General features: G+C 55.2%; 90 protein-coding genes, 14 tRNA genes and 3 rRNA genes (2 of these 107 only partly in view). 22 read left to right on the top strand and 85 right to left on the bottom strand.

Translation table 11 applies throughout. The features are described from left to right. The 5 genes from K2F33_RS13550 to K2F33_RS13530 form a co-directional block, all read right to left on the bottom strand. Positions 1–1,731, bottom strand: partial view of an alpha-mannosidase gene (locus K2F33_RS13550; protein WP_263881982.1) — the 5' portion only. It extends 1,026 nt beyond the left edge of the window; 1,731 of the gene's 2,757 nt are visible here — the first part of the coding sequence; it begins with the start codon at positions 1,729–1,731; the stop codon falls past the left edge of the window. A gap of 12 nt (positions 1,732–1,743) precedes the next feature. After that, positions 1,744–4,881, bottom strand: a complete 3,138-nt coding sequence (locus K2F33_RS13545) for a beta-galactosidase (protein WP_263881981.1) — start codon at positions 4,879–4,881, stop codon at positions 1,744–1,746. Beyond that, on the bottom strand, positions 4,878–6,197 hold the full coding sequence (locus K2F33_RS13540) for a glycoside hydrolase family 125 protein (protein WP_263881979.1): 1,320 nt from the start codon (positions 6,195–6,197) through the stop codon (positions 4,878–4,880). Before K2F33_RS13540 ends, K2F33_RS13545 begins: the two co-directional genes overlap by 4 nt. 193 nt (positions 6,198–6,390) lie before the next feature. Further along, positions 6,391–7,677, bottom strand: a complete 1,287-nt coding sequence (locus K2F33_RS13535) for an alpha-L-fucosidase (protein ID WP_263881978.1) — start codon at positions 7,675–7,677, stop codon at positions 6,391–6,393. Positions 7,678–7,760: 83 nt separating this feature from the next. Further along, positions 7,761–9,149: an alpha-L-fucosidase gene (locus tag K2F33_RS13530; RefSeq protein WP_263881977.1), complete on the bottom strand. Its 1,389-nt coding sequence runs from the start codon at positions 9,147–9,149 to the stop codon at positions 7,761–7,763. A 186-nt stretch (positions 9,150–9,335) separates the two neighbouring features. Between K2F33_RS13530 and K2F33_RS13525 the strand changes: the two genes are divergently transcribed. Continuing rightward, entirely contained in the window at positions 9,336–11,636 is a 2,301-nt protein-coding gene (locus K2F33_RS13525; protein ID WP_263881976.1) for a helix-turn-helix domain-containing protein, read from the top strand. 106 nt (positions 11,637–11,742) lie between these two features. Here K2F33_RS13525 and K2F33_RS13520 read toward each other — a convergent pair whose 3' ends face one another. The 5 genes from K2F33_RS13520 to K2F33_RS13500 form a co-directional block, all read right to left on the bottom strand. Beyond that, entirely contained in the window at positions 11,743–13,350 is a 1,608-nt protein-coding gene (locus K2F33_RS13520) for a type 2 periplasmic-binding domain-containing protein (RefSeq protein ID WP_089548583.1), read from the bottom strand. Between the two features lie 50 nt (positions 13,351–13,400). Next, positions 13,401–14,309 (bottom strand): carbohydrate ABC transporter permease, encoded by a 909-nt coding sequence (locus tag K2F33_RS13515; RefSeq protein WP_076173532.1) that lies wholly within the window; start codon positions 14,307–14,309, stop codon positions 13,401–13,403. Between the two features lie 15 nt (positions 14,310–14,324). Further along, positions 14,325–15,293 carry an ABC transporter permease gene (locus tag K2F33_RS13510; protein ID WP_145950258.1) on the bottom strand — a complete coding sequence of 323 codons (969 nt, stop codon included), beginning with the start codon at positions 15,291–15,293 and terminating at the stop codon, positions 14,325–14,327. Between the two features lie 337 nt (positions 15,294–15,630). Next, positions 15,631–15,975, bottom strand: coding sequence for a DUF805 domain-containing protein (locus K2F33_RS13505; protein ID WP_263881975.1), 345 nt, complete (start codon positions 15,973–15,975; stop codon positions 15,631–15,633). Positions 15,976–16,118: 143 nt separating this feature from the next. Continuing rightward, positions 16,119–16,598 carry a DUF3995 domain-containing protein gene (locus K2F33_RS13500; protein ID WP_256992953.1) on the bottom strand — a complete coding sequence of 160 codons (480 nt, stop codon included), beginning with the start codon at positions 16,596–16,598 and terminating at the stop codon, positions 16,119–16,121. A 652-nt stretch (positions 16,599–17,250) separates the two neighbouring features. Here K2F33_RS13500 and K2F33_RS13495 point away from each other — a divergent pair. Then, positions 17,251–17,691, top strand: a complete 441-nt coding sequence (locus tag K2F33_RS13495; protein ID WP_244879490.1) for a hypothetical protein — start codon at positions 17,251–17,253, stop codon at positions 17,689–17,691. Positions 17,692–17,814: 123 nt separating this feature from the next. Here the strand turns inward: K2F33_RS13495 and K2F33_RS13490 are convergent, their stop codons facing one another. Further along, positions 17,815–18,156 carry a winged helix-turn-helix transcriptional regulator gene (locus K2F33_RS13490; RefSeq protein ID WP_076173529.1) on the bottom strand — a complete coding sequence of 114 codons (342 nt, stop codon included), beginning with the start codon at positions 18,154–18,156 and terminating at the stop codon, positions 17,815–17,817. Between the two features lie 129 nt (positions 18,157–18,285). Between K2F33_RS13490 and K2F33_RS13485 the strand changes: the two genes are divergently transcribed. Together K2F33_RS13485 and K2F33_RS13480 are read left to right on the top strand one after the other, a co-directional pair. Beyond that, complete coding sequence (locus K2F33_RS13485) at positions 18,286–18,540, top strand: NADPH-dependent F420 reductase (RefSeq protein WP_263881974.1); 255 nt, start codon at positions 18,286–18,288, stop codon at positions 18,538–18,540. Positions 18,541–18,629: 89 nt separating this feature from the next. Beyond that, a complete protein-coding gene (locus tag K2F33_RS13480; RefSeq protein ID WP_263881973.1) occupies positions 18,630–18,926 on the top strand; it encodes a hypothetical protein in 297 nt (98 codons plus the stop codon). Between the two features lie 168 nt (positions 18,927–19,094). Here K2F33_RS13480 and K2F33_RS13475 read toward each other — a convergent pair whose 3' ends face one another. From K2F33_RS13475 to K2F33_RS13455, 5 genes are all read right to left on the bottom strand, one after another. Next, positions 19,095–20,111 carry a phosphotransferase gene (locus K2F33_RS13475; protein ID WP_263881972.1) on the bottom strand — a complete coding sequence of 339 codons (1,017 nt, stop codon included), beginning with the start codon at positions 20,109–20,111 and terminating at the stop codon, positions 19,095–19,097. Positions 20,112–20,420: 309 nt separating this feature from the next. Beyond that, complete coding sequence (locus tag K2F33_RS13470; protein ID WP_263881971.1) at positions 20,421–21,224, bottom strand: class I SAM-dependent methyltransferase; 804 nt, start codon at positions 21,222–21,224, stop codon at positions 20,421–20,423. Between the two features lie 27 nt (positions 21,225–21,251). Then, entirely contained in the window at positions 21,252–21,707 is a 456-nt protein-coding gene (locus K2F33_RS13465; RefSeq protein ID WP_263881970.1) for a YdeI/OmpD-associated family protein, read from the bottom strand. Further along, a complete protein-coding gene (locus K2F33_RS13460) occupies positions 21,701–22,528 on the bottom strand; it encodes an alpha/beta fold hydrolase (protein WP_263881969.1) in 828 nt (275 codons plus the stop codon). The genes K2F33_RS13465 and K2F33_RS13460 overlap by 7 nt, the downstream gene beginning before the upstream one ends. Positions 22,529–22,672: 144 nt before the next feature. Further along, the gene (locus tag K2F33_RS13455; protein ID WP_263881968.1) at positions 22,673–23,155 is read right to left on the bottom strand and encodes an SRPBCC family protein; all 483 of its coding nucleotides are present in this window, start codon (positions 23,153–23,155) and stop codon (positions 22,673–22,675) included. A gap of 404 nt (positions 23,156–23,559) precedes the next feature. Between K2F33_RS13455 and K2F33_RS13450 the strand changes: the two genes are divergently transcribed. Together K2F33_RS13450 and K2F33_RS13445 are read left to right on the top strand one after the other, a co-directional pair. Then, a complete protein-coding gene (locus K2F33_RS13450) occupies positions 23,560–24,738 on the top strand; it encodes an FxLYD domain-containing protein (protein ID WP_263881967.1) in 1,179 nt (392 codons plus the stop codon). A gap of 12 nt (positions 24,739–24,750) precedes the next feature. Then, a complete protein-coding gene (locus tag K2F33_RS13445) occupies positions 24,751–25,887 on the top strand; it encodes a S1C family serine protease (protein ID WP_263881966.1) in 1,137 nt (378 codons plus the stop codon). A gap of 46 nt (positions 25,888–25,933) precedes the next feature. Here the strand turns inward: K2F33_RS13445 and K2F33_RS13440 are convergent, their stop codons facing one another. Both K2F33_RS13440 and K2F33_RS13435 read right to left on the bottom strand, forming a co-directional pair. Continuing rightward, complete coding sequence (locus K2F33_RS13440) at positions 25,934–26,326, bottom strand: hypothetical protein (RefSeq protein WP_212985804.1); 393 nt, start codon at positions 26,324–26,326, stop codon at positions 25,934–25,936. 165 nt (positions 26,327–26,491) lie between these two features. Then, complete coding sequence (locus K2F33_RS13435; RefSeq protein ID WP_263881965.1) at positions 26,492–27,130, bottom strand: HD domain-containing protein; 639 nt, start codon at positions 27,128–27,130, stop codon at positions 26,492–26,494. A gap of 174 nt (positions 27,131–27,304) precedes the next feature. Here K2F33_RS13435 and K2F33_RS13430 point away from each other — a divergent pair, with 174 nt between their 5' ends. Beyond that, entirely contained in the window at positions 27,305–28,225 is a 921-nt protein-coding gene (locus K2F33_RS13430; RefSeq protein ID WP_145029656.1) for a LysR family transcriptional regulator, read from the top strand. Between the two features lie 133 nt (positions 28,226–28,358). Here K2F33_RS13430 and K2F33_RS13425 read toward each other — a convergent pair whose 3' ends face one another. The 3 genes from K2F33_RS13425 to K2F33_RS13415 form a co-directional block, all read right to left on the bottom strand. Next, complete coding sequence (locus K2F33_RS13425) at positions 28,359–29,285, bottom strand: carbohydrate ABC transporter permease (RefSeq protein ID WP_263881964.1); 927 nt, start codon at positions 29,283–29,285, stop codon at positions 28,359–28,361. A gap of 12 nt (positions 29,286–29,297) precedes the next feature. After that, positions 29,298–30,263, bottom strand: coding sequence for an ABC transporter permease (locus tag K2F33_RS13420; protein ID WP_263881963.1), 966 nt, complete (start codon positions 30,261–30,263; stop codon positions 29,298–29,300). A gap of 70 nt (positions 30,264–30,333) precedes the next feature. Next, positions 30,334–31,938 (bottom strand): extracellular solute-binding protein, encoded by a 1,605-nt coding sequence (locus K2F33_RS13415; RefSeq protein ID WP_263882352.1) that lies wholly within the window; start codon positions 31,936–31,938, stop codon positions 30,334–30,336. A 361-nt stretch (positions 31,939–32,299) separates the two neighbouring features. Between K2F33_RS13415 and K2F33_RS13410 the strand changes: the two genes are divergently transcribed. The 3 genes from K2F33_RS13410 (at position 32,300) to K2F33_RS13400 (ending at position 35,815) form a co-directional block, all read left to right on the top strand. Next, on the top strand, positions 32,300–33,712 hold the full coding sequence (locus K2F33_RS13410; RefSeq protein ID WP_263881962.1) for an FAD-dependent oxidoreductase: 1,413 nt from the start codon (positions 32,300–32,302) through the stop codon (positions 33,710–33,712). A 39-nt stretch (positions 33,713–33,751) separates the two neighbouring features. Continuing rightward, positions 33,752–35,164: an MBL fold metallo-hydrolase gene (locus tag K2F33_RS13405; protein WP_263881961.1), complete on the top strand. Its 1,413-nt coding sequence runs from the start codon at positions 33,752–33,754 to the stop codon at positions 35,162–35,164. Between the two features lie 63 nt (positions 35,165–35,227). Further along, the gene (locus tag K2F33_RS13400; RefSeq protein ID WP_263881960.1) at positions 35,228–35,815 is read left to right on the top strand and encodes a histidine phosphatase family protein; all 588 of its coding nucleotides are present in this window, start codon (positions 35,228–35,230) and stop codon (positions 35,813–35,815) included. A 105-nt stretch (positions 35,816–35,920) separates the two neighbouring features. Here the strand turns inward: K2F33_RS13400 and K2F33_RS13395 are convergent, their stop codons facing one another. Continuing rightward, positions 35,921–36,736: a helix-turn-helix domain-containing protein gene (locus K2F33_RS13395; protein WP_263881959.1), complete on the bottom strand. Its 816-nt coding sequence runs from the start codon at positions 36,734–36,736 to the stop codon at positions 35,921–35,923. Between the two features lie 193 nt (positions 36,737–36,929). Between K2F33_RS13395 and K2F33_RS13390 the strand changes: the two genes are divergently transcribed. After that, a complete protein-coding gene (locus tag K2F33_RS13390) occupies positions 36,930–37,676 on the top strand; it encodes a YqcI/YcgG family protein (protein ID WP_263881958.1) in 747 nt (248 codons plus the stop codon). A 96-nt stretch (positions 37,677–37,772) separates the two neighbouring features. Here the strand turns inward: K2F33_RS13390 and K2F33_RS13385 are convergent, their stop codons facing one another. Continuing rightward, complete coding sequence (locus K2F33_RS13385) at positions 37,773–39,122, bottom strand: aminotransferase-like domain-containing protein (protein ID WP_089548602.1); 1,350 nt, start codon at positions 39,120–39,122, stop codon at positions 37,773–37,775. 170 nt (positions 39,123–39,292) lie between these two features. Here K2F33_RS13385 and K2F33_RS13380 point away from each other — a divergent pair, with 170 nt between their 5' ends. Then, entirely contained in the window at positions 39,293–39,958 is a 666-nt protein-coding gene (locus tag K2F33_RS13380) for a nitroreductase family protein (protein ID WP_212985795.1), read from the top strand. Between the two features lie 114 nt (positions 39,959–40,072). Here K2F33_RS13380 and K2F33_RS13375 read toward each other — a convergent pair whose 3' ends face one another. From K2F33_RS13375 to K2F33_RS13355, 5 genes are all read right to left on the bottom strand, one after another. Further along, entirely contained in the window at positions 40,073–40,867 is a 795-nt protein-coding gene (locus K2F33_RS13375; protein ID WP_089548604.1) for an SDR family NAD(P)-dependent oxidoreductase, read from the bottom strand. A gap of 185 nt (positions 40,868–41,052) precedes the next feature. After that, positions 41,053–42,066 (bottom strand): helix-turn-helix transcriptional regulator, encoded by a 1,014-nt coding sequence (locus K2F33_RS13370; RefSeq protein ID WP_263881956.1) that lies wholly within the window; start codon positions 42,064–42,066, stop codon positions 41,053–41,055. A 212-nt stretch (positions 42,067–42,278) separates the two neighbouring features. Then, positions 42,279–43,259, bottom strand: a complete 981-nt coding sequence (locus K2F33_RS13365) for a Gfo/Idh/MocA family protein (protein ID WP_263881955.1) — start codon at positions 43,257–43,259, stop codon at positions 42,279–42,281. A gap of 103 nt (positions 43,260–43,362) precedes the next feature. Beyond that, positions 43,363–44,073 carry an FAD-dependent thymidylate synthase gene (gene thyX, locus K2F33_RS13360; protein WP_076177058.1) on the bottom strand — a complete coding sequence of 237 codons (711 nt, stop codon included), beginning with the start codon at positions 44,071–44,073 and terminating at the stop codon, positions 43,363–43,365. A gap of 136 nt (positions 44,074–44,209) precedes the next feature. Next, positions 44,210–45,079 (bottom strand): helix-turn-helix domain-containing protein, encoded by an 870-nt coding sequence (locus tag K2F33_RS13355; protein WP_263881954.1) that lies wholly within the window; start codon positions 45,077–45,079, stop codon positions 44,210–44,212. A gap of 221 nt (positions 45,080–45,300) precedes the next feature. Here K2F33_RS13355 and K2F33_RS13350 point away from each other — a divergent pair, with 221 nt between their 5' ends. Continuing rightward, positions 45,301–47,286, top strand: a complete 1,986-nt coding sequence (locus K2F33_RS13350) for an alpha-amylase family protein (protein WP_263881953.1) — start codon at positions 45,301–45,303, stop codon at positions 47,284–47,286. A gap of 289 nt (positions 47,287–47,575) precedes the next feature. On the opposite strand, the gene rnhA is transcribed toward K2F33_RS13350, so the two are convergent. Both rnhA and K2F33_RS13340 read right to left on the bottom strand, forming a co-directional pair. Then, entirely contained in the window at positions 47,576–48,244 is a 669-nt protein-coding gene (gene rnhA, locus K2F33_RS13345) for a ribonuclease H (RefSeq protein WP_089548609.1), read from the bottom strand. Between the two features lie 71 nt (positions 48,245–48,315). Further along, a complete protein-coding gene (locus tag K2F33_RS13340; RefSeq protein WP_263881952.1) occupies positions 48,316–48,780 on the bottom strand; it encodes an acyl-CoA thioesterase in 465 nt (154 codons plus the stop codon). 345 nt (positions 48,781–49,125) lie between these two features. Here K2F33_RS13340 and K2F33_RS13335 point away from each other — a divergent pair, with 345 nt between their 5' ends. Both K2F33_RS13335 and K2F33_RS13330 read left to right on the top strand, forming a co-directional pair. Further along, positions 49,126–49,902 (top strand): ABC transporter ATP-binding protein, encoded by a 777-nt coding sequence (locus K2F33_RS13335; protein WP_263881951.1) that lies wholly within the window; start codon positions 49,126–49,128, stop codon positions 49,900–49,902. Between the two features lie 229 nt (positions 49,903–50,131). After that, positions 50,132–51,283, top strand: coding sequence for a phosphodiester glycosidase family protein (locus K2F33_RS13330; RefSeq protein ID WP_263881950.1), 1,152 nt, complete (start codon positions 50,132–50,134; stop codon positions 51,281–51,283). Positions 51,284–51,392: 109 nt separating this feature from the next. Here the strand turns inward: K2F33_RS13330 and K2F33_RS13325 are convergent, their stop codons facing one another. From K2F33_RS13325 to K2F33_RS13200, 26 genes are all read right to left on the bottom strand, one after another. Further along, the gene (locus K2F33_RS13325; protein WP_263881949.1) at positions 51,393–53,021 is read right to left on the bottom strand and encodes an MDR family MFS transporter; all 1,629 of its coding nucleotides are present in this window, start codon (positions 53,019–53,021) and stop codon (positions 51,393–51,395) included. A gap of 15 nt (positions 53,022–53,036) precedes the next feature. After that, entirely contained in the window at positions 53,037–53,480 is a 444-nt protein-coding gene (locus tag K2F33_RS13320; RefSeq protein WP_076177067.1) for a MarR family winged helix-turn-helix transcriptional regulator, read from the bottom strand. Between the two features lie 384 nt (positions 53,481–53,864). Continuing rightward, positions 53,865–54,527, bottom strand: a complete 663-nt coding sequence (locus tag K2F33_RS13315; RefSeq protein WP_089548613.1) for an S-layer homology domain-containing protein — start codon at positions 54,525–54,527, stop codon at positions 53,865–53,867. A 641-nt stretch (positions 54,528–55,168) separates the two neighbouring features. Then, a tRNA-Gly gene (locus K2F33_RS13310) sits at positions 55,169–55,242 on the bottom strand. 65 nt (positions 55,243–55,307) lie between these two features. Next, positions 55,308–55,381, bottom strand: a tRNA-Pro gene (locus tag K2F33_RS13305). Between the two features lie 23 nt (positions 55,382–55,404). Next, positions 55,405–55,481: transfer RNA gene (locus K2F33_RS13300), tRNA-Arg, on the bottom strand. 3 nt (positions 55,482–55,484) lie between these two features. Further along, a tRNA-Gly gene (locus K2F33_RS13295) sits at positions 55,485–55,559 on the bottom strand. An 11-nt stretch (positions 55,560–55,570) separates the two neighbouring features. Next, positions 55,571–55,654: transfer RNA gene (locus K2F33_RS13290), tRNA-Leu, on the bottom strand. 18 nt (positions 55,655–55,672) lie between these two features. Further along, a tRNA-Lys gene (locus K2F33_RS13285) sits at positions 55,673–55,748 on the bottom strand. Between the two features lie 4 nt (positions 55,749–55,752). Further along, positions 55,753–55,827: transfer RNA gene (locus K2F33_RS13280), tRNA-Gln, on the bottom strand. A gap of 8 nt (positions 55,828–55,835) precedes the next feature. Beyond that, a tRNA-His gene (locus K2F33_RS13275) sits at positions 55,836–55,911 on the bottom strand. Between the two features lie 8 nt (positions 55,912–55,919). Then, positions 55,920–55,992: transfer RNA gene (locus K2F33_RS13270), tRNA-Thr, on the bottom strand. A 109-nt stretch (positions 55,993–56,101) separates the two neighbouring features. Next, positions 56,102–56,178, bottom strand: a tRNA-Asp gene (locus K2F33_RS13265). Positions 56,179–56,211: 33 nt separating this feature from the next. After that, a tRNA-Met gene (locus K2F33_RS13260) sits at positions 56,212–56,285 on the bottom strand. Between the two features lie 66 nt (positions 56,286–56,351). Next, positions 56,352–56,427, bottom strand: a tRNA-Val gene (locus tag K2F33_RS13255). Positions 56,428–56,590: 163 nt separating this feature from the next. Next, a tRNA-Glu gene (locus tag K2F33_RS13250) sits at positions 56,591–56,662 on the bottom strand. Between the two features lie 60 nt (positions 56,663–56,722). Then, positions 56,723–56,798: transfer RNA gene (locus K2F33_RS13245), tRNA-Asn, on the bottom strand. A 78-nt stretch (positions 56,799–56,876) separates the two neighbouring features. Then, positions 56,877–56,993, bottom strand: a 5S ribosomal RNA gene (rrf, locus tag K2F33_RS13240). 151 nt (positions 56,994–57,144) lie between these two features. Continuing rightward, a 23S ribosomal RNA gene (locus K2F33_RS13235) occupies positions 57,145–60,076 on the bottom strand. A gap of 283 nt (positions 60,077–60,359) precedes the next feature. Next, positions 60,360–61,912, bottom strand: a 16S ribosomal RNA gene (locus K2F33_RS13230). Together the 16S, 23S and 5S rRNA genes with 14 tRNA genes alongside form the textbook arrangement of a ribosomal RNA operon. A gap of 479 nt (positions 61,913–62,391) precedes the next feature. Further along, positions 62,392–63,810, bottom strand: coding sequence for an NAD-dependent malic enzyme (locus K2F33_RS13225; protein ID WP_263881948.1), 1,419 nt, complete (start codon positions 63,808–63,810; stop codon positions 62,392–62,394). 19 nt (positions 63,811–63,829) lie between these two features. Beyond that, positions 63,830–64,069 carry an HPr family phosphocarrier protein gene (locus K2F33_RS13220; protein WP_263881947.1) on the bottom strand — a complete coding sequence of 80 codons (240 nt, stop codon included), beginning with the start codon at positions 64,067–64,069 and terminating at the stop codon, positions 63,830–63,832. A gap of 17 nt (positions 64,070–64,086) precedes the next feature. Further along, the gene (locus tag K2F33_RS13215; protein WP_412974000.1) at positions 64,087–64,788 is read right to left on the bottom strand and encodes a TerC family protein; all 702 of its coding nucleotides are present in this window, start codon (positions 64,786–64,788) and stop codon (positions 64,087–64,089) included. Between the two features lie 23 nt (positions 64,789–64,811). Continuing rightward, positions 64,812–66,338, bottom strand: a complete 1,527-nt coding sequence (locus K2F33_RS13210) for a tripartite tricarboxylate transporter permease (protein ID WP_076175708.1) — start codon at positions 66,336–66,338, stop codon at positions 64,812–64,814. Between the two features lie 11 nt (positions 66,339–66,349). Next, positions 66,350–66,811: a tripartite tricarboxylate transporter TctB family protein gene (locus tag K2F33_RS13205; RefSeq protein ID WP_076175706.1), complete on the bottom strand. Its 462-nt coding sequence runs from the start codon at positions 66,809–66,811 to the stop codon at positions 66,350–66,352. A 76-nt stretch (positions 66,812–66,887) separates the two neighbouring features. Next, positions 66,888–67,922, bottom strand: coding sequence for a tripartite tricarboxylate transporter substrate binding protein (locus tag K2F33_RS13200; RefSeq protein WP_263881945.1), 1,035 nt, complete (start codon positions 67,920–67,922; stop codon positions 66,888–66,890). 242 nt (positions 67,923–68,164) lie between these two features. Between K2F33_RS13200 and K2F33_RS13195 the strand changes: the two genes are divergently transcribed. Both K2F33_RS13195 and K2F33_RS13190 read left to right on the top strand, forming a co-directional pair. Beyond that, positions 68,165–69,811 (top strand): ATP-binding protein, encoded by a 1,647-nt coding sequence (locus K2F33_RS13195; protein ID WP_089548618.1) that lies wholly within the window; start codon positions 68,165–68,167, stop codon positions 69,809–69,811. After that, positions 69,780–70,505, top strand: a complete 726-nt coding sequence (locus K2F33_RS13190; protein WP_373309611.1) for a response regulator — start codon at positions 69,780–69,782, stop codon at positions 70,503–70,505. Before K2F33_RS13195 ends, K2F33_RS13190 begins: the two co-directional genes overlap by 32 nt. A 50-nt stretch (positions 70,506–70,555) precedes the next feature. Here the strand turns inward: K2F33_RS13190 and K2F33_RS13185 are convergent, their stop codons facing one another. After that, positions 70,556–71,383 (bottom strand): helix-turn-helix domain-containing protein, encoded by an 828-nt coding sequence (locus K2F33_RS13185; protein ID WP_263881944.1) that lies wholly within the window; start codon positions 71,381–71,383, stop codon positions 70,556–70,558. A 207-nt stretch (positions 71,384–71,590) separates the two neighbouring features. Between K2F33_RS13185 and K2F33_RS13180 the strand changes: the two genes are divergently transcribed. From K2F33_RS13180 to K2F33_RS13170, 3 genes are read left to right on the top strand one after another with little or no spacing between them, the layout of a single operon-like run. Then, positions 71,591–72,754: a Gfo/Idh/MocA family protein gene (locus tag K2F33_RS13180; RefSeq protein WP_089548620.1), complete on the top strand. Its 1,164-nt coding sequence runs from the start codon at positions 71,591–71,593 to the stop codon at positions 72,752–72,754. Positions 72,755–72,790: 36 nt separating this feature from the next. Continuing rightward, positions 72,791–73,639 carry a sugar phosphate isomerase/epimerase family protein gene (locus K2F33_RS13175; RefSeq protein ID WP_263881943.1) on the top strand — a complete coding sequence of 283 codons (849 nt, stop codon included), beginning with the start codon at positions 72,791–72,793 and terminating at the stop codon, positions 73,637–73,639. A 5-nt stretch (positions 73,640–73,644) separates the two neighbouring features. After that, positions 73,645–74,745, top strand: coding sequence for a Gfo/Idh/MocA family protein (locus K2F33_RS13170; protein ID WP_089548622.1), 1,101 nt, complete (start codon positions 73,645–73,647; stop codon positions 74,743–74,745). A 243-nt stretch (positions 74,746–74,988) separates the two neighbouring features. Here the strand turns inward: K2F33_RS13170 and K2F33_RS13165 are convergent, their stop codons facing one another. After that, positions 74,989–75,261, bottom strand: coding sequence for a NifU N-terminal domain-containing protein (locus K2F33_RS13165; RefSeq protein ID WP_076175691.1), 273 nt, complete (start codon positions 75,259–75,261; stop codon positions 74,989–74,991). A 153-nt stretch (positions 75,262–75,414) separates the two neighbouring features. Here K2F33_RS13165 and K2F33_RS13160 point away from each other — a divergent pair, with 153 nt between their 5' ends. Beyond that, complete coding sequence (locus K2F33_RS13160) at positions 75,415–76,167, top strand: SGNH/GDSL hydrolase family protein (protein WP_263881942.1); 753 nt, start codon at positions 75,415–75,417, stop codon at positions 76,165–76,167. A gap of 192 nt (positions 76,168–76,359) precedes the next feature. Here K2F33_RS13160 and K2F33_RS13155 read toward each other — a convergent pair whose 3' ends face one another. The 27 genes from K2F33_RS13155 to K2F33_RS13025 form a co-directional block, all read right to left on the bottom strand. After that, positions 76,360–78,129: a hypothetical protein gene (locus K2F33_RS13155; protein WP_263881941.1), complete on the bottom strand. Its 1,770-nt coding sequence runs from the start codon at positions 78,127–78,129 to the stop codon at positions 76,360–76,362. A 42-nt stretch (positions 78,130–78,171) separates the two neighbouring features. Beyond that, a complete protein-coding gene (locus tag K2F33_RS13150) occupies positions 78,172–79,176 on the bottom strand; it encodes a sugar phosphate isomerase/epimerase family protein (RefSeq protein ID WP_263881940.1) in 1,005 nt (334 codons plus the stop codon). 154 nt (positions 79,177–79,330) lie between these two features. Continuing rightward, positions 79,331–80,203, bottom strand: a complete 873-nt coding sequence (locus tag K2F33_RS13145) for a carbohydrate ABC transporter permease (RefSeq protein ID WP_263881939.1) — start codon at positions 80,201–80,203, stop codon at positions 79,331–79,333. A 39-nt stretch (positions 80,204–80,242) separates the two neighbouring features. After that, the gene (locus K2F33_RS13140; RefSeq protein WP_076175735.1) at positions 80,243–81,139 is read right to left on the bottom strand and encodes an ABC transporter permease; all 897 of its coding nucleotides are present in this window, start codon (positions 81,137–81,139) and stop codon (positions 80,243–80,245) included. A 45-nt stretch (positions 81,140–81,184) separates the two neighbouring features. Then, positions 81,185–82,813 carry an extracellular solute-binding protein gene (locus K2F33_RS13135; RefSeq protein WP_263881938.1) on the bottom strand — a complete coding sequence of 543 codons (1,629 nt, stop codon included), beginning with the start codon at positions 82,811–82,813 and terminating at the stop codon, positions 81,185–81,187. A 307-nt stretch (positions 82,814–83,120) separates the two neighbouring features. After that, on the bottom strand, positions 83,121–85,382 hold the full coding sequence (locus tag K2F33_RS13130; RefSeq protein WP_263881937.1) for a helix-turn-helix domain-containing protein: 2,262 nt from the start codon (positions 85,380–85,382) through the stop codon (positions 83,121–83,123). A gap of 273 nt (positions 85,383–85,655) precedes the next feature. Then, entirely contained in the window at positions 85,656–86,822 is a 1,167-nt protein-coding gene (locus K2F33_RS13125) for a YecA family protein (RefSeq protein WP_212985178.1), read from the bottom strand. Between the two features lie 200 nt (positions 86,823–87,022). Beyond that, positions 87,023–88,900 carry a molecular chaperone HtpG gene (gene htpG / locus K2F33_RS13120; protein WP_076175676.1) on the bottom strand — a complete coding sequence of 626 codons (1,878 nt, stop codon included), beginning with the start codon at positions 88,898–88,900 and terminating at the stop codon, positions 87,023–87,025. A 246-nt stretch (positions 88,901–89,146) separates the two neighbouring features. Next, on the bottom strand, positions 89,147–90,034 hold the full coding sequence (locus K2F33_RS13115) for a carbohydrate ABC transporter permease (RefSeq protein ID WP_089548628.1): 888 nt from the start codon (positions 90,032–90,034) through the stop codon (positions 89,147–89,149). Between the two features lie 18 nt (positions 90,035–90,052). Continuing rightward, positions 90,053–91,003 carry an ABC transporter permease gene (locus K2F33_RS13110; protein WP_412973981.1) on the bottom strand — a complete coding sequence of 317 codons (951 nt, stop codon included), beginning with the start codon at positions 91,001–91,003 and terminating at the stop codon, positions 90,053–90,055. A gap of 40 nt (positions 91,004–91,043) precedes the next feature. Then, positions 91,044–92,681 carry a type 2 periplasmic-binding domain-containing protein gene (locus tag K2F33_RS13105; protein WP_076175671.1) on the bottom strand — a complete coding sequence of 546 codons (1,638 nt, stop codon included), beginning with the start codon at positions 92,679–92,681 and terminating at the stop codon, positions 91,044–91,046. Between the two features lie 251 nt (positions 92,682–92,932). Continuing rightward, positions 92,933–93,238 carry a Dabb family protein gene (locus K2F33_RS13100; protein ID WP_263881936.1) on the bottom strand — a complete coding sequence of 102 codons (306 nt, stop codon included), beginning with the start codon at positions 93,236–93,238 and terminating at the stop codon, positions 92,933–92,935. A 156-nt stretch (positions 93,239–93,394) separates the two neighbouring features. Beyond that, positions 93,395–95,083, bottom strand: coding sequence for a sensor histidine kinase (locus K2F33_RS13095; RefSeq protein ID WP_263881935.1), 1,689 nt, complete (start codon positions 95,081–95,083; stop codon positions 93,395–93,397). Continuing rightward, positions 95,046–95,798, bottom strand: coding sequence for a response regulator transcription factor (locus K2F33_RS13090; RefSeq protein WP_076175669.1), 753 nt, complete (start codon positions 95,796–95,798; stop codon positions 95,046–95,048). Before K2F33_RS13090 ends, K2F33_RS13095 begins: the two co-directional genes overlap by 38 nt. Positions 95,799–96,114: 316 nt before the next feature. Then, complete coding sequence (locus tag K2F33_RS13085) at positions 96,115–97,311, bottom strand: Gfo/Idh/MocA family protein (RefSeq protein WP_144025526.1); 1,197 nt, start codon at positions 97,309–97,311, stop codon at positions 96,115–96,117. 296 nt (positions 97,312–97,607) lie between these two features. Continuing rightward, on the bottom strand, positions 97,608–99,179 hold the full coding sequence (gcvPB, locus tag K2F33_RS13080) for an aminomethyl-transferring glycine dehydrogenase subunit GcvPB (protein ID WP_212971171.1): 1,572 nt from the start codon (positions 99,177–99,179) through the stop codon (positions 97,608–97,610). Continuing rightward, positions 99,176–100,615, bottom strand: coding sequence for an aminomethyl-transferring glycine dehydrogenase subunit GcvPA (gcvPA, locus tag K2F33_RS13075; protein WP_263881934.1), 1,440 nt, complete (start codon positions 100,613–100,615; stop codon positions 99,176–99,178). The genes gcvPB and gcvPA overlap by 4 nt, the downstream gene beginning before the upstream one ends. 85 nt (positions 100,616–100,700) lie before the next feature. Next, entirely contained in the window at positions 100,701–101,483 is a 783-nt protein-coding gene (locus K2F33_RS13070; protein WP_076175663.1) for an SDR family NAD(P)-dependent oxidoreductase, read from the bottom strand. After that, positions 101,476–104,628, bottom strand: a complete 3,153-nt coding sequence (locus K2F33_RS13065) for a beta-galactosidase, LacZ type (protein WP_263881933.1) — start codon at positions 104,626–104,628, stop codon at positions 101,476–101,478. The genes K2F33_RS13070 and K2F33_RS13065 overlap by 8 nt, the downstream gene beginning before the upstream one ends. Positions 104,629–104,683: 55 nt before the next feature. Beyond that, positions 104,684–105,496, bottom strand: a complete 813-nt coding sequence (locus K2F33_RS13060) for a carbohydrate ABC transporter permease (protein ID WP_076175659.1) — start codon at positions 105,494–105,496, stop codon at positions 104,684–104,686. Then, positions 105,493–106,482: a carbohydrate ABC transporter permease gene (locus K2F33_RS13055; RefSeq protein WP_076175657.1), complete on the bottom strand. Its 990-nt coding sequence runs from the start codon at positions 106,480–106,482 to the stop codon at positions 105,493–105,495. Before K2F33_RS13055 ends, K2F33_RS13060 begins: the two co-directional genes overlap by 4 nt. Before the next feature lie 25 nt (positions 106,483–106,507). Then, the gene (locus tag K2F33_RS13050) at positions 106,508–107,773 is read right to left on the bottom strand and encodes an ABC transporter substrate-binding protein (RefSeq protein WP_076175655.1); all 1,266 of its coding nucleotides are present in this window, start codon (positions 107,771–107,773) and stop codon (positions 106,508–106,510) included. 131 nt (positions 107,774–107,904) lie between these two features. Further along, entirely contained in the window at positions 107,905–109,080 is a 1,176-nt protein-coding gene (locus K2F33_RS13045) for a response regulator transcription factor (protein ID WP_263881932.1), read from the bottom strand. After that, entirely contained in the window at positions 109,040–110,803 is a 1,764-nt protein-coding gene (locus K2F33_RS13040) for a cache domain-containing sensor histidine kinase (RefSeq protein WP_263881931.1), read from the bottom strand. Before K2F33_RS13040 ends, K2F33_RS13045 begins: the two co-directional genes overlap by 41 nt. A gap of 215 nt (positions 110,804–111,018) precedes the next feature. Continuing rightward, positions 111,019–112,728, bottom strand: coding sequence for an amylo-alpha-1,6-glucosidase (locus K2F33_RS13035; RefSeq protein WP_263881930.1), 1,710 nt, complete (start codon positions 112,726–112,728; stop codon positions 111,019–111,021). A gap of 183 nt (positions 112,729–112,911) precedes the next feature. After that, positions 112,912–113,808, bottom strand: a complete 897-nt coding sequence (locus K2F33_RS13030; protein ID WP_263881929.1) for a phytanoyl-CoA dioxygenase family protein — start codon at positions 113,806–113,808, stop codon at positions 112,912–112,914. A 133-nt stretch (positions 113,809–113,941) separates the two neighbouring features. Beyond that, positions 113,942–114,724: a helix-turn-helix transcriptional regulator gene (locus K2F33_RS13025; protein WP_263881928.1), complete on the bottom strand. Its 783-nt coding sequence runs from the start codon at positions 114,722–114,724 to the stop codon at positions 113,942–113,944. 206 nt (positions 114,725–114,930) lie between these two features. Between K2F33_RS13025 and K2F33_RS13020 the strand changes: the two genes are divergently transcribed. Continuing rightward, a protein-coding gene (locus K2F33_RS13020; RefSeq protein WP_263881927.1) for a hypothetical protein crosses the window boundary here: on the top strand, positions 114,931–115,343 show its 5' portion. It continues 22 nt past the right edge of the window; only the first 413 of its 435 coding nucleotides appear in the window; the start codon lies at positions 114,931–114,933; the stop codon falls past the right edge of the window.

The following is a 115,343-nucleotide window of genomic DNA, read 5'->3' as shown; positions in this document are numbered from 1 at the left end:
CATGTATTCATTGCCGATGTCCCCGCTGTCCTCGTAAACGCACAAATTAGAGTAAATCTGGCCGCTCGCCTTGTCCGTCAGCGTCACCGACCCATCGTTTTCAATGCTAACTGACACGTATTCGTTTTCCATGGATCGGTCCCCGGTGACAAGCGTGGCCCGTTCCGCCGATGCTGCGGCTTGGGAAGCCGAGCGGACGACCGCGTAGGTGCTGAAGCCGTTCGCGGGAACGTCCGCCGCCTCCAGCTCCACCCGGACCTTACGGGCAAAATAAGGCTGCCGGAACTTGTCGTCTGGCAAATCGTATCCGAACTGCAGTCCCAGGTCGGTGATCGTGCAGTCCACTTTCCGTCCCTCGCTGTCCACCACGATCCGGTCCGCCAGCTCGAGCTGCTTCACCCGCGATTTCATTTCGCCGAACGGAATGCCTTCCCGGAAATAATGACGGAGCACGTCGACTTCGACGCTGACCGTGCCGGTCCGCGTGCCGCCGGTCGTATTGAAGACGGTGAACGGAACAGCATCCGGCCCGAACGCCGCAAAGCCGGTAGTGTCGATGTGTTCCGCAATAGACTGCAGTCTGTCGTCCGCAACCGCTTCGGCGACATGCCGGCTTTTCTCGAAGCGGGTGACCATCTCGCGGTGCACTTCGTCCACGCTGCAGCCGCAGATGCTGTCATGCGGGTGGTTCTGCATCAGCGTCTTCCAGGCGTACTGCAGGAGATCATGTGGATACGCCGCACCGAGCAGGCTGGCATAAGCTGCAAGCGGCTCGGCTACCTTCTCGAGCATCGCTTGGCCCCGCTGATTCAACTGCTTCAGGTAGACGCGGGAGGAAGCCGTATTGACGAGCGTCCCCCAGCCGTCCGTCCGCTGGCTACGCAGCTCGCCCCGGACGGAGGACAATTCACGGTCCAGCGAGGATTCGAGGGCCGCCAAATAATCGATGAAATTGGAATGGACGAAGTCCGTATCCGGGAACAGTTCGCGCGCCGTGCGGATCGCCTCCGGCAGATCGAGCTGGATCGGCTGGTGGTCACAGCCGTTCATGAACAGCAGCTCCCCGGTGGAAGCATACTTGGCGGCGTCCGCCAGCTTGCGCTGCCAGAATTCTTTCGCCTCGCCCGGATCCGCAGGCACTTCATTCCCGTTCGAATACCAGTTGGCGAACAGGATGCCGAGCACCTTGGAGCCGTCCGGCCCCTCCCACTCCAGCTCGGAGAAGGAGGATTCGTAATCGCCGTCGGCGACCGTGTTGTTAAAACCAGTAGGCTTCACGCCCCGCCCGAAGAAGGCGTTATGGATGCCGGACTGCCGCATCAGCTGGGGCGTTTGTCCGGCAAGCCCGAAGGTGTCGGGAAAGTAGCCTATTTTGGCCGGCTGGCCGTAGCGCTTGGCGTCCTTGTGCCCGATCAGCATGTTGCGCACATTGGCCTCGCTGCTCGTCAGAAACGCGTCCTGCAGGATGTACCAGGGGCCGATCAGGATGCGGCCGTCCGAAATATGCTTCTCAAGCCGCGCCTGCTGCTGCGGCCGGACCTGTAGGTAATCCTCCAGAATGATCGTCTGGCCGTCCAGGAAAAAGCTGCGGTATTCCGGATCCTCATCCAGCTTGTCCAGCAGCGCATCCATCAGTTTTATCAGACGGACATGATGCTTCTCATAGGGCAGATACCATTCCCGGTCCCAATGGGTGTGGGATACGATATGAGCCGTTTTGCGGTTTGGCATGTGTTCTTCCTCCTAGCTTTTCTTGACTTGAATCTGAACCTCGTGCGGGCGGTACACCGCCTGTATTCGTCCTTCCGCATCGGCCGCAAACAGCACCGACCGCTCCTGCTCCAGCTCGAACGCATAGACGGCTCCGGTATCGTCGTCCTGCACTTCAATCTGGGCATTCCACGCATATTCCGATACGAAAATGTATAAAAAGCCTTCGGAAAACCGCAGTCTGCGCCCGTAAATCCCCGGGTTGTCCCCGCCCTGCAGCCAGGTCAGGCCGCTGGCGCAGCCGGCCGCCTCCGCCGCATAGCGGTACAGCTCGGCCGTGATGTCAATCCGTTCGTTCAGCTCAACCGGCAGCGGGCTCCAGATCAATCTGCCCGCGCCCAGCGGGATGTCGGTCACCGCGTCGGCAGCAGGCGTTCCCGAACCGGCTTGGCCGTCGCCCGACGCCAGCACCTCTTTGTTCACCTCAGCGATGCGCCGCTTCCCGAAGGAAACCGGCAGCCGCTTGCCCTGAAGGCTCAGCGTCTCCTCGCGCCGTACGTTGCGGATCTCCGTAGCGCCTAGCAGATCCGCCGCCCGCTCCGTCCGCCGCCAGTACGCGTCGATCGAGAGCGGCCCGGTCACGAGCAGCACCGCTCCCGTGCTCCGGACGATCTCAAGCAGCCTCGCCCAAGCCGCGTCCTCGATATTGTGCGGGCTTGGCAGCAGAATCAGCTTGGCCGGATGCTCCGCCAGCGGCTCCAGGTCGTATTCGGACACGGCCCGCAGCGGCAGCTTCAGCTGATAGGACAGCACGCGCGTCATCAGGCGCGTTGCCTCATTCGCAAACTTCCGGTTCGAGAAGTCGTTCGAGTATGGGAACACCGCCGCGATATCCTCCAATTGACGGTCCCGGAACAGGTCGCGGATCCCCGCCATAAACCGGCCGAACTCGTACGAGACGTCCGCCTCCGGCTTCTCCGTGCCGTCGGCCCGCAGGGCACCGATATGCGATTCGTTCGCGTTATCCATATAGAAGTTCGTGTTCCAGATCCAGTGGATTGCTCCCGCACCGCCCGTCGAGAACGCATAAGCGTACTTGCGCTCCAGCATGCTGCGCAGCTCCCGCTCGCTCCGCTTGGCCAGCCCTTCGGCCGTCTCGACGTACATGATCCCCGTCTCCTGAACGACATTCGGCTTGTCGGCCGTCTTGGCAAAAATCCCGTCCCAGACCAGATCGTCGTTCTGCCACCAAGAATGCACCGTCGTATAGTCTGCTGCCTCGCGGTAAAAGAACGGCGACGGCCGCTGCGAGCCGAGCGCCTCGTCCTGGCCGACAGTGACCAGCTGATCCGGACACAGCTCCTTGATCGTGCCATACAGCTGCAGGGCCCAGCGGTTATGCATGTCCATCGAGAACAGGCAGTAATCCAGCCAACGCGTCCCCTTCTTGCCTGAATGCATATCCTGCACGTCGAAGTTGATCTCCTGCGGCTCCGGAATCGCGGCGGCCGCAAAGCTCGGCAACTGCTCCGGCGTCATATTCCACCGCTCCTGCAGCTGCCCGATTTGGCCGTGGCGCCGCTCCAGCCATTCCGCAAAGGCCGCCCGTTCATAGCGGTCATGCGCAGAGCGCGGCCCGGCCGAGAAAATACGCACCGGGTCAAACATCGACGGTTCGTTGATCAGGTCCCAGTCCACGTTCGTCGTGTGACGGTGACGGGAGACGATGGAGCGGATATACCGCTTCTGTGCCTCCACGCTCTGCGGATCCAGATAAGGATTAACCCCTTCCCACGTCTCCGGCGTAAAGGAGAAAAAGGTGAACGTGACGTGAAGTCCATGCTTCTTCGCCGTCAGGATAAAGGCGTCGATCGCCCGAAGCGCCTCCTCCGAGGCATGGCCGTCGACCTGCATGATGTTGCGGTAGGCGGTCCACACCCCGGTACGGATCCAATTGATGCCGGCTGACGCCATTTGGGCCATGTCCCGGTCCCACACGTCGCTGTTCGGCAGGAACAGGAACTTCCGGGCCACATCGGACGCCATATACGTCATGCCGACAATCGGCAGCGGCCGGCCGTCCTTGAGAAAATAGTCCCGCCCGCGGGTCAAGAGGCTTCCTTCTTGAAGCATCTGTGCGTCATGCCCCCAGAAGCCTTGACGCAGCACCCTTACTTCTCCGTCTTCCGACGCAGCGGTGCATTCCACCCGGTACAGCCCGGCGCGAAGCGCAAGCGGCACAGAAATCCGGACGAAGTCCAGCTCGCCCGTAACGCCCGTTGTGAACCGATGCTCCCACTTCTGGTCCCCTTCGTCCTCCTCTACCGTAAGGGCGAACGTCCATCGCTCTGCATCCCGAATCGCGGTCCGCTTCGGAAAGATCCGCTGCGTTTGCAGCGTCAAGACCGCGTGATCGCCCGGCTCATAAGCAGCGTAATTGGTCTTTAGCGACAGCTCGGTGACCGGACGCGAGGCAAACTCTGCCCAGGTACCCAGCGCCTCTGCTCCGCCCTGATTCCAGAACGCGGAGGTGAGCGGCACGTTCACGAACAGCCAGCGTGAACCGGCAAAATCACCGCGCGAGTTCTCCCACAGCACTACCGGAGCGGCTACCTCGCGGCCGTCGGCGGATATGCCGGTCAGCAGCGCATGCACCTGCGTGCTCATCGTGCCGGAGGAGCCCATCTGGTGCGGCAGATCGGCGTTCCGGGTCGTGTGCGGCACCAGGTTCAGCGTGTCGCTGATGCCAAACAGCTGCTCCTGTCCGGCCAGAAGCGGGATCTGCTCCGAAGCCCGCAGACTCGCGACCGGTCCGGCGTCCACATGCAGTATTTCATGAATGTACAGCTCCCGGTGGTAAGCGGTCTGCTCCGCCTCCGCCTTCCATGCCCCTTCCTCAAGCCGGACCGGCCGGCGGAACGGCGCCCCGCCGGCGCTGACGAGCCCGCCGCCGCTTCTTAGAAACGCCGCAATGTCCGCCCATGCATCTTTCGGAAAATACGGCGCATGCAGATTTACGAAGCATCCTCTCTCAGCAGTCCGCAGCGCTTCGGCAAGACCTTTGGCGTCGGCCACTTTACCGATCCGCCGCAGTTCATCAAGCTGCGCAGCCGGTGGAAGCGATGCGCCCGGAAACGCCGAATCATAGAAAATGATGACCTGCCGGCTCATAGAATCCCTTCTTTCATCGCTTGATAGACCAGCTGCGAGAAGAGGCTGTTCGACCAGGCAAACCACGATCTCGTATATACGGCTGGATCGTCGGCAAGGAATCCCTCATGCATGTAGCCTGTTCCCGCGTCCGTCGCCTCCAGCGTCGCAATCATCTCCAGCTTTTCTTCCTTCGTGACCGCTGTCAGTCCCTGCATGGACAAAGCCATATGCCACACATAGCCTTCCGGCGTATGCGGGCTGCCGATGCCCTTTGCCGCCCGGCCTTCGAAGTAGAACGGATTGGCTTTGGACAGCGCAAAGCGTCTTGTGTTTTGATAGATCGGATCATCGGCTGTGACATAGCCCAGATAAGGAATAGACAGCAGTCCCGGAGTACCCGCGTCGTCCATCAGGCAGTAGTTGCCGAACCCGTCGGTCTCGTACGCGTAAATCGGTCCGAATTCCGGATGGCGGTAGATGCCGTAGAGCTGGATGCCATGATGGATATCTTCCTCAAGCGCCTTCAGCTCCTGCAGGAAGCCCGTATCGCGGAACACCCATTCGGCAAACTCCTGCATGTGGCGGAGCGCAACCACGGCGAACATGTTGCCCGGAATGTTGTAATGAAAGTCGCACGCGTCGTCGCTGGAGCGGAAGCCGGACCAGACCATGCCCGTATAGTTGACCGGCATGCCGAGCCCTCCGTTTGCCAGCGTATCCTGCCGGATGCCGTTATTGCGCATAAAACGGTACGGCGACTGTTCCATATGACGCTGCTCGGTCCGGAACAGCTCGTAAATGATCCGCATCGCCGATTTGAATCCGGCGTCGAAAATGTCCGTCAGCCCGGTTTCCTTCCAGTATGCATAGGCGAGCCGCATGGAGAAGCACAGGGAGTCGATCTCGAACTTGCGCTCCCACACCCAAGGGCCCATATCGGTCACGTCGGCTTTGTTCCAGTGCCAGTCGTTTGCCGACTCGTTAAACGCGTTCGCGTACGGGTCGATATGTATGTACTGGATATGCCGCTTGACCAGCCCGCCGATCATCCGCTGCAGCGCGGCATCCTCTTTGGCGAAAGGCACGTAATGCATGACCTGTTCCACGGAATCACGGAGCCAGGACGCGGGAATATCCCCGGTAATGACAAAGGTGGTTCCGTCATCCATCAGCTTCGTGGTCGTTTCCAGCGTGTTCGGAAAACAGTTCTTGAACAGCTGCAGCAGCTTGGGCCGGTGCGACAGCTTCTCTTCCGCTTCGGTCAGCACGTTCTGAATGGAAGCCGGAAGTTCCATTCGCGGCATGTTGATTTGTGGCAATCTGAATTGTTCCATTCTTGATCTCCTTTTGTATACATGGTCATATGCTCCGGGCTGATCCTAAGACGATGCGGCTAAGCCATGATTACCTTTGGCCTCCGAATCCTGTCCGTTTACCCGAAAGAGGGGGAGGCCCCGCCGTGAAAAGTGCAAGGCGTTCCTCCCCGTGATCGTCCGTTTAGTCGGCTTATAGCGTCCGGTCCATCCGTCAGTTATGGGTTACGACGGCGCCGGATCCGCCGTACATTTCCAGCTCTTCGTCGAACTCCAGCTTCAGCACCGTTACCTGCTCATGGGTGTCCTCCGGGGTCATGTGAATCCATGTCGTTCCCGGGATGTTGAACCACGGCACCCCGCCGTGAATTTCATGCGAAAGCTCTTTGCCCGAGTGGAGCACGGTGATCTTTTTGATCGGGTTGCACAGCCCTTTGAGGCAGACGTTTTCCTTCGGATCGTCATAGACAAACAGGTACAGCGTCTTGCGGTCCTTGGACACCGTGCTGCCTCCGAGGTAATAACGGGTCATGATGCCTTCCTCCGTGCCGAACACCGCCTCTTCGTGAGTGCGGATCCAATCGCCCAATCCGAGCAAAATATCTTCCTGCCGCCTGTCGATCGTGCCGTCTTCCCGCGGTCCGATATCGAGCAGCATGTTGCCGCCCATCGAAATGCAGTCACAGAACATGCGGATGATCTGGTTCAGCGACTTGTATTTGTTATCTGTCGGCACGTAGCCCCAGGACGTGTTGATCGTCGTGCAGAACTCCCATGGCCCCTCCGGTCTCGTGATCGGAATGCCCTGCTCCGGCGTTTTGTAATCGCCGTGGCCCTGCAGGCGGGAATTGATAATGATGTCCGGATTCAGCGTGTGCAAATATTCCTTAAAGGCCGGCAGGTTCCACTGCTCGGCGCTGCGCTCCCAGTCCCCGTCGAACCAGAGCAGATCGACCTTGCCGTAATTCGTCAAAATTTCCCGCAGCTGGTTGTTGTTAAACTCGAGGAACTTCTGCCAGCGCTCTTCGTCCTGAATGCCGTCTTGAGGACTGGAGAAGCGGTTGGCCGTGCTCAAATCCTCCGGCACCTTGCCCCCTTCATAGACACTCGGATAGTCGGGATGGGACCAGTCGATCAAGGAATAGTACATGCCCAGATGGATCCCGCGCTTCTGGATGGCCTCCGCGTACTCCTTAACGATATCCCGCTTGGCCGGCGTTTTCTGAATGACGTTCAGATCGCTGTACTTCGTGTCCCAGAGCGCTACCCCGTCATGGTGCTTCGTTGTCAGCACCGCATATTTGGCGCCGGACTTTTCGATCAAGTCGGCCCACGCTTCAGCATCGAATTTCGACGCCGTAAATCCGTCCAGCTGCTTCATGTATTGTTCATAGGGAATGTGTCCGTTGTAAAATGACCAGGATTCAGCCACTCCTTCGACGGCATAAATGCCGTAGTGGATAAAAATCCCCAGCTTTGCGTTTTCAAACCATGGTTGCATATCGGTCGCACCTTTCGCGTTGTATTCGGTTGTTTATAGGCGGTGTTTGGATCTATACTCTTATGCCGCGCCTGCCCGTTGTCTTAGCGGATACGGAACACGTGCGCGATCGGCGCCAGCCCTTCGCGTTCCTTCTCCGGAAGGCGGATGGCAACGCCGTCATCCGTGCGCCGGAATTCCAGGTTGTCCGCTCCGCCGACGAGATCGATCCGGCTGAACGGCTGCTGCAGCGGCAGATGCAGCTCCGCTGGAACCGCTTCGTGCTCGTCCCGGTACAGGTAAAAGGCGTAAGTCGTGTCACCTTTTTGGGTGAACTGCACCCGGCCGACCGAATACGGCTCGCAAATGCGTGTGCCATAAATGGCTTCGCCGTGAACCTTCAGCCATGCGCCCATGCCCTTGATGCGGGAGATGGCCGTTTTGGAAATCCGTCCGTCCGGCTGCGGTCCCACATTCAGCGCCAAATTGCCGCCCTTAGCAACAATTTCAACCAGCAGATGGATCAGCTGCCGGACCGTCTTGTAGTCGTCCTCATAGCGGAAGGAGAAGGCCGATCCCATCGTGATGCAGCTCTCCCAAGGTACGCTCAGCGCGCGTTCGGGCAGCGTCTGTTCCGGCGTGATCAAGTTTTCGTAAGGTCCGCCTACCGTGCGGTCCGCCGACAGCAGCCAAGGCTGAATTTTCCGCGCCCGCTCAACTACTTCGCCCAGACGAATGTTCTGATCCCGATAGTCGTTGACCCAGCCGGCATCCAGCCACAGTACGTCGATCTTTCCGTAATTCGTCATGAGCTCCATGATCTGTTCATGCGTGAACTGGACGAACTGCTCCCACAGCCACGGATATTCCTTCGGATCGTAGGTCGGCCCGCGGGATGTCGTTGTTCCCGGCTTCATCCCGGGAGCCCAGTAATACGGGGTGTGCCAGTCCGCCTTGGAGAAGTAGGCGGAGATGCCGAGCCCTTTTTCCCGGAAAGCGTTAAACAGCTGCTTGGTGATATCCGCGTATTTGTGCGTATGGAACGGGCAGTCCGGCCCAGTGATACGGTAGTCGGTCGTCTTCGTATCCCACATGCAGAACCCGTCATGGTGCTTGGTCGTAAAGTTTAAATATTTAAACCCGTTCTCGGCGGCCAGATCCGCCCACAGCTCCGGCTGGAAACGGAGCGGGTTGAACGTTTTGTTCAAGGCAAAATACTCGCGTTTCAGCTCCTCCGCATCGATGTCCCAGTCGATTTCGTTTCTGGACCATTCCTCATCCACGTCGCTCAGCGCCCAGGATTCCACCAATCCGAGCTGGGAATAAGGCCCCCAGTGCATCATCAGGCCCAGTTTCTGGTCCTTGAACCACTCCAGACGCTCCAGCAGCAGCGGATCCTCGGGTTTCACCCAATGTTCTTCACTGCTGTAATTGTGGACGCCTTCCACGACGACGGACTCCTGTTCTTCCTGGACCTGCTTGATTTCGCTCATCTTACACCCTCCATTGATTCGGATTTTTATCATAGATTGAGCTGCCCGCCGCTAAACCGCGCCTTCCTATCAACAAAATTCTCCATATTTCGACTTCGTTCGTTTTTCTCTCTATGTCCAAAAGCCCGAAATATTGGTATCATGGAACTTGATCAGACGCATTACGGTTAACGGGAGGCAGAATTGTTGAAGAAAAATTACTTCAAGTCCAAGCTGTTTTTGAAATATATCTGGTCCTATTTGTTTATCTTGTTGATTCCCTTGATCCTCATGACGATCTTTATTTATGAAAACGCTGTGACGAATCTCCGCTCCGAGATCGAGCACTCCCGGCTGGATCAGCTGACCCAGACTAAAGTGATCATTGACGGGCGGATGAAGGAGCTCAGCGAAATCGCTTCCCGTGTCTCCTATGACGAGAGGCTGACGAAATACCGGGTCCATGACCCGCTGACGAGCGGAGACGCCATTCAGGCACTGGATCAGTACAAGGCAACCAGCTCGATCATCGGCGAAATTTTCCTCTATTTTCATAAAGATGAGAAAATCTATTCCAGCAACGGCCTGTACAATCTTGATGTATTCGCCAAAAAGTTCAGCTTCCAGAGCTGGGACAAGAGCCGGATGTTCAAGGATCTCAATGAGGGCCAGTATCCGGAGATGCGTCCCGCCGATACGGTCAGCAACGCTTCCGGTTTAAAAGAAACGATGCTCGCGTACCTAATTCCGATTACGCCCAACAGTCCGACGCCGCACGGAACGGTCATGTATTTGATCCGGGAATCCGAGCTTACTAGCCTGATCGATTCCATTCTCGGCAGTTATCAGGGGCTGACGTATATTCTCGACAACGAAGGCCGCATTCTGGTGGACAACCGTCAAGGCGAAGCGCTCACCGGAAGCGAGGCCAAGTCGCTGATCAATCTGTCCCCTGGCATTCACGAACGGACCATTAACGGCAAGGCGCATTCCATCGTCTCGGTCAAATCCGACAATAACGGCTGGACCTACGTTACCGCCATGCCGAGTTCGCAATTTTTCAGCAGCGTTCTGCACGTGCGGAGCTTTATCATCATGCTGTTCATCATTGTCGTCCTAGTCGGCGCGGCCATCGCGCTGCTCCTTGCCCGCATGCAGTACCAGCCGATCTCGATGCTCGTGGAGTTTGCCTCCACCAACTCCCCGGCCAAGCGGCCGCAGAGCGGCAAGACGCCGTCCGGCAACGAGCTGGACCGGATCCGCACCGCGCTGCAGGAATACAGCTCGCGGATCGATTTGCAGGAGCCGTTCGCCCGCAACCACTTCCTTTCGATGCTGCTGAAGTACGGCAGCGCCCAGAGCCTGTCGCCGGAGCTGCGGGAGGCGTTCGACCTTCATTTTGACCGGTCACGCTACTTTGTGATGGTCATCGGGTCGGAGCCGGCAGAGCAGGAGAAAAGCGACCGGCAGGACCGCACCGAAATGATCCGGCTGCTGACCCAGATCGAATTCCCTGAGCTGGCAGCTCTCGGCTATGGCGTGGAGCTTCCGCAGCTGGACCAGCTGGGGCTCATCATCTGCTACGATCCGGAAGAAGGCGCCGAGGAGTTCAACCGGATGCACCAGATCGTTGAGGCGGTCCGCGGCTGTCTGCTCGAATCCTTCGACGTCTTTCCGATGATCGGCGTCGGCACCAGCTATCCGAGCCCGGACCAGCTGAACCAGTCCTTCATCGAAGCCTGCTCGGCTTTCGAGCTGCGGGCCACCACCGGCCAAGGCAGCGTCACGTATTTCGAGAAGCTGTCCTACACGCCGGACCATACGGCCTGGGTGCCGAACAACACGCTGATGAAGCTGTCCCAGAGCTTGAAGCAGGGCAGCTACGACGTTGCCGCCCAAATTATCTCCTTGTCGGTGCAAGACCTGCAGGCGGCCGAGGTATCGGCGATGCTGATGCGCTGCGTCTGCTTCGACCTGCTCAACACGATCCTCAAGACCGCATCCGAGCTCGGTATCCACAGCGTGCTGCAGGACGTGCCTCCAGGCATGGTGTACAGCAGCTCGCTCGAGGAAGTCGAACGCGGCCTGCTCAGCCTCGCTTCCCGGGTCTGCAGCCAGGTCGAGCGGAATAACCAGAAGGAAGAGCAGTCGATGATCGATCGGATCGTCGCTTACATCGACGGGCATTACACCGACCATACGCTGAGCCTGGAGAGCGTCGCTTTTGAATTCGACATCTCGCCGTCCCACGTCAGCCGGTCGTTCAAGGAAAAGATGGGGCTGAACTTCATCCAGTATGTCTGGCAGAAGCGCCTCGAAGAAGTGATTCATCAGCTGCGGACGACCAGCGATCCGCTCAAGGACATCATTCTGCGGGTCGGCTACCAGGACACCCCGAACTTCACGCGGAAGTTCAAGAAGGAGACCGGCTACACGCCGGGGCAGTACCGGAAGCTGTTCTCCGAAACCGGCCAGCCTCCCGCTTCTTCCGATCCGGACGAGGAATGAGGCTGCGCCTCTTCCCGCTTCTTCTTAAAGCAATAGCCAACTCCCCTGCCGCTTGCGCAGCAGGGCGATGTTGGCTATTTGCTTTTGCATGGTACGGATGATCCGGTTACTTGCCCGAGTTCCAGCGGTCGTAAGCGCCCTGGTACAGCTCGGCGATCCGGTCGCCTCCCATTTTTTTGATTTGCGCTGCATACTTGTCCCAGTTCGAGAGCGGTTCCTGGCCGGTCACAAACTTCGCTTCCATCTGCTTGACATAAGTGTTCAGGTCGGACAACAGTGCCGTTGCTTCCGTCTGCTCTTCATTGGTCAAATAGACGTTCGGGAACGGCGTTTTGCCGATCGGCGTCAGCTTCTCCGCGTTTTCCTTGTCGATGAAGCGGTCGAAGTCGCTCTTCAGCCCTTTGGTCAATTCCGCGGAATTCATGCCCGGTGCGAGAATGCCGTAGTTCGGCGTCAGTGTGCCGCGATATTCCTCACGGTCGCCGCCGCCCGGTACCGGCAGCCATTCTTTCTCATGGGCTTCTTTATCTTTGTATTTCCACAGCGTATTTTCCGGTCCCTGACTGAACAGCGTCGCTCCGTCATAACCGTATTGGTAATCGATCCAGCGCATCGTCGCTTCCGGATTCGGGTCCTTGCTCGTAATCGCAAACGTACCGTTGGCCGAAATGCCCGGATGCTTGCCGTAGACTGGCGTTCCCGGAATTTCGCTGGCGACCGGCGTCATCAGCGGGTTGTCCGAGCTTGGCTCGCCGCCCAGCGTGAAGTAAGGGAAATAGTCGTTGAACACGCCGATCTGGTTGTTTTGCCCCTTGGCCTTCTTCTGATCCGGCGTCTGCGAGAACGTCTCGTGATCCAGAAGGTCTTCCTTCCACAGTTTATTCATGAAGGTCAGGTAGCCCTTATAACCCTCTTCTTGCGGCGTATAGTGCACTTTTCCGTCCTTGTCGGCGTAAATGACTTCGTCATAGATGCCCCAGAAGCCGAGGAAATACATGCGCAGGTCGTCCAGCTTGACCGAGGTCAGCGGAATTTCATCCTTTTTGCCGTTGCCGTTCGGATCTTCGTCTTTGAAGCGTTTCAGAAGCGTGTACAGCTCGTCGGTTGTCTTCGGCAGCTCGGTTACGTTCAGCGCCTTCAGGAACTTGCCGTTATACCACATCGGGCTGCGGTACCATACCGCCGACAGATCGATGTTCGGGAGCGCGTAGATATGCCCGTCAGGCGTCGTAAACGACTTGCGGATATCCGGATGCTCGTCGAAAATTTTCTTGATGTTCGGCGCATAGCCTTCGTCGATGTACTTTTCGAGCGGGATCAGAACGCCCTGACTTCCGTATGTCACCTGCTCCGCCGGTTTCAAATCCGCCGCATAAAATATATCCGGCAAGTCGCCGCTCGCGAATACGAGGTTCTTTTTCGTCTCAAAGCTGTCGATCGGCGAAAGCTGGTATTCCAGGTGGATGCCCGTCAATTTCTCCATCTCTTGCAGTACGGGCATTTTGTTCCAGTCGGCCACGCCCGCGTCCTGGGACATCACTTTTAGCGTGAGCGGCTTGTCCACGATCGGAAAGCCTTCTTTTTTAACCCCTTCGGCCGCAGATCCGGCAGCTGAGGAGGAACCCCCGTCGCCGTTGGAACCGCAGGCTGCCAGCAGGCTGGCGGATACGGTGAGGCAGAGCAGAATGGATGACGCCTTGCGAAGCTTTTTCATGTTTTATAAACTCCCCTTTTTGACTTGATGTCGATTCTAAGCAGGCAGGATCAGCCCTTTACGGAACCAATCATAACACCTTGCACAAAGTAACGCTGGAGAAATGGATAAATGACAATCACCGGAATCGTGGCGACGATAATCACGGAATACTTCACCAGAGCGGCGATTTCCGCCTTGTTATTCATCGCGGCTGCCGTGGAGGCGTCGATCGCTCCTCCGCCCTGCGCGGCCATTTCCTGCAGCACCAGAATCTGGCGCAGCACCAGCTGCAGCGGGTATTTCGCCGAGTCGTTCAGGTAAATGAGCGCCGAGAAGTAGCTGTTCCAGTTGCCCACCCCGTAGAACAGGGCCATGACCGCGATGATTGGCATCGACAGCGGCAGGATAATCTTCACGAACAGCCGCATGTTCGTACACCCGTCGATCTGCGCCGCTTCCTGCAGCTCCTTCGGAATCGAGCTCTGGAAGAACGTCCGTGAGACGATGATGTTCCAGATCGACGCGGCCGACGGAATGACGATCGCCCACATCGTGTTGACCATGCCCAGCTGCTTCACCAGGAGGTACGTCGGCACCAGGCCGCCCCCGAAAAACATCGTGACCATGAACATGCCCATAAAGAAGTTGCGGCCGACAAAGTCCTTGCGGCTCAGCGCATACGCCGCCGGCAGCGTCACGAGCAGGTTGATCGCGGTCCCGACCACGGTGTACAGAATTGTGTTGCCATACCCCGTCCAGATGCTTGTGTTCTCGAACACCCGCTTGTAGCCGTCAAACGTAATGCCTTTCGGCCACAGCCACATCTCCCCCGACCCGACCGCTTTCGGGTCGCTGATGGAGGCGCTGACCATGTACACCAGCGGGTAGAACACGATTAGAAACGCCAGAAACACATACAGGTAATTGAAGGCGAGAAAAACTTTATCCCGCCGGGTTTCTCTGACTCCGGATAACATCGAAGCCCCTCCTCTCTACCACAAACTGTTCTCGCTCGTACGGCGGACGATCTGATTGACGACGATGAGCAATACCGCATTGATGACCGAGTTGAACAGGCCGATGGCGGTCGAGAAGCTGTACTGCGCATCCACCAGACCCGAGCGGTAGACGAAGGTGGAAATGACGTCCGACGAGCTCATGTTGAGCGGGTTTTGCAGCAGCAGGATTTTCTCAAAGCCGACCCCGAGCAGGCTGCCCATATTCAGGATGAGCAGGATAGTCATCGTCGGGATCAGCACCGGGATGTTGATGTGACGCACGCGCTGGAAGCGCGAGGCCCCGTCGATAATCGCCGCCTCATGCAGCCCCGGATCAACGCCCGAGAGCGCGGCGAGATAGATGATCGTGCCCCAGCCGGCGCTCTGCCACACGTCCGAGAAGACGTACATCGTCTTAAACCAGCGCGGGTCGGTGAGGAAGTCCGGCGCTTTCAGTCCCAGCCCCTCGATCATGTGGGTGACGATCCCCGTCGACGGCGAAAGGAACGTGATAATCATCCCCGCCATAACGACCATGGAAATGAAGTGCGGCGCGTACGTCACCGTCTGGGACAGCTTCTTGAAGAAGCCGTTTCGGACTTCGTTGAAGGCCAGCGCCAGAATGATCGGGATCGGAAACCCGATGGCCAGCGAGTACAAGCTGATGCTCAGCGTGTTCCAGAGTAGATCCCAGAAGTAGTAGGAATGAAAGAAGCGGACGAAGTGGTCGAAGCCGACCCACGGGCTTCCCGTGATTCCTTTTGTCGGAATGAAGTTCTTGAACGCGATCTGGATACCGTACATCGGCCCGTAACAGAAAATAAGAAAGTACAAAAAGGCCGGCGCAATAAACAGGTACAGCTCCCAGTTCATAATGATGCGCTTCCATAAACCTTTGCCTTTTCTCTTTGTCGGCATGGCCGCCGCCGGGCGGCCGGCAAACGCCGTATTGGTTTCCTGCATAGGATCACCCCTTCCTGATAAATGGTTTGTGCTCCACCCATCGTTGCCACAGTATGTCAGGTGTGCTAACGCTTACATTTTTACGATAGCCCAGGGAGCGGTGCACGTAAATATGTCATTTTAGCTGCTGCCCCTAAGCCCCGGTGACAAGGTGCCTGCGGCCTGATGACAAGCGGCTTGGACAAGCGGACAATGTGTCATTTTTGAGTGATCCGGCGTGATAAGGGCGGCATATCAAAATTGACCAACCGAGCAAAAAAGACTCCCGGCTCAATCGGCCGGCAGCCTTCCTCTTGTGAAGTTATCCTTATGTCTCGCCCACCTTCTTTCCCAAAAATTACATTCCGGGTTGGGGGCCATATTGGTTATCCGTCTCCTGACTTGCCTGACAGGTTTGCACAACAAAAATAATGATACCCACGATCGGTATCAGGGCGATCAAGTTCCACCAACCGCTTCTTCCCGTATCGTGGAGTCTGCGGCATGCAACCGCCAAAGCCGGCAAGAAGGTAGCTGCAAAATAGATCCCGGATAATATGTAAGACAGCCCCACGATTTCCTCGAGGACGGAAAGCACGATGTAGATCACTCCTTCATACAGCATAAACATCCAATATTCCTTTTTGGATGCCCTCCCCTGAAATCCTGCGTAATTTTTCAATGCTTTTAAATACCATTCCATCCTAAACTTCCCCTATCCTATATTGAATCCGATTGAGTTTAGCATGAAATAGAACACAGCAGATACCATCAAATTTTTCCATGAAATTTCAGAAATGAAAAAAAGCGGCCGTCTGCTGAGAAGTCGGCTGCTTTACAAAAGGATCATGATTTTGATTTGGCCTCCCTTTTAAACTTGAGTGCAGCAAGGATAAATAACGCTCCTCCCAGCATCCAAAATGGCTCCCAAAAAAAGAGCCTCCACCTGAGCGCAAAATCGTCAATCTGCAGGGACAGCAGCCCTATGCAGGCAAAAATAAGAGAAACAACGTTGGCCAGGCCATAGAAGAATAGCAAAATCCCCGCTAGTAGCCCTAGAACATACAAAACCCGGTTCGTCATGCTGGACCATGGCCTTAGAAGCAGCAGCAAAAATAAGCCCCCGCACAATTTCACGAATCCAGTAAGCCAGACTATGGCTATGAACGATGCTTCCCTTTCTATGGCTTGATTATAGATGAACCCTCCTAATGTATTTACGCCAATCATGCCTCCGCCTGCCCAGTAAAAGCTGATGATCGCAAACAGAAGGCACCAGATAAACCCCGTAAAGATATACACTTCTTTATGTTGGATCATTCCCATCCTTTGCCTTCCCTTAATAGTCATCGCACTCCTGCCTAAGTCCGGGCACTTTTTGAGCTATGCAGTATCCATTTTGCCCATTTGTGCTCTCAATTGTCTATCTCTCTCCATCTTTTAATAATGCGTCAAAATAGCATCGCCTTCTGAAAATATCGAATATGTAAACCAATCTATCAATTTATTCCTATGGATTGGCAGACAAACCGCTTGTCCCAAGAAATACCCCGCATATGCCCGTTTTCTCAAAATATAGCCGTTAGTCTAGCAAATGATAGTTATCAGTCCATGCCAAATGTGAAGCAAACCCATACTCTGTAGACAAATCGACAGGAGGTGTATATCATTGCATTGTCCAAGAAAGCATTGCAGAGGTAAAATTGTTTTTCACCACCATAGAAATAAGAAACACCGCGTCATTAAAAAGATCGTAAAGGTAAACTGTCCTCCCCCGAAAATTAAAGTAAATGCTCCGGCCGGTCCTCAAGGTCCTGCAGGAGCACAAGGTCTCCCGGGACCACAAGGTCTTCCTGGAGCACAAGGCATTCCAGGACTACAGGGTGCTACCGGTCCTCAAGGTCCTGCAGGAGCACAAGGCCCTGCCGGTCCTCAAGGTCCTGCCGGTCCAGCCGGGGGCATCGCATCGTTTGCATTCTTGTGCAGCACGGTCGATCAAACCGTAGCCGCAGCCCCTACTCCCGGTGGCCAAGGCGGCGCCGTCACTTTTAATAACTCCGTCATTAACGGAACGGCCACTTCTTTTACCAGCCCTTCCACCGTCAATATCCTGGAAACCGGTTTCTATAACATCAGCTGGGAAGTATTCCCGACTGCCGGAAACAGCGCATTCGGCCTGTTCTTCGATCCGGATGCCGCCGGACCGCTGCCTGCCACGCTGGTTCCTTGCAGTAATTATGGCTCCGGTGCGGGCAATAACCCTTATCAAGGTCAAGTCGTAGCACGATTAACCGCGGGAGGCATCTTGACTCTGAACCGAACCGATAATATGGGTACCCAAACACTTCAGGGTAGCATAGGCGGCGGAACGCCTACGACTAGCGCTTCGATCGTCATTGAAAAATTGGCGTCGGCCTAAACAACCTAGCGGCGGCTCCAAGATTATTAGTAATATATGCGCAAGAAATCGCTTTGCTACTAGCATAGCGATTTCTTGGCGTTTGTTGCATATTTGATCATCGGTTTTCAATCAAGATCCAAATCAGCTTTGCTGAGTTTCTTGTTTTGATAGAATGTGCTTCACGCCCCACTCGCTGATCTGATCCAGAAATTCAATCATAGACCGTCCCGCCGAAGTCAGCGCATATTCCACTCTGGGCCGGGGCTCCGGGTATGATTTCCGTTCAATAATGCTGTCACGCTCCAGCTCACGGAGCTGTTCCGTCAGTACCTTCTTGGAGATGGACGGTAAATGGCGCTGCAATGCGCTGTAACGCACGGGCTGGTCGTTTTTGTACAAATACCGGTATATCGGTATCTTCCATCTCCCGCTTAGACTGGATATGACCACCTCGACCGGACACTCATTCAGCTGCACAGGCATTGGACTCCCTCCATATTTTTTCCCAACATTATACACCAAGCTGCGTGCGCATGCCTGGATACAAAAAAGTGCCTTATTGTTCCCGGCATGGACCCAGCTCTATAATGGCTCGTGAGGGGGGAAGCGAACATGAAAATCGGGATTTTGGGATCCGGAAATGTAGGTAAAGCGTTAGCTAAAGGTTTAGCGGTGTCGGGCCATCGCGTTGTCGTGAGCAGCCGGGAACCCGATCATCCGAAACACGCATCTTGGAAAAAAGAGACCGGTCGTTCGGTCGGAATGGTCACTTTTGACGAAGCCGCCCGGTTTGGAGAGACGATCATTCTGGCGCTTCCTTGGAATGGTTTGAAAGACGTGCTGGAATCCATCGACCTGCCTGTTTAAAAAATAAAACCGTCATCGACGTCAGCAATGCCGTATCCTTTGACGGCGGGCCGCGTTTGCTCCATAACGAAACATCTGCAGGGGAAATCGTGCAACAGCTGCTGCCTGACAGTTATGTCGTTAAAACACTCAATATCGTCAGCGATCAAATCATGGTTCACCCGCATTTTAGCGAAGGCTCACCGGTCATGTTTATGTCCGGCAACAACTTGGAGTCCAAGGAGCAAGTCAGGACTCTGTTGAAAGACCTCAGCTGGTCAACGATTATTGATCTGGGGGATATCAGCCGAAGCCGCCTTCAGGAATCCATCATGCTTGCCTGCGTCATCAGCGAAATGCAGCTGCCATCACCGAGTGCGGCATTTGCCTTGTTAACGCGTGGATAAATTCGTCATCGATCCGTTCGGAAACATGGTGGAAAGTTCGGAGCATCCAGGTAAAACAACAGGATATGTCGTTTATCACTTGTCGCCAAAAACTGGACAGCACACCGCACACCCGTTGGATCGGACCCAAGCCGCTGTCCAGTCAGCATCAACATATCCTGTGCTTCTCTATAGCTTCTGCAATTCAAGCCATTCTTCCATCTTGGGGATGGATTCTGCATAATGCTTAATAGCACCCAGGGTTATGGAGACCTGCTCTGTTCCGGTCTTCTGTTCTTCTACATCCGTATATTCGATCCACAAAGATCGCTTTAGACTATATTCCAGCCATTCCAGTTTGGACAATAACCCACCAGCCAGAATCAGCCTCCAATCGGATGAAATGCGCCCCTGAGCTGTTCTATATCCTTGTATAAAAGCTGAAAATTTCTCCTTCTGTATCTCACCCGTCTCATTTTCCGACCAATAAACCGCGGTTTCCAGTAAGTCCAGCGACGGATTTTTATAACCGGCGGATTCCCAGTCAATCAGTATCGGTTCATGACCTGACCACAGTACGTTTTTCGGGTCCAAGTCCCCATGCGTAATCACCCATTCAGAAGAAAGCCCGTTCACCGATTCGATGGCGGCTGCATTCCATCGATATAAATGTTCCAAGCTTTCGAGCAGCTGACCGGTCCACTCGGCATGGTTTTCTTGTCCTTTCTCCAAATAGAAGCTCCAATCCGTTAGAGCAGAATTGGAGAATCGCGGAGTTTCGATGCCTAGAGCAGAAAAGTCGATCCGATGCAGCTTTGCTAGAATGTCACCCATTTTTTCGCAATGAGTCGTGTCTATTTCACCATGCTTCAGGCTGTTCTCACTGGTCCAATCAAAAACAAGATAATACCTGTCCTCTAATCGCTGCAGCGACTCCCCGTCAAATATCTTTGCGGGAAGCGCAGGAATGAATTTTGCCGCGTAATTCGCAATGCGCTCAGACATGATGTAGTTGTTCACTGCAGTTGGTCTGGTCATAATCTGCGGATTTAATGCCTTTACGGCATATTTGCCTGTCGCAGTTTCCACCGCGTACATTTTGTGAAGCAGCCCACCGGTAACCGGTACAGGGTCCGATTGCAATTCGCCTAACTTCAACGCATGGCACAATTTATGAAATTCGGAGATACTCGATTTCTCATGCATGCTTGCACAGCTCCTTATAGGGGTATTCGGAAACTATAAAACAGATGGGTTCATCCCGTTAATGAGTTCAGCGTCCTCAAAACTTAATTTCCTGTAATTCCACATGGGCTCCCTCCGTCGGCTCGCATTCATACTTGATAATTTTACCATAAGCTTCAGGTATGGAATGGCTATAACCAAACTGTCCCGCTTTCGGGGAGTTCAAAATCATAATAAAAAAACAATAAGCTCCGATTGGCCTGTTGAACCCGGTATCCAATCGGAGCTTTGTCATTTCAATTATTCCGCTTGTTAAATTTATTTTCCCGCTCAGTCTAAACGCCGTGCTACATGAAGAACAGCGCCCCAATGGCGGCGGACCGACGAGTCCGGACGGCTGTTCAGGCGAACCCGGATTTCGCTGAAGAGCTTCTCACGCTTCCATTCCTCCATAAGAATGTGGTCGGAGAACGTTTTTAGAAGGTTAATGTATTCTTCCACATGATAGATGCGTTCCCAGTCGAAATGCCGAACATGAACGACCTCAAACAGGCCGCTTTGCCCGATCTCTTCCCGCTGCTCCTGCAGTTCCCCCGGCCTTGGCCAGTCGGTGTCTTTCGGTTTGCCCTCGCCCAATTCATCGTATACGTCCTGGATTTCACGGAAGAACGGATCCCCGTCGTCCGGAAAAACGTGAGTGGCGTTCCAAAAAGCCAAATGTCCGCCGGGACGCAGGACCTGCCATGCCTTGGAATACCGAACCTTCGGATCAATCCAGTTCCACGCGGTGGCGGCAAATACCAAATCGAATCTTTTCCAGTCCTCGGGCTGCCACTCCTCGAAGCCCCCCGTTATAATTTCGGCATCCATTCCGGTGAGGTTGCGGCGGGCTGCTTCCGCAAGATCCGTTCCAAGCTCCACGCATGTCATGTTGAATCCACGTTTGGCTAACGGGAGGGTTGCCTTTCCTGTCGCACAACCGATTTCCAGCAGACGATCCCCCGGATGCAAATTAGCCGCACGGACCAGATCGTTCAGCAGTGCATCCGGGTAATCCGGCCGCGCCTGCTGGTACAGGTCTGCCGCCTGCTCAAAGGTTTGACGCAATGTTTTATAATCGTGTCTAGCGTGCATGATTGCCTCCTTAATACGCTGCTTCTGTCACTTTTTACTTTTGAAATCATTGAGCTCGTTCAAAGCTTTCTCTATTCGCCGCTGTCTGGCTTCCGGTGTCTTGGCATCCTGAATGCTCAGAACAAGGCGCCGTCGATTACTATAAGACATGCTCTCAAAAGCGGCCTTCGCCACCCCGTTATGCGACAATGCGGACAAGAAATCATCCGGCACGGCTAGTTCACGCGGTTCCGTATCCAGCTCCAACTGAACCTCCAGTTTGTCGCCGGCGGCAACCTTTGCTTTCTTCCGATGCTCCGTGCTGACCGGAATCAAAAATCGTCCGCCCATTACTCCAATCGTAGTCCGGTACGCGTACCCCCGGATCGTAACACGAACCGCAGGCTTTTTTCCAGAGCCTAAGCTTCTGATTACTTCCTCCGGCACCTCAATTCCTGTTGCGGTCTTTCCGTGCAGCTGCAGGTCGGCAGTAAATGTTACCATATCGCAACCTCCTCAATATTTTTTTTCCCCTTCAAGTAGTCGACCAATACAGGTACCAATGCGGCCGGTTTCACGATATGCGTTTGACCGGGAAGCACTTGATGGGTTGCATTCGGCAAAACCTGTGCAAGCTCCTTCATGGAATTGCGCATCCATTCCGGGCTCTTGCCGCCAACGGCAACAAGCGTGGGGACAGAGACGCTCGACCATTTTTTCAGCGTCTCCTTACTCCCTTTCTGCTGCCCGATCGTCAGTATGGTGTCATAAGGAAGCGTATGGGCGACCGACTTAAGCTTGGACCAGGCAGGCATCATCGGCATCATGGCCACGACCGGGGCCGGCAGTCCGACTCCTTTTCTCATAAACAGCTTGACTGCTGCACCCCGGCGATTGGCTCTAATCAGTTCATCCATTTGTGCAGCGTACTCATCCGGCACAGCTTCACGGCTACCGTCCGTAACAAAAGGCGCTTCGTATAACGCCAGTTTTTTTATCGACGAAAGCTGATTTGCCGCTTCAAGGGCAAGCGCTGCCCCCGAGGATACGCCGTATACAAATACATCCTCTCCTGCTTCTTCAATCACAGCAGAAAGGTCCTCAATCTCGCGATCCACTCCATAAATAGCATGATCTCCACTTTCGCCACGCCCTCTACGGTCATAGGTATACACGGTAAAATCCTGCTGCAATGCAGCTGCCAAGGCACTGCTCGGGCCATTCCCCCGGCTGCACAGCGCACCATCGACCAGCAGGAGCGGCGGGCCGCTTCCAACCTTGTCGTAAGCAATGCTCGTGCCGTCTTTCGAAGTGACCGTTCTCATAAGGCAAAGCCTCCTTGCTTCGTTTTTTGTCCTCTACCAATACAACGAACGCGGCTCACCATAATCGACAAATACACGATCTTTTATGGATTTTTTTCTATAGATTTTTTAACAAACCGATTTTGACTCGTTCAACGAAACGAACTATTGTTCCGTATATAATGCCAGGTTCTCTAAAGTGGACCTTAAACCGACGTCGTGATCTTCTTTCCGGATCCCTGCCGGTACGTTCTCGCATACGATCGTAACCACCGTGCCCTTCGGGTTGGCTGCTAATGTCCATGTCATGATCATCTCTCCGGCAAAATCAGGATCATCTGACTCGAATACAACAGCCTGTACAATACGCTCGTCTGGGACGAGCTCCAGGAACGTTCCTTCGACGACGTCTGTATCCTCAGAGGTCTTCCCTTGCGTTGTGCCGTCGTTCTCTAAATAAGTCAGCGACATCCGGTAAGTTCCACCCGCCACGGGGTTGAACTCGAAAATCCGGCCCTTCATCCCCTCCGGAGGAAGCCACATTACTAAAGCCTCAGGGTCCACGAACGCATTATAAATCGTTTGCGGCGATGCTTGGATCGTCCTCGAGGCAGTGTCGATTCGCTTGTTACTCGAATGATTGGTCATGGGTATCCAACCTCCAATTTCACAAAAAAGGATCTATCAGCCCACATGTTTTGCTAACGTCATCGTAGCACAACTATCAGGTTGTTATTTCTTGCGAATTGCTTTTATCCCATCCAGCTAAAAAAGCAATCGGACACCCGGCAGCCGTTAAAAGATGGGCTGACTCCAAGCTATTAAAATCCTCTTCTCGCATCAATCCATATTATGGTATAGTAAAAACTAGTAATCTAGGTCTATGGAACCAGAAGGTTCGCTGAAGACCTAGATATTTTGATGGAACCGGCTTTCAATTACCGCAGCCGGATCGATACAAGAATGCTGGGGGGAGCAGGGTGTATTGTCATCAGTGCGGGGCAAAGTGTGCTCCGGAACAGAAAATATGCGGAAAGTGCGGAGCAAGATTATTGACGGAAGAAGTACGGCAGGCCGTTCTCGAGGTAGCCGCGGGCACCGAGGCCATCCGGCTGCCTCAAGCTGCGGCAGGCAAGCCGGGAGATGATCAGCGCCCGGCACAGGCGGCCGTCACCAAGAGGGGAAGCGGCCGGGTATTCCAGTGGATCATCCCTATTATGCTTGCCGGAGTCGTTGCCCTGGGTCTTACACTCTATTACAAGTATGAGCAGTCCGTAAACCAGGAAGTGATGGCGCTTCAGCAGCAAGCCAAGAAAGAGGCGTTGGCCGGAAGGTATTCGGAGGCGGTCCAGCTGCTGGAACGGGCCGAAGAACAACGGCCGCGCTTCGCCGCACTGACCCGGGACCGGGAGCTTGCGGCCAAGGCCGCTCAGCTCAAGGATCAACTCGACGGCGCTTCGGCACAACTTAAGGCCAAGAAACTGGATGAAGGGGAAAAAGCGCTGAAGCAAATCGCGGAAATGATTGGCAAGCGGCAGGAGCCGCTGTTCGCGCCGCTTCAGAAATCGCTGGCGGCGGATCAGGTCAAGCTGACGGTGCTTCGCATCAAAGGCCAGCTGGACAAGCTGACCACAGTTGATGCGCTGGCTGACAAGCTCGATACGGTCCGCGGCCTCAGCGGTCAGGAAGCGGCGGCCGTCAAAGCGCAGATTATTAACAAAATCGCCGGAATCAGTTATTCGTCAGCCGAAGAGAAGCTGCGGAAAAAGGATTTTGCCGGAGCGCTGGAAGCGGTGGACAACGGGCTGTCCTACGCTGCGGACAATCCGAAGCTGACGTCGTACCGGAAGCAGATTTCGGAAGCGAAGCGGGAGTTTGAGGAGGCTGAAGCGATGCGTATTCAGCTGGCCCAGCAGAAGGCAGCTGAAGAAGAATTGAACAACCGGACCGCGGCCGTTGATATATCCGGCGTTACGGCCGTGCTGGACGATTACGGCGATCTGACCATTTCCGGGACGGTCACGAACACCGCGACCCGCCCGATCTATTCGGTCAGCGTTTACCTCCATATTTACAGCAGCTTCTCCGGTGCCTACATAGGCGATGCTTATGCCAACGTTTCCCCGTTCAGACTGGAACCAGGGGAATCAGGGAGCTTCTCGACATCTTACTATGGGGTCTACGAACAAGCGGAAGTCTCGGTTGATAACGCATCCTGGTATTTGGAATAGGGGGCAGGGAAAATGAGTAAAGGCATTTGGATCAGCGCACTGGCCTCCCTGATCATCCTCGGCTTGGGAGGGGGCGGGACGTATTTCATTCACAGGACGGCCGAGAACGAGCTTGGCGGGGCGCCGCTGCTCGCGGTGCAAACGGCAGCCAATGCAGCCACTGCAGCGGCCGTGACGAAAGAAAAAAAGACGCGCAAGGAGATTATCGAGGACAGCCAGAAACGGGTCGTCACGATCGAAAGCGGAGACGGACTCGGCTCCGGATTTCTGTATAACGATCAAGGTGACCTTTTAACCAACGCCCATGTCGTAACCGGGTCACAGCAGGTAACGGTGCGGACGCTGAATCACGAAGAATATAAAGGAACCGTCATCGGGATCGGAGCCGATACGGATGTTGCGGTCGTTCGCGTGCCTGAGCTTAAGAAACTCGCCCCGCTTCCCGTAGCCGAAGGCTACAAGGCGGAGGTCGGGGACGAAATCCTCGCGCTCGGCAGCCCTTTGGGTCTGGAAAATACGGTAACGACAGGGATTATCAGCGGACTCGGCCGCAGCTTCGATATTGATCCGTACACCTACAGCAATCTGTACCAAATCTCTGCGCCGATTGCCCACGGCAACAGCGGCGGACCGCTGGTCAATGCAGAAACGGGTGAAGTGCTTGGTATCAACTCGGCGGCTGTGTCCGAGGGGCCGGGAATCGGGTTCAGCATTCCGATCTCCAGCATTCTTCAGCAGGCCAGGGAATGGTCCAAGACCCCGATGGCCGAGCTTCCGGCTGGGGACGGCGGAGATGAGTACGGTACGGACAGCGACGGAATGGTCGCGGACGAGCGGGACATTGTCGCTTTCTTCTATCAAAGCCTGAATAACGGCGATTACGTCACGGCGTATTCCCTGCTCGGCAGCGAATGGCAGAGCGGGATCAGTTACGAGGATTTCCGGGCGGGATATTTGAATACCGGTGATATAACGCTAGGCTCCTTGACGCTTGAAGAGCAGGACGACGGCGCATTGGTCAGCGTGGATATTACGGCTGAGGAGCGGCGCAAGAGCGGCACCGTCTATCAAGGTTACCGGATGAACTATTCGGTCGGGTATGAGAACGGAGAATTGAAAATATTGCACGGCAAAGGGAAGAAGCTTTAAGTTTCTCCGCCCGGAAAAGCCCCTGTCCCTTGTGGATAGGGGCTTATTATTTACGGGAAGCGCCGGTCGAAAGCTCCATCTCTTCCTTGTGGCCCTTCCACTCGACGGTAACTTGAATGGTTGAGTCCTCCAGCGGAATAGCGCCGTTGCCTCCGGACCCGCTAACGATGTCCCTGTTCCCTGACAATTTTTGTTCCCCGCTCCCACCCATCGTTGTGCCGGTGAATTTATATTTCACTCTCCCCACGTTAGCCGGGTCTTTCCCTTTGTACCGGATTTGGAACCGCTCCATATGATCTTCTCGATTCATTTTGGTAATTGTATAGCTTGCAGACCAGGTTTTACTTTCGCCAGTAAATTGAATCACGGAAGGATGACTTAGACATCCGGATAACATCGCAAGAGTAATGACCCATAAGCCAATGAGCACCTTCTTCATTGAAATCCCTCCCCGCCTCCCCGCCATTCTAATGAAGTATATAAATAGAACGCGGTAAAATCGGAGTAGTTGGCGTAAACCTTCAATTAAACTGAAAAAGGCTAATGCATGAAAAACCGATGCCGCAAGGCATCGGTTTTTTTTCGGAAAGGCAAGTGTATCCACTTACTCGTCCCAATGCGAGTGAAGAACCAAATCACAGAAGTTCGGACGTTTGTATCCTGGCAGCAGCCGCTCGCATACATCCGATTTGATGTTGCCGAATGTCGTTTCCGGCTTGTGCTTGAAGCCTTCCAGAAAAGCGTTCAGAATCTTGCTCTTAAACTGGTTCCGCGGGAATGCAGTTACGATTTGCTCACGAATCTCCGGCGTAATCGCATCAAAATTTTCTCCCATGACATCATAACCGACACCTGAATAAATCAGCGCAACTTCCGGCTCCTTATACTGCGCAATGCCGATCGTCGTGTGCAGGGCGACGGCATCCCAGACGCGCCGGATCGACTCCTCCGGAACCTGATGCGATTCCAAAAACTTTCTTGCCGCATTGGCCCCGTCAACCTCAAACCGCTTGTCAGGACTGCTGAAGTGATTGGTTAATCCCAAATCATGGAACAAAGCACTAATATACAGCAGCTCGGCATCATACGTTATTCCAGCCCCCTCCCCCTGTACGGCACCAAACAGATACACCCGATGAGAATGATTCCACAGCAAATCATCCCCATGATCCCGAAGCAGCTCGGCAGCCTGTCTGGCTAATGCGCTGTCCGGGATTTTTACATGACCGATCGATAAGGACATTGTCATACACCTCGCAAAAAAGGATTGTGTTGTTGATGCCCTCATTGTAAAATTCAGTATACGATAGATCAATGTTATGATTTCTATAATAATAATAGATAAACCACATCATTTGGACGCTCATAGCATTCACACACTCATTATGCCATCCTACACCTCGGGAGGAAACGAATCATGGAGATACGGCAGTTGGAATATTTCCAAGCGATTTGCGAGGAGCTTCACTTTACGCGGGCCGCAGATAAATTAAATGTGACCCAGCCTACGCTGAGCCATCAGATCAAGTCGCTTGAAGACGAAATCGGCACCCCTCTTTTTGACCGAATCGGGAAGAAAATCGCGTTGACCGAGGCGGGGAAGATCCTGAAGTCGCATACGGCTGTCATTTTCAACGCACTCCAAAGCGCAAAGGACCAAATGAACGAGCTGCAAAGCGGAGATCGTGGAACGCTCGCCATCGGCTCTCCCCCCGGGGAGTTAAATCATTTGGTGTCCTCGCTTCTGGTCGATTTCAACCAGAAATATCCGAACGTTACGGTCAAAATCGTTGAATCCGGAAACGTTACGGAGAAGGTACTGAATAATGAACTCGATGCGGCCGTGACCATTCTGCCCGTCGACGATGACCGGCTGGACAAAATCCCTTTATACTTCGAACAGTTTTATTTAACCGTCTCCTCCAGCCATGAGCTTGCCCAGCGAAAAGAGATTAGCTTTACCGAAGTGGACCGACTGCCGCTGATCCTGCTTCCCGAGAACCACAAGTGCCGCCAGCTAGTGGACGCGACCTGCCGCATGACCGGCAAACAGATGACCCCCTTCGTCGAAACCAATTCCATCAGCACCATCTTCAATTTGGTTAAATCAGGTGCCGGCGTGAGCATCTTATCCAAATCGCTGATCGATCTGAACCGTGACGGTGCGATATCCGCAATTCCTATCGTCAATCCCACCTTATACCGGCAGATCGTCATCATTATGAATAAGGATAAATTTTTAAGCCACGCGGCTCGGGCGTTTATTTCCCTTCTTCAGCAATTTGTGGAAAATAACAAGTTAGGCAATCCGGTCCCCCATGCGGTGTTGGAGAGCTAGAGCCCGTTCATGATCGCGTTAATCTTTTCCCGTCCAGCACGAAAACTGCCGCATTTGAACGGTACCCCCAATGGTTAGATGCCGGCTAACCGTTGGAGGTGCGCTTCAACTTCGCGGCAGTTCGTTGTTATGTTTACCCTTTGACCGAACCGATCATCATCCCTTTCACAAAGAAACGCTGCAGGAAGGGATAGAGTGCCAGTACCGGAACGCTGGCGACCATGATGAGAGCATACTTGATGAGTTCCGCGTACCGCTGGGCTTCCACAATCGTTTCCGGGTCCACGACGGCATCGGTTCCGTGGGCCGACATCTGGCTGGAAATCAGGATGCTGCGCAGGATTAACTGCAGGGGATACAGATCCGCATCGTGCAGATAAATCAACGCGCTGAAAAAGGAGTTCCACTGGGATACCGCAGTAAACAGCGCCATGACCGCAATGATGGGCGCCGACAGCGGAATGACCATGCTGAAGAAAAAGCGGAAGGTCGAGCAGCCGTCGACCTTGGCCGATTCCAGCATTTCCTCCGGCAGCGTATTTTGGAAGAACGTCCGCACCACGATGACGTAATACGCCGATGCGGCTGTGGGCACAAACAGCGCCCAGATCGTGTCGACCATGCCCAAATTTTTGACCACCATATAGGTCGGGATCATGCCCCCGCTGAAAAACATCGTAAAGACGATCAGCACCATGAACACATTCCGCCCGTCCATCTCCTTGCGAGATAAGGCGTAGCCGCCCGGGATCATGATCGCTAAGCTTAAAACGACGTCCAGCACCGTGTACAGGAACGTATTCGCATAACCTCTCCATACGTCGTGGTTCTGCAGGATGATGCGGTAGCCTTCCAGCGTAAACCCTTTGGGCCAAAGGCTGACGTTCCCGGAATTGACGGCTGTCGGTTCGCTGAACGAGGAAATGACGATGAAATACAAGGGATACAGGACGATCAGCAGAATAACGGACAATATCGTATAGTTGCACAGATCAAACACTTTGTCGGCGCGGGAACGGGCAATCCTTGCGGTATGGTCGAATGCATCCGTTTTAGCCATGAGCGCTCCCTCCTAGAACAAGCTTTGCTGCTTCAATTTTTTGGCGAGCTGGTTCATCGTCAGCAGCAGGGTGAAATTGATGAGGTTGTCGAACAGGCCGATCGCCGCCGAGTAGCTGTACTGCGCGCCGACCAAGCCGGTCTTGTACACATAGGTTTGAACCACTTCCGACGAATCGATATTCAAGGAGTTCTGCATCAGCAGCACTTTCGAGAAGCCCAGGGAAGCAAAGTGCCCCATTTTGAGAATGAGCATGATCATAATGACAGGCATGATCGTGGGCACGTCGATATGCCGCACCCTTTGGAATTTATTGGCCCCGTCCATAATCGCGGCTTCATGCAGCTGCGGATCGACGGACGTCAGGGCGGCCAAATAGATGATCGCGCTCCAGCCCGTCGTTTGCCAAATCTCCGAGATGACGTACATCGGTTTGAACCAGGCCGCTTCGCCGAAAAAATTGATCCGTTCCCCGCCGAAGAGGTCGATCCAGTTGTTGATCATACCCGTCCGCGGATTCAAGAAAATGTACAGCATGCCGACCAGTACGACGGTCGAAATAAAGTGCGGGGCGTAAGTAATGGTCTGAACCCATTTCTTGAAGCGGAGCCGGGCGACCTGATTCAGCATGAGCGCGAACACGACCGCGATCGGGAAGGCAAAGATCAGGTCGTACAGATTGATCAGCAGCGTATTTTTGAGCGTATTCCAGAATTGATAGGACCGGAAGAATCGCTCGAAATGCTCGAAGCCCACCCAGGGGCTCCCCCAAATCCCGTCTATGGCGCGAAAATTTTTAAAAGCGATCTGAAGACCGTACATGGGCGCATACTGAAATATCGCGAAATGCAGCAAAAGCGGCAGCAGCAAAACGTAGAGCTGCCAGTTGCGGATGACCCGCTGCCACAGCGAAGCGGCCTTCGGTTTCACGGGCCTCTCCAGCTGTGCGAGCGCCGTCCTTTCGATTTTGGTGTTCATCGTTATCAACCGTCCTTTACGTTACGCGGGGCCGGAAACCAGCTCGCGAACGGATGTTGGGGGCAGTTTTCTATTTGGCCAGGTTCGCTTTATTCGTATCGTACCCGTCCTGGTACACCTTCGTATAATCGCTCAGCCCCATTTTGTTCAGCGTCTCCAGGTACGTATTCCACTCTTCGTCGATGCCGCCTTTGGCGATCCATTGGGCTTCCATTTTGTCCGTGTACGTTTTGATATCCGTCTGATACTGCTCGATGCTCTTGTACTGCGCGTCCGTGAACATAATATTCGGGTACACCCAAGGCTTCATGTACGGAACCAGAGCTTCGTACCACTCGTCAAAATCGGGATCCAGCTGCCCGGGCTCCGCTTTCGGCAGAATCTGCTTGTCGCGCATTTCCTGCGAGAAGCCGTAGACGAAGTCATTGTAAGGCGTCTCTTTGACCTTCCATTCGCCGGCCGTATAGTTGTCCGGATTCGGGATGGTGTCATACGTGCCGTCAGCCAGCTTCTTCAGACGGTTCGGGCCTTCGCGAAGCTTCATGGACATCTCCGGCTCGTAAGCCCGGTCGACCCATCTCATCGTCGCCTCGGGGTACGGATTAACCTTCGTGATGACGAACATACCCGGGGTCATTTGCAAATTGTTGCGCGGGGTGATCTGGGAGCCGTCCGGCCCGGCGAGCGGAATCATCGGCGAACCGTAATCCCACCGGTAGTCCGCGTTGGTGATCTGGTCGGCGCTCCAGGCGAAAAATGCTCCAACAGACGCCTTTTTGCCGGAGGAGACCTTGGCGATCAGCTGGGTCGAGTTTTGCGTCATGCTGTCCGGATCGATCAACCCTTTTTCATACAGCGTGTGCAGGTACTTGACCGTATTTTTGAACTCCTCCGTCGCTCTGACGAATACCACCTTGTCATCCTGCACGATAAAGGTTTCGTCGATCGTATTGAAGGACCCGAACAGGTAGCCGAACCCATACTGCGAGTCGCCGAAGACACCGGTCAGCGGAATTTCGTTATTCGGATTGCCGTCTCCGTCCATGTCCATCGTTTTGAATGCCTCGAGTGCCTTCGTGAGCTCCTCCGTCGTCTTCGGCATTTCCAAGCCAGCCTTCTTCAGCCATTCCTTGTTCACCCACAGCGTATTCCCGTCGGCATGCTTATACTCCGACATGTTGGCCATCGGCAGGGAATAAATATGCCCATCCGGAGCTGTGATCGCCTGCCGTACTTCAGGGTATTTGTTCAGAAAATCCGTCAAATTCGGCGCGTATTTCCCGATGAGATCCTCCAGCGGAATAAACATGCCGTCTGCGCCTCCCGTCACGACCTGCGAGCTGCTGAGCTCCAGCAGCACGTCGGGAAGATCGCCGCTGGCGATAATCAGGTTGCGCTTTGTCGCCCAATCGGTGCCCGGGCTGAGGTTCCACTTAATCTGAACATTGGTCCCTTCGTTGATTTCCTTCATCGTCTCAAGCTCATTCCAATTCGTTCCCGTTCGTTCATCGTAAGTACCGGCGATGGTCAGGGATATCGGCTTATCGACAATCGGCAGCCCCGTCTCATGAAAGCCCGCGGACGCGCCCTTCGAACCGCCGCCCCCGGAACAGCCCGCCAGCAGCAGGATGGCGCTTAACACAGCCGCCATGGAACCTGCACGTTTGTTACGCATGTTCACGATCGTATTCCTCCTCAAGGCTTGTTTTGACATGAACAACATGTTGGATCGCTTTCACCCACATGTTAGCAATCTCCGCTCGGATGAGTCCATGCACGCTCTTTTACTGTACATGTATTTTGTTTCAGCAAAGTCAGGGCCTTGTTGGCGGAACGTCAAGTTTTGGAGAAGCATCCCGAATGTTGTCACCTCTCATTCCCATCCCTGAAACAAAGTGCATCCCCAATGAAGGATTACTGCATGTTCATGCATCTTCGCCCCTCGTATAATGAAAACCAATTCACGCTTCTTAAGCGGAGCATGGCTTAAAGGGCCGTGTTCATCCGCGAAGATCCAATGAGAAAGTAGGGGTTATATGGAAAGCCAATTGCAACGCGAAATCACCAGAACACAGGTGCTTGTCCTTGGAGGCGGGGCCGGGGGCGTCGGGGCAGCCATCGCAGCCGCACGGGAGGGAGCGCAGACCATGATCGTGGACAGGCAGGGCTTCCTGGGCGGAAACATGACGATTGGACTGCCTTTGCTGGCCTTCCTGGATGCCCAGGGACGCCAGGTCACCCGCGGCCTGCCGCAGGAAATCGTCGACCGCTTGACCCTGCTTGGCGGTTCCTTCGGACACCGGGAATGCCCGCTGCACAATTCGACGACGGTCATCGATCCCAGCTTGATGAAAATCGTCATTTTTGAAAAAATCAAACAGTATGGGGTACAGCCCCTGCTGCATTGCGAAATCATCGGAACAAACGTGGAGGATGGTGAGCTGAAATCCGTTCTCTTAAAAGGAAAAGGCCGGGAAATCGAGGTATTCGCCGATGTCTTCATCGATGCGACCGGGGATGGCGACGTCGCTTATATGGCGGGCGCCTCGTTTGAGAAAGGGCAGTACGCGAACGGAGAAACTCAGCCGCCTACCCTTATGTTTACCGTCGGCGGCTTTGATCTCGAACGGTTTATGGATTTCCTCGGGGAGCATCCGGAGGAGCTCCGGCACGGATCTTCGATGAAGATCCGCCCCGGCTATACGGCGGAGTTTCTGCGGGCCAGCGAAAATCACGTGTTCGTCGGCTTGAAAAATACGGTTTCCAGGCTCAGGCAGGAAGGCAAATGCCCGATCAGCCGCGATACGATCATCTATATCAATCTGCCTAGGGAGGGGTACATTGCCCTGAACTGCATCCGCATCCTGAATTTTGATGGGACAAAGGTCGAGGAGCTAAGCCGGGGCGAGATCGAATCGCATCTGCAGATCCTTCCCCTGATCGACATGCTGCGCGAGCACATCCCGGGGTTTGAGCACATCTATTTGTCCTCGATTGCCCCGTTTCTGGGCATCCGTGAAACGAGGCGGATCATAGGCAAGCAGATGATCCGCGAAGAGGCGGCCGTAAATGGTGTCATTCCGGATGACACAATCGCGCTCGGCTCCTATATTATCGACATTCACAGCGGTTCAGGCGACTCGACCGTAATTCGGTCGCTGGCCGGCCCCTATGGCATCACGTACGGGGCGACGATCGCCAAGGACGTGAAACGGCTGATGCTCAGCGGCCGCTGCATCAGCGTCGACCCTGTCGTCTTCGGCTCTTCCCGGGTCATGCCCACCTGCATGGCCGTCGGCGAAGGCGTGGGCATCGGCGCCGCTCTGGCTGTGAAGCAGCAAATCCCTCCGGAGGATGTCGATGTCCGGATCATCCGGCAAAAGCTCAGGGAGCATGGCGCCATCCTTTCGCTGGAGGACGTTGGCGAGGCAAGCGGGACGACAAGTTGATGATGTAGTGAGCTTATATCCACACAGGAGGCGATCACGATGCAGGAGGCACAATTGACTTTTTTTGGCGGAGTAGGCAAATCAGGAGGCGTGCAGGTTCTGTACGGCAAAGGAAAACAGGGGCTGATGTTCGACTTTGGCGTCGAGCACAGCAGCCTGCTGTTTCCGACCCAAGTAACGCTGTTTGAACCGGTGAATGCGACACCCGGGCGCGAGCTGCGCCAGTTTTTGCTGGGTGGCATGACCGCCCCGCTGCCGGAGCTGTACGATGCTCAGCAGATGGAAGGCCTGGATTGGGCCGCGGTTCGGCGGGTCTGGGAAAACCGGGAATTTCCGGACTATGACCGGATTCACCTCTATATTGGACATATGCATACGGACCATATGGCGCTGCTTCCCTTTGCCCATCCGGATCTCCCCGTATATATGAGCCATGATTCGTATTCCTTGTTCCGCGGCATGGTGGCAGGCCGGCACAGCAAGGATACCGGGGCCAAGATAACAACCTGCGACGACCTGACCGTGGTCGATTTCGGAGAGTTCACGATGCAGGTCGTCGAGATGGATCACAATGCGACCGGCGCATCCGGCATCATCATCGACGACGGCACCCATAGAATTGCGTATACGGGGGACTGGCGCCGGCAGGGTAAGCATCCGGATAAGATCGACCGTTTCATCCGGCTGTGCCAGAGCAAACCGATCGACGTGCTCATTACGGAAGGGACGCGCCTTACATCCGACCCCTCCACCGTTCCGCTGCAGATCACGGAGGAGGCGCTGCTTGCCTCGTTCGCGGAGATCGTTCGCGAAGCGGAAGGACTGGTGTATCTGCAGATGTCGCCGCGGGATTTAGAGCGGATGGCCGACATGATCGCGATCGCCGCAGACCAAGGAAAAAGCATCGTGATGGAGGCGTCGCTTGCCGCCGTCTGGCATACGGCGAACCGGGAAGGCGTGCGGGTGCTCCATGGACATCCGGCGCTTGACGTTCCCGTTCAAGTCATCGATACTACCATGGCTGATGGCATTGAGCTGCCGTACCCTGCCGTCTCTTTGGAAGAAGTCGCCGAGCGCAAGCCAGAAATAGTGTATTTCTTCAAATTTCCGGACCTTGCGCATATGATTGAATTGGAGACGCTGGGAGGCCTGCAGGGTCAATCGCATTTTATTCAGTCGGACTACAGCGTCAAAATCGAGCATGCTGCCGTATCCAAGTTTCTGAACGCCTACGCGATTACCGGCCATTCCCTGTCCAATGGCGGACACGCCCATCCCGAAGCGCTCGCCAGCCTGATCGGCAGCATTGCGCCGAAAACCGTCATTACGCTGCACAGCCGGTTCCCGGAATCGCAGGACACCCGGGGCGTAAAGCCGTATTTTCCGGTAAAAGGGGAAACGGTGCCCGTCTCTTCCATTCTGGAAGCCGCGGCAAGCGGCGTAAACCGGTAAGTGTTAGATTCATTCCTGGTAGGGCTGGATTACAATCGGAGAAAAGCTTAGGAGGACAAATCGGTGACATCAATTACGTTTGTCAGGCATGGAATAACCGATCATAACATCGAGAACAGGGCGCAGGGGCATACGCAAAATCCGCTGAACGAAACCGGAAGAATGCAGGCTGCGCTCTTAGCCAAGCGGCTGGCCGGGGAGCCGTGGGATCTGTTTATTTCCAGCGACCTTCGGCGCGCCCGGGAGACGGCCGACATCATCGCGGCCGAAATCAAGAAGCCGGTCGATTTCTACGACGTGCGCCTGCGCGAGATGGACCGCGGCAAGATCGCCGATACGACCGAAGCGGAAAGAGTTCAGCGCTGGGGAGCCCGTTGGCACGAGCTGGACATGGAGCAGGAAACGGATGAGATGATGCGGGCCCGGGGCCGAAGCTTTGTGGAAGAGATGGCCGCCAGATTTCCGGGACAAAAAATTCTCGCCGTCACGCACGGCTATTTTCTGGGGCAAACCTTAAAAGAACTGATGCAGGATGAGTCGACGGGCGTCAAGCTGCGCAATACTTCCGTTACGACCATCGTTCTGGATGATGCTGCCTGGACCTATTCGCTCTACGACTGCATCAAGCATTTGGAAGTGACCGAGGGCTAGCAGACCGGGACGCGGACAGCGGGGCGCCTGTCATCACCGGCATGCGAAATCGACCGGACGCCGGCGCCTTGCTCTGTCTTCCCCCACAAAGGACACCAGAGACCGTTACAGCCGGTTCAGCTCGCGGTATTTGGATGGGCTCATGCCCATATTTTTGGAGAACACCCGGCTTAGATACAGGCCGTTCTCATATCCGCAGCAGGTGGCAATCTGGTCCAGCGTCATATCGGTATCCAGCAGCAGCTCGGCCACTTTACTGATGCGCAAAGACCGGACAAAGTCCGAAGGAGCGATCCGGAACGACTTCCGGAACCGGCGCGTAAACTGGACGGGACTGAGGTTCAGCGAATCCGACAGCTCCCTCATGCTGAACGGGGTGTACGCGTTCTGGTAAATCCATTCGGCCGCACGGTTCATCAGCACATCGTCCGAGTCGGCCAGCAGCTGCTGCTCATCATGGAGATGCTCTCTTTCCCACACCTCGCAGGCGAGCTGCCAGATGTCGTTCATGATCATGTCCTTGCGCAGCACATGCCGCGGTTCTGTCGCTAAATGCAGCTTTCGCAAATAGGCAAAATTGGAAACGAGGCGTTTGTTGTCAAGCGGGCGCGACAAAAACGTCGGCAGCGGTGGGACGGGCCCCGTCCGCTCCTCCCCCACCATTTCAAAGCCGATGTAGTGAAGCGCAAGCGGAGACACCATCTCCCGTTCAAAGGTGAACCCCGGCGGGCAGTACACCAGGTCTCCGGCCCCCGCCTCCCCTCGTTCCTCCCCGATCCGGTAATAAAATTTGCCCGATTCCACGGCAAACAGCACCCAGACAGAGTAACAATCCACATCCATTTCAAACCTTTCCTTACGCTCGAAATATGCATGAGAAACCAGATGCAGCGTTTGATTCCACAAGGTTGTTGTCGTCATCTATGCATCGTTCCTTTGGCCTGGAAGATAGTTTCATTGTAAATGGATTGCTGCCGGGCGTTCAATCTTTATTTTGGCCCGATAACATACCATGACCGGAACCAATATGATGGGTAGGGGGCTAAAGCATGGGCTTCTGCACAGTCACCCTTTTGCCCCTGGGCGTATGCTGTAGGTAAAAGGAGGGCTGTTCATGCCGCTTTTGCTGCAGTATACGGACATCGAAAATGAAGAGCTTCCTCTGGAAGCCTGGAAGAAAGACGCCTGCCGGCGGTTTGCGGCCAAGATGACTGACCGGGAAGCCCGGTTCCCCTGCATTCCGGCCACACGGGCGTTTGTACTCGGTCATCTCCGTTTCGGTTTTGCGCCCAGTCCTTGGGATGGTTCGGCAGGGCCGGAGCTCGCAGAGATCATTGCCGAGTATGGCAGAGCTTCGCGTGCTTTCGGGGATTACTCCTCCCTGGTTGTTTTTTTCGAGGCGGAGGAGAACGTTAGAGAGGTTCTGGCGTATGAAAATGCATTCTGGAACTTACTGAACCAGGTCAGCCGTTTGGATCGTACGCCGTGGCCGGAGGACATTCCGGAAGACCCGGAACAGGCGCTGTGGGAGTTCTGTTACGATGGTGAGCGGTATTTCGTCTACTGCGGCACCCCGGCACATACGTCCCGTCAGAGCCGAAGCTTCCCCTATTTCATGCTGGCTTTGACGCCGCGCTGGGTGCTGGACCAGTGGAACGCCTATCCTGAAAAAGCGGCTGAGATCGCTCCCCGGATCCGTGCACGCCTTGCCGCATACGACACCGCGTCGGCCCATCCGGAATTAAAGCCTTACGGATCGCAGGGGAATCTTGAATACAAGCAGTATTTTCTGCGGGATGACGACACCTCGCCGGCCGGATGCCCCTTCCATCGGGCAATAACGGAGCGGGCAGGGAAGTAAAACGGTTTGGCTCTCGATCAAGCAGCAGATGCCCGTGCGGGCGGCCCTGCTGCTTTTTTAATGCCGTATGCCGTCTTAATGCACTCCTTCTTAACGTCATACCAGGCATTTGAGCTCCCGGCTTACTTCTCCGATGATCTCCCGGACTCCCTCCTCAATCCGTTCCGGCTGCGCCCTAGCAATGCTGATTCTTAAAAACTTCTCCTGCTCCCTATAGTCCGATAAATAGAACCGCTTGCTCGAAACAACGAGAATCTTCTTTGCGGCAAGCCGCTCAACGAGGCGTTCCAGATTGGCCTTTTTCGGCAGCTTGAACGGAACATACAATCCCGAGGACACAGGGGGGATATCGATCAGGCCTGAACCGTTATGCCGCAAAACCGCCTTATTCAGTTCGCGGATCCGGTCAGCATATTGGCTGCGTATCTTTCGCTTGTGCCGCTCATACATACCGCTTTTGATGTAGACTTCAAGCGCTGCCTGGGACAGCTGCGATGTGTCGGCATATCTTTTGTATTCGCAGAACGCCTTCATCAGCTTCTCCGGCAGCACGGCAGCCCCGAGCCGTAGCCCCGGGAATATTATTTTTGAGAAACTTTTCAAATATATGACGTGTGACATGCCGCTGTAGGCATAAATGGGATCTGTTCCCGGCTCTTCTCCCAGATCGGCCATGTAATCGTCCTCCACGACATAAACGTCGTATTTGCCGGCCAGCCGGGCAATCGCCTTTCTTTCTTCCCGGCTGAATGAAGTCCCTAGCGGGCTGTGATACCTGGACATGGTGTAGAAGAATTTGATCCCGCCGTGTTTGAACTTCTCCTCCAATTGCTGCAAATCAATTCCCGCGGTCGTCCGGGAAATTCCGCATACCGGGATGCCCTCCGTCTCAAGATACCGTAAAAAGATGTCGTAACTGGGCTGTTCTACCAAGATGATGGACTTCCCATTCGGGAACGGCATTTTTGCTAATATTTCGAGCGCTTGGTTCGCACCCGCCGAAACGATGATCCTCTCCTTTTGGGCAAACACCTGGTCTTCCGCAAAATGGGAAACGAGCGTATGACGGAGCCTCTTCAGTCCTTCGGCTTCGCCGCAGGTGAACAGATGGCTCTGGTACGTGTCCAAGGCCTGGTTCAAGGCGTGCCGAAAATCCAAATACGGAAACAGCGACGGATCGGGCGATGCCGAGGCGAAATCGATCTGCCAGCTCTCCGCAGCGTCGGGCCCTTTGCCGGGTTTCTCCACAACGTAGTAGCCGCTTTGGGAGATGGAGTAAATCATGTGACGGCTCTCCAGCTCCGTGTATGCCCGTGTAACCGTGCTGACGCTGCAGCCATACATCTTCGCCGCATTGCGGACGGAAGGTAGCTTTTGACCCGACTCGAACTGCCCTTCGCTGATTTTACGTTCGATATCGGCAAGGATATCCAAATATTTTTTCATTTTGTTTCCTCACTCTAATAGCGTTATGTATAGAAGACGGCGCAACTGTTACGGTACACTTTGCTGAAAATGCGGTTGTTCCAGACCGCCCGTTGCCATAACATGGCGGTATAAAGGATGCAAGTTCGCGAACAAGATCCTGACTACAGATTAAGGGAGTTGACCCGTTCATGTCATCAACTGTTCAATCCGATTTTCTTACCGTCATCCATGAGCGCCATTCCGTGCGATATTTCGATCCCTCACACATGATCAGTGAACAAGAAATCAAGCAGCTGCTGGAGCTTGCGGGCAGCGCTCCTTCGTCCTGGAATCTACAGCATTGGAAGTTCGTCGCCTTTACCAACATGGATGCCAAACACAAGCTCCTTCACGCTGCGAACGGCCAACGGCAGGTCGTCGATGCATCCGTGACCGTCGCTGTGCTCGGCGACCTCGAGGCTAACCGGAATGCCGCAGCGGTCTATGGACCTGTTATGGAAGGCGGGCCTGAAGATGCTTACGCTGGCTATGCTTCATCCCGAATCCTGTTTGATCAAATCGATAAGGCCTATGCAGTGGACGCCTCCTCACCCTACCGGCGCGACGAAGCGATTCGCAACGCTTCACTGGCAGCCATGCAGCTGATGCTCGCCGCCAAAGCGATGGGTCTGGACTCCGGCCCGATGGTCGGCTTCGACGCCGACGCATTCGTCAAAACGTTTCACGTTCCGCCGCGTTATATTCCGGTCCTGCTCGTCGCGATAGGGAAAGCCGTCAAGCCAGCCAGGCCGACCAAGCGTTTCCCGGTGGAGCAAACGATCGTCTGGAACGGATTTGATCCTGGCAACGCCTGATACTGTAAGGCAGCCCCATCATACCACAATTTGGAATTGGTGTTGCTCTTTACGGCGAAATACCAAAAAGAACCTTGGGATTCCGCCCAAGGTTCTTTTTCACAACAACATCGATTAAAAAATTGTCGGCACCATACCCCCATCCATACGGATCGGAGCGCCTTTGAAGGCAGATGCATAAGGGCTGCATACAAAAGCAGCCAATCTGCCGATTTCAAACGGCCGGATAAACCGCTGAATTTCCGATTGGGGCAGGCCTGCCGCCATAAACCTCTTCTCTTTTTCCGAGAAGGTCAGATCTTCGTCAGCGTACATCCCCTCAATGATTTGCTGCACATTTTCAGAGAGGGTCGGTCCCGGCATGATCGTATTCACAGTAACCTCGGTGCCCTTCGTCAATTTGGACAAGCTCTTCGACAGAGATAACAGCATCGACTTGGTTACGGCATACTGAGGCATTTGTCCCGAAGGCATCAACGCTTCCTCGCTTGCAATAAAGAGAACCCGCCCATAATCCTGCTTCAGCATGGTAGGCAGATAAAATTTGGTCAGCCCATTGGCGGCAAGAACATTCGTGCGGAAGTAGGTTTCCCATACTTCGTCGTCAACGTTCTCATATGGCATGATCTCATAGATCCCCATATTGTTCACCAAAATATCAACCTGGGGGAATTTTTCAAATAAAGCTTCTCTTTGCCCTTTATCTACAAGATCGGCCGTCGCCTTCTGCGGAGAGGTCGCCGGGAAGTTCGCCTTGATTTCATTCACCGTTTGTTCTACCTCTGCATCGTTTCGGCCGTTAATGAGTACATGAACGCCTTCTTTGGCCAGCTCGATGGCAATGGCCTTTCCGATCCCTTTCGTAGATCCTGTAACTAACGCTGTCTTATTGTGTAATCCCATATCCATAACAAAAAACTCCTTTTACTCCGGATAGAGATCATATTACCTGACCAGGAGGGTTCAGTAACTAGTGTGCAGCGCCAACGTTCTTGCTATACACGCCAATAAAATAACAGAATATCCCGACAAGCCGAAGCAGTCCGAGGTTTGGAAATCGAATCGAAAATCGGGCTCTGCTCGCTGTCTTCTGCTCACGAGTTCGTACTTACATGTTCAGCACGCCAATGGGAAGGCGTATTTCCTTCCCAAAGCCGGAAGGCCCGGTAGAACGAATTCTGGTCTTCGTATCCAACCAGGAAAGCGACCTCTTTAATATCAAGCGAAGGGTCCGCCAAATATTCCCGCGCCTGCTCATGTCTGGCTTGCGTCAGCAGGTGTTTGAAGCTGGTGTTCTCCTCTGTAAGCCGGCGCTGCAAGGTACGGTCACTCATCCCGAGCTCTCTGGCGACAGCCTGGATGTCGGGGCGCCCTGCCGTGAGGCTGCGCTTCAGAATCCATTTGACCGTCTCGGGGAACGAGCGGCTGCGCTGCTGCTCATCAAGGGACCGGTCCAGCGCGGGAGTCAGAATGTCCAGCAGCTCTTCGTTGTACGATAGAAAAGGCCGATCCAGATCTCTCCGGTGCAGCGTCAGCCGGTTGCGTGTCGCACCTACCTGGATCCGGCAGCCGAAATAACTTTCAAGGGTCTGGATATCACCCATTGGCTGCATAAATTCAACGGACCGTGCTTGCATAGGCTGCCCTGTCCCCCGGCGTCCAAGCTCCATGAGGCATGCCAGCGTGATGCCAACCAGCACCGGCGGGCCGGACTCCCCGGGATGCAGCCAGCCCAACTCGATGGTGCAGTGCTCTCCCTCCTCGGTGATGCGCAGGCTCTCGGGGGGACACATTTGCTTGTACCGGGCCATCCGGTACAGCGCGTCACGGTAATCACGGGCATGATACGTCGCCAAAACGGTCGGCGGGTATTTCGCCGTTTCAAAGACGGTCGCCAGCTGGATGATGCCTTGGGCGACGTCGCCGGCCAGCTCGGAATAAGCCTGCCAAATGGCGAAATATTGAGCCGAGGTGACCTCGGGTTCTGCAATGATCGTAAGCGGGAGTCCTGCGCTGCGGACAACGTCATGCGGGGCAATCCCGAGTTGACGGAATCCTGCCCACAATCCCGGCGGAATTTTTATGCGTTCAGAAATATAGGAACTCATAGCTGCGGCCTCCTTTAAGCAGTCGCATTCGTTGTAATCGGATAGGCGACCTTCGTCATGGATGTACAGCTATTATAGTACCTGTCCTTATCGCTCTGAAACCAGCAAAAAGTGACAGATCTTCGACAAGCCCCAGTCTAGGCTTTCCGTAAACACCAAAAGACCTGCTCCTGGATGGCAGCAGGCCTCCTTGAAATTTAAATATCGGAACATTACTCAAACGGATAACGGAGTCCCCATTGACCTCGGATGCGGTCGAGCAGCTTCATAATCGCCACCGACTCTTCAAGCGGAATGACCGAGCTTTCGGTCCGCCCCTCCGCCAGACATCTTGCCACTTCCTCGGCTTCAAACGCATACCCGAGCGATGTCCGGTCATCTTCAAAAATCTCTTCACTGCCGTTGACATATAACGCAGCTCTGGTCGCGTTCAAAAAGGAAGGAATTCGAATATACCCTTCCGTGCCGTAAATGCATGCTTCATTGTCCATATTCAGGCGTATGGCCCCGTTCAGCTGTGCGGTTTTGCCTGGGCCATAGGACAGCAGGAGAGAGAACTGCTCGTCCACGCCGGTACTGCCGATCTGAGCGGTACTCGACACTTCCTCCGGTTCAGCCCCAAAGATCATCGATGCAAAAGACACGGGGTAAATCCCGGCATCCAGCAGCGCCCCGCCCCCAAGGCTCGGATTGAACAGCCTGCCTTCCGGATTGACGCCGGCACGGAATCCAAAATCCGCTTTGACGAGCTGAACGTCACCAATCCGCCCTTCATCCAGCCATTCCCTCACTTTGCGGATGACCGGAAGAAATCTCGTCCACATTCCTTCCATCAGAAAAACCTTGTTCTCCTTGGCATAAGATACGGCCTCTTCCAGCTCGCCCGCGTTCACCGTAAAAGGCTTTTCGCACAATACCGCTTTGCCCGCCTTCAAACACAGCAGGACGTTTTCCTTATGTGCAGGATGCGGCGTCGCGACATAGATCGCGTCAATGTCCGGATCGTTTGCCAGCTCTTCGTAGCTGCCGTATGCTTTCCCGATTCCATAGTCAGCAGCGAATCGCGAAGCACTGTCCAGCGTTCTGGAGCCTACGGCCGCTGCCACCCCATTTTCCGCAAAAGCAAGATCTTTTGTAAACTGCGACGCAATCCAGCCCGTTCCCAAAATACCCCATTGGATCGTTTTCGGCATATGATTATTCCTCCTCAAAGTTAGATTACGAAATATTAGAATTTTAGACTATTAGTCATGGGTCATTTCATGACTTTCCAGTTTTCCGTTTGCATCGAACTGGCTATTCCTCATTCCCAAGGAGCTCCCCCAGTGAAACGGGAAATAACGGTTTGATCAGCTCGAGCACCGCTTTCGCGTACTCCTGGATTTCTTTTTGCGCATCATGCTCCAGCCGTTGAGACAGGAAGTGCGCGACGGATTGAACCGACGCCGTCCAGTACCAGCGTACATACATCCCGTAAGCGGGAAGGAACAACCGGGCCTGTTCCGCGCAAATGCCGTCCGCCAGGGCGGCTTCGTACTTGGAAATGCCCAGCTCCACATAACCCATCAGCTCTTGGGTATGCTTCACGCCAAGCTCCCAATTCACCTCTCCGCCGCTGCCCTGCTTGGAGTTTTCCGGTTGGAGCCTCCACTCGCCTGCCTTTGGGATATAAAATGCAGGGTCTTCTGTTATGTATCGCCGGCTTGATTCGTTCCATGCCTCCAAGCTGTCGCCGGTCCCCTCATAATGGGCGGATCCGACCACGTATTTCCACCATTGTCTTGCCACCATTAATGGGGCATAGACCTCAAACTGAACGATGGCATGGCGAAAAGGCGACGTATGCCCTTCGCGGGCAAGGAACTTGATAAGCCGCACGTCCCGTTCGTTCAACTCCAGCGACTGCTTGGCATAAGAGACACGGGCCGCATTAACGACGGTTAAGTCCGATCCCATATGATTCACTAAACGCACATAGCCCTGATCCAGCACTTCGATGGTCGACATACCGTCCTCCTTAAGTTCATTCTACAGCAGTGCGGCACTCTTTCGATGTTGTGTGTTCGAAAAGAGGTCCGCTTTTCTATTTCGCCATGCGTTCAAAGAAAGCCTTCCCGGCTCCAATCCTGTCCACCGCCAGTCTCTATAAATGGCTCTGCCGGCGCTGGCGGTACTGCCCCGGGGAAATCCCCGTACGGTCCCGGAACAGCCTCCCGAAAAAGCTCGCGCTCGGAATGCCGACCTGCTCTGCCACTTCCTGCACCGTCAGCGAAGTCTGCTCCAGCAGAACCATCGCCTGGCTGATCCGCAAATGCTGCACATACTGAAGGGGCGTCATGCCCGTGTACTTTTTCAGGCAGCGGGTAATGTGGTCGAATTGAAAATGCAGCGCCTCCTCAAGCTCCTCCGAGCGAAAAGGCTCGTTCCAGCTGCGCTGCAGATAGCTGACCGTCTCCCGGGCGAGAGCGGCCGATCGCGAGCCCGGCCTGCGCCCCAAATCCGCCTGCAGCAGATCCAGCAGGTCGCAGAACAACACCTGCAGCTTCAAGGACTGCTCCACGGCAAAACCGCGATGCAGCTCCACCATCCGGTCCAGCAAAGGCTGGAGCAGGTGAAAAGGAGCATCGCCGAATTTCGGCAGATACATCGTTTGCTCTGCCGGATGCTCGTCGCTGTCCTGCCCTTGAGGGAGCACCGCCGACCAGGGAATTTCCTCCGCCTCCATCCGGCGCAGGGGCTCCGGGTGCCGGAAGTGCACCCAATACACCGCCGTCGGCTCCGAGCAAGCCTGAGTGCCCGAATGGGTACGTCCCGGCTCGAGCAGCAGCAGCTGGCCGTCCTGAATGACATATTCGGTATCGTCTTCCCGCATATACATGGCGCCCTTTTTGACCAGAATCAGATCGTAGGCGTCAAAGCTGCGGGTCTGATGCCGGCTTCCAGGCGCCCATACGGCGCGCCCGACGGTCAGAAGCGACGGCAGCGGCGGAATCGCCAGCTCGAGGCATTTCATGGGCTTCCTCTACCTCCTGCACAAGTCGATATCGTGGCAGATCTTTCTCATCAATAAATTCATCCTAGCATAATATGCTGTTTCGGTCATTTTTCAAAAGTCGATATCGGACAGAACAAAGTCGCTATTCCGCATGGAAGCGGTATCCATTTTCCTTTACCTTAGGGGTATGTGCATAGCCGTTTTCAAATCTCTGCTTATTGAATGGAGGAACATCTACCATGCGTATGCGCCAAGTTCATCTCGACTTTCATACGTCCGAAGCGATTCATCCCATCGGCACCCGCTTCATCAAGGAACAGTTTCAGCAGGCGCTTAAGCTTGGCCATGTGGATTCGATCACCGTGTTTTCCAAATGCCATCACGGATGGGCATACCATCCCTCCGAGGCGAACGTCACGCATCCGGGACTGTCCTTCGACCTGCTCGGTGCCATGATTGAAGCCGCACACGAAATCGGGGTACGAACTCCTGTCTACCTGTCCGCAGGCCTTGACGAGAGGCTTGCCGTGCGGCATCCCGAATGGCTGATCCGTGAACGCTTCAGCCGCGAAGGCGACCTGTTCACGCCGGGATACCACCAGCTCTGCCTGAATACGCCTTATCTGGACATTCTGCTGTCCCAGATTGAAGAGGTCGCGCAGCGTTATGATGCCGACGGCATCTTTCTGGACATCGTCGGGGTGCGGGAGTGCTACTGCGCCACCTGCGTAGCGGCGGCCCGGGAGCAGGGGATCGACCCGCGGGACAAAAGCGCCATGCGCCCGCTCTGGGAGCAAACTTACGCCAATTACACCAGCCGCGTTAAAGAAACGGTGCACCGGCACAAACCCGGGCTGCCGATTTTCCATAACGGCGGCCACATCCGCCGCGGACGCCGCGACCTTGCACACATGAACTCGCATCTCGAGCTGGAGTCGCTGCCGACCGGGGGCTGGGGCTACGACCACTTCCCGCTGTCCGCCCGCTACGCCCAGACGCTGGGCATGCCGTTCCTGGGCATGACCGGCAAGTTTCATACCACCTGGGGCGAGTTCGGCGGCTATAAGCACCCGAACGCCCTGCGGTATGAAGCCGCGCTCAGCCTGGCGAACGGCGCCGCCTGCTCCATCGGGGACCAGCTGCATCCGCTGGGCGCGATGGATGAAGCCACCTACCGGCTGATCGGCGCGGCCTATGCCGAAGTCGAAGCCAAGGAAGCGTGGTGCCGTGACGCGGTCAACGTCGCTGACGTAGCGCTGCTGTCGGTGGAAGCGGCCGGCACCCATCAGGCGACTGGCGGCCACGACAGCTTCACCGGCGATCCGGACGCCGGCGCGGTGCGCATGCTGCTGGAAGGGCATATCCTGTTCGACGTCGTCGACCTGGAAGCCGACTTCAGCCCGTATGCCGTCCTGATCCTGCCCGACCGGATCCGGGTCAACGATGCGATCCTGGCCAAGCTGGACAGCTTTTTGGCCGGCGGCGGGCGCATCCTCGCTACCGGCGAATCGGGCCTGAAGCCGGACGGCAGCGGATTTGCCATCGACTTGGGCGTTCGCCATGCCGGCGTCAATCCGTTCCGTCCGGACTACTACCATCCGCAGCATCCGCTGGCGAGCCTGCAGGAATCGGCGTTTATTTTCTATTCGGAGGGGCAGAAAGTGACGCTTGCCGAGGGCGGAACCGAGCTTGGCAAACGGGAAAATCCGTATTTTAACCGCGACGCGTTCACGTTCTGCTCCCATCAGCATACACCGAACAGCGGAGAGTACGGCGGGCCGGGCATGGTGGAGCATGCGAACGGAATTTATATCGCCTGGAACGTGTTCGAAGATTATGCTTCCAAGGGAAGCCTTGTTTTAAAGGAAACCGTCCTGTTCGCGTTGAACCGTCTGCTGCCGGAGAAGACGCTGCGTACGAACCTTCCCGCGCAGGGCGTAACAACGGTTCAGCATCAGCCGGCCCAGAAGCGTTATGTCCATCATTCGCTGTACGCCTCGCCGGTGAAGCGCGGTCGTAACATTGAAGTGATCGAGGACCTGCTGCCGATCCGTGGAACAACCGCGGAACTGCGGATTTCCGAGCCGGTCACCGGCGTATACCTGGCGCCGCAGATGACGCCTATCGACTTCCGGCAGCAGAATGGCCTCGTCACGTATGAGCTGCCGGAGTGGCAGTGCCACCAAATGGTCGTTCTGGATTACGGCCAGCCGGAAGGGAACTAGCGAGCAGCGGCAGCCAGTCTCTACCCGAGACACACGCCCCCATCTCATAAACACATGCTTCTCTCAAGCACAAGCGTACTGGCAATCACACACGCATACTCGGACATACAGGCTTACGCGTAGCCCTATGCCGACGATAGAGCACCGTACAGATACGCATAAACACATACTTATGCAAAAATACAAGCGGTCGCGAACATACATGCTTATGCTTTCGCCTAAACCCATACTCTCCTGCAAACCAAAGAGCCCGGAGCGCTTCCAAGCTGCTCCGGGCTCTTTTTCCGTATTATTTCCGGCCGAAATCCGCCTTGATCTCGCCCCATTCCTCGGTCTTCCACTTCACGATTTTGTTCTCGTACTTGTTCTCGTGCAGCCACTGCACGGCGCGGTCCGTCAGCTCCCAAATCTTCCGCGTTTTCTCGTTACGGGCCAGCGTCGTCGCCGGTTTCTTGTTGCGCACCCAGGCCAGCGCCGTCTTCGAGTCGGTGTAAATGGTCTTCTTGCTGCCCTTCTGCTTCAAATACGCCAGTGCATGGACGATCGCGATAAATTCGCCCAGGTTGTTCGTTCCATTTTCAACCGGTCCGACATAGAACAGAATTTCCCCGGTCCGCGTATCGACGCCTTTGTACTCGACCGGGCCGGGATTGCCGCGTGTACCGACATCCACCGAGATGCTGTCGTAATCGATCTCTTCCATCGAGGATGCCGACGCAGACGGCTTGCCGGATTTGGCTGCTTTGGACGTATAACCTCCGGCTGAGCCCGACGCCTTGGCTTTGCCCCAGTTTTTCTTCCATCCGCCCGCATAAGCCGCTTCCGCCTCCGCGCGCGATTCGTAGGACTTGTATTTGGCGTCCGTATACCCGTTCACCTGAGCCTGGCATTCGGGCCAAGACGTATAGATTCCCGGCTTATGCCCTTCCCAGACGACATAAAATTTTTGCTTTGCCATAACTAGCATTTGCTCCTATCTGCTTCTGCATCTTTTTCCCCATCTACAGTGACGTTCTTCCAAGCAGACGGCTATTGCGCCAGACCCGCTCCTTCGAACGCCCGGATGGCTTCCTTGATTTCCTCCGGCAGCGGAGTGCTCTTCCCGCTCTTCGTTTCGATCAGCACGACCGCGCCGCGTCCGGCCGCCTTCAGTGCTCCTGAAGCGACGACGGCATACTCAATGTCCAGGGAGGAGCGTCCGATCGACGCCACCCGCACATGGAGCTGCACTGGATCGCTGCGGTACATCTGGGCGAGATATTGGCATTCAAGGTCGGCAACCACCATCACTTTCTCCTCGCCGAACAAGTCGGCAAACAGCCCGAGCTGCTCGAAGTATTCGATTCTGCCCTGTTCAAAATACATAAAATAGCTGACGTTATTCACATGTCCAAGCATATCCGTCTCGCAGTAGCGCACCTTGATCGGGATTGAAAAATGAAACTTTTGCAGCCAGCCTGCAGCATCCGGCTGAATAAAGCTTTCCCTTTTCATGAAAATGTCTCCTTTGTGGACCCGCTGTTCCCCTGCCTGCCGTATAAGCACGTGAGATCCCCATCGGCTTGACGACTTGGCCGGATCAGGCCCCGATTTCCGGCTGTCTGATGCCCATTATAGCAAAAAATGCTTCCCCCGTTCAGCAATTATCGCGGCGACAGCCCTTTTCCCCGCGTCGTATGATTTAAGGAAATCGCCAGACGGGGCCAGTGATCAGAGCATCCCAGGGACGTTATCCTCTGCCGTTTCTTCGGCTCAGGTATTGACAGGACCGGGATTTGTTTTAACATGTGAAGAACAGCATGTATCCGACTGCGGATCAAGAGAGAGAGAGGGAACCTGATGATCATCGATATCGAGAACATTACGTGGAGAAGCGGGCAGCATACGTTAATGAAAAATGTAAGCTGGCAGGTGAAGCCCGGAGAGAATTGGGCGCTGCTGGGCCTGAACGGCTCGGGCAAAACGACGCTGCTGAACATCGTCAACGGTTATATTTGGCCGTCCGAGGGCTCGGTCAGCGTGCTGGGGCACCGCTTCGGGGAAGTGGACCTGCGCGAGCTGCGCAAATCGATCGGCTGGGTCAGCAACTCCTTTCAGGAGCGTCTGTACGGATCGGACCGCACCCAGAACATCGTCGTCAGCGGTAAGCACGCCACGGTGGGCCTGTATGACAAAACGAGCGAAGAAGACTACGACCGTGCTCGCGAGTTGATGGAAACGATGAACTGCGGCCATTTGTGGGACCGCGAATACCGCACCTGCTCACAGGGCGAGAAGCAGAAGCTGCTCATTGCCCGCGCGCTGATGGCCGATCCACGCATACTGATTCTGGACGAGCCGTGCAACGGGCTGGATCTGTTTTCCCGAGAGAAGCTGCTGGACAGCATCCGGGAGCTGACTCTGCAGCCGGACGCGCCGACGCTCATTTACGTTACGCACCACACGGAGGAAATTTTGCCGGCGTTTAGCCACGTGCTGCTGATGAGACGCGGCGAGGCGGTCTGCAGCGGGCGGACCGAGGACGTGCTGACCGCGGACACGCTCAGCGACCTGTTCGAATCCCCGGTGGAGGTTGACCGTCACGGAGACCGGGTATACGTGCGCGTAGCGGAATAGGAGCTGCGATTACAGGGCGGATTGCAAAAGGAGGGCTTCGTTGATCGAAGTTCCTCCTTTTTTATGCTTGCACCATCGAGAGCTTGTCCGGCTTCGGCCAGCATAGTTTAGCGAATAAACCTTATGACATCCGGCTCAAAGTTCCCGCTCTGTAAGCCGATATACTAGTAAGGAAATGATTTCCTGAACATTGGTTTATATTTCGAGACAAAGGGGATATTTTTGCAGCATGAAAAAATGGTTAACCGCAGTACTCATCATGTGCCTTACCTGGGTGTGCCTTGCGCCATCCGCGCCTGCCTCCGCCGCTTCGGCCGTCAAAAACGTCGTGATCGTCGATGCAAAAACCGGCTATTCCTTCCTGCCGGTCCGCTCCTTGACCGAATTCGAAGGGGTGACCACCCAGTGGAACGACGCCGCCAAGCAGCTCGACATTTTCCAGGGCAACCACCGTCTGACGCTTCACTTCGCGCAGAAGTCCGCCGCTTTCGACGGAACTAGCCTCGCTCTAGCCGCCGCCCCGTTCCGTGAGAGCGGTTCGGTTTATGTACCGCTGTCGCTCATCGTCAGCAAGCTCGGCGTTGAAGCCAGCTGGCAGAAGGACGATGCAGCCGTCAAGCTGACCAGGGAAGGAGTGGTGCAGTACCTCCCCTACGTTACCCGAAACGTGGGACAAGCCCTGAAAAATCCGATCGTGAGCGCACGCCAAACGTATAAGGTCGGCGGCAGATCGTTTTCCGCCCAGACGGTGACGATCGACCTGCTGCATCCGAAAATTCAGCTGGATGTCGTACTCGCCGGGAATACCCCCGGCAAGGTCGAAGACCTCTCCAGCATCGCCAAGCGCAGCGGCGCTAAGGTAGCCGTCAACGGCACCTTTTTTGACGCTTATACCAACGGCGCCTACAAGGCTCCATACGGCTATATCGTGAGCCATGGCACCGTCAAGATGCCAAGCCCCGGCGACAAGCGTTCGATCTTCGCTTATGACACCAACCACTTGACGCGGATCATCGCGGGTCCCGATTTTGGCCAAGCCTTTGAACAGGGTTGGATCGAAGGCGGACTTCAGGCCGGGCCGCGGCTGCTGGTGAACGGCAAAGTTTCGCTGAATGTGAAGAAGGAAGGCTTTAAAGATCCAAAGATTCTTACCGGTGGAGGCGCCCGCAGCGCGCTCGGCCTGACCCGGGATCACCGGTTGATCCTGCTGACCACCGGGGGAGCTACCATTCCCCAGCTGGCGGAGATCATGAAGAAAGCCGGAGCCTACCAGGCCATGAACCTGGATGGCGGGGCTTCCAGCGGTTTGTACTATAACGGCAAGTACCTGACCACTCCCGGCCGGAAAATCAGCAATGCGCTTGTCGTGAAATTTCAATAAGACGGGGCCCCCTGCCCCGCCTATCGAAAAAAGCCTGGAGCGAATTCCTTTCGCCCAGGCTTTTCATATTCATCAGTGTTATCGATCTATGATACCGTCAATAACGGAATTATTCGGCCGTTACTGCCTTGCCCGGCTTCACGTTCGCATTCCCCGACGAGGCGTTCGCTTCCGGTGTCTGGTTGGTGGAACGAAGCGGCAGTTCTTTCAAGAAGAACACGAGCACCAGAGCCACGACAAGCACCAGCGTACCTGTAAGGAATACGGTGGACAGCGTATCACCCAGCGCGTGCCGGATGCTGTCGATCATTTGCACGAACAGTGCCCTGGCTTGCTCCGGCAGGCTCGCTTCCGTCTTTTCGACCAGTGGCTTGTTCATGAGTGTCTGCGGATTGGCGAAGGCGAGCAGGCCTTGTGCCGTCTTCGGATCCAGGGAACTGAAGTCCGGCGCGCTCGGCGACTGCAGCGCTTCTTTCAAATGTTTCGTCAAACTGTTCGACATAACCGTACCCATCACAGCGATACCGATCGTACCGCCAAGGTTACGAAACAGCTGCGTCGATGCGGTAACGACACCGAGCTCCTTATGCGACACCGCATTTTGCGTTGCCAGCGAGAAGACTGGCATCCCGAGGCCCAGGCCAATACCGAAAATGATCGTGCTGACGATCGTCATCGCGATGTTATCCATAAAGATCATCAGGCCCATGCCAATAATCATAACCGGCATCCCGATCAGGGCAAAGCGCTTGTATTTCCCGATTTTGGCAATCAATTGACCGGTAATGGCACTCGTGATGACCATACACAGCGACATCGGAATCGTGACGTAACCCGCATAAGTCGGAGAAATAGCCAGCACGCCCTGCACGTAGAAGGAAATATAAATCATGGCTCCCATCAGGCCAAAGTTCATAATAAAGCCGATCAGGTTCGAGACCGTCACCACGCCGTTTTTAAACAAATGCAGCGGGAGAATCGGTTCCTTCACCAAGGTTTCCACAAAAATAAAAATAAGTGCAGATACAACGGTTGCTCCAAGGAGACTAAGAATCTGCCAAGAGCCCCACTCGTACTCGGTACCTGCCCAGGAAAAGGCAAGAAGCAGCGGAACGATCGTCGTCGTCAGGAACAAAGAACCTACGTAATCGACGCTCTGTCCGTGCTTGCGGTCCACTTTTGGAAACAGCGTCAGAATCATAATAAAAGCGACAACGCCAAGCGGCAGGAAGATCCAGAACAGCCAGTGCCAGTCGATATGATCCACCAGATAACCGCCAAGCGTCGGTCCAAGGACACTGGAGAAACCGAACACCGCCGTCATGAGGCCCATCCATTTGCCTCGTTCGCGCGGAGGGAACAAATCCCCTACCGCCGTAAAGGCCGTCGATTGGATGATACCGGCCCCAATCCCCTGAATCCCGCGATAAATGATGAACTGGTACACATTATCCGAAGTACCGGTTAAGAACGCGCCTAACATGAAAAATAGGATGCCGATCAGGATAAACGGCTTGCGTCCAAACATATCCGACAATTTACCGACCAGAATCGTCGCAATCGTCGAAGTTAACAAATAAATATTAATCGTCCATGTATAGTAATCCATACCATCCAGGATCGCGATAATGCGCGGCATCGCCGTGCTTGTGATCGTCTGGTTAATGGCCGCAAAAAACATCGCCGCCATAATCGCGATCATGATGGTTACTTTACGCTTCAGCGTTAAATGCTCCATGTACCTCTTTCACCTCTATGCTTCATGATGATCTATATTCAAAAGCATTAATGAGAAGATCCTTCTCAAATGCTGTACATCCTCTTCGGACAACATTTCAAAGAACACCGTAATGATTTCTTGCTGGTCCTCAACGATTTGCCCGATCGTGGACATCCCTTGCTCTGTAATGGAGGTATACACGACCCTCCGGTCGTTCTCGGCCCTTTCCCGGTTTACATAACCCGAAGCAAGGAGCTTATCCGTCAAACTCGTTATGGCGGGAGACGTCAGGCCAAGCAATTCGGCCAGTTCGGATACCTTCTGTGGGCCCCGGAGCTTCAATGCATACAATACCTGGAACTGGGGAAAAGTCAGATTATACTGCTTGGCACTGTTTTTGTTCCATTCATGGGACATACTTTTCAGCAGCGACCGGAACATCGCCGCCACTTCAAACAATTGTTCATTTCTGGACAAACGGTTGACCTCCTTGGCGTGGTATGGATCTGTGACCATCCGCGTCGTATTGCCGCAGTTGCATTAGGACACTAATTAATTATTTGTTAATAGATAAATTTTTAATCAATTAGTAACTTAATCATTAAATACTTAAGTAATATTACGCCTCCGCAGCCGGATAGTCAAGAGGCGGTTTTAGGGAGACTTGTCCTTTTTTTATAGCAGAAAAAAGAGGTTTCCCCCTTTCTCGATCGCCTCCTATTTTTCTAAAAAGCGTCTTCTCAACAAAAAAAGCCACCCTTTGCGAGGGTGACTTTTTTGTCGATATTCGTCGTGCCTTTCGGCTGTGCTTCATCGACGGATCTCGTTTCCGTTTGACAACAGTGACCGTTTTCGACGCTTTTATTCCGGCTTAGGGTAATTGTGCGTTTTCAAAAATTCAAGCGCGTTGTACACCATTACCGCTGCTTCAGACCGGGTCACTTGATCTTGGGGACGGAAGTTGCCGCTGCTGTCCAGGTCGGCAATCCCCCAGGCGAGCGCCCGCTGAATAGCCCCTTGATACTCAGGCGTCATTTTGCTGTCATCCGCGATGTCTTTAGGTACCAAATTGATCATCGGCAGGTTGCCCTTCTTTTCCACCGTCTCGATCAAATATTGCGTGAAAGCTTCACGAGTCATGCCTTCACTTGGCTGAATATCAGCCGGAAGGGCGATGCCATGGTTCGTAACCGTAAGAAAAGCTGGAGCAAACCAAGCGCCTGCCTTCACGTTTGTCAGGGCTGCGGTTTCGCTTCCCTCGGCTGCCTTCGTGACCGGCACGTCAGCCAGCAAGTTTGCCAGCAGCTGAACGCCTTCCGCGTTTGTCAGCTGTGCCTGCGGCCGGAAGGCCGAATAACTGTCTCCCTTCAGCAGCTTCTGCTGCTGGAGCGCAGCGATTTTATCGGCACCGGCGACTCCCGCCAAATCCGTAAAGCCCTCTCCTGCCGCGAACACGGACCCGCCGATCGCCAGGGATAACGCCAGGGCTGCAACACTTCCTGATACAACATGCTTCTTCTTCATCTAGCCACACCTTCTTCGGGAAAATTTGGTCTTGTCTTTCCTACAGACGCAAAGAAAATATGGAAGGTTGCACCATGGGAAAATCTTCGGATTAGTCCCGCCGCAGAGGTAGATGTTGACGCGCGTCCTGAGCGGGTTCCTTCACTGAAGCTGCACGGACGGTCGCACCCACTCTGCGTGGGTTCTCTCCCACACAACCGCTCAAAATAAAAAAAACGCCTTTTGGCGTTATGTTTTATGTATGGAGCGGGTGATGGGAATACTCAACATCTCGATTAAATAAGCGGACCTTCGGCCCGCCGCAGAGATAGATGTTGACGCGCGTCCTGGGCGGGTTCCTTCAGCGAAGCCTGCACGGACGGTCGTACCCACGCTGCGTAGGTTCTCTCCCACACAACCGCTCAATATAAAAAAACGCCTTTCGGCGTTATGTTTTATGTATGGAGCGGGTGATGGGAATACTCAACATCTCGATTAAATAAGCGGACCTTCGGCCCGCCGCAGAGGTAGATGTTGACGCGCGTCCTGAGCGGGTTCCTTCACTGAAGCTGCACGGACGGTCGTACCCACGCTGCGTAGGTTCTCTCCCACACAACCGCTCCACAACAAAAAAAACGCCTTTCGGCGTTATGTTTTATGTATGGAGCGGGTGATGGGAATCGAACCCACGCTATCAGCTTGGAAGGCTGAAGTTCTACCATTGAACTACACCCGCAGATTCTTCCGTGCAAGCCTTGAGCGCAGAAAGATCAAGACTTACACGGAAGCCGTGCATGCGTATCGGGATGACACGATTCGAACATGCGACCCCCTGGTCCCAAACCAGGTGCTCTACCAAGCTGAGCTACATCCCGATATCTATTGTAAAACAGTTAAATGGCGCGCCCTAAGAGATTCGAACTCCTGACCTTTTGATTCGTAGTCAAACGCTCTATCCAGCTGAGCTAAGGGCGCATTTGGAGCGGACGACGGGAATCGAACCCGCGACCCTCGCCTTGGCAAGGCGATGCTCTACCGCTGAGCCACGTCCGCATCAAACAAAGTGGTGCGCGTGGAGGGACTTGAACCCCCACGTCAAAGACGCTAGATCCTAAGTCTAGTGCGTCTGCCAATTCCGCCACACGCGCAAAACCTGTAAATAAAACTGGTGAGCCATGAAGGACTCGAACCTTCGACACCCTGATTAAAAGTCAGGTGCTCTACCAACTGAGCTAATGGCTCTCACTGGCTGGGGATATAGGATTCGAACCTATGCATGACGGAGTCAAAGTCCGTTGCCTTACCGCTTGGCTAATCCCCAACAATTAATGGGGCGATCGATGGGACTTGAACCCACGAATGCCGGAGCCACAATCCGGTGCGTTAACCCCTTCGCCACGACCGCCATAAACATGCCGGCGAGAGGACTTGAACCCCCAACCTACTGATTACAAGTCAGTTGCTCTACCAATTGAGCTACACCGGCGCATAAATATTTGAATAATTTCAAAGCGATAACCATCTATCGCGAAAGCAAATAACCATTTGGATTCCGACCCGATATTTCGGATTCTCATCCCTGAAGCAATTTAAAATGGCGGAACCGACGGGATTCGAACCCGCGATCTCCTGCGTGACAGGCAGGCATGTTAGGCCTCTACACCACGGTTCCACGGCCTTTGGGATCTCCATCTTAAGGAGATAATTGCGGGGGCAGGATTTGAACCTGCGACCTTCGGGTTATGAGCCCGACGAGCTACCGGACTGCTCCACCCCGCGTCATTAAAAAGTAATTTGATATTGGGCCCTCGAAAAGTAATCGGTATAAACTTTTTTGAGGTATAGTGGTGGAGGCTGAGGGGATCGAACCCCCGACCCTCTGCTTGTAAGGCAGATGCTCTCCCAGCTGAGCTAAGCCTCCATATTCTTTTGAAACTTATAGGGGATTCCCATCCCAGATGTTAATAAGAAAGTGACCCGTATGGGATACTCTCACTTCGTTCGAGACTGCGATGCAGATGCTACCGAAGTCACGCTCCGACGAACCCTTTTTGGGATTCTCATCCCTGATGTTAATAAGAAAGTGACCCGTATGGGATTCGAACCCATGTTACCTCCGTGAAAGGGAGGTGTCTTAACCCCTTGACCAACGGGCCATATATATAAAGTCTAATTCTGTTTTCTGCAACAAAACATCCTTAGACGTTTTTTAAAAGTGGCTCCCCGAACAGGACTCGAACCTGTGACAACTCGATTAACAGTCGAGTGCTCTACCAACTGAGCTATCAGGGAACGTTGTTACAACCAACCAGTTTTGTCATATGTAGGTGACCATCAAGGCCAAAAAAAATACCACAAAAGTGGTTTTCCGCTTGGCAACGTCCTACTCTCCCAGGACCCTTCGGTCCAAGTACCATCGGCGCTGGAGGGCTTAACGGTCGTGTTCGGGATGGGTACGCGTGGAACCCCTCCGCTATCGCCACCAAACGGAGCATTGGTTAATCACCAAATGCATAATTCAGGTTTCAGCATCGCCAAATGCTGAAAGTCATGCACGCTTCTCTCACCCACTTGGAGTGAAATCAGCAATTTTGACTCCCTGAAAACTAGATACGAAACGAATCTGCGATTTATTTTATTGGATAAGCCCTCGACCGATTAGTATTGGTCAGCTCCATGCATTGCTGCACTTCCACCTCCAACCTATCTACCTCGTCGTCTACAAGGGGTCTTACATACTGGGAAATCTCATCTTGAGGGGGGCTTCACGCTTAGATGCTTTCAGCGCTTATCCCGTCCGTACGTAGCTACCCAGCCATGCTCCTGGCGGAACAACTGGTGCACCAGCGGTACGTCCATCCCGGTCCTCTCGTACTAAGGACAGCTCCTCTCAAATTTCCTACGCCCACGACAGATAGGGACCGAACTGTCTCACGACGTTCTGAACCCAGCTCGCGTACCGCTTTAATGGGCGAACAGCCCAACCCTTGGGACCTACTTCAGCCCCAGGATGCGATGAGCCGACATCGAGGTGCCAAACCTCCCCGTCGATGTGGACTCTTGGGGGAGATAAGCCTGTTATCCCCAGGGTAGCTTTTATCCGTTGAGCGATGGCCCTTCCATGCGGTACCACCGGATCACTAAGCCCGACTTTCGTCCCTGCTCGACTTGTAGGTCTCGCAGTCAAGCTCCCTTCTGCCTTTGCACTCTTCGAATGATTTCCAACCATTCTGAGGGAACCTTGGGGCGCCTCCGTTACTCTTTAGGAGGCGACCGCCCCAGTCAAACTGCCCACCTGACACTGTCCCCATACCGGATTACGGTACCAGGTTAGAACCTAGATACGATCAGGGTGGTATCCCAACGGCGCCTCCACCCAAGCTGGCGCTCAGGTTTCAAAGGCTCCCACCTATCCTGTACAGATCGTACCCAAATCCAATATCAAGCTGCAGTAAAGCTCCATGGGGTCTTTCCGTCTTGTCGCGGGTAACCTGCATCTTCACAGGTATTAAAATTTCACCGGATCTCTCGTTGAGACAGCGCCCAAGTCGTTACGCCATTCGTGCGGGTCAGAATTTACCTGACAAGGAATTTCGCTACCTTAGGACCGTTATAGTTACGGCCGCCGTTTACTGGGGCTTCGGTTCACAGCTTCGGGATTACTCCCTAACCGCTCCCCTTAACCTTCCAGCACCGGGCAGGCGTCAGCCCGTATACTTCGCCTTGCGGCTTCGCACAGACCTGTGTTTTTGCTAAACAGTCGCTTGGGCCTTTTCACTGCGGCCCCCTCGTGCTATTCACACTACCGGGGCACCCCTTCTCCCGAAGTTACGGGGTCATTTTGCCGAGTTCCTTAACGAGAGTTCTTCCGCGCGCCTTAGAATTCTCTTCTCGCCTACCTGTGTCGGTTTGCGGTACGGGCACCTTCACCTGGTTAGAGGCTTTTCTTGGCAGTGTGAGATCATGACCTTCGGTACTATAATTTTCCCTCCCCATCACAGCCCAGCCTTAATAGTGTGCGGATTTGCCTACACACCAGCCTCACTGCTTGGACGAGCATCCATCAGCTCGCGTCACTACCCTCCTGCGTCACCCCATCACTCATAACGGTTTACGGTGGTACAGGAATTTCAACCTGTTGTCCTTCGATTACGCCTGTCGGCCTCACCTTAGGTCCCGACTTACCCTGAGCGGACGAGCCTTCCTCAGGAAACCTTGGGCTTTCGGCGGATCAGATTCTCACTGATCTTTTCGTTACTCATACCGGCATTCTCACTTGTATACGCTCCAGCACTCCTTACGGTATACCTTCAACGCTGTATACAACGCTCCCCTACCCCTGATGCATACGCATCAAGCCATAGCTTCGGTGGTGTGTTTAGCCCCGTTACATTTTCGGCGCAGAGTCACTCGACCAGTGAGCTATTACGCACTCTTTCAATGGTGGCTGCTTCTAAGCCAACATCCTGGTTGTCTGTGCAACTCCACATCCTTTCCCACTTAACACACACTTGGGGACCTTAGCTGATGGTCTGGGCTGTTTCCCTTTTGACAATGGATCTTAGCACTCACTGTCTGACTCCCGGTTACAAGTCAATGGCATTCGGAGTTTGACTGAGCTTGGTAACCCTTGCGGGCCCCGCACCCAATCAGTGCTCTACCTCCACGACTCTATTCACCGAGGCTAGCCCTAAAGCTATTTCGGGGAGAACCAGCTATCTCCGAGTTCGATTGGAATTTCTCCGCTACCCCCACCTCATCCCCGAATTTTTCAACATTCGTGGGTTCGGGCCTCCAGTGCGTGTTACCGCACCTTCACCCTGGACAGGGGTAGATCACACGGTTTCGGGTCTACGTCCACGTACTATAGTCGCCCTATTCAGACTCGCTTTCGCTGCGGCTCCGGCTTCTCACCTTAACCTTGCACGGGAACGTAACTCGCCGGTTCATTCTACAAAAGGCACGCCATCACCCATAAACAGGGCTCTGACTTCTTGTAAGCACACGGTTTCAGGTTCTATTTCACTCCCCTTCCGGGGTGCTTTTCACCTTTCCCTCACGGTACTGTTTCACTATCGGTCGCTAGGGAGTATTTAGCCTTAGCAGATGGTCCTGCCAGATTCATACGGGGTTTCACGTGCCCCGCACTACTCGGGATCCGTCTCGGAGGGAACTGACTTTCGGCTACAGGGCTTTTACCTTCTATGCCGGGCCTTTCCAGACCTCTTCACCTAACCAATTCCTTTGTAACTCCATGTGAGACGTCCCACAACCCCGGCCAGCAAGCTGACCGGTTTAGGCTGTTCCGCGTTCGCTCGCCGCTACTGACGGAATCACTCTTGTTTTCTCTTCCTCAGGGTACTTAGATGTTTCAGTTCCCCTGGTATGCCTCAATCTGCCCTATGTATTCAGACAGAAGTGACTGACTATTACATCAGCCGGGTTTCCCCATTCGGACATCCCCGGATCAAAGCTTGCTTACAGCTCCCCGAGGCAGTATCGTTGTTCGCCACGTCCTTCATCGGCTCCTAGCGCCTAGGCATCCTCCGTGTGCTCTTAGTAGCTTAACCATAATGACTCCTGTTTTGCCCGATTCGTTTTCTTGTTTTGCGCAAGCGCAAAGCCAAAGGCTCTCATCGTTCAAAACACTCGTCTGCTACTTTTAAAACTTAAACTTGTTGACACAAGTTCAGCTAAAAGGATATTTCTAAAACGCAGATTCGTTTCGTTATCTAGTTTTCAAGGATCAAATTGAGAGTTTGAGCTCTCAAAACTGACCAACGAGTGAGTAACTAGCCGACCGGCTAGATTTAGTATTTGAATGCTTCCGTTGCAAGAAGCGATTCTCCATAGAAAGGAGGTGATCCAGCCGCACCTTCCGATACGGCTACCTTGTTACGACTTCACCCCAATCATCTACCCCACCTTCGGCGGCTGGCTCCTTGCGGTTACCTCACCGACTTCGGGTGTTGTAAACTCTCGTGGTGTGACGGGCGGTGTGTACAAGACCCGGGAACGTATTCACCGCGGCATGCTGATCCGCGATTACTAGCAATTCCGACTTCATGCAGGCGAGTTGCAGCCTGCAATCCGAACTGAGACCAGCTTTGATAGGATTGGCTCCACCTCGCGGCTTCGCTTCCCGTTGTACTGGCCATTGTAGTACGTGTGTAGCCCAGGTCATAAGGGGCATGATGATTTGACGTCATCCCCGCCTTCCTCCGGTTTGTCACCGGCAGTCATTCTAGAGTGCCCACCCGAAGTGCTGGCAACTAAAATCAAGGGTTGCGCTCGTTGCGGGACTTAACCCAACATCTCACGACACGAGCTGACGACAACCATGCACCACCTGTCTCCTCTGTCCCGAAGGAAAGGTCTATCTCTAGACCGGTCAGAGGGATGTCAAGACCTGGTAAGGTTCTTCGCGTTGCTTCGAATTAAACCACATACTCCACTGCTTGTGCGGGTCCCCGTCAATTCCTTTGAGTTTCAGTCTTGCGACCGTACTCCCCAGGCGGAATGCTTAATGTGTTAACTTCGGCACCAAGGGTATCGAAACCCCTAACACCTAGCATTCATCGTTTACGGCGTGGACTACCAGGGTATCTAATCCTGTTTGCTCCCCACGCTTTCGCGCCTCAGCGTCAGTTACAGCCCAGAGAGTCGCCTTCGCCACTGGTGTTCCTCCACATATCTACGCATTTCACCGCTACACGTGGAATTCCACTCTCCTCTTCTGCACTCAAGTCACCCAGTTTCCAGTGCGAACCAAGGTTGAGCCTTGGCCTTAAACACCAGACTTAAATGACCGCCTGCGCGCGCTTTACGCCCAATAATTCCGGACAACGCTTGCCCCCTACGTATTACCGCGGCTGCTGGCACGTAGTTAGCCGGGGCTTTCTTCTCAGGTACCGTCACTCCGGTAGCAGTTACTCTACCGGACGTTCTTCCCTGGCAACAGAGCTTTACGATCCGAAAACCTTCATCACTCACGCGGCGTTGCTCCGTCAGGCTTTCGCCCATTGCGGAAGATTCCCTACTGCTGCCTCCCGTAGGAGTCTGGGCCGTGTCTCAGTCCCAGTGTGGCCGTTCACCCTCTCAGGTCGGCTACGCATCGTCGCCTTGGTGAGCCGTTACCTCACCAACTAGCTAATGCGCCGCAGGCCCATCCGCAAGTGACAGATTGCTCCGTCTTTCATCATTCCCTCAGGAGAGGAAATGAGATATCCGGTATTAGCTCACGTTTCCGTGGGTTATCCCGGTCTTGCAGGCAGGTTGCCTACGTGTTACTCACCCGTCCGCCGCTAACCATCAGGAGAGCAAGCTCTCCATCAAGTCCGCTCGACTTGCATGTATTAGGCACGCCGCCAGCGTTCGTCCTGAGCCAGGATCAAACTCTCCAAGAAAGTTTGTAGCTCATTTTGAATCTGACGAGATTGATTTAATCTCAATCGCTCCGGTCATAGGACCATCGCGTTTATACTCACTCGTTGTTCAGTTTTCAAAGATCAAACTTCGTTTCGTTACCACCTGATGTTTCAGCAGCAACTCTTATAATATATCATGTTCATTTCTTAATTGCAAGCTTTTTTTAATTTTCTTTTTTGCTTGCCGGTGCCTTATCAGCGGCCGGATTTATAATGTACCACGCCAGTACTTTTTTAACAAGTTGAAAAATATTCCATTTTGCGGTCACCTTATAACATGGAACTCAAATTGAGTTTGTAACTAAAATGTTCTGCTGTCCCCCTCCAAGCCAGCTAAATAATATATGAAGTTAGGAATTCGTTCTTTGGGAATTTCGACTCCATCATGTACCCTACTATACAATCAGCCGCGATCGCTCGCGGCCGCGCAATACATATAAGCTCGAATCGAAGATCGCTTAGAAACCGCGCTCCCTTCTTCTAGCTACACCTGAAGCATAGGCTGCCTGAACCACGGCTTCTTTTACCTTTTCTGCTACATGGGGGTTAAAGACACTAGGGATAATATATTGCTCGTTCAGCTCTTCCTCTCCGACAACGGAAGCAATGGCCTTAGCGGCAGCAATCTTCATCTCCTCCGTCACCCTGGAGGCTCGGCAATCGAGCACGCCGCGAAACAATCCTGGGAAACAAAGGACGTTGTTTATTTGGTTCGGGTAATCTGATCTTCCGGTAGCAATCACCCGGACGATCCCTTCGGCTTCCTCCGGCGCAATCTCCGGGGTTGGGTTTGCCATCGCGAAGACGATCGGATCGGGAGCCATTTTGCCGATGTCCCCACGACTTAAAACCCCGGGACCCGACACACCGATAAAAATGTCAGCATCCACAATCACGTCGGATAAGGTTCCTGACTCTTTGTCCGGATTCGTATGCTCGGCGTACCAACGCCAGGCGTCATGTGTATACTCGTTCCCGTGAACGATGGCACCCTCCCGATCCACCCCCACGATCCGCGTAACGCCGGCGGCTTGGAGGATCTTGGTACAAGCGATGCCGGCAGCGCCGATTCCGCAAAGGACGATTTTGCAATCCTCAAGTCTCTTTCCGACCAATTTCACTGCATTATAAAGGCCCGCCAGCAGCACGACAGCCGTCCCATGCTGGTCATCGTGAAACACGGGGATGTCCAGCTCCTCGATCAGCCGCCTCTCGATTTCAAAGCAGCGCGGAGACGAAATGTCCTCCAAATTAATGCCTCCAAACGCGGGAGCAATCCGTTTGATCGTCGCGATGATTTCCTCCGTATCCTGCGAGTCCAGACAGATGGGAAAGGCATCCACGCCCGCGAGCTGCTTGAACAGCATCGCTTTTCCCTCCATCACGGGCATGGCGGCGAGTGGGCCGATATTCCCGAGTCCAAGCACGGCGCTCCCGTCCGACACCACCGCAACCGTGTTGCGTTTGATGGTAAGGGTATGGGCACGGGACGGGTCCTCATGAATCGCCATACATACGCTGGCAACGCCGGGTGTATAGACACGGGACAGATCATCGCGGGATTTGATGGCCATTTTCGGCGTCACTTCGATTTTGCCTCCCAAATGCATCAGGAAGGTCTGGTCGGAAACCTGCAAAACCTTAACGCCGGGCAGCTTATTCAGCACCTGGACAATTAAATCCTTCGCCCCCGTGTCCGTAATGTTAACTGTCAGGTCCCGGATCGTCGTTACTTTACCGGTACCGCTGACATCAATAGCTACAATATCTCCTCCTGAATCCCCGATGGCCATGGCAATTCTTCCAAACGCTGCAGAGGCCTTGTCCATTTCCACCCGGACGATGATATTCGTGCTCCCTGATTTAGGCACAGCCATGTTCATCCACTCTCCTCCGTCAAATTTCAACCCTAAGGCCGTGCCTGACAAACGCCTCTTTCATCGCTATTGTGGCCGCAGCTTCGTCAGGACCGTAAATTTCAAGCTGATACGGCTCCCGGCTCAACAGCGAAAAGCTCAAACCGAGGATGCTCTTGGCATCGATCGCCCGGCCACCGGCCTTAAGCACGATGCTGGATGTAAACCGGTTAGCCGTCTGATTAATATCCACAATCGCCTTGGTCTCCAAACCACTCATGTGTTTACCTCCGTTCTTTATCTTTGTGGGGTACTTGCACCTGCATCGGTCCGGGATTCATGCATTTGACGGTAGTGCTGCAGCAGTCTGCCTCCCAGGACAATGCCAATGGCGAGCACCAGTGGAATAACCGTGTGAAGCGTATTAGGCAAGGCATCCGTGATTTTGGCCAGCCTCTCCTCTTTTAGGATCATTTCACCCGACGTGTACCCGAGAAGAGCTACGCCAACAATAACGATAACCGGAAAACGGCTCATTAGAGTCATCAGCAGTCTGCTGCCCCAAATAATCAACGGAATGCTGACGGCAAGTCCAAGAGCAATTAAGAGATAATTTCCTGACGCCGCTCCAGCCACGGCCACCACATTATCTAGGCTCATCACCAAATCGGCGATCATAATCGTTTTAATGGCTTTTGCCAGGCGGGTGCTTGCTTCAAGCTTCCCCTCTTCGGCTTCACCCTGCATGAGTTTAAGCGCAATCCAGAGCAGCAGGATGCCTCCTGCCAATTGAACAAAAGGTATCTGCAGCAGCCAAACGGCTGCAATGGTAAGTACGAAGCGAAGCACGATCGCTCCGAAGCTGCCGAAGAAGACCGCCTTCTTCCTCTGTTCGGGCGGCAGGTTTTTGCAGGCGAGAGCGATAACGACAGCGTTATCGCCGCTCAGCACAATATTAATGACGATAATTTTTAATAGACCTAGAAGTAACCACTCCATATCCATAAGTGCCGTTTCCTTTCCTAGCCTTCCTCATTAACAAGAACTCTCCTGCCTTTCAGCTTCAGGATTAACGGAATCGTAATCCACAGCAGTCCAATGATCAGAAACACAAGGGAGACCGGCTTCTGGAGGAAGATCATAAAATCACCGTTGGAAATCGTCAGCGCGCGCCTCATATTATTTTCCATCATGGGTCCAAGAATAAGTCCCAGAACGAGGGGAGCGAGCGGAAAGTCGTTTTTGGACAATACATAACCGACCACGCCGCAGCCCATAATTAAGAGAAGATCGAACGTTGAATACTGAACGGCGTACACTCCGAAGACCGAAAAGACAATAATTAAAGGGATCAAGTACTTGGCAGGCGTCTCGATCACTTTGGCGAACAACTTGACGAGCGGCATGTTGAGAATCAGCAGCATCAGGTTGCCGACAAACATGCTGGCTATAACGCCCCAGGCCAGCTGGGGATGATCCTGAAACAGCAATGGGCCCGGCTGCACATTGTACATAATGAAGGCACCCATCAAAATGGCCGTCGTACCGGAAGACGGAATCCCCAGACTGAGCAGTGGAATCATGGCCCCGCCGGAAGCCGCATTATTTGCCGATTCGGGCGACGCTACGCCTTCGATGGCGCCTTTCCCGAATTTCTCGGGATGCTTGCTGATCTTTTTTTCTACAATATATGCAAAAAAGGACGCGAGAATGGCTCCTGCTCCTGGCAGCAGACCGATAAAGAAGCCAAGAATAGAACCGCGCGCAATCGGTGCGGCGCTGTCCTTCATATCCTGCTTCGTTGGCAGAATGCGGCTGATTTTTGCGATTTCTCCGTCGTTATGATCCCGTTCCAAAATGGTTTTAAACACTTCACCTACCGCGAACATGCCGACTGCGATCGTCAAAAATTCCAGCCCCTGATAAAGCTCCGGAATCCCGAAGGTAAACCGCTCTACGCCGGATACGCTGTCGATCCCGATCGTCGCCAGAAGCAGGCCGAGTGCCGTCATCATCAGCGCCTTGACCATCGATTTGCCGGCCAGGCCGCTGATCGCAAGGAGTCCAAGCACCATCAGCGAAAAGTATTCGGCGGGACCAAATTTGATAGCAACAGCCGATAATGGGCGGGCCAGGAAGATGAGTCCAACCAAAGAGATAATGCCTGCGGCAAACGAACCGATGGCCGATATCGCGAGCGCTGCACCCGCCCGTCCCTGCTTCGCCATTTGATATCCGTCCAGAGTCGTGACGACAGATGAGGACTCGCCCGGCGTATTAAGCAGAATTGAAGTCGTGGACCCGCCGTACATGGCGCCGTAATATACGCCAGCCAGCAGAATAATGGAACTTGTAGCCGCTTCTTCCGGACTCAGGCCTGATGTCATGGTTGCGGTAATCGGAATCAGCAGCGCCACGCCGCTCATCGGACCAATGCCTGGCAGCACGCCAACGACGGTGCCGATCAAGACGCCAAAAAATACAAAGACCAGATTATGCCACTGCATTGCCGTCCCAAGTCCATGCAGCAAATATTCAACTGTGCTCATTGTTTAACCCCCTAGAATAAGACTAACCAAGATGGAAAACCGGGCAGGGTACCATCCAGCACGTTGACATACAGATAATACACACCGTAAGAAAAGCAGGCGGAGATCACGACCGATATCCAGATCCGGCCCCGCTGCATCGTTTGAAAGCCGATCATCAGGAACAGGAACGTTGAAATAACGAATCCGATATCCTCCAGGAAAAGGGCGTACAGCACGGCGGCCGTAAAAATAATACCGAAACGCTTGTAATCGAGCTTTTCCCGATTTTGCTGTTTCTGCTGCCTGCGGAAGGTTTCATATATCAGCCTGATGCTCATCAGCGAAAGAAATGCGCCGAGAAACAACGGAAAGATGTTCGCGCCGACGTTGCTGCCATATGCGCTTGTCGATATGCTGGTGCTTCCGATGACAAAAGCGATGCCGACCGCACAAAATACGATGCCGGCATAGCGGTCAAATGAATGATTCATAGTCTTCACGCCTCCTCTTCAGACAGGGAAAAGGGAAGTCCCCATCCCTTTCCCTCCCCCTGCATGGCCTAAGCCGTTACTTCTGCATGCCGAGTGCCGTCAGCATTTCTTTCAGCTGATCATTTTGTTGAGCCAGGAAAGCCTTGAAATCGTCGCTGTTCTTATAATCGCTTTCCCAGTTGTTCGCCGTCATCTCCGCCGCCCACTCTTTCGTCTCGGTCATTTTTTTGATGGCCTGATCCCAATAGCTCTTCGCTTCAGCGCTCATTTCCTTAGGTCCGAATATCCCCCGCCAAATGAGGAATTCCGCGTCAATTCCCTGCTCCTTCATCGTCGGCACGTCTTTCAAGCTTCCTCCCAGACGTTCAGGCGCGGCCACGCCGAGCACTTTGATTTTTCCGGCCTTTAAATACTGGTCAAGCGACGAGGCATCCGTACCCAGTACATCGGCGTTGCCGCCAAGCAGTGCGGTAATGGCTTCGCCGCCCCCGTCGTAAGAAACGTACTTGACGCTCTTGGGGTCAATCCCGTACTTGAACGCCGGCAGAATGGATACAAGATGATCCATAGAGCCGGGAGCCGATCCGCCCGCGATCGTGAACTTGGTCGGATCGGCTTTCAAGTCATCGAGCAGCGACTTCAGATCGTTGTATTTCGAGTCAGCCGCTACGGCAATAGCGCCATAGTCCTTCGTCAGCTGAGCCAGCGGCGTCGTATCCTGATATCCATATGGCGAATTGCCCTCCTTTTTTAAATTGTTGATCAGGATCGGCGGAGAGTTGACAAACAATTTGTAGTCATCCTTCTTGTCCTTGGTCGCATACTCGGCCATAAACACGGCGCCGCCTCCGCCCGGTTTATTTTCAACCGTAATCGCTTTGCTGACAGCCTTTGTCTCGGTCAATACTTTCGCAATGGTACGGGCCGTCATATCCCATCCCCCGCCCGCACCCGATGGGGCCACGAGCGTTAACGCTTTGTCGGGATAATTGGATTTTTTGGCCGAAGTCCCCTCTTTCGCTGCTCCCCCGTTGGCACAAGCCGCCAAACTAATCGCCAGAATGGCCGCAGGTATCACTTTCCAGGTTTTGCTCATCATTTTTTTATTCATCTGGATACCCCTTTCGAAAAGTTCATCTAAACCCTTATCAACTTGGTGTCATCGAAATGTATGCGCTTTCTTTTTGTGGTTCCCAGCATATCACCCGCGGCAGCTTTAGCAAATGTTAAGCACATAAGATCTAAAAACACGATTATGGGCATTTTGTTCATTTTGTTCACGATAAAATGAAAGCCCTTTCAAGTCCTATATGCTACAATAAAAGCAAAAAACGGAGGGGCGCACGGTACAACATGCGGCTGCAGACAAAACTGATTTGGATCATCTGTTCCCTGATTGCCTTTATCATCCTCAGCTTGAGCGGTATTTTTTATGTCGTGATCACAAACATTTTTGAGGATCAGATCGGTCAACGCGCCCTAAAAGTAGCTGAAACTCTAGCGATCATGCCGGAGATTAGAAAAGCCTTTACTGAGCCGGATCCTTCGGCCGCAATCCAGCCTATTTCGGAAAGCGTCCGGATCAAAACCGGCGCCCAGTATATCGTTGTGGGGAACCGCGAAGGCATCCGGTATTCGCATCCCCTGCCGGACCGGATCGGCAAATCGATGGTCGGCGGCGACAACGGTCCGGTACTTGCGGGGCATTCGATCGTGTCCAAGGCTACCGGTTCCATGGGGCCTTCCGTTCGCGGGAAGGCTCCTGTTATTGCGGATGACGGGACGGTGATCGGCATCGTGTCTGTCGGTTTTCTGACCGACAACATTGACCGGATAAACGATGTATACCAAAATGAAATATTGCTGGTCTCCTTGATCGGTCTGGCTGTCGGGGCAAGCGGAGCCGTACTGATCGCACGCAGCGTCAGGCGTTCCATCCATGGACTTGAGCCCAAGGAAATCGGGGCGCTGTATACAGAGAAAAAGGCAGTCCTCGAATCGATCCGCGAAGGAATAATCGCCATTAACCGGGATGGTTTCATTACGATGGCTAACCGTTTCGCTCTTCAGCTGATGAATCTGTCGGAGAATGAAGCGATCATGGGAAAACATATTGAGGATGTCCTTCCGAACACGCGGCTGCTCGAGGTAGTCCGGAGCGGCGAAGCCGAGTTCGACCGGGAGATGCTGATCGGCGACCATGAAGTGATCGTGAACAGGCTTCCTATCATGGATATGAACAATCAATTAACCGGAGCGGTCTCCAGCTTCCGCAGCAAGCCGGAATTATATCGGCTGGCCGAAGAGTTGTCCCAGGTCAAGCGTTTTGCGGAGTCGCTCCGGGCGCAGACGCACGAATACTCCAACAAGCTCTATGTCATATCCGGCCTGATCCAGCTGGAGTCTTACCAGGAAGCGGTAGACCTGATCAACCGCGAAGTGAACGTCCATCAGCATTTGATTCAGTTTGTGATGAGGGAAATCCCGGACCCGGTCATCGGCGGGCTGCTGATCGGCAAGTACAATCACGCCCAAGAGCTGAAGCTTTCCTTTGAGATCGATCCAGAGAGCACGTTCGCTGACATCCCGGACCATATGGACCGTAGCCTGCTCGTGACCATTATCGGAAATTTGATCGACAACGCGATGGAAGCCGTTCTTGCGCGGCAAACCTTCTCCGAATCCAAAGGCGAAGTCACGCTGTTCCTGACCGATTTGGGTGAGGACCTGATCATCGAATGCGAGGATAACGGAATCGGCATTCCGGAAGACATCGGAGATACGATCTATGAAAAGGGCTTCTCTACCAAACCGGGGGAACACCGCGGGATCGGGCTTGCCCTTGTCGTTCATGCGGTCCATAAGTTAAGCGGTTACATTACGTTCCATCGGAATACGGCGGGCGGCGGTACGGTCTTTACGGTGGCGATCCCCAAACAACCCGGTCTATTCAGAAAGGAGCATCCTCATGGAAATGTCCGAAGTAAATCCAATGATTGAGGTGTTAATCGTAGAGGATGACACCAAAATCGCAGAGATAAACAGGCGATTCGTAGAACAAGTGCCGGGATTTAAAGTCGTCGGCATCGCCACGGATGAAATGCAGGCGAAATCGCAGCTGGAAATCCTGGAGCCCCAATTGGTACTTCTGGATATCTACCTGCCTCAAGCCAATGGCCTGGATCTGCTGCTGTTCATCCGCCAGCATTACCGCAGCACGGATGTCATCATGATTACCGCCGCCCGGGAAATCGAACCGATCCGGGAAGCCATCCGCAGCGGGGCGTTCGATTACCTCATGAAGCCGCTCATCTTCGACAGGCTGAAGGAAACGCTGCTGCATTATGCGGCATTTCAACGGGAGTTATCCCGGCTGGATACGGCTGGGAGCATTGGCCAGAGCGACGTAGACCGCCTGCTGGCAGGTCCCGTCAAAGCGGAGCCGCTTCCTGTGAATACGGCCGACGTTTTCCTGCCCAAAGGCATCGATAAATTGACGCTCGAAAAGGTCGTTCAAACCATTTCGACGGTGAACGACGGGCTAACCGCTCATCAAGTGGCCAAACGGATCGGCATCAGCCGCTCAACCAGCCGGAGATATCTGGAGCATCTCGTCGGGTTCGGCATTGTCTATGCCGACCTGTCCTATGGGGTCGTAGGACGGCCGGAGCGCGTATACCGGAGCAAAAAATAACCCGTCTGCAGGCGCAGGCGGGTTTTCATTTGTTCCATCCCGGATGATTCTTACCGCGTGCACGCCCGATACTCCGTCGGCGACATGCCGGTATGCCCCTTGAACTGCCGGGAAAAGTGCGACAGCTGCATTCCGAGCTGATCCGCAATGTCCGCTACGGGCGCGTTCGTAAATGAAAGCAGGCGTCTGGCTTCCTCCATACGCTTGCGCTGGACGTAATGCATCGGTGTGCAGCCCATCGCTTTTTTAAAATAAGGGATAAAGTAGTTCGGATGCAGATGGACGATCTCGGCCAGCTTTTCGATCTCCATCGGTTCACGAAGATGGTCATGAATGTACTGCAGCACGCCGCCCAGCTTGTTCCCTTCCGTATGGTGCATGAAATCGATCCAATAGTCGGTGTATCCCCCCTCTTCCAGGCAGCAGGCCAGCATGTACAGCAGACCCGCCTGCATGCGCAGGGCCGCGAAAGGACCTCCCGCCTGAAATTGGCCGATCATCTCGTTAAAAGTGCTTCGAATAAACTCCGGGTCGCCGACATCGCTGATATAGAGCTTGCTGTCTGCATGGAACAAAGGCCACTCCCCCACCTGGGCGTCAAAATGGCAGAAATACCGCGTGTATGGATTCTCCTTGGACGTGTAGGTCGTCTGGCTCGTCCCCGCAGGCATGATCATCAGCTGGTTCGGCTTGGGGTAATAGGTCACGCCGTTGATGACGACCGATCCTTCGCCTTCGGTGATGTAATAGAGCCGGTGGAAGCTCGGGGCGACTTCGGCCCGGTTCCAGTCGGGAAAGCCGCTTTTGAGCTGTACGTGACTGATATGTACCCGAAGCCCTTCCGGCAGCCGTGCGCCGAGCTGCATGGCCTGTGCCATAAATGACCCTCCTTATATAGAAAATAGTCGTCTAATGTAATGCCATTGTATCATCCCCATTTTACGAAAACACCTTAATTTTGTGCAAAACCCTCTTAATCTTAGCCATTTGCTTCCCATGCCATTCGGGCTAAGCTTGAGGGAGATGTAATGGCTTACATGCCTGCAAACTTTGATCATAATCCATGGGAAGGCGGGATCATTTAGATGGAGCAAGTACGATACGGCATTATCGGCATCGGGAATATGGGAAGCAGTCATGCACTGAATTTGGTGGACAAAATCAAGGGGGCGCAGCTGACGGCGATATGCGATACAAGCCCCGCCCGTCTGGAGTGGGCACAGGCCCATCTGCCGGAATCGGTTCAAAAATTCGACACACCGGAGGCGTTCTTCGCCTCGCAAGCGATGGATGCCGTCCTGATCGCCGCTCCGCATTATGATCATCCGGTATTGGCGATCCAGGCTTTTGAGAACGGTTACCACGTCATCGTCGAAAAACCGGCCGGAGTCTACACCAAGGCGGTTCGCGAAATGAACGAGGCCGCTTCCCAATCGGGCAAGCTGTTCGGCATTATGTACAACCAGCGGACCTCCCCGCTGTATACCAAGCTGCGCGACCTGGTGCAGTCCGGAGAATTGGGGAATATCAAGCGGACCAACTGGATCATTACCAACTGGTACCGCTCGCAGAGCTACTATAATTCCGGCGGATGGCGGGCCACCTGGGCTGGCGAAGGCGGCGGTGTGCTGCTGAACCAGGATCCGCATCAGCTTGACCTGTGGCAGTGGACGACCGGCCTGATGCCGAAGCGCGTGCGTGCTTTCTGCCACTTTGGTAAATACCGCAATATTGAAGTCGAAGATGACGTCACCGCTTATGTCGAATATGAAAACGGAGCTACCGGCGTATTCGTGACCACTGTAGGCGAGGCACCCGGAACGAACCGGTTCGAGCTCTCCGGAGATAACGGCAAAATCGTCGTCGAAGACGACAAGATCACCTTCTGGCGCCTGCGCGTGCCTGAGCCGCAGTTCAACGCGGAATATACAGGCGGATTCGGCCAGCCGGAATGCTGGAAATGCGACATTCCGGTGCATGGGGGACACGGTCCGCAGCATAACGGAATTTTACAGAACTTCACTAATGCCCTGCTGCATGGCGAAAAGCTGATCGCCCCGGGCGAAGAAGGCATCCGCGGCCTGACGATTTCGAACGCGATGCATCTGTCGGCCTGGACAGACGATTGGGTGGACCTTCCGCTCGACGAGGATCTGTTCTACGACAAGCTGCAGGAGAAGATCAAAAACTCGACGTTCCGCAAGGAAACCGCCGGCGGTAAGGTGCTGGACGTATCCGGAACTCACTGATAGATATCCCATTTTCGATAAGAGGAGAATCGCCCTATGAAACTATCGGTATTTACCGTCGTCACCCCGGATCTGACCCCTGAAGAGCTTGTACTGGCCGCCAAGGAAGCCAGACTGGACGGCGTGGAATGGCGCTTCAAGGAAGTTCCCGCAGGCGCTGCAGGCGAGAAGCCGTCGTTCTGGAGCAACAATTTGTGCTCGATCGACCCTTCCCTTCCCGCGGACCAAATGCAGAAATTCAAAGACCTGGCCCTTGCACAGGGGCTTGAAGTCGCCAGCATCACTCCCTATCTGAACCATCTGGACCTAAAGGATACGGAGCATGTATTCCGGACGGCCCAGCAGCTTGGGGCGAAAATGATCCGCCTCGGCGTGGCCGGGTATAACGCATCCGCCGACTATAACGAGTTGTACGACAAGACAGTCCGCTATTTAAAAGAAGCGGAGCAAATGGCCCAGCAATACGGCGTCAAAGGCATCATCGAAACCCATCACGGCACGATCGCGCCGAGCGCCGGTCTCGCCCACCGCCTGGTCAGCCACTGCAGCCCGGACCATATCGGCGTCCTGTACGATCCGGGCAACATGATCCACGAAGGCTTCGAGCATTCCCGGATGGGCCTTCAGCTTCTCGGTCCTTACCTCGCCCACGTCCACATCAAAAACGCCGAGTGGATCCGGGAAGGAACGCGTGAAGACGGAACGGTCAAATGGCGTTCGAAATGGGCGCCGATGCGCGAAGGCATCGTAGATTTCACCTCACTGCTCAATGACCTGAAATCCGTCGGCTATGACGGCTACTTGGGCATCGAGGATTTCAGCGAACAATACACGTCGCGTGAACTGCTGAAGGAATTCGCCCAGCTCATGCGCGAAAGGATGTGACCTTCATGACCGCACAAAATAAAGACGGAATGAACTACGCGCCGGAAGGCAAGCCGAACCATGTTGTTGAACCGGGCGAGTTTGTGTTTGCGGCGGCGGCTCTGGACCACGGGCATATTTATGGCATGTGCAACGGGCTGATCGAAGCCGGGGCGACGCTGAAATGGGTTTACGATCCGGAGCCGGCGAGAAGCCAGGCTTTTGCCGACAAGTTCCCGCAGGTTCAGATCGCGGACAGCCTTGAGCAGGTGCTCGGGGATCCGGAGGTCCGATTGGTGGCCGCAGCCGCGGTGCCCAGCGAACGCTGTGCTCTTGGGCTGCAGGTGATGGACGCAGGAAAAGACTATTTTACGGACAAAACGCCGTTCACTTCGCTGGACCAGCTGGAAGCGGCGCGCCGGAAGGTGAAGGAAACCGGCCAAAAATACGCGGTCTATTACAGCGAGCGGCTTCATGTGGAGTCAGCGGTCTATGCCGGACAGCTCGTGCAAAAGGGAGCCATCGGCCGTGTCATCCAGGTGACCGGCTTCGGCCCGCACCGGCTGAATGCGCCATCGCGTCCGGACTGGTTTTTTGAGAAGGATAAATACGGCGGCATTCTGTGCGATATCGGGAGCCACCAAATCGAACAGTTCCTGTTCTATGCCGGCTGCAAGGACGCCAAGGTTCTGCACAGCAAAGTAGCGAATTACAACAATCCGGACTATCCCGAGCTCGAGGATTTCGGCGACGCGACCCTGGTAGGCGACAATGGCGCCACCCAGTATTTCCGGGTCGACTGGTTTACGCCTGACGGTCTCGGCACCTGGGGCGACGGCCGGACGATCATCCTCGGCACCGAAGGATATATCGAGCTGCGTAAATACATCGACATCGCCCGCGATCCGCGCGGCGACCACGTCTACCTGGTGAACGGGGACGGCGAGCAGCACTTCGAAGTCAAAGGCAAGGTAGGCTACCCTTACTTCGGACAGCTCATTCTCGACTGCCTGAACCGGACCGAGAATGCCATGACCCAGGAACACTGCTTTAAAGCAGCCGAGCTGTGCCTTAAGGCGCAGGAGGCGGCCGTACGCATCGATCAGGTGCTGCAGACGAATTCGTAGCCACAATTCCTGCCCGACCGCGTGTTATATTAACGGGCTGCCAGGATTGACGACTTTTCCATAAGCAAAAAGCTCCCGTATCGCGCTCCCCTCTATGTAAAGAGGTTAAGAGCACGGCGGGAGCTTTTTTTCATTCCATCCGGATTTGGATCTATTCTGTTAGGGCATCCATCGAATAAAGAATAGCCATGCCATTCGGTTATATGTCATGCACGCGCTGAGGCTGTGGCTATTATTCTGTCACTACTCCCCGTAGACGTTGGTAAACGCCTCTTCGATTTTCGGAACGATGTTTTCCCAATCGGCATCCGGCATTTTGCTGACGGTGACGAACGTCCCGATGCCAAAAATGTTGTCCACCCCGTCGATGCTGAGCAGCGCGCCGGCAAGCGGATGGTCGGTGTCGTCCCCTTTTTTCAGTGAGGTACTCTTTGGTCCTTCGAACAGGCTCTGGCTCGCATTGACTTTAAGCGAGTGCGGGTTCGGTGTCTGCTGAATTTGAATGGATACGGCCATGCTTAATCACTCCTTTCTGCTTATAACTGTACCATATTGTCCATTTTCCACCAAAACCAATTCGCCCTTCAGAAGTGAAAGCGACATCATTTGCGCTTGGCGAAACGCTGGATTACAATAAAAGGAATTGAACGGTTAGGGAGAGGTGAAGAAATGAGCGACAGCAGACTGCAGCCCGGAATGGACGCCACGTACATCGTTTCCGGGGACTCGATTTCCAAGGGGGTCGTGTATGATGAAACGCGCAGCAAATATGTCATCCTTGAGGATAATTACGTATCCCTTCTTCAGGACAAACTAAAGGGAGCCGTGAAAAACACGGCGAGATTCGGCAATACACTGATGAAGGGCATTGGCAGCCTGAAGAAAGAAATTCTGAAGGGCAAGCCCAGCATGGTGCTGATTGAATACGGCGGCAACGATTGCGATTTTAACTGGAGCGAAATTGCCAGCAATCCGGACGCGGAGCACCGTCCCAAGACGGATTTTACGCTGTTTGAGAAAATGCTGACGGATACGGTGAATTTTCTGAAAAGTCAGTCGATTACGCCGGTTCTCATGAGCCTCCCTCCCCTCAACGCGGATAAATACTTCAAGTGGGTCAGCCAGGATAACCCCGAAGCGGAGCGAAACATCATGAAGTTTCTCGGCAGCGTCACCAAAATCTACTGGTGGCAGGAGCGTTACAATTCGACGATCCTCAAGGTGTCCGAGCTGACCAAGACCAAATACATCGACGTGCGGGGTGCTTTTCTCGCCCATCCGGACTTTACCCAATTCATCTGCTCCGACGGCATCCATCCGAACCAGGACGGCCATCGTATCATTTACGACAAGGTTCTCGAGTTCGTCAAAGCCAATTACGGGCATTTGCTGAAGGACAATACGATTGGCTGCGAGGCGTAAATGATAGGATCATGCGAATATCCAATTCAATAGGCGTACCTTGCTTCTAGACTTGCTTGGTTTGTACTAAAAAAGGCTGCCCTATCAGGTGACTTCACCTGGGGAACAGCCTTTTTGTCATTCGGAGTTTTCTCATTCTGAGTTTCGACATTCGGGATTTCGTCACTTGTGATTTCGCCATCCGTCATTTCTTCACTCGTGATTTCCACAGCCTTCCTTCGGGGAGAGCCGCAGAGTGAACGTCCAGTCATACGGCGTCATCAAATTGACGACCAGCGTGCGGCAGCCGGCAGGAAAGCCGGTGTTGTTCAGCGCCTTCGCCCAGTGTCCGTGCTGCCCGCCCTCCATCTCAATCCAGTCCGTGCCGGCGCTGCAGCGGACGCCGCCCTGCTTCCAGAACAGCACGCCGCCGGACTCGTCTGCGGGAAACAATCCTTCCCCGGCGAACGCCGTTTCGCCGCCGAAGACGAAGGATATCTGCGTCATCATGCCTTCAGGTTCCCGGCACTGCACGCGAAGCCGGAACCCCTCTTCATCCGCGGTCAGATCCGCTTCGGCGCGATGGTGCTGTTCATGCGTCATCTCGCGCAAATGATGCGGCAGCAAGTACCACGGGCTCGTCCCGCCACCTGCCGCGGTCTGCGGCAGTGCTGTCCGGGGAAGCGGTCCGTAATAGCCTTTGGCCTCGTGGCCGGCCAAACGGTATCGGCCTGGCAGCTCTTCGAGCGTGTTCATTTTGACGTAGCCGGGTTCGAATGAGGAGGCCAGCCGGACGCCCAGCAGCCGCACAGCCCCATGCCGGAGGGACAGGAACGAGTCCGTCTCGGCCATGACGGTCAGGCTGGTCTGACCGTCCCGCTGCCGCCCGACCGGAGCGCCGAAATCGGTGTGCAGCCGGCTGTGGTAAATGCGGCCGTAATGGCCCGCGCTTTCCAGCTGCCGGAGGTACTGCCCGCGGTCAAAATGCCGGTTGATCATCACGCGGTAGCGATCGGGAAGAGGAGACGGCTGAACCCGCCGCTCACGGAGCTGCGGATAGCGCAGATAGCCGATCATCGCGTTGTTCGGCAGCCAGCCCGGATGGACAATCGCCTGACCGGCGGCATCGGCGAGCGCCGCAAACAGCGGATCCCGGTCCATATGCTCCATCAGTCGGCTGATTAGAAAATAGCCGGATAGGTCATGCCTCACCCCGTAATCCTGGCGGCCGGAATAATCGGTGACCACCTCGCCGTCCGGATGGATCAGGTAAGCCATCATCCGCAGGTTCCGGCGGACCGGCTCCAGCAGCTCCGGCCGGTTCAGCTGTTCCGCGGCATAATACAGCACGATGTCGCTGACCCCGTTATAGATTCCGTTGCTCCGCTCGGTCCATTCCCCGTCCTCCGTGCAGTCCATCCCTTCGGCCAGCCAGGCTTCGGCCCTATCCTTCAGTTCCTCCTTGCCGGTGAGCCGGTACAAAAAGCCAAGGGCGGCAGTGAGCACCCACCGGTGGTTGGGGGTATGGCAGCCGCCTGTCAGCAGTACAGGGGCGGTCCGGGTAAGGAACAACCGGATCAGGCCGGCGGCTTTCTCCAGCTGCTCCCAGCCCTCGAGATGGGCCACGAGCAGCTCGTGCACCTGGGCGAGACCGCCTGCCACGAACGCCGTATCCGGCGGGGAGTGCATATTCGTCCAGCCCGGGGAGATGGAGCCGTCCGCATGCTGAAATCTCAATATGAATTCGGCTCCGTACTCCAGCCGACTGAGCAGCTCTTCGTTATGATAATAACGCGAATCGGGATTGATCAATGCCGCGGCCCAGAGCGCCATGATCATCGGCGTGCCGCCATGGCTGGCCCAGGCGATGCCGTTGACCGGGTCCGTGACGCCTCCATGATAACGGCTGCCCTCGTCCAGCACTTGGCGGCTTAGGCTTTCCTCCACGCATCGGTCGTTTATGGCAACCAATTGTTCATACATGCTTTATTCACTCGCTTTCGGGTTCATCATGCCACCGTATCCTTACTCCACACCACTTTCGTTAACCGGAATGTGTCCCGTCCCGGTCCGGCCGCCTGCTGCCCGCAGACGCTCCAGCTTGGCCGTCAGCAGCCCATGGCTGCGGTCGATCTCCTCCGGCGTACAGGCTGATTTCAGCTCGTAGACCTTCACAGGCGCGGCTTCGATCACCGGCAAAAACCGGTCGAAATAAACCACGTCGCCGCTGTGGACATAGGGGCACCAATGGTCGGACAAGCCTACGCTCTCGTGGATATGAATCCCGGCGATATGGTCCATGATCAGGCTCATATCCTCCGCGTTGTCGTACAGACCCATCCGCTCCATCATCATGCCGTGGCCGAAGTCGTACCACAGACCGATCTTAGCGCCTTGAAGGCGGTCAATGATGCCGCGCGCTTCCCTCAGTGTCGGCATCTGGTAGCACCGCGACCGGGTCTCGATGCCGATCGTTACGTCCCATCCCTTGGCTGCGATCCGCCCGCAGGCGTCTTCCAGGCTGTTCGCGATCCGCTCCGCATAATGCCCGCTCAGCGAATCCCGCCGCTCCAGCATCTCTTCCCACAGGCTGCGGTATGCCGGCGAATCGGGGCCGTGCTCCTTGTAGAGCGCCTTCAGCTCCTGATCGATATTGGCCTCAAACGGTACCTCTCCCGGGTGGACGACCACGGCTGCCGCTCCGTAACGGGCGGCATATTCCGCCGACTGCACCAGCAGATCGACCGCCCGCTTCCGCTTGGCTTCATCGTCAAATCCGAGCAGCACCGAATCGGTGCCGTAATCGGGATCGTCAATCAATGGGAACGTATTATGCACGCTGGAAATAGCGATTTCGCCGCGCTCAATCATCGGTTCGATTGTGGTCAGCATTTCCCGGGTGACGTTATAGTTGAGCTCCACGCGCTTAAAGCCCAGCCGCCGGATTTCCTCGATCATATCGCTTCCCACAGCGTGGCGTTTAATATTCCAGCAGGTTGAAAAGGAATACTCCCCTTTGTCCAGAACCATCAAGCCGCCTCCTTGTATTCGATTAAAAGCGTTCCGCCCCTCGAAGGGCATCGCTCACTCAATCTCAAACTCAAACCAAGCCTTATATCCTTTTGCCGAAAAACCGGTACAACTGATCCTTACAGCCGATAAATTTATTTTCCCTCCCATTCGCCTACCCCTTAACCGCGCCGATCATGACCCCGTTCACGAAATACCGCTGCAGCCAAGGATAAACGAGCAGAATCGGAACGGTGGCAAAAATAACGCTCGCCGCCTTCAGGCTCTCCGGCTGCATCGGACTCACCATTGCGCCCTCCATCTGCATCAGGTCGGACACCATGTTGTTCTGGATCATCTGATACAGCTTCAGCTGCATCGGATAGAGTTCAGGGCTGGTAATGTACAGCAGCGTATCCGTAAACCCGTTCCACCGGCCCACCGCATAGAACAAGCTGAGTGTGGCGATGACCGGCATCGACAGCGGCAGAATAATGCTGATGAGCGTCCGGAAGTGGCTGCTTCCGTCCAGTTCGGCCGATTCCTCCAGGCTATCCGGGATGTTGTTGAAGAACGAGATCAGGATGATCAGGTAAAAAGGGTTGATCAGGCCGGGCAGAATCAGCGCCCACATTGTATCGATCAGATGGAGGCTGCGGACCAGAATGTATTCCGGGATGATGCCGCCGCTGAAGAACATCGTCACCACGATCAAAAACATGATCAGTCTGCGGCCTTTCAGCTTTTTCTGGGTAAGGGGATACCCCGCCGCAACGGTCATCAGCATGCACATGACAGTATGCATCACGGTGAGCAGCACCGTAAAGCCAAGCGATCGGATCATCGACAAGTCGCTGAACACCTGCCGGTAAGCCCCCCAATTCAGCTCTACCGGGAGCAGGCTCACCTCTCCGGAGAGAACCGGGCGGCTCGAACTGAGGGATATAGCCAGAATATGAAGGAACGGGGCCAGGCAGACCACCACGACGATGCCGAGCAGCACCGCATTGACGATATCGAATCCCCTGCCGGACGTTTGCGACCTCATCTTCGTTCACTCCTTTCTCGTAAAAATGCTCCTGCCGCGCTACAAAATGCCTTCATCGGTCAGCTTCCTCGAAACAAAGTTCGCCCCGAGGACGAATACCAGCCCCACCACCGCCTGGAACAGGCCGACAACGGTGGCAAGCGTATACTGTCCCGATTCGAGGCCGATCCGGTACACGAACGTGCTGAGCACGTCGGAATAATCGCGTACCATCGTGTTGCCGATAATGTACGGGCGCTCGAAGCCGATCGAGATCATGTGGCCCAGGTTGATGATCAGCAGGGTCACGATCGTCGGCTTGATGCCGGGGAGCGTAATGTGCCAGATGCGCCTCATCCGTGTAGCCCCGTCCACTTCCGCCGCTTCGAACAGCTCTTTGTTAATGCCGGTCAATGCCGCCAGATAGATGATCGTTCCCCAGCCCGCGCTCTGCCATACCCCGACCAGCAGATAGGTGATCAGCCAGGTATTTTTATCCGTCAAAAAGGGAACCTCCGGAAAACCAAAGGCCGTAATGACATTGTTGATCATGCCGGACTGCGTGCCGAATACCTGGTACACGATGCCCCCGATGATCACCCAGGAAATGAAATGGGGAATGTAGAGGATCGTTTGGGACAGCTTCCTGAACCACGCGCTCCGCAGCTCATACAGCATAATCGCCAAGATCAGCGGAGCCGGGAACGAAACGAGCAAATCGAGAAAATTCAGCATCAAGGTGTTGCGCAGCGTTTTGTAAAAGTCCCGCATGCCGAACACTTCCTTGAAAGCGTCCAGTCCGATCCATTCGCTGCCGTTAATGCCTTGAAACAGATTGAAGTCTTTGAAAGCGATCTGAATGCCATACATCGGTCCATACCGGAAGATAATAAAATAAGCCAGCGGTAGAAGCAGAAGCGCATACAGCTGCCAATATCTGCCCAAATAACGCGTCATTTTCACAAGCCTTGCCTCCTCTGTTGACGGGCCTAACCGCACGGTTTATTTCGACTTCATTTCGCCGTACACTTTGGTCCGCTCATCCAGAACGGCCTGACCGCCGCTGGCCATATAATCCTTCATGAGGGAATCGTACACCGCTTCGAACTGCTCCGGTTTTGCCGTCGTCGTCTTGACGATCATTTCGTTGAACTTGTCGAGCAGCGTATTGCCGTATTTGGCCTGGGCTTCGATCGGACGATCCATCAGTACCGGAGGTACCGTATCCGAGTTGGAAATCATCAAGGCTTCCCGGGCACCGTCCTGATACTTCGGCGGAAACTGGAGCGCTTTAGCCTCCTTGTTCTTCTCAGGGCTTCCCAGCTGCTGTCCGTTGGTAATGAGGGTCATATCGCCGGCGTTGAACATCCGGTTCTTCGCTTCCTCCGTCGGATTTTCCAGCGCCACCGGGATGCCGTCCTTCATCGTATAGTTCTCGCCCTCGACCCCTGTCTGCATGTTGAAGAGCACGTCGCCCGATGCCATCCAGTCCAGGTATTTCACCGCTTCTGCCGCATGCTTGCTGGATTTGGGGATCATAACGTACAAGCCCACCGGCGCGTATTCCGGCTTGGCATGCTCGCCTTTTTCATTCGTATATACATCCACCGCCTGGAGTTCCGCACCCTTGACATTGGACTGCAGCGTCTCATAGGTACCGTCTGCATAGTAAATATTTGTGTCGTCCTCGCTGAAGAAGCCGACCTTTCCGGTGGAGATATCCTCGCTCATCTTCTTTTTGTCCTCGTCCAGCCCGAAGTCCCGGCTCATCAATCCCTCGTTGTACAGCTTGTTCATGAACTGGAGCGCATCCTTGAAGCCGGGAAGCAGGATCGGATAATCACGTGATCCGAGCTGCTGGGTCAGCGTATATTTCTGCTCCTCCGTCGTCTCCTTGATGAAAGACCAGATCAGCGGTTCGTACTGCGCCGGAGCGATCGTCATGCCGAGCGGGATCACTTTGCCCCCGGTTCCGCCCGGATCCTTTTCCTTAAAAGCTTTCAGCGCCAAGTACAATTCGTCTGTCGTCTGCGGCACAGGCAGGCTCAGCTTGTCGAGCCAGTCCTTGCGGATAAACGAGGAATACTTGCCGAGGTTCGACCGTTTGGCCGGAACGGCGTACAGCTTCCCATCCACCTTTCCATAGTTCAGCACCTCGTCGCCAAGAAACTTTTTCAGGTTCGGCCCGTACTGATCGATCAGCTCTGTCAAGTCCGTCAGCCCGCCCTGCAGCGCATATCGGTAAAAGGTGCTGGAATCATACGTGAACACGATGTCCGGCACATCTCCGCCGCTTGCCATCAGCACGTTCAGCTTCTCGACTTCCTCCGAACGCGGGACGGGAACGTAATTCATCTGAATCTGATTAGGGGTGCCGAACTTTTCCTGAACCCAGCGGGTCCAATAATTATCTTTGATGGTATACCCCGAAGGCGAATTGCCGCGGTCGAACACCTCCACCGACAGGGTCACCTGTTTGCCTGAGGACCCGGATCCTGATCCGGATCCTTCCGAAGCGGCCTGTTCCGATTTGGGCGAACATGCAGACAACAACATACTGCCCGCGACCAGCACGGCTGACATGAAGCGAACCGATTTTGCCAAAGATCTTGTGTTCCTGTTCCCAACCATTCGTATCATCCCTTCATCTTTTTCATGCCGGCTCCGCTGAATGGCAAGCGGATTATTGTTTACGCTTTCAATCGGGCCGGTTACCGCATCAGCGGGAATGCCCACAGTATGTCACGGGATGCGGCGGCTGGACAATAAACCAGTTTCGGATCGATAAACCGTTTGGGCGTAGAGGCGGAAAACCATAACACCCTGAAGAGCAAACCGTTTTCCGGCAATAAACTATTTTCAAAACACCGCTCAGGCCAGGAGCTGCAAGGCTTGGTGGACTGCTTACGGCTCCTGCATCTGCCCTCGAACGCGTTCCTTAAATCGGAACGTCACGCTGCGACTTCGCCTTTAATTTGCGGTAATCGCCCGGGGTCACTCCCACCTCCCGCTTGAACGTCCGGCCGAAGGTAATGGAATTGGCGTAGCCGACCTGAAGCGCAATGTGCTGGACGGTGTCGTCGGTTTCCAGCAGCAGCCGTTCCGCTTTGGCCATCCGCAGCTGGACCATGAAATCGACGAACTTCATGTTGAACTCTTCCTTGAACAGGTAACTCGCGTATTTGCCCGAGATCTGAAAGCGGTCGCTCAGATGCTTCAGTGACAGATCCGGATCGGCAAAATTCTCTTCGATGTACGCCTTCATCTCCACGATCATCGCCCGGTGGCTTTTCGTTTCGCTGACGGCTACGAACGTACGGTAAATCTCTGCCAGCTGCTCCGTAAACAACGATCGCAGCTTGTCCAGCGACGTCGTCTCCTCAACAGCCCGGCGCCAAGATCCGGCCCGCTCGCCCGTAAAACAGGACTGCAGCTGTTCGGAAAGGTCCCCGACCTCCCGCGCCAGCATTTCCATCATCGTCAGCAGCAGCATGCGGATATCCTCATCCTTCAAGGCATCGGCTTTCAGGTCGTCAAAAATCCGCTCAAGACGGCTCCGCCAATCGCCGTCGGACAGCCGGAACTGCTTCACGAACTCGGCGATGCCCTGCAGGTGGGTATATGTTCTGGTCGCCGCGTTAGCCGGCATGTCCTCGCTGAGAATAAATGCCCTCTGGCCAAGCGACAGCTTATGCTGCAGCGCCCTGGCCGCGGCCTGATACGAGGCGGACACTTCTTCCCATGAGTCCGAACGCGGTCCGACGCTGACCATCAGGGACAAGCCCAAATGGTCATGGGTCCAGGCGATGCCCCGCTCCGACAGCCTTCGAATCCTCTCCTGCGTCTCTTCTTCCGTCACATCCGGGCTCACACCGAGCAGCAGGCCCATCCGGTTCGCTTCCGTCCATTCCCCCCAGCCGTGCAAGCCTTCGTCGCGGGCCATTTCCTGCAGCACATTGGTCAGCGCAAACTTGAGCGTGCTCTGGTCCTGAACCGAAAAGCCCTGCTGAAAACGCGGAAATTCCAGTATTTCTACGAGGACCAGCAGATACGGCCCCGTGACCTGTACCGGCAGCGGTTTCAATCGGTCCAGACGCTCGCCTGCATCACCAAGGCGTTCCCCCTGAACGAGGTCGATGAACAGCTGCCTTCTGGCGATCAGCATGTTCTCCTGCTGCTGCTTCTCGTAGTCGGCGGTCTGACGGATTAAATTTTCCAATGCCCGGTCGATCAGAAGCAGCTCGTCGCTCTTGGCGCCGCCCGGAGGATCCATCCGGTCACGGACCGCTTCGATCCGGTGCATCATGGCGCGGATCGGTTTATAATTGCGCTTGGTGATATACAGTAAGTAGGCGACGGCTGCCAGCACGGTGCCCACGCCGATGACGATCCAGATGTACGAAACGACCGACACCCACATAAACAGCTGGCCCGCTGCAATCCCGCTCTCAAACGTCCAGCCGGTGGCTTGGAACGGAATACGGTTCAGAATGCGGCCTTCTGCAGCCTCTGCGTCTCCCGGTTCGGACGGACGCGTCGAGAAGATCAGATTTCCTTCCCGGTCGCGGATTTGAAGGAAGGATACATCGGTATCTTTCATGGTCCGGATTTTCTGCTCCAGCGCATACATGTTGACGTTAATGACGACAAAGCCCTGCGTACCGAACGGAAGCGGGGCCCGTTTGTACATAGAGATGACCCGCCGCTTCGCATCGCTCCCCATTTCATGATAGTCGCGGATCGGGGACCAGCCCTGGTATGCCGGCTGGCCCATCGCCAGCTCGACAAACGGCCTGTCGGCAAACTCGTCCCACTCCAGGAGACCGCTCGTTGTGAGCGTCTGCCGATCGCCGCTGCGGTACACATACACAGAATCCACGAGCTCGTCTTTGGCAGCCAGGGTTCGCAGGCTGTCCACGACCGCATATACCGCATCCCGCTCATACGGACCGTCCGCCTGAAGAAAATCGTTGTAGCGGCTGTTCCGCTCCACCTCATCCAGTGCGTTCATTTCGATTTCCTTGAGGGCCATCTGGACCGTGTCCACGATATATCCCGTAGAAATCTGATCCGCCTTAACCGTCTCCTTCTGGGAAATTTCATTGACGACGAGGAAAGACAGGAACACAAGAATCGTTACAGTGATCAAAAAGATGGGGAAATACGAAAGCAGCATTCGGCGGTACCAGCTGTTCCGCAATGCCAATCACTCCTTTACAACGGGTTGTTTGCCATGGAATCACGATAACGGATCAAAGGGGCCATGGTAGTCGCCAATTTTTTTTGACATGAGGTAAGCGCTTTCTTTATTCATTTTATTCTATCGGATGGGACGGTTCGGAATCAATCCATAGGCGCTGGATCCTATAAAAAGTGGCAAACGCAAAAACGGCAGCCCGGGACATGACGTTCATGTCCGGACTGCCGCCCTTGTAGTAGATGATCTATATAGGATAAATAGAGCGATAAGCGTTTATTTTCCGTGGCACTTCTTGTACTTCAGCCCGCTGCCGCATGGGCACGGCTCGTTGCGTCCCACCTTCGGCACAGTATCCGCTGCGGAAATGTTCACCAGCTTCACCAGCTCCGGCTTAACGCCATCGGCAATGGCCTGAAGCTCCACCAAGGTGTGGCCGTTATTGGCCCACATCCGGGTATGGTTATAGACTTCGGTCAGCAGCTGAATCGTCTGCTGGGCCTGAAGCGGGTTTTTGAAATTGATTTTGCGGCTCTCGAATTCGTAGATCAGATCCTGAATCGACGAACCTTTGGCGCACGCCAGCTGGAGATCGTCGATCAGGTATTCCACCGTCTCCTGGTCCTTGCACAGCTCCCGCAGCACGTACTGCTGCAGCGCGGACAGCTGCGGCGTCATTTCAAAATACGTCTCGTCCGCATACCGGAGCAGCTCCTCCTGCTCGGGAACGTAATACGGTTTCCCTTCGACCTTCGCGATCCAGTCGTTGATCTTCTGCTCGTCCAGGTCGTGGAGCAGATAGCTGTTCACGATGTATCCGCTGTGAAGGAGCAGATTCTCGCCCCGGCCGATCGCCTCGTTCACTTCATTCAGAAGCTCCTCCGCACTCAGCGCCTGTTCATTCTGGTCGTTGTAGATCTCAAGAAGCTTGTCCACCTTAACCGCTCCGTACAAATGGGATGCGGCAACAATATATTGATAAGCCAGCTGGTGCTGGCCGTGCTGCTGTTTCAAAGCAGGCAGATCAGCCTTGCGGATGGCGTCCCTGATTTCTTCCGGCATGATCAGGTGCAGCTGACCTTCCGAGAAAAAGCTGAATACAAGCCCGCGATCCAGCAAAAAGGCATAATCCCCGTATGGAATCGTATTATCTTGAACGGAAGACTCCTGAAGGAGCGTCTCAAACAGGCTCCATTCGGCACCATCCATTTGGAGCAGCATGGACGACAAATGCTCCGTATTCGTGACGTAATCCGACAGCGCTTCGGCAAGCTCTTCTTTCTTCATCTTGGAACGACCTGTGATGCTGTGGACGGAAGCCAGCGCGGACAGCCTCGTCTTGGTCAGGCTCAGCAAAATCTCGGACAAGCTGGTCATGGGTTCGCCGATGATGGCGTGCTGTATGTTTGTTTGTTCCAGTTGTAACGTAGGGTCTTCCAACATGTACACCTCTTCTTCGTTATTAAGCATGCGCAGCATGACCGGTTAAGGCATCACTCTGCGCCCTTCTACCATTATACACGATGTTCGCTTCGCAGCCCGCCCTCCGGCAAAAAAAGGAACCCGGCCCGGAGGTCAAAACTCCGGCAGGCCGGGTTGTACCGCCTGTCAGGCATTCTGCCGCAGGTCGGGAGGAGCTTGGCTTACACCATAATTTTGCAAATATCGTTCGTAAATTCGACCGGATCCTGGATCGGCAGCCCTTCGATCAGCAGCGCCTGGTTGTACAGCAGGTTCGTGTACAGGCCCAGCTTCTCGCGGTCCTTGTCATAAGCATCCTTCAGGGACTGGAACACCTCGTGGTGTATGTTGATCTCCAGCACCTTGTCGGCCTGGATGTCCTGGCCGCTCGGCATCGCTTTGAGCACCTTCTCCATTTCGATCGACAAGTCGCCTTCCGTGGACAGGCAGACCGGGTGGGACTTCAGCCGTTTGGAAGCCTTGACGTCCTTCACTTTGCCCGAGAGAATGTTCTTCATCTCCTCGAAGAGCTCCTTACTCTCCGTCTCCGCCGCTTCATCCTTCTTGTCCGCTTCCGTCTCGATACCGAGATCGCCGCTTGATACCGATTTGAATTCCTTGTCCTTGTACTTCATCAGCATCTTGATGGCAAATTCGTCAATGTCGTCGGTGAAGTACAAAATTTCGTAACCCTTATCGGCCACCATTTCCGTCTGCGGCAGCTTCTCAAGCCGCTCCACTGATTCGCCGGCGGCGTAGTAAATATATTTCTGATCCTCCGGCATTCCGGATACGTATTCGTCCAGCGTTACCAGCTTCTTCTCCTTGGAAGAGGTAAACAGCAGCAGATCCTGCAGCACGTCCTTATCCGCGCCGTAGTTGTTGTACACGCCGAACTTCAGCTGTCTGCCGAACGCCTCATAGAACTTCTCGTATTTCTCGCGCTCATCCTTGAGCAGCGTCTGCAGCTGGCTCTTGATCTTGCTCTTGATATTTTTCGCGATCAGCGTCAGCTGACGGTCATGCTGCAGCATTTCTCGGGAAATGTTCAGCGACAGGTCTTCGGAATCGACCATCCCTTTGACGAAGCTGAAGTAATCCGGGAGCAGGTCGCCGCATTTTTCCATAATAAGGACGCCGTTTGAGTAAAGCTCAAGCCCCTTCTCGTATTCCTTCGTATAATAATCGAACGGGGTGTGCTCCGGAATGAACAGGATCGCGTTGTACACAACGGCGCCGTCCGCCTTGATGTGCACATGCGTCAGCGGCTTGTCAAACCCGTAGCGCTTCTCGTTGTAAAAGTTGACGTAGTCCTCTTCGGTCAGCTCGCCCTTGTTCTTGCGCCAGATCGGAACCATGCTGTTCACGGTCTGCTCTTCGCTGTATTCCTCGAACTCGCCGTCCGCGCCCTCTTTTGGCCGATGTCCGGTGACGTCCATCTTGATCGGGTACCGGATGAAATCCGAGTACTTCTTGATGATCGTCCGGAGGCGGTAATCCTCCAGAAATTCATCGTAATTGTCTTCTTCCGTGTTTTCTTTGATTTTCAACACAATTTCCGTACCCACGGTATCCTTCGCCGCAGGCTCGATCGTATATCCGTCCGCTCCCGCAGACTCCCACTTGTACGCCGTATCGGAGCCAAGCGCCTTGGTGATGACCGTCACCCGGTCCGCCACCATGAAGGCCGAATAGAAACCGACCCCGAACTGGCCGATAATGTTGTGGCCGTCCTTGGCTTCGTTCTCGTTCTTGAAGGCCAGCGACCCGCTCTTCGCGATGACGCCCAGATTGTTCTCCAGCTCCTCCTGCGTCATCCCGATGCCCGTATCGGAAATCGTCAGCGTTCTGGCTTCTTTATCCGGGGTGATCCGGATGTAATAATCGTCTTTATTGAAAACCAGCTGGTCGTCTGTTAGCGCTTTATAATAGATTTTATCGATAGCGTCGCTGGCGTTGGAGATGAGTTCGCGCAAAAAGATCTCCCGCTGCGTATAAATGGAGTTGATCATCATTTCAAGCAGTCGTTTCGACTCGGCTTTAAACTCTTTCATGGCCATCTAGCATACTCCCCTCAACGAACATAGTATCTTAGCACTCAAACATAATGAGTGCTAATTATTCTTATTTTTATATAACATAAGTTCATTTTTGAAGTCAACAATTGGTTATCCGCACCCCTTTCGCATCCCTTCCGGCCATTCCCGGCAAACGCCGAACAGGGCTGCCCCCGCAGCCTTTTGCAAAGCTTGCGCGGTCAGCCCCGTCTTTCATTGTCGCTGTCATGTTTTGCCTATCAGGAACCGCTATTCCTTGACCGACCCCAGCACGATACCATGGATGAGATACCGCTGCAGGAACGGATAGATCAGCAGGATCGGGATCATGGACACGAGAATTTTAGCCGAGTTGAGCGTGGTGTTAGAGATCTTATTGTACTGCTGCAGCTGCTCAACCGACAGATTCTGCATTTGGTCCCTGGTCAAATTCAGCTGCTGCAAATACGTTTGCAGCGGGATCTTATGACTGTCGTTGATCAGCACGATCCCGTCGAAGAAGTTGTTCCAGTGGCCCACGATGACAAATAAGGTGATCGTCGCCAGGCTGGGCAGGGACACCGGGATGAAGATATGCCACAAAATTTTCAGTGGACCCGCCCCGTCGATAAAGGCCGCCTCCTCCATCTCCTTCGGAATCCCTTTGAAAAAGTTCATCAGCAGGATGACGTTGAAGACCGGGACCGCGCCGGGCAGCACAAGCGCCCAGATCGAGTTGATCAATCCCAGCTTGCTGATGACCATGTACCAGGGAACAATGCCGCCGCTGAACAGCATCGTGAACACGATAATCCACATATAGACGTTGCGTGCCCGGAACTGCGAGGCCGTTCTCGACAGCGGATACGCCATCAGAATTGTCAGCACCATGTTAATGGCTCCGCCCAGGGCGACCCGTTCCACCGACACCAGGAAAGCCCTCCAAAACTTCTCGTCGTCCAAAATTTTAACGTAAGAGGAGAAGTTGATATCTACCGGGAGAAAATACACCTTGCCCGCGTTGACCGCCGTGCTGCTGCTCACCGACACCATGATCGTATTGATGATCGGGGCCAGGGACAGGCAGGCGATGAGCACCAGCACCAGGATGATCAGGAAGCGGGAAGCCTGCGCCCCGAACGTTCTTGATTGTATCATGCAAATCAGCGCCCCTTTCTAGAAAATCCGGTAACCGGCGTATTTGGAAGCCAGCTTGTAGGATACGACAATCAGCACAAAGCTGATGACCGATTTCATCAAGCCGACCGCAGTGGCAAACGAATACTGCATCTGGATCAGGCCCATCCGGTACACGAACGTATCGATGATGTCTCCGGTCTGATATACCAGCGGATTGTACATATTGAACACCTGATCGAAGCCGGCATTCAGCACATTGCCCAGGCTCAGCGTGCCGAGCAGGATGATCGTCGGTAAAATTCCGGGCAGCGTAATGTTCAGCGTCTGCTTCCACCGGCTTGCCCCGTCAAGAGCGGCCGATTCATACAGCGAAGGATTGATGCCCGTCAGGGCGGCCAAATAGACGATCGTTCCGTAGCCGAACTCCTTCCAGGTGTCGGTCACGATCAGCAGCGGCCTGAACCAGGTGTTGCTGGCCAGAAACATCGTTCTGTCCATCCCAAAGAGCTGCAGAACGTTGTTCACCATGCCGTCGTATGAGAAGATCATCGTCATCATCGTGCCGAGCACGACCCAGGACATGAAGTGGGGAAGGTATACGATCGTCTGCACGGTGCTTTTGAACACCTTCAGGCGGACTTCATTCAGCAGCAGCGCAAACACGATCGGCACGATCAGCCCCAGTATGATTTTTCCGACCGCGATCACCAGCGTATTGACGAAAATTTGCTTTGCGTCCGGGAGCTGAAACATATACGTGAAATTGGTCAGCCCGGCCCATTTGGAGCCGAAAATGCCTTTGGCCGGGATAAATTTCTGAAAGGCCATCACGATGCCGAACATCGGGACGATGGAGAAAATGAACAGCAGCACCATGCCCGGCAGCAGCATGAAGTGATACGTCATTTCATGAAAAGCCTTGCGTTTCTTCCGTATCCGTCCCGAAACCTGCCGCTCCGTATGGATATTTGCTTCCAGCGAAGACATACTTATCACTTCCATTTATCCAGGATGTATTGACTGGGACTTACCTGCTGCTCATCTCTTCCACTTCCTGCGTGATCTCATCGCCGCCGGTCTTTTTCCAGGTCGACACGAATTGATCAAAAGCATCGATGCTGGCTTGGCCCATGATGATCTTCAGCATCATTTCCTGCTCCATCTTCTGCAGGTTCGCCCATTTCAGCTTCATCGTCTCCGTCGTGCCGTAGAAGCCGGCCGGAATCACTTCGAGGTTCGGGTTGTTCGCCTCCCGCTGCCCCTCGATCCGGGATAGATACTCACCGTACGTATTGGCGTCGACCGCAGTCCCCTTTTGCTTGAACTCCTGGTACGCTTCATAGGACACAACGCGGTCCTCTTGAATTCCGTCGGCACTGCCTGCTTTGTCAGCCTTCATGATGTCATCGTAATAACGCTTGAGCACGTCGTCATAGTCCACCTGCATCGGAATTTGCGTCGGCTCGTTGTTCCAGCGGCTGTGGTCGGTCAGCCCTTCGCTGGCATGCTCCTTCTTGTACTGGACGGCGTCGTCCGTCAGTGAGTACAGGAAGTCCGTCGTCAGATTGATCGATTTCATAATCGCCTCGGGATGAGGGTAACCTTTGCGCACGACAACAATGCCTCCACCGACCGGGTCCTGCCGGATCGTTTTAAATTTGCCGTTCTCATCTACAGGTGCAGATACCGCCACCCATTCGGCTTTTGGATCCTGCTTGATGGAGTCCTTGTAGTTCGTGTATCCGATCCACCATGGGTTAAAGAGCATGCCAGCCTGGCCGTTGATGACCAGCGCTTCCTTCTCTTCGTCCGAGCGGACCGCAAACTGCTTGTCGATCAGCCCTTCCTTGTAATGCTCGGCCAAATCGGCGAGCGCCTCTTTCATTTCGGGCTGCACGGAGCCGTACACGACCTTGCCGTCTTTCTTGATCCACTGGCCTGGAAATGCATTATAAGCTGCAAATATCGGTGAAAAATTCATCGCGTCCTGATTCATCCCGAACCCGATCGTCTTGCCGGTTCCGGAGGCATCCTTCTCCACAAAGGTTCTGGCCAGGTTCCACACATCGTCCACGGACTGCGGCAGCTTGCCGCCGACCTTGTCCAGCCAGTCTTTGCGAATCCACAGCAGCTGATGCTGGTTGCCGATATTCGTCATCGGCAGGCCCATGATTTTGCCGTCCACCTTCACTTGGTCGAGCAGCAGATCCCCATAAGAGGAGTAGATGTTTTTGACACCCTCGGAGGCGGTTTTTTCGTAAACCTCGGTCATATCTTCAATGAGGTCATTGTCTACGAGCTGATTGAAAATCGTGCGGCTGACCAGCATCACGTCCGGCAGCTCACCGGTCGTCATCGACAGGGACAGCTTCTGGTCCATATCATCGGTCTCCCAGGCTACCTTGGCCTTCACGTTCACTTTGCTCTCGACGTAGCGGGTCGCCATGTTGTTTTCAATCGAATCGCCCTTCGGCAGATTGTTCGTATGGCTCGTATTGCGTCCGATGGTAAACTCCACCGGGGACTCGTACTTGCTGTACGGCTCGTAGTCCTTTTCGCTGACAACCTTGTCCTCCGCTTTGCCGCTTCCGCCGCCGCATCCGCTGACGATGAGCGCCGTGATGCACGTAACGGCCAGCAGTGACGATATTTTTCGTTTGTTCATCCGTTTGAACCCCTCTCTTGTCGATTCCTTGTACAAGTAAAATTGTATGCGGTTGCAAAAAAATCGTATATATCACATTTTTCCGTTCTGTGTCACTTTTTTCATGAATGCCCTGCAGCGGATTCGACACACAAAAAGAGCGCCCCGAAGGAACGCTCTTTGGCTCTGGAGGCAGCTACCAGACGTTGAGCAATAATTGGAATATCCCGGTATATGCCAGCAGGCAGCACGACTGCCGGCTTCACACAGCCTCACTGATTATGGATGCTCAGCCTTGAACGGGATTGCTCGATCAAGCCATCGAGTTTGCGAACAAATTCCTGATGGGCCGGATGCGGCCCGTAGGCCTGCAGTGATTCGCGGTCTTTGAAAGTCACGCGAAGCCCAAGGCTGAACCCGTGGATGTTTTCCATTTCCTCCGTTTTATTGACGCCGGCCGTGAGGTCAACGATGCCGGGAATCTGATCTTTCAGCCCCCACAGCAGTCCAAGCAGCTCATGCTCCAGCTCCGGTTCAAGGATGCGATTAAATTTAAATGAGACCAAATGTTCAAACATATGGTTTTTTCCTCCTCATGCGCTCTTTCCTTCTTTACCTTCTTTCCATACGGAAGCCGGCTCTTCCTTCTGCGCGTTGAAAAACAGGATTGCCTGCCGGCCAACGGCGCTTCGAAGCGGATACACGCCCCATTCGCTGCCGCTGATCTCCGCCCTCTATGGACCGGCAGCCGCGCTCTCGACTAGCCCCTTCGGCGCCGTGTCCGCCGGCTCCGCAGGAAACGTCAGGGTGACCGTCGTGCCCATCCCGGGGACGCTGTCGATGGCTAGGCCGTACGGCGGCCCGTAATACAGCCTCATCCGGTCGTTGACGTTCTTCACGCCGGTTCCCCCGTTCTCTGCCGACAGCAGCTTGGCGGCCTGGACAGGGGTCATTCCGACGCCGTTATCCGTTACGCTCAGCGTCAGGATGCCCTCCTGCCGGCGCGACGCAATGACGATCCGCGGAGTTTCCTCCGCCTCCGGATGGGTAAACCCGTGCTTGATCGCGTTCTCCACGATCGGCTGCAGCACGAAGTGAATGATTTTCAAATCCGCCGTATCTTCATCCACTTGAAACTCCACGTCAAAGTCCCCGTCATTCATGACGAGCTGCAGGTCCAGATACGCCCGGATATGCTCGATTTCGTTCGCGACCGTCGCCATCTCCCTGCCCCCGTTCAATGTCGTCCGGTAGAACTTGGCCAGCGTCGATACCATGTACCCGGTTTCCAGGTCACGCTTCTTTTTGGCCCGCCAGTGTATAAAAGACAGTGTATTATACAGAAAGTGGGGATTGATCTGATTAATCAGCCGCTGGTACTCACTCTGCTGCCTGGCGATTTCCGCCTGGTACACCTGGTGAATCAGACTGTTGATGCGCCCCAGCATCTTACCGATGCCGTTCGTCAGTTCCCCAAACTCATCCCGGGAAGAGCTCTGGATGACCACGTCCAGGTTGTTCTGCTCCACCTTGTCCACCTTGTTTTTGAGGTGGATGATCCGCCTCGTGAAGTTGTTCGAGACGATATAGATCAGGAAAAAGGCAACGAGCAGGCTTAATCCAATGACGAGCAGGGTGATTTTGAAAAACGTCAGCGCGTTGACATACGCATTCGCATTGGACAGGTAATAATGGATCGTCCAGCCGTTGCTTTTCAGCGTCCGGTCGAGCCGGGTCGCCCCTTGCGCAGGCGGGTCCGCCTTCTGTTCACGGAAGATCGGCTGGTGCTGCGGACCTTCGATCTGCACGGTAATATGATCCGACAGCTTGTCCATATCCGAAAAAATGCTGTCGTAATTGACCGAGATTACCATGTAATTGCTGTCCTTCAAATTGCTGATCAGCTCCTGCACCAGGTAGACGTGACTGCCATCCACCACCCAATGCCTGCCCCGGTACCCGTCGAACCACGGCTTTTGCTTCAAATCGCTGAGCGGCAAAATGTTGTCGCGGATGCCGAGCAAATCCCCGGACGTATAGAACGTAATGCCTTCGATATTGTCGTCCATCGTTTTCGTATTGGAGATGAGCGGGTCCATAATGTCCCGGAAATCAAGGAACATCTCGAAGTAATTGCCGGCATAGTTCCGGGTAAACAATTTCGAAAAGTCGCGGTTCAGCACGATAAATTCGCTCAGCGTGTTGTAGCGGTTGATTTTATAATCGAGAATGTTCGCCACTTGGTCCAAACTGGCCGCGGCTTCGCTCTTCAGCTCCTTCATTTGGATGCGATAGGATTGGATAAAAGCGAGAACGCCGAGCAGCAGAATAGGAATCAGCGCAATAAAAAGGTGGGACAGCAGCAGCTTGTTGCGGAACCGGATATCATTGAACCTGCTCTTGATCCAGTGAAGCATGGACATTCCCGCTCTCTCTATACTGTAATGGGCTCACGCCGTAGTTGGTTTTGAACAGCCGGCAAAAATAAGAGGTGTTGTCGATGCCGACAAACGCCGCGATGTCGTTAATTTTCATATTGGAGTTCAGCAGCAGATGGCCTGCCTTGCGGAGGCGAAGGTCGGTCAAATATTTGGAAAAGTTCATCCCGGTTTCTTTCTTAAACAAAATGCTCAAGTATCCCGGGGACAGATACACCTCATTGGCCACCTCCGTCAATGACAGGTCGCGCTGAAAATGGTCCTTCACGAACTCCTTCACCTGGCGAATCACCTTCGATTCCTCCGATTCCACCTCGGGCCCGCCGGCATGGGGGCGAATATGCGTAATCTCCTCCATCACCTCCAAAAATTCCTCAGTCACAAGCGGCTTGAGCAGATAGTTGACGACGCCCAGCTTAATGGCAGTTTTCGCGTATTCGAATTCGTCGTATCCGCTGCAGATGACGATTTTGAGGTTGTCCTGCGTTTTTTTCGCCAGCCTGCCGAGCTCGAGGCCGCTCATCAGCGGCATTTTGACATCGGTAATCAAAATATCGATCGGGTGGCGGTTCAAAATGGTTTCGGCCGCGCGGCCATTGTCGGCTTCGAGCACGTGGAACGGAAACCGGTATTCCGATATCAAATCCTTGATGCCCTCTCGTTGAACATGCTCATCGTCTACTACAAGAACATTAAACATCGTACGGACTCGTCTCCTTATGAACTAATGATATGCAGGGATAGGACCTTAGGGGCAAGCGGCTGCTGCGCTTTAACGATGCAAACGGTGGAAGTGATTGATATATTAGGTATGTCTGCTTTTATTGCATTATATCATATGAATTGAAAGTGCTTTCAATAATTTGTTCGCTCGTAGAGTAACGATGGCCGGCGGTTAAAAAAAAGAGCGCCGGCTTCATCGCCAGCGCCCGTAACCTGTACATTCGGGAAAGTTTCTCCGAAATGGCTGCAGGTCACTTTTTCGAGAAATTTCGCTTAAAATATCGCTGTATCGTTTAACGGCTCATCCACTTTCCGTTCGTGAAATCCGGAATCGCCACCGGATGACCGCCGAGCGCAATCGACTCCTCGGACAGGGCCGAGATGCTCATCCAGGCGGCCATATCGTACACATCAAGCGGCGTATCCGTGCCGTTCTTCACGCATTCGATAAATTCAGAGTAGACCAGCCAGTCCATGCCGCCGTGGCCGCCCTTCACGCCCTCGCTGATGAACTTCTTCCAGATCGGATGCTCATACTGCTCACGGAAGGAGTCGGCGTTGCCCCATTGGTTTTTCCAGTCAAAGTGGTGCTCGTCATGCTGTCCGTCGATGTAAATGGAATGGTTCTCCTCCACATACATCCCCTTCGTGCCCCGGACCGTAAACCCTCTCGAGTAGTAGCGGGGAAGCGTAGTGTCGAGCGTGATCGTAATCGTTTCGCCATGGGCGCACTTGATCACGGTAGTAACGATATCGCCCTGCATAAACTCGGTCTGGGCAAGCGCCGAATCGGCGCCTCTCTCCCGGACAACGTATTCATGCATGCCTTTGGCCTTGGAGGACATGGAGACGAGGGATACCATCCGGTTGCCGTGGTTGATGCCCAGGATCTGAGCAATGGGTCCGAGCTCATGCGTCGGGTAGTTTTCACAGTTACGGTGAATATAGTTGTTCAGGCGGTAATGCCGATTTTCGATGCCATAGGCAATTTCTTCGCGCAGATCGTGATGGTAGCCGCCGGCGCAGTGAACGATGTCGCCGAATACGCCCTGCTTGACCATGTTCAGCACCATCAGTTCTTCGCGTCCATAGCAGCAGTTCTCCATAATCATGCAGGGTACTCCAGTACGCTCGTACGTCTCTACCAGCTTCCAGCACTCCTGCACCGAATAAGCGCCGCCGACTTCGCTGGCCACGTAGATCCCGGCTTCCATGCATGCCGCAGCAATATGAATATGGTCCGCCCAGGATGCGCCGATGACAACGGCGTCCAGCCCCGGCAGGGCCACAACTTCCTGATATTTGGTCGTTACCAGCGGTCTGGCGGTTCCTGTCTCTTGGACATATCCAGCCGCCTCCTCGCAGCGGTCTTCATACAGGTCGCAAACCGCGACAACCTCAACATCTTCCATATGCAGGATGATCCCTCTCAGCAGCCCCATGCCGCGTGCGCCGAGACCGATCATTCCAACACGCACCTTCTCCTTCACCCTCGATCACTCCTCCAAATATTTGGTTGTTTTGGCTGTGAACAATGCAGTCCATCTTTGGCTGTTTTATGGACTATACAAGCATAGTTCTCTATAAAACGGGTTATTCCTTCTCCAAATTTTTCGTGTTTTTTGGATAACGGGCATAAGGGAACCGGATGACCTTTTCCTCCCCCGGATCCGGCTTGGCCAGCCACCCCCATTATGTCTAAGGGGCCTATATTGGGCCAAGTCCATAAAAAAGAGACCAAAGCCATCGGTTCGGCTGTGGCCTTGGTCTACAAGTTCATTCGTGGTTACTTCACTGCTGACGGTTCGGTCTTCTTCAGATAGGCGCGCCACGTAATGCACCACTGCCGCGGATCGTCCAGGGACGATTCGTCGTTGCGGTGAACCGTGCTGGCATGAGGAGCTGTCCGGACCATCTCGGGATTCGTGTACGCTTCATTTGAAATATGCTCCAGCGCCTGGATGTACTCGTCAAGATCTTCCTTGGAGTACGATTCGGTCGGCTCGAGCGTAAACGGCTGCGGCACGATGTACGGATGATGGGACGTCCAGTAATGCAGGCCGAAGTCGCACATCCGCCGCGTAATATCTTCGGTCGTGACGCCGGTCTCGTCGGTCAGCTGCTTCCAGCTATAGCGGACCTGCTCCAGGCGTCGGCCCTTGATGTATGGCGCGCTTGCCCCGCGGATCTGCAGGATTTTGTGGTACAGATAGTTATTGTTCAGCACAGCGGTCTGCGCCACATCCTTCAGTCCTTCCGCGCCGAGGCTGAGAATCCACGCGTAGGCGCGGAGCACCGTCTGGGCGACGCCGTGGAAGCTGCGGACCTTGCCGATGCTGCTGCCGCCCTGCTCCCGCAGGACATAGCTCCCGTCCGCCGCCTGATCCACCAGCGGTCCCGGCAGAAACGGCTTCAGCGCATCGGTCACGCCGAGCGCGCCGGTGGCCGGTCCGCCGCACATATGCGGCGCGGCAAACGTCTTGTGCAGGTTGAAGAAGCACATGTCAAAGCCCGCTTCCTTCGCGCGGGTAATGCCAAGAAGACCGTTGGCATTGGCCTGGTCGTAGTAGCAGACCCCGCCGGCGGCATGCACCACGTCCGTAAACTCGCGGATCCGGTGGTTATAAATGCCGGTGTCTTCCGGGTTCGCCACGACGAAACCGGCGGTCCGTTCGGAGACCGCAGCCTTCAGCTTCTCCAGGTCCGGGAATCCGTCCTCGTCCGGATGAAGGGTGATGATCTTGTAGCCTTTGACGGCAGCGGTCGCCGCCTGGGACGGATGGGAGAAGATCGTCGTGATGATCTCGTCGCGCTTCTCCCCCTCCCCGCGCGAGTCATGGTAAGCCCGCACGATGGAAGCCATGGCCAGCAGCGCCTGCGTGCCGCTGCTCGGCTGGAAGCTAAAGGCGTCCATGCCGGAAATCTCCCGCATCGCAAGGTCCAGGCTGTGGTAGATTTCCAGCATGCCCTGTACCGAGCTCACATCCTGGAGCGGATGGAGCTCGGTCATGCGGGGGCTGCGGATCAGCATTTCGTTGATCCGCGGGATATATTTCATCGTGCAGGTGCCCTGCCCGATTTCGACGTTCAAATCCGAGCCCAGCGTCTCCTGGGAGAGGCGCAGGTAATGGCGCAGCACTTTGGCCTGGCCGATCTCCGGCAGGGCAGGCGCCTGGCTGCGGCGCATGTTCGCCGGAATGGCGTCCTGCACGCCGCCGGCTTCCGCTGCAACGGCCGGCTCGGCCTGCGGCGGGATGACGCCCCGCTCTCCCGCGCGGTGCAGTTCAAAGATGACCGGCTCATCCCATTTGGCTTGGTGGAACTGGCGGACCTTCCGGTCCCTGACAATCCGTTTCATGGCGTCTGCTCCTCTCCTGATGCTCCGGCCGCTGTAGCACCTGCGCCTACGATGGCACGGACGGCTCCGGCCAGGCGGTCCAGGTCAGCCTGGGTATGAATTTCCGTGACGCAGTACAGGGCGCACTGCCCCCAATCGGGATAGCTTGCCGACAAATCCTTGCCGCCGAAAATCCCTTCATCAAGCAGCCGGCGGTTGATGTCGGCCACGGTGCGTCCCGTTCCGTTGAAGTCGACGACGAACTCCTTGAAGAACGGCGTGCCGCCAAAGCGCAGGGATACGCCTGGAATACCGGACAGCTGAATGGCCGCATACTTCGCCTTCTGGACGATCGTTCCGCCCACTTCCTGCATGCCGCTTGGTCCCATCAGGGCCAAATAGACGCCGGCCGTAATGCCCCATAGGGCGGTCTGCGTGCCGACGGATTCTTTGCCCTTCTCCCGCAGCGCAAACGAGGTGCGCTCGTACGCAACGTCGCCGAAGCCGTACTCGCCCTCCACTTCCGTCGGCACGATGCCGAACAGCCGGGACGGGTATTCCATGACGAATTTCTCTTCGTCGCGGGTCGCGATAAATCCGGCCTGTCCCCCGCCGTAGTTCATATGCATGCCGAGCGGCTGCAGGTCCCCGCAGACGATGTCCGCGCCGTAGCGGGCCGGCGGCTCCAGCACGCCGAGGGAGATCGGGTCCACGCCGACAATCGACAATGCCTGAGCGGCATGGGCGAGGCGGGATATTTCCGATCCCTGGTCCTCGATGATGCCGAGATACCCGGGATTCTCGAAATAAACGGCGGCGGTGTCCCCGTCCAGCTTGGATTCCAGATCGGCCAGGTCCATTTTCCCGGTGGCCGGGTCGATCTCCACCATGCGGATGTCCATGACCGGCGTGCAGTAATTGCGGATGATGGCGACCTTATCCGGATCGACAGAGCGCGGAATCAGGGCAGTGCGCCGACCGGTGATGCGGCCGGCCATGCGGATCGCCGTGGACGCCGCCTGCGCCCAGTCAAAAGTCGGAACGTTAACGACATCCATATCCACCAGCTCGGCCAGCAGGCTCTGATACTCAAACAGCGCCTGGAAGCGGCCGTGATCCTCATAGGGCTCGCCGGCATAGGCCGTCACGAACTCGGAGCGCTGGTTGATTTCGTCGCAGACCGCGGGGATAAAATGCTGCCAGCAGCCCGCCCCCAAAAAATTCAGGTAATCCGCGCCGTGCTTGTTCTTGGCGAGTATGCCTTCGATATGCCGGCGCAGCTCATATTCGTTCATGGCCGGCGGTAGGTCCATCTCCCGCTTCAGCTTCAGGTGATCGGGAATGGCGTCATGCAGCTGGTCCATGGACGTCAGTCCGATTTCCCGCAGCATGGCGTCCCGGACTTCCGGGACGGTATTCGGTATATAAGGATGGGCATACGTTCTGTGGTCTGCCAAAGCAAACGCCTCCGTTCTGTACAGAATGAACTAAAGAAATGATTGGATTGTTGTATAGGTTGAAAAAATCGATAAGCCTTTGGGGTCAAGCGATCCCGCCGCCGTCGACGACGAGCACGCTGCCCGTGACCCAGGCCGACAGGTCGCTCGCGAGAAACAGCACCGCATTCGCGATATCGCGCGGCGTGCCGAGCCTCTCGAGCGGGCGTCCCCCGGCGGAGGCGACGAGGAACGCCGCCTCATCCTGCTGCAGCTGTTTGGCTTCGTCCCGAAGCAGCGGCGTGTCCGTATCGCCAGGCGATACGCAGTTGACGCGGATGCCCGCCGGCCCATGGTCGATCGCCATCGCCCGCGTCAGGTTCACGACGCCGGCCTTGGCGGCGCAGTAGGCTGCGGCGCGGTCCCCGCCCTTAAGACCCCAGCCGGAGCCCGTATTGATGATGCTGCCTCCGCCGCTCCGCTCCATCACCGGAATGACGTACTTCGAGAGGAGGTAGACGCCTTTGAGGGACACGTTGAGTACCAGGTCCCAATCCCGCTCCTCCAGCTCGGTCACGCTTTGGCGGCGGATGACACCCGCATTGTTGAACAATATGTGGATGCCTCCCAAATCGGCAGCAATTTCAGCCGCGGTCCGTTCGCAGTCCGCGGCCGAGGTGACGTCGCAGCGGCGGAAGGTGGCCAAGCCTCCTTCGGCCCGGATGCCTGCGGCCGCCGCCTCCCCGGCCGCCTCATTGATATCGATCAGCACGGCGTGAGCTCCGAAGCCCGCCAGGAGCTCGGCGGTAGCCAGGCCGATGCCGGAAGCTCCTCCGGTCACGACCGCCACTTTCCCCGACAAGTTCAAAACGTCCTGTGTATTAAGCATCCTCGTTCTCCTCCTTAAGTGGGTATCGTACGGCCTCTCCGGTCATCTGCCGGCTCAGCCGCTCCGGCGCTTGGTCCTCCGCCATGTACGGCTGCAGCAGCACCCGGAACCGGAACGGTTCCGGCTTCACCGCGTGCTCCGGCGCCTGCGCCGGACCGCAGCTGTTGCTGCCGAGCCCGTTCTGCCGGTAGTCCAGGTTCAGCGTAATATAGTCGCGCGGCTTGAGCTCCGTCATGTGCTGCGCCTGCTCCAGATCTTGATCCGTGTACCGCCTTGCGCTGAACTCCAGTACGGGCGAGCCTGCCGCAAGCAGTCCCAGCCCGGCGCTGTCCGCCATAGAAACCCAGCGCACATCGGTGCGGTTGCCGTTCTCCTGCGGATATACGTACGGCGTAAACAGGCCGTCCACCGTGCTCCGGTACACGCCAAGGCGGCCGGCTTCCTTGCTGTCCGAGTAGCTCTCCCCGGGACCGCGGCCGTACCAGGCCACCCGCTCACAATCCCCCGGGAGCTGCAGCTGCAGCCCGATTTTCGGCAGCATGGACGGCGGCGTGCCGATCGGCGTTCCTGCCACGTCCATGATGATGAGCCCGTCCGCCGTCACCGTGTACGACGTCTCGCAGCGGAAGCCCCAGTCGTATACCGGCGGCGCAATCCGCGAGGACCAGGCCAGCCGGACCGCGTCCGCGCCAAGCCGCTCCCAGCGGAAATCGTCCACCCGCTCGGTCAGCCGGTCCAAGTGCGCCTTCCGCCAGTCCGCCAGCACGTACATATCGTTGTCGATCGGCGCGCGCCAGAAGTTCAGCCGCGGTCCGCGCCGGATCAGCTCTTTGCCGTTCATCCGAAGCGAAGTGATGCCGGGTTCAAGCCTGCTCGCTTCCAAGTGGAACCGGTCGCTTGCCAGAATCAGCGCATGCCCTCGTTCCTGAACGGATAGGGCCCGGCGCAGACTCGCAGCCTCGGCGGACCGGGCTGCTTGATGCCGCGACGCCGCCTCTGCCGGAGCCACAGCCGGCAGTGCCAGCTGTGTCCAAGCGACTTCATGCCCCTGCTCCGCCCAGCTGCAGTCGGCCGCCAGCGTGAAGCCGACGTTCAGCCACCGCTCCGTCCCGGCTTCCAGACTGCTTTCCGGACGGTCCCACGCAAAGGGGAGCGCGAGCTCTGCCGATTCCCCCGGCCCCACGGCCGGAAGGGTCAGCACGCCGCTGCGCAGGGTACGGCCGCCAGCCGTCACGCTGTAATCCGCCTGAAGATGTTCAAGCGTCATAAAGTCATACTTGTTCGTGATGCGGATGCGGCCTGCTTCCGCCCACTCCACACGAACCGGCTCAATGACTTTCTTGTATTCGATCAATCCAGGCGACGGGGTGCGGTCGGGGAAAACCAGACCGTCGAGACAAAAGTTCCCGTTGTTCGGCACGTCGCCGTAGTCGCCGCCGTAGGCGTAATCGTCACGCCCATCGGCCGTGCGTCTGCGCAGGCCGTGATCGATCCATTCCCAGACGAAGCCTCCCTGCAGGCGGGGAAACTTCTCGAAGGTATCGAAATACGCCCGCAGCCCGCCGGGTCCGTTGCCCATCGCATGGGCGAACTCGCACATAATATGCGGCTTTGGGTGGTCCGTCAGCTTCCCGAAGCCCTCCATCTTCTCCACGGAGGAATACATCGTGCTGACGATGTCGCATACCTCCGCTTCCCGGTCCTCTTCGTAATGCACAAGGCGCGTCGGATCGTTCGCCTTGCACCACTCGGACATGGCGCGGAAGTTGCAGCCGAAGCCCGACTCGTTGCCGAGCGACCAGAAGATGACGGAAGGATGGTTGTGGTCGCGCTCCACCATGCGCCGGACGCGGTCCACATAAGCTTCCTTCCAGGCGGGATCGTCGCTCAGGCGCGAAATGTTCCCGAGCGGCTCAAACCCATGCGTCTCCAGATCCGTCTCCTCCATGACGTACAGCCCGTATTCGTCACAGAGTTCATAGAACCGCGGATCGTTCGGATAATGAGCCGTTCTGACGGCGTTGATATTGTGGCGCTTCATCATCAGGATGTCTTCCCGCATCGTGGACAAAGTCACGGTTCGGCCGGTATCCGGGTGATGGTCGTGCCGGTTGACTCCTTTAAGGAGGATCGCCCTGCCATTGACGAGAAATCTGCCGTCCTTCACTTCCACCTGCCGGAATCCCACCCGCTGCGCGATGATCTCGGTCTGATTCCCGCGCGCGTCCGTTACCGTGATCAGCAGATGGTACAGTGCAGGATGTTCTGCGCTCCACAAAGCCGGATGAGCAACGGGCAGGCGGACATCCAAGGTACTGGAGCCATTTTGCACCGATTCATTAGCAGAGGCAGCTTCCTGCCCCGCAGGGTCCAGCAACCGCAGCGCGACGCCTCCGTCCGGTTCAATCCCTTCCAGGTCGAGCCGAACGTTCAGTACTCCCTGTTCAAACTTCTCGTCCAGCTCGGTAACCACCCGGTAGTCGGCGACGCGAATCGAGGCGGGCTCGGCGATCAGATAAACGTCCCGGAAGATGCCGCTCAGCCACCACATGTCCTGGTCCTCCAGGTAACTTCCGTCCGACCATTGATACACGCGGACGGCCAGACGGTTGACCCCCGGCTGCAAATAAGGTGTAAGGTCAAACTCCGAGGTCAGCCGGCTTCCCTGGCTGTAGCCGACGAACGATCCGTTCAGCCACACATGGAAGGCGCTGTCCACACCGTCGAATTTGACGGTGATCCGCCGCCCCTGCCAATAGGGCGGCAGCTCGAATTCCCGGACGTAGCTGCCTGTTGGATTGTCATTGGGTACCCGGGGCGGATCCACCGGAAACGGGTAGTCCAGGTCCGTATAATGCGGGCTGCCGTACCCTTGCAGCTGCCAGTGCCCCGGCACCCGAATGTCCGCCCAGTCCCAGCCGGCCAGCGCTTCCTCGCGGAAGTTGTCCGGCGCCAGCTCCGGCCTGGGGGCATAGTTGAATTTCCAAATGCCGTTCAGCGATTGAAACCAGGGCGAGCTTCCGCGGTCGCCGCTCAAGGCCCCTTCGGCGTCCGCATAAGGAATGAAATAGGCTCTGCCTTTCATCCGGTTTTTTGCCAGCACGGCAAGATCGTCCCAATCCCGGGGCAGGTTCGTGTTGTGCATGCTTTCCCTTCCTTTCTCTCTCTGGATGCATCTCCTCACTTGAGCAGGAAAGGCGTCAGCCTTTGATGCCCGTGCTCGCTATGCCGCCGACGATATAACGCTGTGCAAAGAAAAAGATGGCAAGCGGCGGAATGGAGATCAGGCAGGTGATCGCCATAATCGACTGCATATCGACGCCGTACATGCCCTTGAACTGCGACAAGCCCAGCGTCAGCGTGTATTTGGTCTGGTCATTCAGAAAAATGAGCGGTCCGAGGTAATCGTTCCAGCAGCTCATCATCTGGAACACCGCCACCAGGATGAGCGACGGCCCCATCAAAGGCACGATCACCCGCATCAGTACGGTGAGTTTGCCCGCCCCGTCGATCGTAGCAGCTTCATCTAATTCCCGCGGTAATGTCATGATGAATTGACGCAGCAAAAAGATAAAGTATGCAGAGCCGAACCAGGACGGAACGATCAGCGGCTTGAGCGTGTTGATCCACCCCAAATAATTGAACTCCATATACTGCGGGATCATCGTCACTTCCCACGGAATCATCATCGTGGCCAGCACGATCAGAAACAGCAGGTTGCGTCCCTTGAATTCGAACCGGGCGAAGCCGTAGGCCACAAGCGTACAGGATACCAGCTGGCCGAGGGTGGAGAGCACGGTGACGATCAGCGTGTTTTTCAAAAACAGGTTAAAGGGCTGAATATTCCAGGCATCCGCAAAGTTGCTGAATCGGAAGACGGACGGAATCCATTTGGGCGGAAACAGGTACAGCTCCTGCGGAGACTTGAGCGCTGTCGTAATGGCCCAGAACAAGGGCGCGATAAAGAGCAGGGACAAGAGGATCAGCGCAAGATAGCTCAGCGTTTTTTTCATCCTACCCTCCCTCCTTTCGCCGGCTTCGGCTTCTTCTGCGGTCCGCGCTTCATTTCGCCTTCGTAGAACACCCACGCTTCCGACGACTTGAACACCAGGAACGTCAGCGTCAGCACGATCAGGAACATGAACCAGGCGTTGGCGGCGGAGTAGCCCATTTTAAAATATTTAAATGCGTTCTCATACATGTACATCGCGTAAAAATACGTCGCCTTCATCGGTCCCCCGCCCGTCAGGAGCAGCGCCAGCGTCAGCTGCTGGAACGCCGCGATAATCGACGTGATCAGGTTGAACAGAATCGTGGGGGTGATCATCGGAACCGTGACGCTGACAAACTGCCGAAGCTTGCCTGCGCCGTCGATGGAGGCCGATTCGTAAAGATCCTTCGGGATGCCTTTCAGCCCCGCCAGAAAAATCAGCATCATCGAGCCCTGTCCCCATAAGCTGGCGACGACCATGGCGACGAGCGACCATTTGGTGTCGTTCAGCCAATCCGGCCCCTGAATCCCGAAGATCGACAGGAAGTAGTTCAGGATGCCGTAATCGCCGCTGTATACCCAGGACCAGATCATGGCCAGCGCCACACCCGAAATAACGGACGGGAGGTAGAACGCCGTGCGGAAAATCGCGCTGCCCCGAACCTTCTGGTTGAGCAGCATCGCAAGCCCGAGGGCGACAATGATGTTCAGCGGCACGAACAGCACGGCGAATTTCAGCGTCACCATCAGCGATTTCCAGAACAGCGGATCGTCGGTGAACATTTCCACGTAGTTGCCAAGCCCGATAAACGTCACTTTGCCGACGATCGGCCAGTCAAAGAACGAAATGACGAGCGAAAACAGCAGCGGTCCCAGCGTGAAAACCAGAAAGCCGAATATCCACGGAAAAATGAAGAGGTAGGGGGCAGCCCCACCCCGTCTGCGTTTCTTCAAGGCCTTGAGGGCGGCTGACTGTTCCCGTGCCGGGTGGAGGTAGGTTTGAGCCATCTCAAAAACCTTCTTTCTTCAGGTATTATTTCATGTAGCGCTCGCTGTCCTTTACGGCCTGGTTCAGCACATCCTGGGCATTGCTGCCGTGCATGACCGATTCCACCGCGGCGGAAAGCTGCCGGTTAACCTCATTCCACTTCGGATTCAACAGGAACGCCGGGGTGTTGTCCGAACGCTCCAGCATCGTGTAGTACGGCTTGTAGAGCGGATCCTGGTCCTTTTTCAGCTCGGTCACGACGCTTTGACGCACCGGAAGGTCGGCAACCCGCATTTTGATTGACGCATCGGATACGTAGAACTTGATGAACTCCCAGGCCAGATCCTTCTGCTTGGAATCCTTCGCGATCGACAGCGCCGATTCAGCCAGTACGCCTTTGACCGGTTTGCCCGGGAAGGCCGGCATTTCAACCGTTCCTACATCGACACCTGCCTGACGGAACGATTCCAGCGGCCAGATGCCGCTTTCCCACATGGCGATTTTGCCTGCCTTGAAAATGTCGTCGCCGCTCTGCTGCCCCTTTCCGCCGGTCAGCACGGCCGAGCCGTTCTTCACCATGTCGCCGAACATCTGGATCGCCTCTGCGGTTTCCTTGCTGTTCATGTAGCCGTCGATCGTCTTGCCGTCAGGAGAAATGAACGAGCTCCCGTTGCTCCATACGAACCCCTGCAGATCGTAAGTGTCATTCTCCGCGCGGACGCCGAAGCCGTACTGCTTCTTGGATTTATCCGTCAGCTTGCCGGCCATCTCCTGGAATTCGGGCCAGGTCCAGCCGTCCTTCGGATACGGCACGCCCGCCTCATCAAACAGCTTCTTGTTGTAGTACACCACCCGCGTCGTAAAGCCCGCCGGAATGCCGTACAGGGTACCGTCGATTTTGCCGTAATTGAACAGGCCCTTGTAGAAGTCGTCAATATTTAAATCCTTGTCTTTGTCCGCATAGCTGTCCAGGGGCTCCAGCGACTGGTGGTACGTCGGAAAATCCCACATGTACATGACGTCGGGCGGATTGGCGGCGCCGAAGCCCGCGGCGAGCTTCTGATCAAAGCCGTCCGCGTATGCCTCCACCTGCACCTTCGTGCCCGGATGGCTTTCTTCGAACTTCTTGGCGATGTCCTGCTCAATTTTGAGCGCATCCCCCGTATCCCAGGTGGCAAAGCGCAGCGTCTTCTCCGATCCGGAGCCGCCGCCCTGGCCGGCCGTTTCGGCCTTGCCCCCGCTGCCGCCGCAGGCCGACAGTGACATCATCAGCGCCGCTGCAAGAACGATAAGTGAAACCTGTTTTTTCATATTGTCAGCTCCCCTCGCGAATGAGGCATCTCATTTTTGAACCGCTTTCATCGTAACGCTTTTGAAAGCGGTTCAAAACGTGCGATCATCGGCAATTTGGCGTCTTTTTGTTTGAACTTTCGGGCGGGGTGTCAAACTGTCCGGTCCGATTCGCCTTTTTGCACGGTCCGGTATTGGCTTGGAGTCTGACCCGTGCAGCGCTTGAACCATTTGCTGAAATACTTGCTGTCGCCAAGCCCCGTCCGCTCGGCGATATCCTGCATCGTCAGGTCCGTATCCCGCAGCAGTCCCTTGGCCAGCCGGAGCTTGCGCTTGTATTGGAACGCGATAAAGCTGTCGCCGACCGTCTTTTTGAACAGAATGGAAAAATGGCTTCGGCTGAGCCCGACCTCTTCCGCCAGCTCGCTCGCCGACCAGTCGGAACCGGGCTGCTCATGAAGCATGCGCACCGCCTTTTGGATCGGCTCGGGCCAGTCCCCGCCGGATACGCCGTACGCCCGTTCCAGCTCGGCCTCCTTATGCAGGGAGCGGAACGCTTCCGCGATGCCGCTGCTGGTGCCCAAGGGGCCCTTGGCGGACCACTTCAACCGTCCATGGCTGCCCTTGGCTTCGATCAGCAGGCTGTTGGCCGCCTCCTGAAGCCCTTCCGGCACGATCCAATAACAGGCGTCGCCGCCATAGGGGATGGCCGCTTCATTTCCCGTGCCATGCTGTTTCATCTTCAGCCATTCGGCCCACGGCATGCCCCAGCCCTCCGTCCGGACAAGGTACACATGCACGTCCTGGCCGCCAAAACGCCACGCCTCCGCGCGAAGCCGCTCCAGCTCGGCGGGAAATCTGCCGCTGCTGCCGCTGAGCCAGCCGAACAGGAGCGCCTCCAGCTTCTCCTCGTCTAACGGTGCCGGGGACGGACGCCGCTGTAGCTCCCGCCGCAGCTTCTCCAGCAGCCCTTCCAGCTCTTCGTCCTCAAACGCGGTTTTCAGAAGGTATCCCGAAGCCCCCAGCTGGATGCCCTGCTGCGCGTATTCAAAATCCCGGTGGCAGCTGAGCAGGATGATTTTCGTCCGTTCCTCGGCCTCCTTGACCCTGCGCAGCAGCTCGATGCCGTCCATCTCCGGCATCACGATATCGGTAATGACGATGTCCGGGCGGTGCTCCTTGAAGGCTTCCCACGCCTTCGCCCCGTTGGGCGCGTCGGCCACGACCTCCATACCGAACCGCTCCCAGGGCACCGTCGATCTCAGGCCTTTGCGAACGATGCTCTCGTCATCGGCAATCAGCACTTTCAGGTTGTTTGCGTTCTTCATCCGGATGCTCCTCCTTTTTGGGCCAGCGAATCAGTATCGATGTTCCCTCTCCTTTGATTGAACGTACCGTAAGTCCGTACCGCGGGCCGAAATGCAGCTTGAATTTCTGGTCCGCGTTTCTTACGCCGAGACCGCCGCGGCCGCGGGTCTCGGGATTCGGAGCGAACAGCCGCGCAAGCTTCTCTTCGCTGATGCCGGCCCCGTTGTCTTTTAGTTCCAGCAGCAGCTCCTCCCCCTGCTCCCGGACACGCAGCTCAATGACCCCGACCCCGTCAGTAAAGCCGTGGAAAAAGATGTTCTCAAACAGCGGCTGCAGCGTCATCCGCGGGATGACAAACCGTTTCAGATCTTCCTCGCAGTCCAGCTTATACTGGAATACGGCTCCATAGCGGATTTCCTGGATTTTCAAAAAATGCCCGATCATCCGCAGCTCCCGCTCCAGCGTAACGAGCTCCTGCGATATATCGAGGTTGCCTTCCAGCACCATCGTCAGGTGATACAGCATTCGGCGGATCTCCTCCGCCCCTTCCAGCCTGGCCTTCCACTGGATCGAGTTCAGCGTATTGAAGAGCAGATGCGGATTGATCTGGTAATGAAACGCCTTCAGCTCCGCCTCCTTCTTGAGGCGCTCGCTTCGCTCCACTTCCTGGACGAGCGACTGCACGCCGCTGACCATCCGGTTGAAGCTGATATCCAGGCTCCCGAGCTCGTCCCGTCCTTCGACCGGAACCCGCGTGTCCAGCTTGCCGAAGCTGACCTTTTGCATCGACTCCTTCAGGGAACGGATGCGCCCCGTAAACCGGGACGTAAACAGATAGGCCAGCCCGAAAGCGAGCAGGCAGGACCAAACCGCCACGATGACCGTGTTCGACCGGATGACTCCCGATGACTGGTAAAACGCCTTGGCAGGCAGCCTTGCCTCGATCTTCCAATGATTGACGGACAGTGTCTTGTCCCAGATGATATCGTTATCTCTCGGCGTAAAGGATTCCGTGCTTTCGTAGACGGTCCGGCCGTCCGGCGCCTGGATCGAAAGATGCGCCTTCGTGTCCTCCTCGAACTGACGGAACATGCGCAGCAGCTCCCGTGCATCCTCCTCAATCAGGATCGTGCTGCCGTCCTGGGCGCCGCCCGGGTTCCGGATCGGCACGGCCAGTCCCAGCACTGCCGGACCGGCTTGCTCCGAGGCGGATATCGCATGGTTCTGCGTATAGAAGCCCAGCCAATAAGGGCCGCTATTCGTGTCGGGCATGCTCTTCCAGGCCGGAATGCCGGAGAGCTTGCCGACGTCGAGGTTATTTTCGCCGTAGTAATAACCGGATGGCGTAATAATATAAATCCCGGCCGTCTGGTCGTTAGCCAGCGACCTCAGGACGGATTCGAAGTCGTTCTTCTCCATGATTTCGCCGTAGGTGACCGGCGGATCGCTCCCGAGGTCCGCATGGGCGGGATCCAGCAAATACGAGTAGATCGTCTGGCTCATCTGCTTCATGCGGACCAGCATGGAGTCCGACTGCTGCTGCAGCTGGGCCACCGCGTTCTCGCCGTAACGGCCGAACTGGGAGTTGACCGTCCTGGCGGACTGGTAGTAAGAAAGCGCCCCGAGCGAGAGCAGCGGGATCAGCGTCACAATCAGAAAGCATACGAGCAGTTTGGTCCGGATGCTGCGGTAAGCTCCTGCCGGAAGCCAGCGCCGCAGCGGTCCGTGCCGGCGGATATTCATGGCGGATCCCCTCCTCTTCACGGTAGTCGTCTATCTGCATTCTAGCATGGACGGACAGGGGACGGAGCCCTTTCGCCGCTCAATTGTTACCGCTTACAAGAAATCCGTGGCCAAGTGCCTTGTTTGCGGAAGTGAAGCACCTTTCGTTAAACGGGAAAAGCACCTCCCCGGAGGACTTTTCCAAAAAGTCCCTTCCGAAGAAGTGCATGATCCCGCTAAAGTTCCCCGTATTCGTGCCCGAGGATCAAAAATACGCTCGACGTCCAGGTAAAAGCCCGGTCCCGCAGCCCTTCCCCCGTCAGCGCGTCGAAGTTCTCCGCCATGCCGCTCTTGTTCAGCATGCGGCAGAACCGCTGCGCCACCTCTCTGGCGAGCTCCGTATCCCCTGCCGCCGCGGCGCCTTCCACGAGCAGCATGGTCGACGGCGCCCAGATCGGCCCGCGCCAGTAGCCGTCGGGCTGGTAATACGGGCTGCGGACGCTTTCGGTCGCCCAGCCGTTGCCGGTGAGGAAACGGCCCTCTTCCCGCAGCCCCTGCAGCAGCGCGGTCCGTATCTCTTCCGGCAGCCGGTTACCGAGCAGGATCGGCACGAACAGCAGCAGGCTGTCGCCTTGCGAGCGCTCATGCGTCCCTGACCGGCATGCCGTGAACCGGCCGTCTTTCCAGAAATGGCTTAGCATCGCGTCCAGCGTATCCCCGGCAAGCCGGCGCCACCGCGCCGCTTCCTCCGCCTTCCCCAACAGCCCGGCAATCTCGGCCAGAAGCTCCGCCTGCAGAATCAGAAAGGCCGACAGATCCGGGCTTTCCACCGGAATGCCGTTATTGAACGCCGTGCTGTTGTCCCATCCGGAATCGTTGCCGTGATTGTACTGGGGAATGCCGTCGCCGTCGCCGTCCCGGTACCGGAACCACCAATCCGTCCATTTGGACAGCGGCCCGTATACTTCCCGAAGCTGCGCTTCGCCGATCCAATCGGTCCGGCGCATCATCCAGCCGAGCGTCCAGCCGTGGATCGGCGGCTTGTTGCAGTTCCACAGCTCGTACTTGTCGTTGATAAAATCGGGAAGCAGCCCGCTCTCATCCTGCCGGTCAAAAAAGATCATGAACTGGTCCCACGCCAGCTTCGGATCGTGGCGCACCAGCGCCATGGCGTTAAAGCAGTGGTCCCAGCTCCATATATTCGTCATCCAGTTCTTCGACATGTACATCGCTGGGCGCGTCAGGCAGCCTTCGGCCGGAACGAGGCACGACCACGTAATGTAAGCCGCCAGCTCCCACCCTTCCTGCCAGTGCGCCGGGACCGTAAGGCTGTGATCCAGCCAGGCCGCAAATTCGGCCTCGGCTTCCTTCACCGCCGCCTCAAAGGGCTCCCAGGCCGGCCGCGCCTTCCACACCGTACGGAACTCTTCAATAGCGAATTCAGCCGTGCCCGCGGCACCGTCGGGCCTGAACTCAGCCACGATGCGCGAGCTCTTGATCTTATCCCATATCACTTCCATCTTCATGCAGCCTGCAAGGCGGGTCAGCATAAACCGGCATTCGTGCGTAAAGCTGTTCACTTCCCAGCTGCCGGGCACCGCCTCGTAGGCATAATCGTAAGCCGCCGGCTGAAAGGTCAGCCGGATGCCGCATCCTCTGGTCCGGAAGCGCGCGGTGCGGCTGTCCGATATGCACAGCTCTGCATAACTACCGCTGTCGAGGGCAGCCAGCTTCACGCTCGCGGGATTGGCTTCGGCCGTGAACGGCAAAAGCTCACCGGCGTCATCCAGCAGCTCGATCCGGAACGCCTCCCCGAACTTGTCGTCCCCGCCCCGGACGGTGCGCAGGTACAGGCCGGCCGGTCTATTTTTACCCTCAGGCAGCAGCGATACCGCCAAAAACGTCTCTCTGCGGCTGAAGGGTACTACGTTCAGGTCAAAGTTCATGGCTGTTCTCCTTTTATCCAGGAATATAACGCTTTCATTGTAAACTGCGGCGCCTGGAAGGGAAACGGCCAGGTGTTTCCATGTACCTGCACATTTGTTGGGGACGGCTTTATTTTCCGGGCAATCGTGTCTTTTTGTCAGGTGGGAGGGGGTGCGATTGTTAGATTCGGCAATTTGCCTTCCTCATACGCCCCATTCCTTGCGGGCATCGGCGACCGGCTTGGGCGTCGTTTTGCCCCATGCGTAATGCCCCTTCGGCTTGCGGCCCACCCATCTCTCATCGACCGGCTCCGATGCGAGCTGATAGCGGGTATCTGAGCTGATCCGGTAGCGGTCCGTCGTGTTGTTAAGCGAAGTATGCATCATGTACATGCCAAAAATAATGGCATCGCCCGCTTCGAAAGACGTTGTGGCCCATCGTCCCCCAAACGTATCGACGATCTCCACCGGGTCTTCGGAAAACCAGCCTGTCGCGACATTATCCCGGTCCACATCCATTTCGCCGTACGTTTGCCTAATTTTGCTAAAATGCTGGGAGCCCAGGCACATAGCCAACGTTCCGAGCTCAAGCGGCGTGTCTCCGAAAGGGGTCCACATCGTATATACGTTTTTGGTGCCCCTTCCCATATACACGACGTCGTAATGCGCGCCGGTATTCCCGCCATGGGCCACGGCCCGCGGCCATTTATAGTCGTATGTCATCGATTTGCCGCCAAGCAGACGGTCAAAAAAATCCAAGACCGAAGGATGGTTCACCACATCCAAAAATCGGGGGAAGTCCGCCTGCAGCTCTTCCGCGCCGCCGCCCCACATCATGCTGCGGTTGTCTCGGGAAATGCGCCCTTCGTCCAGCGGAGTCCCCGGCTCCAACCTGCCCATGGCCTGGAGTCTGCGTAAAAAATCCTCCCTTGCGGACAGCACCCGCCCGCGGTCATGAAATCCGCGGATCAGCAGGTATCCCTCCTCCGCCAGACGCAATCTCAGCGCTTCCGTGTCCTCCAATATATCGTTGCTGCTGCGCAGCTCGGTCAAATACCGGCTTCCCATCACAAGCTCCCTCGTTCCGATCGTCACGTTCATGCCGCTCTCTCCTTTCAAGGTATCACCGCGTTCCTGCCGGAAGCGGGAGATTCCCCCTCATCATAGCCCCTGCTTCAGGAGAAAGTCGTTAATCGAAACCCGCCACAATTTACGCAAAACCGGACCGGATGCCTCAATGATGGTCGCGGCGCTGCCTCGTTCTCCACTCTGACGGAGGACAGCCTTCGGTCTTTTTGAACCACAGCGAAAACGAGTGCAGCTGAGCAAACCCGATCTGATCGGCTATCGCCTGCATATCCTTGTCCGTCGAGCTGAGCAGCCACTTGGCTTCTTCCAGGCGGCACATCTGCTGATACTGCTTGGGCGTCATGCCGTAGGTTTTGAAGAACCGTTTGCGGAAGCCTTCCTCCGACAGGCCGGCCATCTCCGCGAGGCTGCCGATGACGATAGGTTCTTGAAGATGCCGGCGGATATAATCGCCTGTATGCGATACCGTGAACGACTGCTGGTCCGGGTGGGAATGCTCGTTTAAAAACAGCAGCAGAATTTCGATCCAGGCCAAATCATTTCGGACCGGCTCTTTCAGCGTAGACGAACGGCTCCTCAGCCATTCCCGGAACAGCCGCTCATAGCGGTCCTGGTCGAGACGGGATAAGGCAATGAGGCGCGGTTTGCCAAGGACAATCAGCCGTTCGAACAGCTCACGTACATGTGTCGGCAGTCCGTCAACGAGCACAACCCCGAACCGGATCGGGGTCATTGCATGGAAAGAATGCGCAGCCAGGGACGGGATCAACGCGACATGCCCTGCTTCGACCCGCCTTTCCTCCTGTTCATGAACAAAGCGCCCGCTTCCTTCCAACACGACGGTGATTTCCAAATCGGGATGGCTCCACTGCCGCTCGTCCTCCCAGTCCTTGTCGTGGGTTCCGATAAAACATCTAATTTCAGGCAAAATCGCTTCATCCTCCTTGTCCGCCAGCTTGGGCCAAGCCAAGCGCTTGATGATGTTATGTTCACTATACATCAATCGCGGAGAGGAGCTACAGTCCCAAGCCTCATTGCTTGTCCATACTTTTTCATTCTCGGATTTCAGCCTATGGTATAATCAGGAAAACTTATGTTTTAATGGTATATTGACAATAAGGGAGGAACTGGATTATGGGATGGTCGGAACTGCGGGCGGTGCCCAATGATTACGATGAGGAAATCCATGCGGTCGATACACAGCTGATTGAGCTGCTCAACCACCGGAAAGCCCTCGCGAAAGGACGCCGGTGTTTTCCGCCTAAGGAAGTGATGAAGGAGTTTGAAGAGAAATTCGGCTTGAAGCCTCCCTATTTAAACTGGCTGTTTCATTCGATTAACGGAGGGTTTCACCGCCCACGCTCCGACGGTCCCGGCGAGCTGCAGGGCATCCTGCAGATTATGAAAACGACCGTGCAGGAAGGGTACCAATACAGGATCACCCATGCGATGAGCATGGCAGTATTGTACATATCGAGATTAAACAGCTGGAGGATGCGGATGATTTCACGGATTTCCGCCCTCTTCTTCAGCTCGATGTTACTAGC

This window comes from Paenibacillus sp. PSB04 (assembly GCF_025809195.1).
GTDB classification, from domain to species: Bacteria; Bacillota; Bacilli; order Paenibacillales; family Paenibacillaceae; genus Paenibacillus_AQ; species Paenibacillus_AQ favisporus.
Note: the sequence above shows the minus strand (reverse complement) of the source record. Positions and strands in the feature narration are given on the sequence as shown.

Bases quoted from the DNA above. Each gene is read 5' to 3' on its own strand.
- K2F33_RS13215 (WP_412974000.1), bottom strand. From the start codon at position 64,788: ATGGAGTGGTTACTTCTAGGTCTATTAAAAATTATCGTCATTAATATT.
- K2F33_RS13330 (WP_263881950.1), top strand. From the start codon at position 50,132: ATGAAAAAATGGTTAACCGCAGTACTCATCATGTGCCTTACCTGGGTG.
- K2F33_RS13340 (WP_263881952.1), bottom strand. From the start codon at position 48,780: ATGAAAAGGGAAAGCTTTATTCAGCCGGATGCTGCAGGCTGGCTGCAA.
- K2F33_RS13485 (WP_263881974.1), top strand. From the start codon at position 18,286: ATGAAAATCGGGATTTTGGGATCCGGAAATGTAGGTAAAGCGTTAGCT.
- K2F33_RS13435 (WP_263881965.1), bottom strand. From the start codon at position 27,130: ATGTCCTTATCGATCGGTCATGTAAAAATCCCGGACAGCGCATTAGCC.
- K2F33_RS13065 (WP_263881933.1), bottom strand. From the start codon at position 104,628: ATGCACAACACGAACCTGCCCCGGGATTGGGACGATCTTGCCGTGCTG.
- K2F33_RS13325 (WP_263881949.1), bottom strand. From the start codon at position 53,021: ATGGAGCATTTAACGCTGAAGCGTAAAGTAACCATCATGATCGCGATT.
- K2F33_RS13155 (WP_263881941.1), bottom strand. From the start codon at position 78,129: ATGTATGAACAATTGGTTGCCATAAACGACCGATGCGTGGAGGAAAGC.
- K2F33_RS13175 (WP_263881943.1), top strand. From the start codon at position 72,791: ATGAAACTATCGGTATTTACCGTCGTCACCCCGGATCTGACCCCTGAA.
- K2F33_RS13385 (WP_089548602.1), bottom strand. From the start codon at position 39,122: ATGAAAAAATATTTGGATATCCTTGCCGATATCGAACGTAAAATCAGC.
- K2F33_RS13405 (WP_263881961.1), top strand. From the start codon at position 33,752: ATGCAGGAGGCACAATTGACTTTTTTTGGCGGAGTAGGCAAATCAGGA.
- K2F33_RS13355 (WP_263881954.1), bottom strand. From the start codon at position 45,079: ATGAAATGCCTCGAGCTGGCGATTCCGCCGCTGCCGTCGCTTCTGACC.
- K2F33_RS13045 (WP_263881932.1), bottom strand. From the start codon at position 109,080: ATGAAGAACGCAAACAACCTGAAAGTGCTGATTGCCGATGACGAGAGC.
- K2F33_RS13125 (WP_212985178.1), bottom strand. From the start codon at position 86,822: ATGTTGGAAGACCCTACGTTACAACTGGAACAAACAAACATACAGCAC.
- K2F33_RS13105 (WP_076175671.1), bottom strand. From the start codon at position 92,681: ATGAACAAACGAAAAATATCGTCACTGCTGGCCGTTACGTGCATCACG.
- K2F33_RS13140 (WP_076175735.1), bottom strand. From the start codon at position 81,139: ATGACGCGTTATTTGGGCAGATATTGGCAGCTGTATGCGCTTCTGCTT.
- K2F33_RS13335 (WP_263881951.1), top strand. From the start codon at position 49,126: ATGATCATCGATATCGAGAACATTACGTGGAGAAGCGGGCAGCATACG.
- thyX (WP_076177058.1), bottom strand. From the start codon at position 44,073: ATGTCGACCATCGAAGTGCTGGATCAGGGCTATGTGCGTTTAGTGAAT.
- K2F33_RS13060 (WP_076175659.1), bottom strand. From the start codon at position 105,496: ATGAAAAAAACGCTGAGCTATCTTGCGCTGATCCTCTTGTCCCTGCTC.
- K2F33_RS13410 (WP_263881962.1), top strand. From the start codon at position 32,300: ATGGAAAGCCAATTGCAACGCGAAATCACCAGAACACAGGTGCTTGTC.
- K2F33_RS13425 (WP_263881964.1), bottom strand. From the start codon at position 29,285: ATGGCTAAAACGGATGCATTCGACCATACCGCAAGGATTGCCCGTTCC.
- K2F33_RS13440 (WP_212985804.1), bottom strand. From the start codon at position 26,326: ATGAAGAAGGTGCTCATTGGCTTATGGGTCATTACTCTTGCGATGTTA.
- K2F33_RS13220 (WP_263881947.1), bottom strand. From the start codon at position 64,069: ATGAGTGGTTTGGAGACCAAGGCGATTGTGGATATTAATCAGACGGCT.
- K2F33_RS13110 (WP_412973981.1), bottom strand. From the start codon at position 91,003: ATGTCTTCGCTGGAAGCAAATATCCATACGGAGCGGCAGGTTTCGGGA.
- K2F33_RS13365 (WP_263881955.1), bottom strand. From the start codon at position 43,259: ATGCCGAAAACGATCCAATGGGGTATTTTGGGAACGGGCTGGATTGCG.
- K2F33_RS13390 (WP_263881958.1), top strand. From the start codon at position 36,930: ATGCCGCTTTTGCTGCAGTATACGGACATCGAAAATGAAGAGCTTCCT.
- K2F33_RS13115 (WP_089548628.1), bottom strand. From the start codon at position 90,034: ATGATACAATCAAGAACGTTCGGGGCGCAGGCTTCCCGCTTCCTGATC.
- K2F33_RS13520 (WP_089548583.1), bottom strand. From the start codon at position 13,350: ATGAAAAAGCTTCGCAAGGCGTCATCCATTCTGCTCTGCCTCACCGTA.
- K2F33_RS13170 (WP_089548622.1), top strand. From the start codon at position 73,645: ATGACCGCACAAAATAAAGACGGAATGAACTACGCGCCGGAAGGCAAG.
- K2F33_RS13315 (WP_089548613.1), bottom strand. From the start codon at position 54,527: ATGAAGAAGAAGCATGTTGTATCAGGAAGTGTTGCAGCCCTGGCGTTA.
- K2F33_RS13200 (WP_263881945.1), bottom strand. From the start codon at position 67,922: ATGAATAAAAAAATGATGAGCAAAACCTGGAAAGTGATACCTGCGGCC.
- K2F33_RS13090 (WP_076175669.1), bottom strand. From the start codon at position 95,798: ATGTTTAATGTTCTTGTAGTAGACGATGAGCATGTTCAACGAGAGGGC.
- htpG (WP_076175676.1), bottom strand. From the start codon at position 88,900: ATGGCCATGAAAGAGTTTAAAGCCGAGTCGAAACGACTGCTTGAAATG.
- K2F33_RS13375 (WP_089548604.1), bottom strand. From the start codon at position 40,867: ATGGATATGGGATTACACAATAAGACAGCGTTAGTTACAGGATCTACG.
- K2F33_RS13095 (WP_263881935.1), bottom strand. From the start codon at position 95,083: ATGTCCATGCTTCACTGGATCAAGAGCAGGTTCAATGATATCCGGTTC.
- K2F33_RS13055 (WP_076175657.1), bottom strand. From the start codon at position 106,482: ATGGCTCAAACCTACCTCCACCCGGCACGGGAACAGTCAGCCGCCCTC.
- K2F33_RS13210 (WP_076175708.1), bottom strand. From the start codon at position 66,338: ATGAGCACAGTTGAATATTTGCTGCATGGACTTGGGACGGCAATGCAG.
- K2F33_RS13445 (WP_263881966.1), top strand. From the start codon at position 24,751: ATGAGTAAAGGCATTTGGATCAGCGCACTGGCCTCCCTGATCATCCTC.
- K2F33_RS13455 (WP_263881968.1), bottom strand. From the start codon at position 23,155: ATGACCAATCATTCGAGTAACAAGCGAATCGACACTGCCTCGAGGACG.
- K2F33_RS13190 (WP_373309611.1), top strand. From the start codon at position 69,780: ATGGAAATGTCCGAAGTAAATCCAATGATTGAGGTGTTAATCGTAGAG.
- K2F33_RS13510 (WP_145950258.1), bottom strand. From the start codon at position 15,293: ATGCAGGAAACCAATACGGCGTTTGCCGGCCGCCCGGCGGCGGCCATG.
- K2F33_RS13540 (WP_263881979.1), bottom strand. From the start codon at position 6,197: ATGGAACAATTCAGATTGCCACAAATCAACATGCCGCGAATGGAACTT.
- K2F33_RS13465 (WP_263881970.1), bottom strand. From the start codon at position 21,707: ATGGTAACATTTACTGCCGACCTGCAGCTGCACGGAAAGACCGCAACA.
- K2F33_RS13500 (WP_256992953.1), bottom strand. From the start codon at position 16,598: ATGGGAATGATCCAACATAAAGAAGTGTATATCTTTACGGGGTTTATC.
- K2F33_RS13070 (WP_076175663.1), bottom strand. From the start codon at position 101,483: ATGCTTAATACACAGGACGTTTTGAACTTGTCGGGGAAAGTGGCGGTC.
- K2F33_RS13545 (WP_263881981.1), bottom strand. From the start codon at position 4,881: ATGAGCCGGCAGGTCATCATTTTCTATGATTCGGCGTTTCCGGGCGCA.
- K2F33_RS13380 (WP_212985795.1), top strand. From the start codon at position 39,293: ATGTCATCAACTGTTCAATCCGATTTTCTTACCGTCATCCATGAGCGC.
- K2F33_RS13100 (WP_263881936.1), bottom strand. From the start codon at position 93,238: ATGTTTGAACATTTGGTCTCATTTAAATTTAATCGCATCCTTGAACCG.
- K2F33_RS13165 (WP_076175691.1), bottom strand. From the start codon at position 75,261: ATGGCCGTATCCATTCAAATTCAGCAGACACCGAACCCGCACTCGCTT.
- K2F33_RS13195 (WP_089548618.1), top strand. From the start codon at position 68,165: ATGCGGCTGCAGACAAAACTGATTTGGATCATCTGTTCCCTGATTGCC.
- K2F33_RS13515 (WP_076173532.1), bottom strand. From the start codon at position 14,309: ATGTTATCCGGAGTCAGAGAAACCCGGCGGGATAAAGTTTTTCTCGCC.
- rnhA (WP_089548609.1), bottom strand. From the start codon at position 48,244: ATGGCAAAGCAAAAATTTTATGTCGTCTGGGAAGGGCATAAGCCGGGA.
- K2F33_RS13135 (WP_263881938.1), bottom strand. From the start codon at position 82,813: ATGGTTGGGAACAGGAACACAAGATCTTTGGCAAAATCGGTTCGCTTC.
- K2F33_RS13535 (WP_263881978.1), bottom strand. From the start codon at position 7,677: ATGCAACCATGGTTTGAAAACGCAAAGCTGGGGATTTTTATCCACTAC.
- K2F33_RS13370 (WP_263881956.1), bottom strand. From the start codon at position 42,066: ATGAGTTCCTATATTTCTGAACGCATAAAAATTCCGCCGGGATTGTGG.
- gcvPB (WP_212971171.1), bottom strand. From the start codon at position 99,179: ATGAAACGGATTGTCAGGGACCGGAAGGTCCGCCAGTTCCACCAAGCC.
- K2F33_RS13050 (WP_076175655.1), bottom strand. From the start codon at position 107,773: ATGAAAAAACAGGTTTCACTTATCGTTCTTGCAGCGGCGCTGATGATG.
- K2F33_RS13350 (WP_263881953.1), top strand. From the start codon at position 45,301: ATGCGTATGCGCCAAGTTCATCTCGACTTTCATACGTCCGAAGCGATT.
- K2F33_RS13030 (WP_263881929.1), bottom strand. From the start codon at position 113,808: ATGAACGTGACGATCGGAACGAGGGAGCTTGTGATGGGAAGCCGGTAT.
- K2F33_RS13470 (WP_263881971.1), bottom strand. From the start codon at position 21,224: ATGCACGCTAGACACGATTATAAAACATTGCGTCAAACCTTTGAGCAG.
- K2F33_RS13150 (WP_263881940.1), bottom strand. From the start codon at position 79,176: ATGGTTCTGGACAAAGGGGAGTATTCCTTTTCAACCTGCTGGAATATT.
- K2F33_RS13490 (WP_076173529.1), bottom strand. From the start codon at position 18,156: ATGCCTGTGCAGCTGAATGAGTGTCCGGTCGAGGTGGTCATATCCAGT.
- K2F33_RS13160 (WP_263881942.1), top strand. From the start codon at position 75,415: ATGAGCGACAGCAGACTGCAGCCCGGAATGGACGCCACGTACATCGTT.
- K2F33_RS13505 (WP_263881975.1), bottom strand. From the start codon at position 15,975: ATGGAATGGTATTTAAAAGCATTGAAAAATTACGCAGGATTTCAGGGG.
- K2F33_RS13415 (WP_263882352.1), bottom strand. From the start codon at position 31,938: ATGCGTAACAAACGTGCAGGTTCCATGGCGGCTGTGTTAAGCGCCATC.
- K2F33_RS13430 (WP_145029656.1), top strand. From the start codon at position 27,305: ATGGAGATACGGCAGTTGGAATATTTCCAAGCGATTTGCGAGGAGCTT.
- K2F33_RS13035 (WP_263881930.1), bottom strand. From the start codon at position 112,728: ATGAACTTTGACCTGAACGTAGTACCCTTCAGCCGCAGAGAGACGTTT.
- K2F33_RS13145 (WP_263881939.1), bottom strand. From the start codon at position 80,203: ATGAGGTCGCAAACGTCCGGCAGGGGATTCGATATCGTCAATGCGGTG.
- K2F33_RS13395 (WP_263881959.1), bottom strand. From the start codon at position 36,736: ATGACGACAACAACCTTGTGGAATCAAACGCTGCATCTGGTTTCTCAT.
- K2F33_RS13040 (WP_263881931.1), bottom strand. From the start codon at position 110,803: ATGAATATCCGCCGGCACGGACCGCTGCGGCGCTGGCTTCCGGCAGGA.
- K2F33_RS13180 (WP_089548620.1), top strand. From the start codon at position 71,591: ATGGAGCAAGTACGATACGGCATTATCGGCATCGGGAATATGGGAAGC.
- K2F33_RS13475 (WP_263881972.1), bottom strand. From the start codon at position 20,111: ATGCATGAGAAATCGAGTATCTCCGAATTTCATAAATTGTGCCATGCG.
- K2F33_RS13225 (WP_263881948.1), bottom strand. From the start codon at position 63,810: ATGGCTGTGCCTAAATCAGGGAGCACGAATATCATCGTCCGGGTGGAA.
- K2F33_RS13530 (WP_263881977.1), bottom strand. From the start codon at position 9,149: ATGAGCGAAATCAAGCAGGTCCAGGAAGAACAGGAGTCCGTCGTCGTG.
- K2F33_RS13205 (WP_076175706.1), bottom strand. From the start codon at position 66,811: ATGAATCATTCATTTGACCGCTATGCCGGCATCGTATTTTGTGCGGTC.
- K2F33_RS13420 (WP_263881963.1), bottom strand. From the start codon at position 30,263: ATGAACACCAAAATCGAAAGGACGGCGCTCGCACAGCTGGAGAGGCCC.
- K2F33_RS13185 (WP_263881944.1), bottom strand. From the start codon at position 71,383: ATGGCACAGGCCATGCAGCTCGGCGCACGGCTGCCGGAAGGGCTTCGG.
- K2F33_RS13460 (WP_263881969.1), bottom strand. From the start codon at position 22,528: ATGAGAACGGTCACTTCGAAAGACGGCACGAGCATTGCTTACGACAAG.